Raw genomic sequence first — 110,948 nt, forward strand, 5'->3', positions numbered from 1 at the left:
CTGCGCGCCAGCTCCATGTGCTTATCGCCGGGCGCGATGTAGGCATGTCCTGGCAGCACGCGCTCGCCGTCCTCCGCTTCTTTCACGCTGATCTGACACAGTTTGTTCAGACGCTCGGCAAACGAACGGGTAAAACCTGGCGGCATATGCTGCGTAATAATCACTGCCGGGCAGGAAAGCGGCAGCGGCTGCAACACGTGACGAATCGCTTCGGTGCCGCCCGTCGACGCGCCAATGGCGATCAGCTTTTCTGAACTGAGCAACGGCCCGGCTTTCAGGGTCGCTGGCGCGGCCAGTGGCTTATGCGCGCCCAGCCGCGCGCGCGACGCGGTGCGCACTTTTTCGGCAATCATCTCGCTGTAGGCCAGCATCCCTTCGCGGATCCCTAACTGGGGCTTGGTGACAAAATCAATGGCCCCCAGCTCCAGCGCGCGCAACGTCACTTCGGAGCCTTTCCCCGTCAGCGATGACACCATCACCACCGGCATCGGACGCAAGCGCATCAATTTTTCAAGAAAATCGAGGCCGTCCATCCGCGGCATTTCGACGTCCAGCGTCAAAACGTCCGGGTTGTATTTTTTGATTAAATCACGGGCAACGAGCGGATCGGGTGCGGTTGCCACCATCTCCATATCGCTATGGCTGTTGATAATTTCAGTCATGATTTGGCGCATTAGCGCGGAATCATCAACCGATAACACCCTGATTTTACTCATGCTTTATCCTTACTCAGCGCATACACCGTCTGTCCGCGCAGGCTAAAGTCGCGCACGAGGTTGCTAAAGTTCTCTGAATGCCCGGCGAACAGCAGGCCGTCAGGCTTAAGGAGGGGAACAAAACGGCGCAGAATGTCCTGCTGCGTCGTTTTATCGAAATAGATCATCACATTGCGGCAGAAAATCGCATCAAACGGCCCCGGTACGTTGTACTGTTTGTCAAGCAGGTTTATCCCGGCGAACTCCACGTGACTTGCCAGCTCCTGGCGCACGCGCACCAACCCTTCATGGGGGCCGGTGCCGCGCATGAAGTAGCGCTGCAGCTGCTGTGGCGACAGGGTTTTTAACTCATCAAGCCGATAGATGCCGCTGCGGGCCTTTTCCAGCACTTCGGTATCGATATCACTGGCAAAGACCCGCCAGCGCCCTGGCGCTGTGCCTAACGTATCGGCCAGCGTAATGGCGATACTGTAAGGTTCTTCACCGGTTGACGCCGCCGCGCTCCACACCCGGTATTCGCCATTGCAACGGCGGGCGTGCTCAGCCAGCACCGGAAAGTGGTGACCTTCGCGAAAAAAGGCGGTCAGGTTGGTGGTCAACGAGTTGATAAAAGCCTGCCATTCCGCGCTGTTTTGATTCGCTTCCAGCATGCTGAGATAGCGACCAAAATCATCCAGCCCCAGCGTACGCAGACGGCGAACCAGGCGGTTATAAACCATATCCCGCTTATGGTCCGCCAGCACGATCCCCGCGCGCTGATAGATTAACTGACATATCCGACGAAAGTGCGCGTCGGACAGCGCGAGGCGCTGTGTCATCTGTAACAATAATGACGTTTGCCCGTTGGGCAGAGATGATGTCATAGCGCCTTCTCAATCACATTCAGGATACAACGGGCGCCGCCTGCTGCGGCGCCGATTCTTGGTGTGTTACAACGTGTTTATTTGCCGTCAAAATGTTTCCCAGTGGGTGTCGGGTTCAGCGCCGGGTGATGCCTTCTGCGGCTCGCGAGGCGACGGCGCAGAGGCGCGTTCTTCTGTTTTTTGCGTGGTATAAGGGCGAGCGGCGAGACGAAACGCCGACACCGCTCTGGTTAAGCGACTGGCCTGGTCTTCCAGCGCGGCGGCGGCAGCGGCGGACTCCTGCACCAGTGCGGCGTTTTGCTGCGTCACACGATCCATTTCCGACACCGCCAGCGCCACCTGATCGATACCGCGGCTTTGCTCGTCGGACGCCGAGGCGATTTCCCCCATGATGTCAGTCACCCGGGTCACCGCGTTAACAATGTCATTCATCGTGTCACCCGCGCTTTCAACGAGCACCGAGCCGGTATCCACGCGCGCCACTGAATCTTCGATCAGCGCTTTGATTTCTTTTGCCGCCTGCGCGCTGCGGCTGGCGAGATTACGCACCTCTCCGGCAACCACGGCAAAACCACGGCCTTGTTCACCGGCGCGCGCCGCTTCAACCGCCGCGTTCAGCGCCAGGATATTGGTCTGGAACGCAATGCCGTCGATCACGCTAATGATGTCGGCGATTTTCTTCGAACTGTCAGCAATGTCGTGCATCGTTTTAACGACGTTATCCACCACTTTTCCGCCGTGCTGGGCCGTTTCCGAGGCGCTCTGCGCCAGTTGCGACGCCTGGCGGGCGTTGTCGGCGTTCTGTTTCACGGTGGCGGTCAGTTGTTCCATGCTGGCGGCGGTCTCTTCCAGCGCCGAAGCCTGCTGTTCGGTTCGCGAAGAGAGGTCGGTATTACCAGTGGCAATCTCGCTGGTGCCGGCATAGATGGCGTCGGACCCTTCCCGCACCTGCGTGACGGTTTCAACCAGCGAACGCTGCATGTGATCGACGCTGTCGGCCAGTTCGCCAATCTCATTGCGTCCGGCCACGGTCAGGGTAGTGGTTAAATTGCCGCTGGCGATATCACGGATATGCGCAATGACGCGCCCCAGCGGGTTCAACAAGGTGTGACGGATGCCGTACCACACCACCACCAGAATCAGCGCCAGCACGACCGCGAGAATGGCAAGCTGCCACTGGGCGAACTGATAATCGCGGGCGCTTTCGTCAAAGGCCTGGCGGTAAAGTTTTTCGCTGACGCTGGCATACTTGCCCAGCGCTTCGCCGAGCGCGTTTTGCATTCCCTGAGTCGGCTGGGCAAAGTAGGCGTCCATGTTGCCGCTTTCCAGAAACTGCACCAGTTCGGTTAACGCCGCAAAGTAGGCCTGGTACTTCGCCTCCACCTCAAGACTGGCTTCTTCCATGTCAGGCAGCGGACTGATCGCTTTAAATGCCTTATAGTGCACCGCGGCCTGCGCGAGGGTATTTTTCGCATTCTTCAGCAATTCGGTTTTGGCGCTGCTTTGCTGGTTCGCCGCATCCATCATCATGCGGGCGGAAGAGCGGCTAAGGTTAATACGCGTTTGCAGCATCAGATCCCATGTTGAGGTCAGTTCGCTTTGCTGCTGGCGCAGATCGTTTGAGATAACAAAACTGGTCTGGTTCTGCTGTAAAGATGAAAACAGCAGCCCCCCGGATACAAGCTGTAGCAGTGCGAAAACCCCAAGCACCATCATCAGCATTGTGACAACGCGGATACGGTTAAACATAAGGCACCTTCCTTAAAACGAGTTATCAACGTTATCGGCAACCCGGTTGAGAACTTTACGTTTGCGAAAGGGAAAAACAGATCAGAAGGCGATATCCACAACCACCGTGTCGGTGTAGGTCCCGGCGGGCGGTGTGGTCTGCGTGGTTAACACTCTGGCGGTGTAGTTGTAGGTGCGCAGCAGGCCGTCGCTGCTAAGAGAAGACGACGCGCTGCTGGCCCAGCGATCGCCGCCGACGCTTCCCCAGCGGCTGGTGGTGCCTGCCTTATAAATTTCATAGCTCAGACGGTTATTACCGCTTGCCATGTTGCGTACATTGCCGTTGGCATAGCTGCCATTATTGATGCCTACCGTGTAGGCGCTGCCTTTGGTACAGGTGATCGCCACCGCCTGCGAGACGGCGGGAAAATTGTTCACCAGCGGCGCGCTGCCAAAGTTCACGTTCGGCGCAGTAAGGGTAATACAGTCATTGGTGACGGTCAGGTTTACCTGCAGGTTAGCCGCCACCGTGCCGGTTTGCGCGGTAACGCATAAGCCAAGCGCCCCCACCTGGCAGACATTAAAATAGACGCTGAAGTTAAGCGTCACCTGATACGGCCCGGCGCTAACGTTCTGGCCCGTAAGGGTGCGGAAGTAAAGCGGCAGGGTAAAGCGTGAAGAGCCTAACAGCGCCAGCAATGAACTGCCGCTCCAGGTGTAGCTGCCGCCAATCGGGATCTCACTGTTGCTGGCGCAACCGGACTGCGCGCACATGCGTACCGGAATGGCATCCGTCACCGCTGCGTTATCGCTTCGCCTGAGAGCCGCTCTGTTGCTGACCGAAAGCGTCGCGCCAGTATAGGTCAGAGTGATGGTATCGTTGTTCAACAATCCCAACACCACGTCGCACTGGACCACGAGATTAGCGCTGGTGGCCTGCTCGCTGCTGTTCACGGTAAAAGATGACACGCTGCCAAACGCGCCGCTGGTGGTGGTGACGGCACAGGCGGCCCAGGCCCCCGGCGTAACCAGCAGAAACAGGATCCCCCACAACGCCCGTCCCATCATGGCGCCCCCTTACGGCAGACCAGCGGCCCGTAGGTTTGCAGCTTATGCCCGGGATTAGGCGCAAGAGTGAATATGGCCGTGCAATGCTCTCCGGCCGGGGTTATCGCCCGGAGTCGGTTCACCTCGGCAAGATTTTCCAGCCAGACGATACCCTCATATCCCACCACCGCAGGCGCACTGTTGTCGCGCAGCACCTGGCTTGCCAGCGGCAGCGGCTGCCCCTCTGCGTCGTGCAAAATCACGCTGGCCACCCGCTCCTGTTCCATTGGGAAATCGACCAGATAACCGCTCTGACGACGTAGCGCGACTTTGCGCTCGGTCTCCTTCAGGCGGGTATCCGCGGGCAGGTTGAGGGTATTAATGCTGTAGCTCGCAGGATAATAAGCGGATACGCCGCTTATCAGCAAAAAGCCTTTCTCATTGGTTTTGCCGACCGGTTGATTCTCATAGTTCACCGGCACTTCAGGCTGACCGTCAGTACTGACCACCACAAATGCATCGTTGATTTTATTGGCGGCGAAAAGCTGATTTTCCATCAACACCAGCGATCCCATCGCCTCTCCCCACCAGGTCATGGCGTTGCTTTCGCCGTATGCGCCCCCCTGTAATTCAACGTTATTATTGCGCCAGCCCAGCGTCGCCTGCTGGTAGTTTCGCGCCTGGGTCTGTCGCGCCCACGCCAGATTCCAGCTGAACCCGCCGTCCGTCGGCATCGAGTGGTTATAGTTGATACGCTGCGTCTGCCCGGCATCCGGCGTTTTCTCGGCGCTCAGCGCCACGCTGTCGCGATCGCCCAGTGGAATTTGCACCGACATTGCCAGCGTCCAGTCACCCTGCTGATTGTCACGACTGGCAGCCAGATAGATACTGCTGCTTCCCCATAAATTGCGGCTCCAGGAGAGATTGAGCAGCTCCGTTTTTTGCGCGTCGAAGCTGCGGATGCCAATCCACGCCGCGCCAATATTGCCGAAGGTTCCCATATTAACGGTTAACGAATACTGATCGCTGCGCTGACTTAAAGAGGCCAGCGGGCGGTTGTCGTCATCCACCAGCGCGGTCTGGTCATATAACGCCAGGTTGCCGAAACCGCGCTCGCGGCGGGAATGTTGCGTGGCGACACTAAAGGCTGCGGTACTGTATTGATACCCCCAGTTAAGCTGATTACCGTGGTGACCGCGCATTCTGCTTTCCGTCCATGCGCCGTTCACAACGCCAAAGCGGCCCACTTTCACCAGTGCGCCCACACCGCCCAGCGCCAGTTCTTCGGCGCCTTCGCCATGACCTTCAAGCGTCAGAGCGTCATTGACGCCATAGCGATAGCTCGCGCTGCCCACCACCGGGCCGTAATCAAAATTATCAATACCGTAATTGCGCCGCAGGCTGCCGAGCGTAACGGCATCATCGCTGACGCCCGATTTCAACAAATTGCTGGCGACATAAAACGGTAAGGTGGTGCTGCCCTGTCTGCCAAGCGCGTCACGGGTGACCAGCACCGCGTCTCCCGCACCGTTTATATAAGGAAGGTTCGTCAGCGTAAACGGCCCGGGCTGCAGCTCCGTCGACCCCGCGCGATAACCGTTGATGAACAGATCCACAGCGGTCGGCACCGCGGCTTCACCGGAGAATGCCGGTAGCGGCCAGGTCACCAGATCCGGACGCAGCGAGAAGTCGCGTCCCCAGGAGATCCCGCCGACGCGGACGCTGTTGCTCCAGCTCAGGGCGTCAGTAATCACATCCCCCACCTGCCACTGGGTCGCATTTTCCTCATGAGTTGCGGTAAAAACCGTATCGTAACGCACATAGCCATCCTGCCAGTCATCGTCCCCCGCCAGATTTTGCCGCACGTACCCGGTTGAAGAGAGCGACCCCGCATCGTTAAAAAAACGCAGCTCATGCCAGACGGAGGCCTGGCTGTCGCCATCCTGGGTACTGCTGGCGTATACGTCGTAATTCAGCAACGCCCCGCTGCCGTTTCTCGCCACAGACGCCGGGGATTCACCGCCAAACGGCGTGCTGCGTACCGGTAACCATTCGCGCGGCACGCTGAGCAGCAGTCGCTGACCGCTGCTGTCGTAATCCACTTTCACCTGCGTCATCCGGGAGAGATTCACCTCCCCCGCCGCCAGTTGTTCGGCAGGCAGGCCAGCCTGTTGCAGATCGGCGCTGGCGACAAAGAAGTCGCCGCCGCGCCGGGTTACCGCCACCACCTTTTGCGTCTCGTAGTGGTTAACCACCAGCGCCAGATGAAAAACCGCCTGCCGATCGAGCGCGCGCGCATCCGGTGGCGGCGGCAACACATCATCGCCGCTCCCGGCGCGGCAAAGCCCGCTGGTGGTCAGTATGGCCGTCACAAACACGCCGCTCAGTTGGCGGGACCAGACAACCATTTGCCGTCCTGCGCGTTGATTGCCGCGGTTAATCGGTCCGGACGGGTTGCGCCAGTGGGTAACGGCCAGCGGCGGAAACTCCCCGGCAACACATACCCGAGCAGCCCCTCGGCCATCGTGTGTTGAGACCCGCCCTGTTGCAGTGACACTTTGCTCAGCCGGACATGCACGTCACTGTCATTGCGCACTTCCAGCTGTGGTTGCCCTTCGCTGCGCACCACCCGCCAGTGCAGTTGCGAAGGCTTCACCTGCGCGTGATGTTCCCCTTGCGCCCAGGTCTGCACCCCCTGTCCGTAAACAAACAGCGGTAGCGAATAGCGCATCTGCACCTTCAGTCCCATCTGGGGTGTACTGACGGGCTCCGGCTGGGGGATCTCGTCCACGATGATCCGGTAAGCCTGCTCCACACCGGCAGGAACGGTCGTCTGTTTAATCAGGCGAATGAGCTGTTTACTGCCTTTTTCGATACGGACAATCGGCGGGCTGGCGACCACCTCCTGCTGCGCCTTATAGCGTTCATATCCATTTTCCTGCTGCCAGCGCACAATGCGTACCTGCATCGTCGTGGGCGTGTCGCCCTGATTCTGGATCCACAGTTCGGTGGCATTATTCTCCGCCGCCAGCCAGGGATCGATGGGCCACAGCAGTATTGTGGCGGCGCTGTTGGCCCCGGGTGAGACCAGTGCTGCCGTGAGTACCGACAACAGTCCGAACGATGCTCGCACCTTCATTTCACTTCTCCCTTCGCTACCATGACAAGGTCACCGTAAGCTGATCTGAATAATTACCTGCCGGGCTAAAACCCGTTAAAAACGCGACGCCAAACAGCGGTAGCGCAATATTGTTACTGTTGGTATAGGTGACAGAGACCGGCTGGTTGACGCCAATCTCACTGTTCGCCGCCAGCGAGGCGGTACGGTACAAACGGTACCCCACGCGCTGCGTCCCGCCGTCACGCTGCATATTACGCACCGTACCGTAATAGCGTCCGCCATCCACCGTCATGCTCAGCGCCACGCCTGGCGTACAGGCCAGCGCCAGCGCGGCGTTTGGCACAAACTGGGCGTTCACCTGACGGTTCTCCACGCCGCTGTAGCTGCCAAAGTTCAGATTCCCCATCGCCGCTCCGCTCCCCGTGGTAACCGAACAGCCCGGCACGATGGTGGCATTCACCTGAAAGGATTGCGTGGTAATGGCATAGGCCGGGAAAGCCATCAGCGCGAGAACCGTCAAAAAAAGACGTCGCTTTCCCCCGCCTCCCCACAGGAAGCGCCTGAACCGTGTTCTCATTTAAAGTGACGTATCAGTAAATAACGCTGACGTTGATGGTGTCCGTGTACGTACCGGGAACCACGGTCACGCTGTTACCGCCGCCCTGGATCCGACCGAAGATCGTATAGTTATCGACCCCGGCTGTAGTGGAGACTTTAGGAATAGGAGTATTGTTAGCGATCACGTTATTGAAGCCGCTGTCGCTGTAGAGGCTGTACGCCACGCCCTGAGTGGTATTCGCGGCGTTCACCAGATAACGGGCTGGCGTTCCCGGCGTACCGACCACCGAGCCCGGCGCGGAAGAATTGGTATTACCGGTAATCTGTACGGTGTAGTCGGTAGTGGTGCACTGGATACCAAAACTGTTGCCCCCTGCGGCGCCGGTGAGCTGGGTGGTCAGTTCAGAAAAGGTGGCGGGATGCGTCCCGAAATTCAACGTACCAAAGTTGATACCGTTCTGACTGGGCGAGCCGTTTATCAGGCAGCCATTGGTTAACGTCAGTGACACCCCGACCGTGCCGCTGCTGGTTACCGCCATCGTCGAAGGCAAGGGAACAAGAAAAATGCCAGCTATACCCAGGAACCGAGAAAATGTGTTCATGACTCCACCTCCGAAATACCGTCACGTTGACGAAAGCCAGCACCGACGTAGCGAGAAAGTTCGCACACGTTCAGAAAACAAACCGATAATCAGAAATTTAGTTTACGGCGCGGAAAACAACCACTGGCGTTACGCTTGTTCATACAGAGGGGTGATTGACGTAAAAACAGCATATATATCAGTCCATTAACTTTCATTACATCTCATTTACCCTGCTCCGTCGAAGGATATATTCATTCTTATGCGATCCAGATCACGAAAACGCCCTTCGAAGAACACAACAAAATGCGTAATTAATAAAAAATAGTTGTAAGCCGGGCGGGAATACGCCAATTTAGGTAGTAAATAAATCTTCACCAATAAATTCACAAAACAAATATATCGCTGATAACAAATTGTTAAATTCAGCCCGAGGGATTTTCAGTGGCAAATGCAAATAAACTCACGATATTCATCGTGATTTTCATGCTGGCAGGCATTGTGTCAGGCGCGGTTATTCACTCCTGGACATCCGAAAGCGTGATTACCGCCTGGGCAGAGAACATCACCCTTCTTACCGATATCTTTTTGCGCCTGATAAAAATGGTCATTGCGCCGTTAGTCTTCAGTACGCTGACCGTTGGCATTATGCGTCTGGGCGAGACCGCCACCATCGGGCGCGTGGGCGGTAAGGCGATGATCTGGTTTATCAGCTCCTCGATACTGTCGATTCTGGTAGGGCTGTTTATTGTTACCCTTGAACAGCCCGGCAGCGGCCTGAACCTGACCATTCCCAAAGACGCGGTGGAAACCGGTCTGGCGGTGGGCGGTATGAGCCTGAAAGGCTTTCTGTCACATACGATCCCCACCAGCATTGCCGAAGCGATGGCGAATAATGAAATTTTGCAGATCGTGGTGTTCTCAATGTTCTTTGGTATCGGCGGCGCGTCGCTGGGCGAGAAATTCAACGCCCCACTGGTTGCCGCGCTGGATGTGGTTTCGCATATTATGCTGAAGGTGACGGGCTACGTGATGTATGTGGCTCCACTGGCGATATTTGCCGCGATTTCTTCGGTGATCGCCACCGAAGGAGTGGGGATTTTACTCAACTACGCCTCGTTTATCGGCGGCTATTACGTCGCCATTCTGATGACCTGCCTGGTGCTGTTGGCCGCGGGTTATCTGGTGCTGAAAAAAGAGGTGTTCCGGCTGGTCAGTCTGCTGAAGGAACCTGTGCTGGTCGCCTTTACCACCAGCAGTTCTGAAGCCGCTTACCCGAAAACCCTGGAGTTGCTGACCAAATTCGGCTGCTCGCGCAATATTGTTTCTTTCGTTTTGCCGATCGGGTATTCCTTTAATCTGGTCGGTTCGATGGTGTACTGTTCGTTTGCGTCGATGTTTATCGCCCAGGCGTACAATATTCACCTGTCGTTGGCTGAGATCAGCGTGCTGATGCTGACTCTGATGCTGGCCTCAAAAGGGATTGCCGGCGTTCCGCGTTCGGCGCTGGTAGTGCTGGCGGCAACCATTCCGAGCTTCAATATCCCGGTGGCGGGCATTTTGTTGCTGATGGGTATCGACCATTTCCTCGACATGGGGCGTTCCGCCATCAATGTGTTAGGTAACGGCATTGCCACCGCGATGCTGGCGCAGGATGAAGGATTACTGACGGAAAGCGAAAAAAAAGTGGCAGAGCAGGAAGTTAACGCATAACGGTTTATGCTGGCGGATACCGTTGATACGCAGGCCCGGAAGCGGCATCACCGCCGGGCCTGCGCCTCTTACGCCATATGCGAGGCGGCAATATCCAGCAGCGCCATTTCGTCACTGTTCAGCAGTTTTTCAATATTCACCAGAATCAGCATACGTTCGCCCAGCGCGCCCAGTCCCGTCAGGTATTCCGTTGACAAGGTGACGGCAAACTCCGGCGCAGGACGAATCTGTTCCGCGGTCAGCGACAGCACGTCGGAAACGCCATCAACGACAATGCCGACCACGCGCTGCCCCAGGTTAAGCACGATCACGACCGTGTTATCGTTGTACTCAACGTCACCCTCGCAGAACTTCACGCGCAGATCGACGATTGGCACGATCACACCGCGCAGGTTGGTCACTCCTTTGATAAACGCAGGGGTGTTGGCTATCCGGGTAACCTGATCATAGCCGCGGATTTCCTGCACTTTCAGAATATCAATACCGTATTCTTCGTCTCCCAGCGTAAACACCAGGAACTCCTGACCTGACGGCTCGCCGGCCAGTTTGGTTACATTAGTCATACCGGTCATATTTTTCCTTTCTCACTCAATCAGGCGGCGGTGATCGCCATACGTTGTTCGCGATTTAAACTCTGCAGGGCAGAGACATCCACAATCAGCGCGACGCTACCATCGCCGAGGATCGTCGCGGCGGAAATCCCCGGCACTTTGCGATAGTTGCTTTCCAGGTTCTTTACCACCACCTGGTGCTGACCAATCAGCTGATCAACCAGCAGCGCGTAACGGCGACCGCCGCTTTGCAGGATCACCACAATGCCCTGGGTGGCCTCCGTTTTCGCCCCTTCAACGTCGAAGACTTTCCACAGTTCCACCAGCGGCAGGTATTCTCCACGCACTTCCAGCACGCGCTCGCCACCGGCCAGCGGATGCAGATCGTCCTCGCGCGGTTGCAGCGATTCCATTACCGCATTCAGCGGCAAAATAAAGACTTCATCAGCGACGCGAACGGACATGCCGTCGAGAATCGCCAGCGTCAGCGGCAGCAAAATACGGATGGTGGTACCGGCGCCCTGTTTCGACTGGATCTCCACATGGCCGCCCATCTCCTGGATGTTACGTTTCACCACATCCATGCCCACGCCGCGACCGGAAACGTCGGTCACCTGCTCGGCGGTAGAGAAGCCAGGGGCAAAAATCAGCATACCGACTTCGTCATCGGTCATGTTTTCGTTTACCGCCATCCCCTGGGCGATCGCTTTTGCGAGGATCCGCTCGCGGTTTAACCCCGCGCCGTCGTCGGTCACTTCAATGCAAATGTTGCCGCCCTGATGTTCCGCGGACAGGATCAGATTTCCGACCGCATTTTTACCGGCCTCAAGGCGTTTTTCCGGCAGCTCGATGCCGTGGTCGAGACTGTTGCGCACCAGATGCGTCAGCGGATCGATAATGCGTTCAATCAGACTTTTATCGAGTTCGGTGGAGCTGCCCACCAGCGTCAGTTCCACTTGTTTGCCGAGCTTGCCCGCCAGATCCCGCACCAGACGCGGGAAGCGGCTGAAAACGTATTCCATCGGCATCATGCGAATCGACATCACCGACTCCTGCAAATCGCGAGCGTTACGTTGTAACTGCCCCATGCTGGTGATGAGATCGCCATGATTAACCGGGTCAAGTTCGTTCGAACGCTGGGCCAGCATCGACTGAGTGATCACCAGTTCACCCACCAGGTTGATGAGCTGATCGACCTTCTCCACTGCCACGCGAATGCTGGTCGATTCGCTGGCGCGCGCGGGCTTTTCGCGCTCCGCACGTCCGGCATGCGCGTCGGCCGCGGGCGATTTAACGGCCGGGACCGCAGCGACAGGCTGCGCAACGGCGGCGGGCTGTTCAGGCGCGACCGCAGGGGTGTTCGGCGCGACGACTTTTTCGAAGGAAATCTGATCGGCTTCGATCACAAAGCACAGCACTGCCACCACATCCTCTTCGGCGACACCGCCGTCCAGGGTGGCGGCAAGCGAATCGGCGCCTTTCACCACGTCGGTTAAGGTGCTCAAATTGCCCAGTTCTTCCTCCAGCAGATCAATCTCACTGGCTTTCAGGCGGGACAGATTAATGCGCAATTTTTCTTCTACTGTTGGCGCGCCGCCCTCATCAGGCGTTGTGTCCACGACGCTCAGCCGGGCGTTTGCCACCACCGCAGGCGCGGTTTCGCCCTTCGCTTCCAGCGCCAGCTGGCGCAATGCATTGCAGATATATTCGAAGCTAGCGGCATCCGGCTCCTGGGAGCTTTTATAGGCGTCGAGCTGTTCCTGCATAATATCTTTCGTTTCCAAAAACAGGTTGATAATGTCGGTGTTGAGCTGCATTTCACCACGGCGCGCTTCATCCAGCAGGTTCTCCATCAGATGGGTCGTTTCCTGCAAAATGGTGAAGCCGAATGTTCCGGCGCCGCCTTTAATGGAATGCGCGGCGCGGAAAATGGCATTCAACTGCTCGGCGTCCGGCGCGTCGGGCGCAAGGTCGAGCAGGTGTTGCTCCATGTCAGCCAACAACTCGTCAGCTTCATCAAAAAAGGTCTGATAAAAATCGCTAATATCCATGCTCACGCTATCACCTCGGATTGGCTGGTGGCGATGTGGGAACGCTTACCTGCGGTGCCGCCGCAGGCTGTTGTAATACACTTACCGGCTCGTTCTGGCTTTCAGCGTTTTCATGCAAAATTGACTGTTCAGCCTGTTTATTCAGTACCAGCAGGCTGATCCGGCGGTTAATGGCGTCATCGGGGCCGCGATCGCTCAGGCGCATCGTGGCGGCCATCCCCACCACCCGTAACACTTTTCCATCATCCAGACCGCCCTGCACCAGTTCACGCCGCGACGCATTCGCGCGGTCGGCGGACAATTCCCAGTTGCTGTAGCCTTTCTCCCCGTTGGCATAGGGAAAATCATCCGTATGCCCGGACAGGCTGATTCGGTTTGGAATCCCGTTCAGCACGGGCGCGATCGCCCGCAGAATGTCGCGCATATACGGCTCGACCTCGGCACTGCCGGTTTTAAACATCGGGCGATTCTGACTGTCGATAATCTGAATACGCAGCCCTTCCTGCACCAGATCGATCTTCAGATGCGGACGCAACGCCCGCAGTTTCGGGTCGGATTCAATCAGCTGATCGAGGTCGCCGCGCAGTTTGCTCAACCGGTTTTGCTCCATCCGCTTCCGTAATGCCTCGATGTCAGGCTGTTTATTCACTTCTCCCTGTTGTTGGGTGAAGTCATCACCACCGCCGGGAATCGGGCTCTGGCTGTTGGCGATCCGGTTGCCGCCGGTGATCGCCGTCGCCAGCGGCGTACGGAAATATTCGGCAATTTGAATCAGTTCTTTAGGGCTGGAGATGGAAATGAGCCACATCACCAGAAAAAAGGCCATCATGGCTGTCATAAAATCAGCGTAGGCAATCTTCCACGAACCGTGAGCGCCGCCGCCGTGCCCTTTATGTTTGCGTCGTTTGACGACGACGATAGGATGGGACTGATTCTTCATGCGTCCTCAGTCGTCGTCTGCTGATTAGGGTTTCTGACCGCCCGCACGTGCTCTTCCAGTTCAATGAATGACGGGCGCTCGCTGGAATAGAGGGTTTTGCGGCCAAATTCGACGGCGATCGGTGGGGCATAGCCATTCAGATTTGAAAGCAGCGTAATCTTGACGCACTGCATCATCTTGGTGGTCTCGGCGCTTTTCTGACGCAGCACGCTGGCCAGCGGCGAGATGAAACCATAGGCAAGTAAAATACCGAGGAAGGTGCCGACCATCGCGTGGGCGATCAGCGCCCCCAGTTCGGCAGCGGGCCTGTCGGCGGAAGCCAGCGCGTGAACCACCCCCATCACCGCGGCGACGATACCAAACGCCGGTAGCGAATCGCCCATCAGCGCCAGGCTGTTCGCCGGAACTTCCGCTTCGCTTTCGTGGGTTTCGATCTCCTCGTCCATCAGCGCTTCAATTTCGAAAGTATTCATATTGCCGCTAATAATCAGACGCAGGTAATCGACAATAAAATCCAGCATGACCGCATCGGCAAGAATGCGCGGATAGCTGGTAAAAATTTCACTCTCTTTCGGGTTCTCAATGTCACGCTCAAGGGAAAACATCCCCTGCTGGCGTGACTTAGCCATCAGGCGGTAGAGCAGCGCCAGCAGATCCATGTACATCGCTTTGGTGTATTTGGATCGGCGAAACAGCAGCGGCAACGCCTTCAGCGTTCCCTTAATCGCTTTACCGTTGTTGCCGACAATAAACGCCCCGACCCCCGCGCCGCCGATGATCACAAATTCAGCCGGTTGATAGAGTGCCCCAAGGTGCCCGCCGGTCATCATATAACCGCCGAAAACTGTACCGATAACAACCAGGTAACCTAATAAGATAAGCACGACATCATCCTTCCGCTGTTGACTATGACAGGATGCGCAGTCGGGGGGCGTTAACGCGTCGGCGAGGCAAAAAAAAGCAGCGGTAATCGCTTACCGCTGCTGGAGTGTCTTGTCCACACCGTGTCGGTTAAACAGCCTGTTCGACCTGTTCATCCAGCAGTTGTGGAATAATATCGGCAGCATCCTGGGAAAGTTTACGTCTTTTTACCGCGCGGGAAGGCGGCTGGCACAAACTGCAGGCAAAACTCCCGGCAGGCTGATGCGCATGGGTAATAAAATTCCCGCCGCAACAGCTACAGCTCGACAGTTGCAGCAATCCGCTTTCGACGAAACGCACCAGCGTCCAGGCGCGGGTCAGCGCCAACAGCGGACCGTCTTCCCCTTGCGGACACTGTTCGAGGTACAACCGGTAGGCCTTGATCACCGCATCCACACCGCTGCACAGACCGGTTTTGAGTAAAAACTGCCAGGCATTACAGAACATGGAAGCATGAATATTTTGCTCCCAGGTCATAAACCAGTCAGTAGAAAACGGCAGCATGCCTTTAGGCGGGGGGCTACCGCGGAGTTCTTTGTACAATTTGATGAGGCGGCCGCGACTTAACTGCGTCTCGCTTTCCAGCATTTGCAAACGGGCGCCCAGTGTGATCAATTCCATCGCTAACTGGATATCGCGAGCTTCCTGAACAATGCTTTTTTCACTCATCGTCAGGCCCTTTTTTTCCGTGCGGTTTCATCAGCCTGTTCGACATCACTCAACAGACGCGTGGACAACATGATACCGGTATGAATTTGCTGGAGATCGTCTACCCGTGAGTCCTGAGTCAGCCGGGTGATGGTCTGATGATTGTCGAAGCGGAAGTGACATACCAGTTGGTTTGTTTCCGCCAGTTTGACCATCTGTGGCAAGGTCAGGGCACCCAGCGAGGTCGCCATCTCTTCCGTGATCCCGAGACGAAACATGGCGGACGCTTTGTCCTGAACGATCAGACGCTGTGCAAGGAGTAAATATGACAAATTGATGTCATAAATGTGTTTCAGCAACTCGGATGTATGCATTATTCCCATCCAGAATAACCAACTTTATTTTTTATGCGGCGTAACCGCACCCCGTGATGTCGCCGGGAAATCCCGGTAAATAAAAGCAAATAGGTCAAATACATAGCAGATCTCAGACAGAAATATGCACACTGCGAACGTCATGACAACCTTGTCAGGCGCTTACAGACGAACATGATTTCTTACAAATGCCTAAGATTTTTCCTAAATCGACGCAACTGTACTCGTCACTCCCAAGACATACAACAAAGCCACGCTGCGAATTTGGAAAATATGTGATGTACATCACATAAATTAACTTATTCGATAACATAAATCCATCAGTTGAGCTTTTATTTTGATGAATAATTAGCCAGCAAAACCCCTTTTTGTTTCCAGGGTCATTAAAAAAAGAGCCGGATACAGAGAAAAATATTATGACACAGAAGTTAAAATAACGGTGAGAAAATACTCGTTTTCCATTAATTTCACCATGAAGGGTTGAATATTTTTATCGTTTATAAACAATGAGTTAATTGTTTTCTAATTTTTATCAATGCGTGCTATTTATGCCTATAAAGAAATTAATAACTTTCGTAAATTTGTTAAGAGGAAAAATTGATGCGCGCGAAATTTGATTTAAGTCATCCCATTTCGGACATAATTTTGGTTATTCCTTCAGAATATTTATAAGAAAACTTAATGAATAATTATGATTGCCTTCACATTATTGTCATCGTAAAGCATTGCAGTTGTCCTCATTTCGGAGTAATGCTGAAGAACCCTCTCATATTCTTGCAATAAGGAGCGAGTTATGAGTTACCGTCACATCCTGGTTGCCGTCGCGGTCACCCCGGAAAGCCAGCAGCTTCTGGCAAAAGCGGTTTCGATTGCCCAACCCGTCAATGCGCGTATCAGCCTTATCACCCTTGCCTCCGATCCGGAACTGTATAATCAGTTCGCTGCGCCGATGCTGGAAGATTTACGCGCCGTGATGCATGAAGAAACCCATGATTTTCTGGAAAAATTAGGAAAAGATGCCGGTTACCCGATCGCCCAAACTTTTATCACTTACGGCGAACTGAGCGAGCATATTCTGGACGTGTGCCGCAAACACGACGTCGATCTGGTGGTTTGCGGCAATCATAATCAAAGTTTCTTTTCGCGAGCGTCCTGCTCGGCGAAAAGCGTTGTCAGTTCAAGCCTGGTGGACGTCCTGCTCGTCCCGCTGGATGGCGAATAACCGCCTCTCAGCCGCCATCAGGCCAGTTTCGGGAAGGTCGCCACTTTGTTCTGCTGCAGGCTGTCAGCACTGCGCGGCGCGATCTGCTTTAAATCGCAGATAAAGCGCTCCTGCCAGTGATTGATGTCATTTTTAACAATCACCTCCAGCATTTCCGCGTGGCGGGATATGCGCTCCGCCAGCGGCATCGTTAACGCGCGATCCAGCGCCGCGGCCACTTCGTCACGATCGTAAGGATTGACGATCAGCGCAGACGTCAACTCGTTCGCCGCGCCGGCAAATTGTGAAAGCACGAGCACGCCGGGGTTCGCCGGGTCCTGCGCGGCCACGAACTCTTTCGCCACCAGGTTCATACCGTCACGCAGCGGCGTCACCAGCCCTACGTCAGAGTAGCGAAACACTTTCATCAACAGCTTGCGATCAAAATGCTGATTCAGGTAGAACAGCGGCGTCCAGCCCAGTTGACCATATTTACCGTTGATGCGTCCGGCTTCGGTCTCAAGCTGATGACGGATATCCTGGTAGGCCTGAACATCGCCACGGGAGGTGGGGGCTATCTGGGTATAGCGAATTTTGCCGTGGTGCTGCGGGTATTTCTCCAGCAGCGCTTCATAAGCCTGAAAACGCTCCGGCAACCCTTTCGAGTAGTCGAGGCGCTCAACGGAAAAAATATTCTTCAGATTTTTGAGTTCAGCCTTAAGCTGCGCCAGTTTCGGCGGCAGCGGACCCGAGGCCTGCTGAGCGATCTCATCTGGCTCGATGCCGATAGGATACACCTCGGTACGGAAGCTTTTGCCCCACGCGATGTGGCTTCGGCTTTCACGGGTCGCGACTCTCGTCAGGCTGGACAAGCTGTCCAGGAACGCCAGTCGGTCATTTTCCGTCTGGAATCCCAACAGATCGAAGTCGCACAGTTGTTCCAGTAGCTCTTCTGAACACGGCAGCGCGTTAAAGATTTCTGGCGTCGGGAACGGAATATGCAGGAAGAAGCCGATACGATTATTTACCCCACGCTTACGCAGCTCGCTGGCGAACGGCAGCAGGTGATAATCGTGGATCCAGATGATGTCATCCTCTTTTAGCAGCGGCAGCAGCTTGTCCGCTAACAGCGCATTGACCCGCTGATAACCTTCCCACGCCGAACGCTGGAAATTCACCAGATCCAGACGGTAGTGAAAGGCCGGCCATAACACGGCATTAGAAAACTGGTTGTAATACTCTTCGTGATCCTGCTCGCTCAGATTAAACGACGCCCAGGTAATGTTGCCCCGGGTCACCTTTTTTAACGGCTGATCCTCGTTCCCCAGTTCGCCACTCCAACCGAACCATAATCCTCCTGCGGCTTTCAGCGCGCCCAGCACGCCGACGGCCAGTCCGCCTGCGCTGGTTTTATTGTCCGGGGGAGCAATTCGATTAGATACTACGACTAAACGACTCATAGCCATCTCTCCTGTCATTCGTGTTTTTTTCTTGTTGTTGTGAAGTGTGAATAGTTTCGATCCAACGCCATACGTCGGGAACGCTTGCGAGACGCCATTTCGCCAGGGTTTCTCCCTCACCCACTTTGATTGACATACCCCCCGCGTTGTTCACCACGGCAAATCCTGTTTCATCGGTCAAGTCATCTCCCAAAAATACCGGGATTCGCCCGGCAAACGGCGCTTCCTGCATAAACGCAGAGATCGCCTCTCCTTTGTTGGTCCCCTTCGGTTTTATCTCTACAACGCATTTACCCTGCTGAATGGCCAGTTGCGGCCAGGTCTGGGTAATGCGGCTCGCTATCGCCTGAAGGGTCGCCTCATGCTCTGGTGCCTGACGATAGTGCAGCGCAAAGGCCATGCCTTTGGTCTCGAGTTCAGTGCCTGGCAGATTCGCCAGCGCGGTATGCAGTTGCAGGCTCACCTCACGCTCTATGGCTTGCGGAAGATGAACGATATGCGTCCGGCCATGAATGTCGCGCCGCTCGGCGCCGTGGACGCCCGCCAGCGGAAAACGCCAGGGTTTCGCCAGCGCATCAAGTTCCGCCATGGAACGCCCTGAAACCAGTGCCAGTGCTCCAGCGCTGTTCTCGGCAAGACGGTGAAGCATCTGAAGAATCGTTGGTGGCACAACGACCTGGTCAGGATGCGGTTTGATCTCCGCCAGGGTGCCATCAAGATCAAAAAAGTAAGCGTAGAGAGCGGATTGTTCAGGGATTGCGGTTAACGGTTCTGCCACCCGGTTCTCCTCCTTATCATTATTTCCGGCAACGCGCGGATCGCGCCCCATAGTCATGTAAGTATAGACAGTGTGACCCTGCTCGCCATTTAGAAAGACAGTTGCCAGCCGGGGTAGCGGCTGGCAAAAGGGAGGAACTAGACTAAAAAGTTGAGGATTTTTTTATCAAACACTGCGCTTCGCTTTTTGCTTGTAACGGTCGAAGATCACTGCTGCCAGCAGGATTAAGCCGCGTACCACGTACTGGGCGAAAGGCGAAATATTCAGCAGGTTCATGGCGTTCTCAACGGTGCCTAAAATAAGGACTCCGGCGACCACATATGAGATTTTTCCGATGCCGCCTTTGAGGGAAACGCCGCCTAACACGCAGGCGGAAATGACGATCAGCTCGTAACCGATAGAGGTCATTGGCTGTCCGCTGGTCATGCGCGACGCGAGGATAATCCCGGCCGCCGCAGACACCAGCCCCGACAGCACGAAGATGATGATTTTGGTCCGAACGACCGGTACCCCCGCCAGACGCGCCGCCTCTTCATTTCCCCCAATCGCCAGCGTATTGCGTCCAAAGGTGGTTTTATTCAGCAGTAAACCAAAAATGATCAGGCAGGCGACCGTCAGCCAGATGGGGGCCGGTAGGCCGAACCAGTTGGCGTAGCCAAGGGTGAAAAAGCGTTCATCCTCAATCCCTACGGCTTTACCGTCAGAGATGATATAGGCCAGCCCGCGGACAATCTGCATCGTCGCCAGCGTGGTAATCAGCGCGTTAATCTTCAGCCTGGCGATTACAAAGCCATTAACCAGCCCGCACAGCACGCCGAGCAGCAACCCCGCGCCGACGCCAATCCACAGGCTTTCGCTCATGTTGATCACCACTGCCGTGGTTACCCCGGCACAGGCGATCACCGAGGCGACAGAGAGGTCAAAATCCCCTGACGCCAGGCAGAATAACATGCCGCATGCCACCATCCCCGACATAGAGATAGCCAGCCCCAGCCCTTTCATGTTGATGAAGGTGGCAAAGTTAGGCACAAAAATCGCGCAGGCGAGGAACAGAACGGCGAAGACCACCAGCATGCCATACTGATCCCAGATGCGACCCAGACTAAACGACGACGGCGACTTCGGCGCGCCAGAACCAGACGTTGTTACGGAAGACATCTTTCTCTCCTTTCTCAGGCGACTGCCTGGCTGACTTTAGGCATAGCGAGGCTCAGCGCCTGGCGCTCATCCGCCTGTTCATGAAGCAGTTCCCCGGCAATTTCCCCTTCCCGCATGACGATGATGCGGTCTGCGACACCGAGCACTTCCGGCAGATCGCTGGAGGCGAAAAGCACCGCGACGCCGCGGGCGGCCAGGGCATAGATTACGTTGTAAATTTCGTGCTTCGCGCCAACATCAATGCCGCGCGTCGGTTCGTCGAGCAAAATGACCTTCATCTCTTCCGACAGCCAGCGCCCCAGAATCGCCTTCTGCTGGTTCCCGCCGGAAAGGTTCATGATCAGTTGCTCCGCGCCAGGCGTTTTGATGTTCAGGGAACGAATGTGGTGATCGGCGTTGGTTTCCTCCCAGCCGTTATTGATCAGGCAGCCGCCAAGCACATGCTTGCGGCGGGCGCTGATATTGATATTGTCGCGAACGGAATGCACCGGAATAATTCCTTCGGCTTTGCGGTCCTCAGGGCACAGCATCATACCGGCGGCAATGGCGTTCGCGGGTTTGCGAATATCAATCTGTTGACCGTCGATATACACCTGCCCGTTACTGATCCGCGTGCCGCCAAACAGCCCTTTCATCAGTTCGCTGCGGCCTGCGCCGACCAGACCAAACAGTCCGACGATTTCTCCGCTGCGCACCGTCAGGCTGACTGGTATACGCACGCCAGGCGCTTTTACCTCATGCAAACGCAGACGCTCCGCACCATACTGCCGCGGTTGCCAACCATAGATATCGCCGAGATCGCGCCCCACCATCGCCTGAACCAGCATGTCATGGTTCACCTGCGTCATATCGGTGAAGGTGGTGACATAGCGTCCATCCTTAAACACAGTAATGGCGTCGCTAAGGGCAAAAATTTCTTCCATGCGGTGTGAAACGTACAAAATGACGCGGCCTTCTTTGCGCAGTTCGCGGATCACCCGAAACAAATTCTCAATCTCCCTCGCTGAAAGCGAACTGGTCGGCTCGTCAAAGGCGATAATTTTGGCGTTACGCGCCAGCGCTTTGGCAATCTCCACCATTTGCCACTGGCCGATAGACAAGTATTTCAGCGGGGTATCGGGATCAATATCCATTCCAAGATGTTTCAGTTGCAGCCCCGCTTCGTCGTTAAGCAGGCTGCGGTTTACGATTCCGCCCTTGTGCGGAAGCTGGCCGAGATAAATATTCTCCGCCACGGTCATTTCCGGGACGAGATGCAATTCCTGGTAAATAATCGCGACACCGGCGTTCAGTGCGGCGGTGGTGTCAGAAAACGACATCTCCTGACCGCGAATCGCCAAAGAGCCCGTGGTAGGCGCATAGTTGCCGCTGAGAATTTTCAGGAGAGTGGATTTCCCGGCGCCATTTTCTCCCATCAACGCATGCACCTGACCGGCATGGCAGTCAAAACTGATGTCCGAGAGCGCCCTGACGCCGGGGAACGTTTTACCGATGCCGCGAAATGAGAGATACGGGGTAGACTGTTGCATAACGACTCCTCGTTCACAGCGAATGCCGGAGGGCCGCTGCGCCTTGCCCGGCATTCGCTGTCTGTCAGGTTATTTACCGCCCAGGCCTTTTTTCGCCAGTTCTTCTTTGAAGTTGTCGCGGGTGATCAGCACCACGTCTGTGACCTCAGTGAATTTTGGCGGTTCTGCATCTTTAGTCACCCAGTTGTAAAGCATTTCGCTGGACTTATAGCCGTGAACGTCCGGGCTTGGCAGTAGCGAACCGTAAAAGCCGGTGGCCTGCGCTTTCGACAGCTCGCTTACCGCATCAACCCCGTTAATGCCGATACCGATAACGTCCGGCGCCTTAAAGCCCTGGCCTTCTGTCGCCCGGACGCCGCCGAGCACCGTGTTATCGTTCATGCCGACGATCAACCAGTGTTTGACTTCCGGATGCTGCACCAGCATCGAGTTGGCGGCGTCAAACGCGCCCGGGATATCGTTTGATTTGGTGGGCACCTGATAAATTTGTTTTTCCGGGAAGCCGGCGGCTTTCAGCGCTTCCATGGAACCGGAGGTACGACGGCGCGCCGTATCCAGCTCGTTGGCGGTAATCGCCATCACCGCGGTCTCTTTGACGTCCCAGCCGCGTTTCTGCATCTCTTTAAACAGTTCCTGGCCCTGACGCTCGCCGATTTTGGTCGCCGCCATCATCACCAGCGGGACGCTGTCCATGGGTTTACCTTTGGCATTAACGAACTGGTCATCGACGGCAATGACTTTCATGTCATACCCGCGCGCCTTGGCGACAATCGCCGAACCGAGTTTCGGGTCAGGCGTACAAATGACGAACCCTTTCGCGCCGCTGGCCGCCAGACTGTCGATCGCATTCAGGGTTTTTTCCCCGTCCGGGACCGCTATTTTGATTACCTCAAAGCCCAGATCTTTCCCGGCCTTATCGGCAAATTTCCATTCTGTCTGAAACCAGGGCTCTTCGGGTTGTTTGACCAGAAAACCTAACTTCATGGTTTCAGCAATAGCGGATTGTGACATAACGGCAGCCAGACCGATGGCCGCCAGCGCTTTAGTGAATTTGTGCATGGTTAACTCCAGCTTTAGCGTCATTTTATGTAGGGTATAATCGAACGATTCTTTGTAATTCAGACGTAAAACAAGGCATTACCATTTATTCGCCTGGTAAATGCCGGTTCTGGAATAGTTGTAGCGGGAAATTGATTCTCCATAGGAGAGCGGCATCACACCGCAGAATTACAGTAATTGCGTACATAAATTCAGCGGAAAATGACATAAGAATGGGGGTATTGTCTGACAAATAAAAAACAAGATAGCCAATTAATCCATAACGTCAGCCAGCAAATCCTTGTCCCCAAATACGGCATATTTGGGGACACGAAAATTACCAGCGATAATAAATATGGTCGGCGTGGTCGCGTACCGGCGCGTCATCGCCGAGTAAACGGGCCGACAGCGCCAGCGCAAAGTCAAAGATGTGTCCCAGCCCTTTTCCGCTCAGCAGATTTCCGTCTTCCACTACCGGGGCGTCGACATACACGCCATCGGTGACTGTCTCGTAGAGATCGCCGGAACAGACGTAGCGACGTCCTTTCAGTAACCCATTGCCGCCCAACACTCGTGCCGCCGCCGAACAAATCGGGCAGATCAGTTTACCCGCCGCGTCATGGCGAGCGATGAACGCCACAACCTGGGGACTGGCTGCCAGATTGACGCTACCCTGCGGTCCACCCGGCAGCACCACGGCGTCATAGAGTGTTTCCAGACTTTCTGCCAGGGTTTGATCCGCCACCATCGGAACATCGTGATAGCTTACCACCGCCCGCGACTCCGCGCAGGCCAGCGTGTCCACCTCAATGTGCAGACGGCGTAAAATATCAATGGTGACAATCGCTTCCGCTTCTTCAAAGCCAGGCGCCAACAGGACAGCAACTTTTTTCATTTCCACAACCTCATGCCAATGATGTCAAATAGACCGAAATAACGACGTTATCATTCGGTAAAATAAAATAGTTTTTAGTGAAACTGATCTGGCGCAAAAATGGCGAGCCGATAATTTCTGACTAAACAGTGTCATTCGTAAATTAATGCGCCAACGTAAAAAAGAATTATCAATAATCCGATCCTACCATGGCCGAGGGATCTCTTTTGTGATCTGAAACGTCATTTCAAAAATAAATTCAAGATGAAAATCATTGATAATCAACAGGATGCATTTTAATCACGCGGGGTAATATTTTTGGCATTCAGACATTGCTTTCAGCAACATGTAAAAATTTATAAACATACAGCATTAAGGATTTTCTTAATTTGCATTCGGCGCTATGCTTATTTCGATCAGCGACTGAATTGATACTACGATCACTCATGGACCGGCAGAAGGGGTTTTATTCTGCTAACAGTTAAGTGTGCCGTTTATCCCGCACACCGTCTCTTTCAGTAAATAAGGATATTGTTATGGCTGCAGCAGGCATGGCTCACAAACTCAACACCCAAATGAACCTTGAGTTTTACGCCTCGAATTTTTATCTCCATTTGAGCGAATGGTGCTCAGAGCAAAGTTTGATGGGAACGGCAACATTTCTTCGCACCCAGGCGCAAAGTAACGTCACCCATATGATGCGGATGTTTAATTTTATGAAAAACGCCGGCGCGAACCCGATCGTGAAGGCGGTTGACGTGCCGGGCAGCGATTTGCATTCCCTGGAAGAATTGTTTCAAAAAACACTCGAAGAGTACCAACAGCGCGCCAGTACGCTGTCGCGTCTGGCCGATGAAGCGCAGGCATTGAACGACGCACAGACGCTCACTTTCCTGCACGATCTGGAGAAAGAACAGCAGCAGGACGGATTGTTATTGCAGACCATCTTTGAGGAAGTGCGCAACGCGAAACGCGCAGGGCTATGTCCAGCCCAGACCGACCAGCATGTCCTTAACGTGGTGAATTATCAGCAGCATTAATATCCCCGCACTGGCCTGCCGTTCCCTTCCCCGCAGGCCATTACGCAAGTCCGCGTTCCCGGATGCCTCCCATAAACAGGAGGCATCGCAAAAAACATTTCTAAATTCTGAAACAACGGTTTATTTTAATGTGCTTCGCCCTGCGGCGTGAATTTGAGATCAATGAGCGCGATTGCCTTTTGAATGGCGCGCAGGGTGATAGGGTCGGCTGCCGCCGGATGTGTGGTGAAATCGATATTCTTTAGCTGGCTGGACATTTTTTCACGTACTTCAACGGGCGCGATCACATCAAGTACATCAAGGATTTGTTTGATCACCAGTTGGCAGGCGACAACATCAGATACCAGTTCCTGATCGGCATTCATCGGTTGGGACATTGCTTGGGCTCCTGAAAAAAGAAAGGCCGACATAGTACCGATTACGTCGCAGAAACGATAGTCATACGGGTACCCGGCTCGCGGGCATAAAAAAACCTGCCGAAGCAGGTTTTTTATCAGAACATCGCGCCAGGCGGTACGTCTTTGAATGTTTTGCAATAATTTTCAAACATGCTTTTGAGGATTTTACGCAGTTTCATGGCATGACTCCAAAGGTATTGTTATGCAGGTGTTATTGCCTATGCGTGTATAATATGACACTCATCACAAAAATCAACCATTATGTGATGCATATCACATAATTAAATTAACATTTTCTTTCCAAATTTGCCCTTATTGCTGACTTTTCAAAGGCCTGTATCACGTTAAGTTCCAGTAAAAATTTAAATTTTTTTTGAAGGCAAGGACCACATGCGAGACGATTGGGTCACAGAAAGCAAACGGGGCATCTCTCCTGCCGCTTTGCTTGTTGCTGGCGCATTTTTTATGGAGTTCATTGACGGCACGGTGATCGCGACTGCCCTGCCGGATATGGCCACTACTTTCGGTGTTCAGGCCGTGGATCTGAATATCGGTATCAGCGCGTATCTGATCACCCTGGCGGTACTGATACCCGCCAGCGGCTGGATAGCCGACCGCTTTGGCGCGCGCAAAGTGTTTACCCTTGCCCTGGCCATTTTTACGCTGGCTTCAGTGCTTTGCGGTCTTGCCACCACGCTGGAAGGCTTTCTGGCGATGCGTATTTTTCAAGGCGTCGGCGGCGCGCTGATGGTGCCCGTCGGACGTCTGGCCGTACTGCGCACCACGCCGAAGCATCAGCTCATTACCGCCATCGCCACCTTAACCTGGCCCGCCCTGGTGGCGCCCATCATCGGCCCGCCGCTGGGTGGATTTATAACCAGCTATGCCAGTTGGCGATGGATTTTCTTTATTAACGTACCGGCAGGGCTGCTGGCAATGACGCTGGCGCTGCGTTTTATCCCCGATATAAAAGAGGAGGTTCGCCGTCCTTTCGATGTGCCGGGTTTTATGGCTACCGCCATTGCGATGGTCAGTCTGGTTTACGCGATGGAACTGATGGGCGCTCAGCAATTTGCGCCGGGCTTGCCACTCACGCTGCTGCTGCTGGGCGGGATCACCCTGGCGTATTCACTGCGTCATTTTCAGCAAGCCGCACATCCGATGATTCGTCTGGACGCTATGCAGGTGCCGACGTTTCGCGTCACGATGTACGGTGGCTCTTTGTTTCGCGCCTCGATTAGCGCCGTTCCGTTTTTGCTGCCGCTGATGTTTCAGGTTGGTTTTGGTATGAATGCTTTTCAGGCGGGCTCGCTGGTACTGGCGGTTTTTGTCGGTAATTTAACGATCAAACCCGCCACCACTCCGCTGATCCGCTGGCTTGGCTTTAAAAAGCTGTTGTTGATTAATGGCGCGCTCAATGTGCTGGCGCTGCTCGCCTGTGCGTACCTGACGCCCGACACGCCCGTCTGGTTGCTATTACTGGTGCTTTACCTTGGCGGCGTATTCCGTTCTGTACAGTTCACCGGCATCAGCACCCTCGCCTTTGCGGACGTTCCTGCTGAACAGATGAGTTATGCCAATACGCTATTCAGTACCGCCACTCAGTTGGCCGTTGGGTTGGGCATTTCGCTGGGCGCAATTGGGATCCGGATCGGCGCAAGCATCAGCGAATGGCTGGAAATAAGCGCGACGCCCGGCATCAGCTTTCGCCTGGCGTTTGTGACGATTGCGGCGATCTGTCTGGTGGGGATGGTGGATACGTTGAGGCTGGCGAACGATGCGGGAAGTGCGGTGTCGGCAAAGAAATCAGGGTAGTTACCGGACGGCGCAAGGCCATCCGGTTTCGTCGCGGTGATTAGCCCAGGATTTCGCGAACAAAGGCTTCGATCTCTTTGTTCTGGCAGTTCTCAAAGAAACACTGCTGGAAGCGCGGGCCAGACACGGCGGTTTTGACCAGTTCCGGGTCGATCGCCCGCAATGTGTCAAGGTAGTTGTCTTTCACAACTGCCGCTTTCACCTGGTTCAGAATACCTGCGTTACGTACCTGCGGCTCTTTACGCTCCGGCGGGTATCCTTCCCCGTTACGACCGGTAAAGGCTTTCTCGAAAATGAAGCGTACGTTCAGTTCTGCGCCCCAGCCAAATCCTTTTGCAAACGGCAGAGACAGCGCATTACCGTTGTTGATCTGCGCAAACAGGAAGGCGTCAGCCGGATCGATGCAGTAACCGCACACCACGCCCGGATGGATATTCAGAGACATCAGCGCGCCCTGACCGGTACCACAGCCAGTCACGACAAAGTCAACTGCTTTGGCATTCAGCAGAATGCTGGCCATGATACCCAGATGGATGTAGGTCAGATGATGATCGTTTTCATCGCTCATACCAACGTTGAATACCGGAAAGCCTTTTTCATCCGCAACCGCTTTAAGCTCGTTATGAATGATGGCGTTTTTGCTGGCCTGGCTGTTTTCCATCATGAGTGCAATTTTCATTCTGTCTTCTCCTGAAATGCGTGCGGGTTGTCCCGCCATGAGTCAATGACGTTTCAGGAACAGTACTACTTCCCAAACGCACTTTCAAATTTTGTGAAAAACGATTTTAAAAAACAGAGTGAGCTTCACATTTTTGCAGAACGAAAGGCGCAACCCTGGCCGTACAAATTAGTGATAGCGGATCTGTAAGCTATTCCGGCCATTGAAATTCGCAGGCATAGAGTAGGATAGCCTATCCCCGATCTATCAGAGTGAAACCATGAAGACGCTTTTACTTGCCCTTTCATTGACGGCACTGACAGGATGTACGATAAGCAGGCACGCTGAGGTGAGCGAAGTCAGCGCGACCACGGGTGTGGTACGTCTGAGTTACGGTGAAGCCATGTTACAAAATGCGGTAACCGATGAGTATATCGCCCACGGCACCGCGACGAAGGCCTGTCAACAGACAGGCTATGCCAATGCCGTACGCTTCGGGCAGCCGGTTAAAACCTGTCGTGTATTTGCAGGTTCGCTCTGTATCAACAGTCAGGTTATCCTTTCATACCAGTGCCAGGGTGTCGCCTTGTCACAAACGCTTTCCCCTACTTATTAAAATAACGGCCAGGGTATCGCTGGCCTTTATCCCTATTATATCGGGCATATAGCGTAAATGCGTTTTATTCCCATTCGTATTTTTAATAATTAAATTTATTATTTTACCTTTTGCAAATATTTAAATAACAAATTATAGTGACGCCACATCAAAATAATTCTCACCTTTGTGGAGCGTAACCATGCTGAAAACAGAAATGATCGATAAACTCAATGAGCAAATGAATCTGGAGTTATATTCTTCGCTGCTCTATCAGCAGATGAGCGCCTGGTGTAGTTACCACAGTTTTGAAGGCGCCGCCGCGTTTCTGCGTCGCCATGCGCAGGAAGAGATGACCCATATGCAACGCCTGTTCGACTATCTGACCGATACCGGCAGCCTGCCGCGCATTAATACCGTCTCCTCGCCTTTTGCGGAGTACGCATCGCTGGACGAATTATTCCGCGCCACGTATGAGCACGAACAATTAATTACGCAGAAAATAAATGAACTGGCTCATGCCGCAATGACCAGCCAGGATTATCCGACCTTTAATTTCCTGCAATGGTACGTCGCTGAACAGCATGAAGAAGAAAAACTGTTTAAATCCGTTATTGATAAATTAACCCTGGCGGGGAAAAGCGGCGAAGGGTTGTATTTTATTGATAAAGAACTTTCGACTCTTGATACCGCAAATTAATGTCTGACGGTGAGGTTATCCTCACCGTTTTGTTAATGACGGCAGATCTTACTTTCATGAGTGGAAAAACCGTCATCCTTGGCAACAAATTTTCCTTTCGCCGCCAGAAACGCCACCAGTTCCCCCGCGGTCATATCTGACGCGGAACAGGTATGAAAACGCGCCTGTTCGCCGAAGCGATTTTTTATCGCCGCTTCCAGACTTGCCGTTGAATACGGTTCGCCCGACGCTATCATCATATTCAACACTTCGTGCCCGTGAATGGATGTCATATGTCCTCCTGAATCAAAACGGATAGCCTAAGCGGCACGCGCGTTCTTCGCCTTGCGCTAGCGCAGGTTCAATGCGGGAATAGATGTATAATTATGTTTACACAGATTGTAACGGTGATTTGACGAAAATAACGTTTTGCCTTACCCTGCGCCGCAGATCTTACCGTTGTTTATCTGCAGGGCAGTGTAAAGCGTGAAAAATAGAACTCTGGGAAGTGTTTTTATCGTGGCTGGCACCACGATTGGCGCCGGGATGCTGGCCATGCCGCTGGCGGCCGCTGGCGTCGGTTTTGGCGTGACTTTTGCGCTGCTGATGGGTCTGTGGGCCTTAATGTGTTATACCGCGCTGTTGCTGCTGGAAGTTTATCAACACGTTCCGGCGGATACCGGCCTCGGATCGCTGGCGAAGCGTTATCTTGGCCGATACGGTCAGTGGGCGACAGGCTTCAGTATGATGTTTTTGATGTATGCCCTCACCGCAGCGTACATTAGCGGCGCTGGCGAACTGCTGGCAGCCAGTATCAGCGACTGGAGCGGAAAACAAATGTCCCCCACCGCGGGTGTCCTGCTGTTCACCTTTGTTGCCGGTGGCGTGGTATGTGTCGGCACCTCGCTGGTCGATCTGTTTAACCGTTTTCTGTTCAGCGCCAAAATCATTTTCCTGGTCGTCATGCTGGCGCTGCTGATGCCCCATATTCACAAAGTTAACCTGTTAACCCTGCCGCTGGAACAGGGCCTTGCCCTTTCCGCCATTCCGGTGATCTTTACCTCCTTCGGGTTTCACGGCAGCGTTCCCAGCATTGTCAGCTATATGAACGGCAATACTCGTAAATTGCGGTGGGTATTTATTATCGGCAGCGCGATTCCGTTGGTGGCCTACATTTTCTGGCAACTGGCCACGCTTGGCAGCATCGACTCGACAACGTTTATGGGGCTGCTGGCGGATCATGCGGGTTTGAACGGCCTGCTGCAGGCCCTGCGGGAAGTGGTGGCCTCGGCGCACGTTGAGCTGGCTGTGCATCTGTTTGCTGATCTGGCGTTGGCGACCTCGTTTCTCGGGGTGGCCCTCGGGTTGTTTGATTATCTGGCGGATCTGTTCCAGCGCCGTAATACGGCGTCAGGCCGACTGCAAACCGGGGCGATTACCTTTCTGCCTCCGCTGGCATTCGCCCTCTTCTATCCGCGTGGTTTTGTGATGGCGCTGGGCTATGCCGGTGTCGCACTGGCGGTGCTGGCGCTGATCGTGCCCTCGCTGCTCGCATGGCAGAGCAGAAAACAAAATCCGCAAGCTGACTACCGCGTGTCGGGCGGGCGTCCTGCGCTGGCCCTGGTGTTTCTCTGCGGTATTGCCGTCATCGGGGTGCAGTTCTGTATTGCCGCCGGGCTGTTGCCTGAGGTGGGATAGGTCGGTCAGAGAGACGACAAACGGCCTGACGGGCGAAACGTCGCCAGGCCGTAAATTTTAATGCAGGCAGCACTGCTTATATTTTTTGCCGCTGCCGCACGGACATGGATCGTTACGTCCTGGTTTCACCTCTGCTTTCACCGGCACCTGCACCGGCGTTTCCTGCGGATGCGCCATCCAGTAAGCATGGAGATCCAGCGCCGCAAGGCGAATGGCATCGACACTCTCTTCAAATGCTTCCGGGCTAAGTTTCTCGACTTTGCTGAAATTCTCTTCCGTACCGTGAAGCGCAATGGCATCCAGGGCCGGTTTCAGCGTGTCAGGCAACGCTGACCAGTCAGACAGCGCCACGCCCCGCATATAACCGAAGCACCATTCTTCTACGATGGTGAGCTCATGGCCATCGACTTCCCGCAGGCCAAACAGCGGCTCGAACTGCTCTGGAAACGCATTGAGTCGGTCAGCGGTATCCGCCATGTGCTGGAAAGCGAGATTCATAAAACGCGTCATCTCTTTTTCTGAAGACCAGCGCGGCACATATTGCGCACCGCCCCACACGGCAACCAGCCACTCATCTGGCTCAATTTCGCGCGGCGAACTGAGAACAGCGGTGATCAGCCCATCCAGCTCTGCGACGTCCAGTATGGCATGATCGGTGTTGTATTGGGTCAATACATCGTCCAGCCACTCCAGTTCGCTTTCGTTTAACGGTCCCGTTTTCATCATGCTTGTCCTCGTTGAATGCTTAACTGTGGCTATCTTACAGGTTGAAAGGAGCGGCGGATACACCCTGCGCGCGCAAGAAAAGAAATCGCTTCTGACACAATTTACTGGCGTAATCTGTCACGTTCCGCGCGGGAGTGAAGAATAATCCGTAAGCATTGCAGTCAGGCAGTATGCATTAGCATTTTTTAATAATTGAAATGTATAACAATTGCTCACGATCAATAATAGCAATGCATCTATAAGACTAAAATGTAATATAATGTAAATAAAAACATCATACAAACTTAATAATTTATTAAAAAACAACACCTTCAGTAGGTTAATTAAAAAGTTGATCATTTTCAATAAGTTATGCGTCACTTGCATTTTCTACTAGGCTAAATCTGGCCTTAAAAAATGTATTTAATATTGACGTGAAGGTGAGTATGGAATGGACTGTCATTGACACCGTTGTCAGCCCGACAACGGGTATGTGTTTCTCATGCATTTGTAGTCTGAAAAATTTAAAATTAACGATCTGGTATCAGGCAGATATATTTTTATCCAGCGGCAGCATTATTGAGCCGTTTCAGGACGGTGTATTAATAGACCACAAACCCTATCCCATTACCGTCTATAATGTGACACGCTACAATAAAGAATTATGGAATGCGATGAAAACAAATAGCTTATGCCCAGGCAATGATGAAAATCATCCTAAATATTGTCATTTAGCTCATCTGTGCGTGATTGCTATCTGTCCATACGGTTTACTGAAACGAAAAGGATAATGTCGCCGTAATCTTGTGTTCCGTCATAATCAGGCGGAATACATTATGAGACGTTATTTCTACGCAGGAGGAAATGTTCAGCACGTGTCAGCCATGCCGTAGAAATAAAAAAACCGCCTGAAGGGCGGTTTCACGACACTGCTTATTGCTTTGATTATTCTTCTGTTCCCATGGTACCCGGAGCGGGACTTGAACCCGCACAGCGCGAACGCCGAGGGATTTTAAATCCCTTGTGTCTACCGATTCCACCATCCGGGCTCGGGAAAAAGTGGAGGCGCGTTCCGGAGTCGAACCGGACTAGACGGATTTGCAATCCGCTACATAACCGCTTTGCTAACGCGCCTTAATTCTTTGTCTTTCGACCCGCACCCGCTATCGCCGGTGCCGTTAATCTGGAGCGGGAAACGAGACTCGAACTCGCGACCCCGACCTTGGCAAGGTCGTGCTCTACCAACTGAGCTATTCCCGCATAATCAAGTACGTTGTTAATCACTTGATTTTGCTATCGTCTGGCAAACCGTGCTGCCGTTCGATGCGTTGCATTCTACTTACCTGACGCAATGAGTCAACGATATTTTTCGCCACTTCCGCTCGTTTGCTGAAATTTGCGGCGAAACGATCACTGATCAAGCAAATCCCCGCGCGCAGCGTTCAGATACTGGAACATTGACCACAACGTCAGGACTGCCGCGACGAAAAACAGCGCAATGCCCGCATACTCGACCCAAATATTGGGTCGCCACAGCAGCCACGCCAGGGCCGCCATTTGCGAGGTGGTTTTAACTTTACCAATCCATGAAACCGCCACGCTACTGCGTTTACCCAGTTCCGCCATCCATTCACGCAGCGCAGAAATAATAATTTCGCGCGCGATCATGATTGCCGCAGGCAGCGTCACCCACCAGCTGTGATAGTGTTCGGTCACCAGCACCATCGCGATGGCAACCAGCACTTTATCCGCCACCGGGTCGAGAAAAGCGCCAAACCGGGTGCTCTGGTTCCAGCGGCGCGCCAGGAAGCCGTCAAACCAGTCGGTGACGGCAGCCACCACAAAGATCAGCGCCGCCACGAAGGGCGACCAGCTAAACGGCAGATAAAACACCACGACAAAGAATGGAATGAGGATGACACGGAACAGCGTTAGCAACGTTGGGATATTAAATTGCATAGTGACGGGTAACTATCTGTTGTCAGAGAAATTACCCCTATGTTGCTACAGAGACCTCAATGTTTCAACGACCAGAAGATCTTTTCTGCCAGACCTTGCGAAATACCCGGCACTTTTGCAATTTCTTCTACGCTGGCATTACGTAATCCTTGCAAACCGCCCATATATTTCAACAAAACCTGGCGACGTTTTGGCCCCACGCCTTCAATCGTCTCCAGCGTGCTGGTATTTTTCACCTTCGCCCGTTTTTTACGGTGTCCGCCGATGGCATGATCGTGCGATTCGTCGCGAATATGCTGGATCACATGCAGCGCTGGCGAGTCCGGCGGCAGGCTAAAGCCCTCGCCTTCCGGCTCAAAGAACAGGGTTTCCAGTCCGGCTTTACGGTCAGCGCCTTTCGCCACGCCCAGCAGCAGCGGGTGATTTTTATCCCAGGTCACGTCCAGCCCGGCAAAAACCGCTTTCGCCTGGCCCAGTTGTCCTTTGCCGCCATCGATCAGGATCACGTCCGGAATCTTACTCTCTTCGATAGCCTTCCCGTAGCGGCGGCGTAACACCTGATTCATCGCCGCATAATCATCACCCGGCGTGATACCGGTAATGTTGTAACGGCGATACTCCGCGCGCAGCGGCCCGTTGGCATCGAACACCACGCAGGAGGCCACCGTCTGCTCGCCCATCGTATGGCTGATGTCGAAACACTCCATGCGCTTGATGGCTGGAAGGTTCAGCACCGTCGCCAGCGCGGTCAGACGCTGGTTAATGGTCGACTGCTGAGACAACCGGGTGGTCAACGCGGTCGCGGCATTTGTGCGCGCCAGCTTGAGGTAGCGCGCGCGATCGCCTCGGGGGCGCGTCTGTACATGAATACGACGCCCCGCCAGTTCAGATAGCGAGTCGGCCAACAGCGTTTTATCGCTAAGGTTAAAATCAAGCAGGATCTCGCCCGGCAAGGTACGCATCTGACTACCCTGTAAATAGAACTGGCCGACGAATGTTTCCACGACTTCGCCCAGTTCCGTACCGCCGGGGACTTTCGGGAAATAACTGCGGCTACCCAGCACCTTTCCTTGCCGGATGAAAAGCACATGCACACAAGCCATACCGGCGTCGAACGCCACGCCGATGACGTCAAGATCGTCCCCGGTATTCGAGACGAACTGTTTTTCCGTCACGCGGCGCACGGCCTGGATCTGATCGCGAATGCGCGCGGCTTCTTCAAAGGCAAGATTCTCGCTGGCTTTTTCCATCCGCGCGATCAATTGCGTCAGCACCTGATCGTCTTTGCCGGATAAAAACAGGCGCACGTACTCCACCTGCTGCGCATATTCTTCTTCACTCACCAGCCCTTCGACGCAGGGGCCGAGGCAGCGACCAATCTGATACTGCAGACAGGGACGCGAACGGTTGCGGTATACGCTGTTTTCACACTGACGAATCGGAAAGATTTTCTGCAGCAGCGCCAGCGTTTCACGTACCGCATAGCCATTCGGGAAAGGTCCAAAATACTCGCCTTTGGCGTGTTTGGCGCCACGGTGCATCGCCAGTCGGGGATGCGTGTCGCCGCTGAGGAAAATAAAGGGATAGGATTTGTCGTCGCGCAGCAGTACGTTGTAACGCGGCTGATAAAGCTTGATGTAGTTGTGCTCAAGCAGCAGCGCTTCCGTTTCGGTGTGGGTCACCGTCACGTCTATTTGCTGGATGAGCGCCACCAGCGCTTCCGTTTTACGCGACGCCAGATTGCTGCGGAAATAGCTGGAAAGCCGTTTTTTCAGGTCTTTCGCTTTTCCCACATAAATTACCGTACCACCGGCATCATACATCCGGTACACGCCGGGCTGGCTGGTGACGGTTTTTAAAAATGCTTTTGAATCAAACTGAACACTCACTGGCTTGTTAACGTCTCCGCATTACACAGGCCATGGCGAATTGCCAGGTGAGTCAGCTCGACATCACCATGAATGTTTAATTTACTGAACATACGATAGCGATAGCTGTTCACCGTTTTAGGACTGAGATTCAGTTGCTCTGAAATCTCATTAACCTTCTGACCTTTGGTGATCATCAGCATAATCTGCAATTCCCGTTCAGACAAACTGGCAAAGGGCGTTTCCGTTTTTTCCGGCTCAATCTGACTCAACGCCATCTGCTGGGCAATGTCTGAAGCAATGTAGCGTTGACCGGTGTACACCGAACGAATTGCATTAACCACTTCCTGCGGCGCCGCGCCTTTGCTGAGATAGCCAGCGGCTCCCGCCTGCATCACTTTCGCAGGTAACGGGTTTTCCGTATGGACGGTTAACATGATGACTTTTATATCAGCCGTTGAACGCGCAATTTTACGCGTGGCTTCCAGACCGCCAATACCGGGCATGTTCATGTCCATCAACACGACGTCGACGGTGTTTGTGCGGCACCATTTGACGGCATCCTCACCGCAGTTCGCCTCACCGACGACTTTTATACCCTTAATATCTTCAAGAATGCGTCGTATCCCTGCGCGCACCAGTTCGTGGTCATCAACAAGAAGAACGTTGATCAAAGGAATTTCTCCAGAATAGGGATAACGCTACTGATAATAAAACATCCCTATATTAGCGGGTTTTATCTCAACTTTGAAACGTAAAAAACGCTCCGCGACCGATTTTGCTCTCGTTTTTGGAAATTAGTGTGTACGTGGAGTGGAAACTCCATGTACTAACAATCTGTTACATGTCTTATTTCGGAAAGTCGTTTCAGAATGGCGACAGAAAACGATACGGCGCAAAAAGATGCTAATTACACAGCAAGTTTGTAACAATAATTAACGAGTCAAATACGCCTAATAAACAATAATGCGCGTAAATATACGCGGCTGAGGTTGTGGTTTAAATTAACCCCAACCGCTTTTTTTTGATCAAAAAACAACCGCTGCTATTTTTAGCCTGGCTTATGGTATACTCCGCGGCCTCACCATTTACCATCGCACATTTTTACTGAGACATAACGAGGAAAATAAATGAGTACGCCTGATTTTTCCACTGCCGAAAATAATCAAGAACTGGCTACCGAAGTCACCTGCCTGAAGGCGCTGTTAACGCTGATGCTCCAGGCGATGGGCCAGGCCGATGCGGGCCGTGTGATTCTTAAGATGGAAAAACAGATCGCGCTGGTCGAAGACGAAACCCAGGCCGCCGTATTTTCCAGTACGGTTAAGCAGATTAAACAAGCTTACCGCCAGTAAAACAAAACCGGCTGAGAGCACAGTTTTCAGCCGGTTTATCGTCTGACACGCAGAACGCTCAACGTTTCAGATGAGCCCCGTCGCAGCGGCATAGCAGGCAATCTGCGTTTTATTGGGAGCGTTGAATTTCTTCTGCATATTCTTCTGGTGAAAGTTGACGGTATTCTCCGATATCGACAAGATCATCGCGATTTCAGCCGACGTTTTGCCTTCTGCGGTCCATTTCAGGATCTCTTTTTCCCGCTTGCTAAAGCGCATTTCCGGCGCCATCACCATGTCATCCTCCAGACGAGTCAGCGCCGTCAGGCTTTCCCGCACCAGCAGTTGTAGCTTAAGCTCCACTTCATCGGTGTCGAAAGGCGTATGGCGCAGGCTTGCACGAGAAACGGAGAGAAAACCCAGCGCCCGGTTGGGCAGCATTAAGCACTGTGTGACGCCTTTGCGCAGACCATGCGCGCGCGCCGCGTCCCACATCGTCTGAGCATGACTGAATAAGGCGTCATTCCACGGCAGATGCCCTTGGATGAAGTTCTCCGCCTTGAGCACCGGATCGATGGCGAAATAGTTCTCGGACTGATAGTGCGAAACCCACGCCGCCGGGTAAGTGGTATGAAGGGTAATTTTGGGCCGGGTAAACGGAACGGGATGTCTGACACACAGCGCGTAATAATCAAATTCCAGGCGTTGCGTCTGAAGCTGTAATTCGTTGTAAACGTCTTCTGCGCGGGTCATTTCCTGGAAGCGTAACAGCATCGTCCGCCGCCAGGTAAAGAAATCGGTATCCTGCATACTCAGTCGCTGGGCTCTTGTGATTGATAATCATTATTAATGTATGAAATAAGCTAACACATAATGACATGTTTCATTAATGAAATATCGGTCAGAACGCAAATTACTTGAACCGTAAAGTGTTATTCAGAACAGGGCGAAAGAAATAAGGATCCCGTCATGCAATAACCATAAATAATTATGCAAAATGGCACGCGCCGACCGGCGTGAATCATTGCGTGCCTGGCGGGAGAGTTATTGCAGGAGAAACTTCTCAAGGAACTGACGTGTTCTCGGCTGCTGCGGTTCGCTGAATAACGATTTCGCCGGCCCTTGCTCTACTATTCGCCCTTGATCCATAAATATCGCCCGGTCCGCCACGTCGCGGGCAAAACTCATTTCATGGGTGACGATGACCATTGTGCGTTTTTCCTGCGCCAGCTGGCGAATGGTGTTAAGCACCTCACCCACCAGTTCGGGATCGAGCGCCGAGGTCGGCTCATCAAACAGGATCACCTCCGGGCGCATCGCCAGCGCCCGGGCAATGGCCACACGCTGCTGCTGACCGCCGGAGAGACGTCGCGGATAACTGGTCTCTTTGCCAGCGAGGCCCACCTTCGCCAGCAGTTCCCGCGCCAGCGCCGTTGCGGCGTCTTTAGGTTCGCCTTTCACAATAACCGGTCCTTCAATAATGTTTTCCAGCACCGTCCGGTGAGGGAACAAATTGAAATTCTGAAACACGAAGCCGACATGCTGTCGTAGCTGGCGAATCAGCGATTTTTGCTGATTCAACGAGCGTGCGGTATCAATGGTGATCTCGCCCACTTTGATTGTCCCGGCCTCCGGCTGCTCAAGCAGGTTTATACTGCGCAATAGCGTGGTTTTACCCGACCCGCTGGGGCCGATGATGGCGATCACTTCGCCGGGTTTAACCTCCAGATCGATACCGTGCAGGACGGTCTGACCATGAAACTTTTTGACCAGGTTTTTCACTTCGATCGCGCTCATTTCGGCTCTCTCTCCTGGCGGTTGAGTTGATTTTCAAAGTAGTTCTGTAACGTTGACAGCACGGTCGCCATCACCCAGTAGATCAGCGAGGCCGCCAGATACATGGTGAACACTTCCAGCGTGCGCGAGGTGATCAGTTGCGCCTGGCGGAACAGCTCCGGCACCTGAATGGTCGCCGCCAGCGAGGTGTCTTTCACCAGACTGATAAAGCTGTTGCTGAGCGGCGGCAGCGCCACCCGCGAAGCTTGCGGCAAAATCGCCCGGCGCATCGTTTGCCACGGCGTCATGCCAATACTGGCCGCCGCTTCCCACTGCCCTTTATCAATGGACGAGATCGCCGCCCGCAGGGTTTCCGCGGCATAGGCGGCGGTATTAAGCGACAGACCGATCATCGCCGCCGGGATCGGATCCAGTTCAATACCGAACTGCGGCAGGCCGTAGTAGATCATAAACAGTTGGGCGATAAGCGGCGTACCGCGAAAAATGGAGATATAAAACCGCGCCAGCCAGCGAAGCGGCAGCAGCGGCGACAGGCGCATCAGCGCAAGGATAAATCCCAGCAGCAGGCCGAAAAACATCCCGCCGATGCTTAACTGCAGCGTGAACACCGCGCCTTTAAGCAGATACGGCAGGGAATCAATAACCAGTTGGATACTTTCTTGCATGAGCTTATCCGATATTACACGTGGGGATGGTAGGCAAAGAGCGCAGGCGCACCGCCGGTATGAATAAAGAGAACGGGACCTTCGTCTTTAAAACGCTTCTGGCTGATGCCGTCGATTAGCCCGGCCATCGCTTTCCCGGTATACACCGGATCGAGAAGAATGCCTTCCAGGCGCGCCAGCAGTTTTACCGCTTCCATCCCCTCTTCATTCGGCATGCCATAACCGGGCGCAAAATAGTCATCCCACAGCGCAATGTCTGCCGACGCGGTCAGTTCCAGGGTTTTGGCAAGGGTCTGCTGCAGCGCCGCCACCTTTGGTTTTTGTTCGGCGACGCTACGCGATACCGTGACGCCAATCAGCTCCACTTCTGGCATCAGTTGTTCAAGGCCCACTGCCAGACCGGCATGAGTGCCAGCGCTGCCGGAAGCCACCACCACCGAAGAGAGCTGTACCGCCCCTTCACACTGCTGGGCGATCTCCAGCGCGCTTTCAACGTAACCTAACGCGCCGAGGGCGTTTGAACCGCCCACCGGGATAACGTAAGGCCGGAAGCCCTGCGCTTCGAGCCGGGTGGCTAATTCCTGTAGCTGGGTGTCCGGATCGGTTAACGCGTCGCACATTTCGATTTGCACGTTGAACAGATCCAGCAGTAGCCGGTTGCCGTTGCTCAGATAGTTTTCCGCCGTGGTGCCGATCGGGTTTTCCAGCAGCGCGACGCAATGCAGACCGAGCTTCGCCGCCACCGCCGCCGTCTGACGCACATGGTTGGACTGAATAGCGCCAGCGGTAATCAGCGTATCCGCCCCTTCGCGCAGCGCGTCAGCGGCAAGAAACTCCAGTTTGCGCAGCTTATTGCCGCCCATCGCCATTGGCGTGACGTCGTCCCGCTTTATAAAAATGTCGCGTCCAAGATGATCAGATAAACGTGGGAGGTATTCGAGCGGCGTGGGCGCGCCGATAAATTCCAGGCGTGGGAAGCGCGTCAGGTTGTGCAGTGGCATAAAGCCTCCGTTTTTTGTTGTTGTGATGTTCTTTTTATTATGCACGTTCAGGCGGATGAAATAAAAAAGGCGCCGATTAAAGCGCCTTTTTTTGCTATTTAGCTGATTATTTCGTCACGTCAGCGCCAAACCACTTCTCAGAAAGCGCCTTCAGCGTACCGTCTTTTTGCATCTCAGCGATAGCAGCGTCTACCGCTTTCAGCAGATCTTCGTTGCCTTTACGTACCGCAACGCCCGCTTCCTGACGGGAGAACGCTTCGCCAGTCACCGCCAGCGAGTCTTTGGTTTTCTTCACCAGATCCAGCGCGGCCAGACGGTCGACGAGGATCGCATCAATACGCCCTACGCGCAGATCCTGGTATTTGGTCGGATCGTCATCGTAGGTGCGGATGTCCACGCCCTGAACGTTCTGACGCAGCCACTCTTCGTAGTTGGTGCCCAGGCCGACGCCGACTTTCTTATCTTTCAGATCGGCCGCGGTCTTGACCGCCCCTTCATTGCCCTTTTTCACCAGCGCCTGAATACCGGACACCGTATACGGGGTAGAGAAATCGTATTTCTTCTTACGCTCGTCAGAGATGGTCACCTGATTGATCACCACGTCAATGCGTTTTGAATCCAGCGAGGCCAGCATCCCGTCCCATTTGGTCGGTTTCAGTGAAGCTTTCACTCCAAGATGTTTCGCCAGCTCTTCGGCAAATTCCACTTCAAAGCCGGTTAATTTACCGTCGTCACCCTGATAGCTGAACGGCGGATAAGTGCCTTCCAGCCCCACCAGTAGGGTTCCGCGATCTTTGACCTTCTTAAGCAGTCCTTCATCCGCAAACGTTTTTGCGCTCATCCCAGCGACCAGTGCAACAGCCATCACGCCCATCAGCGCCTGACGACCCAGAAGTGCTAATTTCATATTTACCCCGAATGTTATTATGAATGACCGTAGTGTAGAGCGATTACGCGTCACGCCATAATCCACTCTGCTACATCTTATTCATTTTTAATATATATCAGAAGTCGCTCTGAAGGAGGATTTCTGCATCTGCCCGGGGTGGACCTGCGCTTTGTACTGTTCATACTTGCGCAGCGCAATGCGGTAGTTGTTGGTACTGGTTTCCGGCAGCCACGGCGCCAGATTTTCATCAAGAAAACCATCCTGCAGCAGATCATGAGAAATCTTCTGCTCGCTAAGGTGATTGCCGAGGCGGCGCAAGCGAACAACGTATTCGCGCACAGTGCCGTAGCTCATCTCAGTTTGTTCAAATAAAAACTGCTTAAAACCGATGATGTCAAAGAAGTCGCTCTGCGCTTTGCAGTGCAGATCGCCGCAGAAGCGGCACAGCGCGACCCACTCTTTCCGCTCCTGCTCCCAGGCAGCCTCGTCCATCAGCGTGTCCAGTCGGGATATGGCGATTTTATTGACGATTTGCCCTTTACGCACCAGCGTGATGCGGTCGAGTAATTTGTGGCAATGGGCGCAATGCGTCTGGCTGTGTTTAAAGTCTTTGAGGTAGCGGCTTAATGGCCGTCTTTTAGATTGCTGCACCGTCATGAGAACTCCTGGTAGTCAGTAGGTTGTGCGGCATTTTGCAGAGGCAGTATGGTCGCCTCCTATAACTTACCCAGCTTAGTGCGTAACCGTTTGATAGCCTGACTGTGCAACTGGCTCACCCGCGACTCCCCGACTTCCAGAACCGCGCCAATCTCTTTGAGATTCAGCTCTTCCTGGTAATAGAGTGTCAACACCAGTTGTTCACGCTCCGGAAGGGCTTCAATGGCATCCATCACGCGCTGGCGCAAATTGCTCTCGAGGAGCTGCTGTAACGGGTTTTCCTGCTGATGCTCTTCAGTCACCAGCTCAATACTGTCGCCATGTTCTTCCCGCCATTCGTCGTACGAGAAAAGCTGGCTATTATTGGTATCAAGCAACATCTGACGGTATTCTTCGACAGGGATCCCCAGACGCTCCGCCACTTCCGTTTCCGTCGCGTTGCGTCCTAATTCCTGCTCCAGTTGCCCCATCGCCTGCGCCACTTCGCGGGCGTTACGCCGGACGCTACGCGGCACCCAGTCACGGCTGCGTAGTTCATCCAGCATTGCGCCACGAATACGCTGCACTGCGTAAGTGGTAAATGCCGTTCCTTGCAGAGCGTCATATCGGTCAACTGCATTCAATAACCCGATGCCGCCCGCCTGTAGCAGATCGTCCAGTTCCACGCTCGCGGGCAAACGCACCTGCAGGCGCAACGCTTCGTGACGCACCAGCGGTACATAACGCTGCCACAGCGAGTGTTTATCCATTACACCTTCAGCGGTATACAGTGAATTCACGATAAACAGCCCTGCGTTAAATGAGTTATCGGCATGATTATCCGTTTCTGCAGGGCGTTCTATCGGGAGAATAAGGCTATAAAAGAAGGGTTATTTTACTTATGTAGCCAAAGATAATTTATAGCAGAAAAAAAGAAGCTTTAGATCAAAGTGTTAGAGGAAGGGGTGCACAAAAGTGCCCCCCGTTCATGTTAGGCTAAAAGATGAATCATTGACAGATCGTCACCCGCACGTACCGCCTCAATATGCTGATAAAAATTACTGGCGACTTCAAGGTTGTGCTGGCTGCGGGAATGGAAACTATAAACGATATTTATCACGTCATCCCATTCAAGTCGCCCACGCTCACTCACGCTGGCCGCAATGAGTAATTTGATGAAAACGTATTCCGCAACAATCATATACAGTGCACGTAAAGGCTCAGTACCTGCCTGATTCGGGAAATTATGTTCCCAAATTTTATACATAATAAAATTTCGTAAAGCATAAGCGCCGTATTTTTCGTCCTGTTTTAGCGCATTATCCAGTAAACTTTCCGTTTCACTGACTTTTTGACCCAACTCCGTCCCTGCTTCCATCGTAAGGACCCGAAGCAGGCATTCAATATACTGTTCGAGAATGACGCTACCACGGCTGGGAGCCAGGGAACGGAAGTAATTCTGCATTTGCAAAACCAGTGAAACTTTAATGTTTCTATCAGAATTCATCCCCTGTAGCTCCTTTGCTAACTCACCGTTCTGTAGCTGTGAAATCAACGTATTATAAACCTGTTCAAGTTCCGAAAGAGCATAGTCATCAATCCGGGAAAATTTCTGCGCGATCAAGTTAAATTTGACCAGCGCATACAAGGCAGCTTCGGGTCGACTCTCCGCATGATTGACAATACTCAAGCAAAACAGATTCAGCAGTTTCTGCTCAGGGTGAAATTCTGGGGCTGTATTAAGTTGTGGCTGAATCATTCTCTTGTCATTAATTACCATCGCTTCTGGATCGGTGAGGATTCTGGCAGTCACTTCCGGGCAAGCAAGACTGAGAGAATGTCTGACTTCATGTTTAAAGATGTGCTGGGCGCGGGGAAACACCGAGCAGGTCCGACTCAATGCTTTTGGACCCAGTGTCTTTTGCACCAGACATAAACGCTCCTCATCCAGATAAGGACAATTACCCAATGCTGATGGCAGTTTTATCTCGCCCCAGTGATTCACATCCTTTTTGAGCAGAATAATATTTTCTTTCGCGATCTTACGAATAGTCTCGTTTTTACTGGATACATATTTCTTGGCCGTCGCCTTATCCAGCGTAATTTTCCACCCCTTACAGCAGTGATCTCGACAAGCGGACCCGCTGCAGGAAAAAGTGGTGACAAAGTAGGGTTCAGTGACGGTGATCTCTTTCATTGCACAGGCTCCAGAATTAAAAAAGGCAGCTTTCGCTGCCTTAATTGTGTATGACCTTTTACTAAGTTAATCGCTTGATTAACGCAGTAAAGACAGTACGTTTTGCGGAACCTGGTTGGCCTGTGCCAGAACAGAAGTGCCCGCCTGCTGCAGAATCTGCGCGCGAGACATGTTGGATACTTCGGTCGCGTAGTCAGAGTCTTCGATACGGCTACGTGCTTCGGACAGGTTATTTACGGTATTGCCCAGGTTGGTAATGGCAGAGTTGAAACGGTTCTGTACTGCACCCAGATCCGAACGCAACGCATCAACCTGTGCCAGAGCGGCGTCGATTTTGGACAGCGGATTTTCAGTAGTTTTAGCTGCAGCTTCAGCAAGTTCAGGCTGCGCTTTAAAGTCGTGGCCAGCCGCTTTGCTAGCATTGTATGTTTTTCCATCAATGTTAACCACTTCGGTTTTGCCATCTACACCACCCAGTTGGTTTAGGGCAGTTTTGGAGGTACCATCTGCAGCCGTGTAAGACGTCGTGTTAACGCTGAAGCTGCCGTCTTTATTCTGAGTAGCTGCATAGTAGTCATTACCAACTTTAACAGCAAATCCACCGTCAATAGTTTTACCATTTTTGTCCGTGTACGACATTTTAACCATCTGAGCAGTAGCGACATCAGCTGCATCCACACCACCATCGGTTAGAGACTTTTTAACATCATTACTTAACGCAGCAGGGGATGCAGTTTGAGTTTTAGTGACTTCTACAGCGCCAGCCGGTTTAGCTGTTTCCATAGCCGTAGAAGGAGCCATCGTAGCTTTACCATCAGCGTCCACGTCAACCTTATAGAAACCATTTTTAGCTGCATCACCACCAGTGAAACCGTCAACTTCAACAAAGTAGTTTTTACTGGCGTCATCGTAGTAAACTTTACCACCTTTGACGGTTGGAGTACCTGCAGCACCACCAGTACCCGCTTTCAGCGCAGCATCGTCAAGCGCTGCAATATCAATAGCTTTAGTATCAGTTACCGCTTCTGATTTCACATCATACGCTTTCTGCACATTCAGTGTATCCAGACCCAAAGTCTGAGAGTTGATCTGTTTCAGATCGATATCAATGGTTTCGCCGTCGTTTGCGCCAACCTGGATGGTCAGTGTGTTATCCTGTGCCAAAACTTTCACGCCGTTGAACTGAGTTTGACCTGAAACACGGTCGATTTCGTTCAGACGCTGAGTGATTTCAGCCTGGATTGAGTCAAGGTCAGACTGAGAGTTAGTGCTGTTCGCGGACTGAACAGCCAGTTCACGCACACGCTGCAGGTTGTTGTTGATTTCGTTCAGCGCGCCTTCAGTGGTCTGCGCAATGGAGATACCATCGTTGGCGTTACGGGAAGCCTGAGTCAGGCCTTTGATGTTGGATGTAAAGCGGTTAGCAATTGCCTGACCCGCTGCGTCGTCTTTCGCGCTGTTGATACGCAGGCCGGAAGACAGACGTTCAATAGCCGTGCCCAGTGCGGACTGAGATTTGTTCAGGTTGTTCTGGGTCAACAGCGACAGGCTGTTTGTATTAATGACTTGTGCCATGATCTTTTCCTTATCAATTACAACTTGATGTTATTGGGCTGTTGCCCACGGTTTCTCACCGTAACCCTTGTATCGGCACCTGAATTTCGAACTTTAGAAAATTTTTAGTTGCAGGCTGCTTTTTTCTTAGCGCACGAAATACCCGCTTTAATAGCCATTAATCTGCGCATTATTTTATCGAAATTATCATTAAACTTTGCCTCCGGATTGCCGATAACGCGCTTATCTACTGTTTGCAATCATAAGGAAGAAGGCATGGCTTCAATTTCATCACTGGGTGTCGGTTCAAACTTACCGCTGGACACGCTGCTGGCTAACCTGACCACCTCCGAAAAAGGACGTTTAACCCCTATTACTACCCAGCAGAGCGCAAACACTGCGAAATTAACGGCCTATGGCACCCTGAAAAGCGCATTAGAAAAATTTCAGACTGCGAATACCGCCCTGAATAAAGCTGATTTATTTAAAGCAACCACGGCTTCAAGCACCACCGAGGATCTCAAAGTCAGTACGACGGCAGGTGCTGCACCTGGGACTTACAAAATTACCGTTAAGAATCTTGCCGCCGCGCAATCTCTTGCCACCAATGCGACTTTCGCGACCACGAAAGAACAGCTAGGCGATACCTCTGTCACTTCCCGCACCATTAAAATTGAACAACCGGGACGTAAAGAACCGCTGGAAATTAAGCTTGATAAAGGCGATACCTCTATGGAAGCGGTTCGCGATGCGATCAATGACGCTGACAGCGGGATTTCGGCCAGTATCGTTAAAGTCTCTGAAGACAAATATCAGTTGGTGTTAACAGCGGCAAGCGGCACAGACAACACAATGAAGATCTCTGTCGAGGGTGATACCAAACTGAATGATCTTCTTGCCTATGACAGCACGACCGGCACAGGTAACATGAAGGAATTGGTCAAAGCGGAAAATGCGGAGCTTACCGTTAACGGTATTGATATTGTCCGTCAAAGCAATACTGTAACCGATGCTCCGCAAGGCCTGACACTTAATCTGACCAAAAAAGTCACTGACGCTACCGTGACCGTCACAAAAGATGATTCTAAAGCGACTGAAGCGATCAAAAGCTGGGTAGAGGCATACAACTCACTGGTGGATACCTTCAGCACCCTGACTAAATACAATGAAGTCGAACCGGGCGAAGCCTCAAGCGACAAAAATGGCGCTCTTCTTGGCGACAGCGTATTACGTACTATCCAGACAGGTATTCGCGCTCAGTTTGCGAACAGTGGCAGCAATTCCACTTTCAAGACAATGGCTGAAATTGGCATTACACAGGACGGTACAACCGGAAAACTCAAACTTGATGAGGATAAATTAGCGAAATCGCTAAAAGATAATACTGCTTCAGTTCGCGAACTGTTAGTCGGAGATGGCAAAGAAACAGGTATCACTACAAAAATCGCCACTGAAGTTAAAGGTTATCTGGCCGACGACGGCATCATTGATAATGCCCAGGACAATATTAACGCCACGCTAAAGAGCCTGACCAAACAATATCTTTCTGTCAGCAACAGTATTGATGAAACCGTAGCACGCTACAAAGCCCAGTTTACCCAGCTCGATACCATGATGAGCAAATTGAACAACACCAGTACTTATCTGAGCCAGCAATTTACGGCGATGAGTAATTCCTGATAACACGAGGTAAATATGTATACCGCGAGCGGTACTAAAGCGTACGCGCAGGTTGGAGTAGAAAGCGCTGTGATGAGCGCCAGCCCGCACCAGTTAATTGAGATGTTGTTTGAGGGTGCTAATAGCGCTTTAGTTCGCGCGCGTTTGTTTATGCAACAGGGTGAAATTGTCGCGAAAGGAGAAGCCGTAAGCAAAGCCATCAATATCATCGATAACGGGCTGAAGGCTGGTCTGGACCTGGAGAATGGTGGTGACATCGCCGCCAATCTTTCCGATCTCTATGACTATATGATCCGCCGCTTACTGCTCGCTAATCTGCGCAATGACAGTCAGGCCATCGAAGAAGTGGAAGGGTTACTCGGCAACATCGCGGATGCCTGGAAACAGATTTCACCGAAAGCATCATCCCAGGAGTCTCGTTAATGACCTCAGCCGTGGAGTTTATCAACCGTTGGCAGCGCATTGCGCTGCTAAGCCAGTCGCTGCTCGAACTTGCGCAGCGAGGTGAATGGGACCTTTTACTGGAACAGGAAGTCAGCTATCTGCAAAGTATTGAAACGGTCGTTGAAACGCAAACTCCACCGGACATTACGCGCAGTATTCAGGATATTGTTGCCGGATACATTAAACAAACGCTGGATAACGAACAGCACCTCAAGGTATTGCTGCAAAAAAGACTCGATGAGCTGAGCGGTCTGATCGGCCAGAGCACGCGACAGCAGTCCCTCAACAATGCTTACGGTCGCCTTTCCGGCATGCTTCTGGTGCCGGACGCCCCCAGCGCGCCACAATAATTCCCGCCACGTTTAAAAATATCTTCCATACTCCAGAAGTTGTCTTTTGATTTCTGGAGCACGGAAGATGAAAAATCCTACCCTTTTGCAGTTCTTCCACTGGTATTACCCCGACGGCGGCAAACTCTGGCAGGAAGTTGCGGCGCGCGCGGACGGCCTTAACGATATCGGGATAAACATGGTCTGGCTTCCCCCGGCGTATAAAGGCGCATCGGGCGGCTATTCCGTCGGTTATGACTGTTACGATTTATTTGATCTCGGCGAGTTCGATCAAAAAGGATCGATCGCCACCAAATATGGCGACAAGACGCAGCTGCTGTCGGCCATCGACGCGCTGCAAAAGAACGAAATTGCGGTTCTGCTCGACGTAGTGGTGAACCATAAAATGGGCGCAGACGAAAAAGAGCCGATTCGCGTTCAGCGGGTGAATGAAGACGACCGCACTCAAATAGATGACGAAATCATCGAATGCGAAGGCTGGACCCGCTACACCTTCCCTGCCCGCGCCGGGCAATATTCGCAGTTTATCTGGGACTTTAAATGTTTCAGCGGTATCGACCACATTGAAAACCCCACCGAGGACGGGATTTTCAAAATCGTCAACGACTATACCGGCGACGGCTGGAACGACCAGGTCGATGACGAAATGGGCAATTTTGATTATCTGATGGGCGAAAATATCGACTTCCGCAATCATGCCGTGACCGAGGAGATCAAATACTGGGCGCGCTGGGTGATGGAACAAACCCACTGCGACGGTTTCCGGCTGGACGCGGTAAAACATATTCCGGCCTGGTTTTATAAAGAGTGGATTGAGCACGTACAGGAGGTCGCGCCGAAGCCGCTGTTTATCGTGGCGGAATACTGGTCGCACGACGTTGATACGCTGCAAAACTACATCAATCAGGTTGACGGCAAGACGATGCTGTTTGACGCCCCGCTGCAAATGAAATTTCACGAAGCGTCCCGTCAGGGGAGCGACTATGATATGAGCCAGATCTTTACCGGTACGCTGGTGGAGGCCGATCCTTTTCATGCCGTCACGCTGGTTGCCAACCACGATACCCAGCCGTTGCAGGCGCTGGAAGCCCCGGTCGAGCCGTGGTTTAAACCGCTGGCCTATGCGTTGATCCTGCTGCGGGAAAACGGCGTCCCTTCCGTTTTTTATCCCGATCTCTACGGCGCGCATTACGAAGATACCGGCAACGACGGCGGAACCTACCCCATCGACATGCCGATCATTAATCAGCTCGATCAGCTTATTCTGGCGCGCCAGCGTTTCGCCCACGGCGTGCAGACACTCTACTTCGACCATCCAAACTGTATCGCTTTCAGCCGCAGCGGCACTGAAGAGGATCCCGGCTGTGTGGTGGTGCTGTCGAACGGCGACGACGGCGAAAAAACGCTCACGCTGGGTGAAAACTACGGCAACAAAACCTGGCGCGACTTTTTAGGAAATCGTCAGGAAACCGTGACAACCGACGCAAATGGCGTAGCGACCTTTTACTGCAACGGCGGCAGCGTGAGCGTGTGGGTGATAGAAGAAGCGATATAAAAATACCCCGGCAGGGCGACCTGTCGGGGGAGGGTTCAGGGCAGCGGGGTCGGCAGCGGCGATTTTTCCAGCGCGGCGGCGCACTCTGCGGTGGGACGCGTGACGCGCTGCAGGGTCATTCCATCATATTCTAACGTGCTGCCTTCGCGCTCGATCGCGTAAAGATCGCGGTTTACCGTCACGTTGGTTAACTCACCCGATAACATCGTCAGTTTACCCGGTAGCGCAATCACGCGCTGCCATTGACGGCAGTCGAGGGTATCCCCGGCGTGGGTAATCACCAGGCTGCCAATCGCTTCCGGACTCACCAGACTGCGCTGCGGGCCTTTCGTCTGCCAGTACCCTTCCAGTCCGGCCGGCGCGGGCGTTTTCACTACGTTATGGTAATTTTCCACCTCGGCGCATCCCGCTAACATCAGTAACGCCCCAATGATTGCTACTTTTTTCATCATTCATCCTGCATGCGAAGAAAAGGGGATTGTGGCATTAAAGCCCTGATGTCGCCAGCCTTTCCCACAGAACGGCGAAGTTTGATCCAGTCGGTATTACCGCTTAATAGTACCAGGCAAAAAAACGGTTGTGGTGTACTATCCGCACTCTTGTTTCATACCTTCTGAGTTCAGAGGCAAAACACATGTCATGGCAACACTTCAAACACGCCTGGTTAATTAAATTCTGGACGCCCGTTCCTGCGGTCATCGCGGCGGGTATTCTCTCCACTTACTATTTTGGCATCACCGGCACCTTCTGGGCCGTTACCGGCGAATTTACCCGCTGGGGCGGACAAATCCTGCAACTGTTTGGCGTCCATGCCGAAGAATGGGGCTATTACAAGCTGATTCATCTCGACGGCTCGCCGCTGACGCGCATCGACGGAATGATGATCCTCGGCATGTTCGGTGGCTGCTTCGCCGCCGCGCTGTGGGCCAACAACGTTAAGCTGCGTATTCCACGTAGCCGGGTGCGCATCATGCAGGCAATCATTGGCGGGATGATCGCCGGTTTCGGCGCGCGTCTGGCGATGGGCTGTAATCTGGCGGCCTTCTTTACCGGCATCCCGCAGTTCTCTCTTCATGCCTGGTTCTTTGCATTGGCGACCGCCATCGGCTCCTGGTTCGGCGCTCGCTTTACGCTACTGCCAATCTTCCGCATTCCGGTCAAAATGCAAAAAGTCTCCGCCGCCTCGCCGCTGACGCAAAAGCCGGATCAGGCGCGTCGCCGCTTCCGCTTAGGGATGCTGGTGTTTATCGGCATGATTGGCTGGGCGCTGTTAACGGCGATGAACCAACCGAAGCTGGGTCTGGCGATGCTGTTCGGCGTGGGATTTGGGCTGCTGATTGAACGCGCGCAGATTTGCTTTACTTCGGCGTTTCGCGATCTGTGGATCACCGGACGTACCCATATGGCGAAAGCGATCATCTTTGGGATGGCGGTAAGCGCAATCGGGATATTCAGCTACGTGCAGTTGGGCGTGGAAGCGAAGATCATGTGGGCTGGCCCGAACGCCGTGATCGGCGGGCTGCTGTTCGGTTTTGGCATCGTGCTGGCCGGCGGTTGCGAAACCGGCTGGATGTACCGCGCCGTGGAAGGCCAGGTGCACTACTGGTGGGTTGGGCTGGGTAATGTCATTGGCTCTACAATTCTGGCGTACTACTGGGATGACTTCGCCCCGGCGCTGGCAACCAACTGGGACAAAATTAATCTGCTCACAACCTTTGGTCCGCTTGGCGGTCTGTTGGTGACTTATCTGCTGCTGTTTACCGCGCTGATGCTGATTATCGGTTGGGAAAAACGTTTCTTCCGTCGCGCCGGGTTAACCCCCGCTAAGGAAACCGCATGAAAAATATCGTACCTGATTACCGTCTTGATATGGTTGGTGAACCCTGCCCCTACCCTGCCGTCGCCACGCTTGAGGCGATGCCGCAGTTAAAAAAAGGGGAAATTCTGGAAGTGGTGAGCGACTGTCCGCAATCGATCAATAACATCCCGCTGGATGCGCGTAACCATGGCTACACGGTACTGGACATTCAGCAGGACGGTCCCACAATCCGTTATTTAATACAAAAATAAAACGTTGCCGGATGGCGGCGCAAGCGTCACCGTCCGGCCTGACACCTCTCACCCCCAGGCATCAAACCTACACCTGCATCGACATGACTTCCTGATACGCCGCCACCAGCTTGTTACGCACCTGAATGCCCATCTGCATGGACACGGACGCCTTTTGCATATCGGTCATCACATCGTTCAGCGCGATGCCCGGCTCGCCGAGGGTAAATTTTTCGGCCTGAACGCGTGCGGCGGTTTGTCTGTCGCTGATGCGGTCCAGCGCCGCGTGGAGTTGGCCGGCAAAACTGACGGTCGACTGCGGCAAAGCCTCCTGCGCACGCGCGCCCATCGCGGTCGCCTGCAGTTGGCTGATGACCCCTTCAATCCCCTGTATCGCTGACATGATAATCCTCTGGATGATTTTTTACGCAGCAGAGATTACCAGTTTGTCAATAAGATAAAGGCGTTAAATAACGCTAAAAAACCACGGTTTTTGCCGCATAGAAAAAAACGAAAGCACAAATAATGAGACCGTCAATTTTTCGATTTTGCTGACCCGGGAGTGAGTCTTGTTCCACTTTGCAAATAAAGCCGTCCACGAACAGTCACGAGGTGCGAGATGAACGCGACTGCATCGGCTGCAACCCAACCTAAACCTCTCGAGTGGCTTAATCGCCTGCGCGCGAACCCTAAAATTCCTTTGATTGTCGCTGGCTCCGCCGCCGTCGCGATTATCGTGGCGATGGTGCTCTGGGCGAAGTCGCCGGACTATCGCACGTTGTTCAGCAATTTGTCCGATCAGGACGGCGGCGCGATCGTCACCCAGCTAACCCAGATGAATATCCCCTACCGTTTTACGGAAGGCAGCGGCGCGATCGAAGTTCCGGCGGATAAAGTGCATGAATTGCGCCTGCGTCTGGCTCAGCAGGGGCTGCCGAAAGGCGGCGCGGTAGGCTTTGAACTGTTGGATCAGGAAAAATTCGGCATCAGCCAGTTCAGCGAGCAGGTGAACTACCAGCGCGCGCTGGAAGGCGAACTGGCGCGCACCATCGAAACCCTCGGTCCGGTCAAGCGCGCCCGCGTGCATCTGGCGATGCCCAAACCGTCGCTGTTCGTGCGTGAACAAAAATCCCCTTCCGCCTCCGTCACGGTGAATCTGGAACCGGGCCGCGCCCTGGACGAAGGGCAAATCAGCGCGGTGGTGCATCTGGTTTCCAGCGCTGTCGCCGGGCTGCCGCCGGGTAACGTGACGCTGGTCGATCAGGGCGGGCATTTGCTTACCCAGTCGAATACCAGCGGACGCGACCTCAACGACGCGCAATTGAAATACGCCAGCGACGTGGAAGGCCGTATTCAGCGCCGCATCGAATCGATCCTCTCGCCGATCGTCGGTAACGGTAATGTTCACGCACAGGTGACCGCGCAACTGGACTTCGCCAATAAAGAACAGACGGAAGAGCAGTACCGTCCGAACGGCGACGCGTCGCAGGCGGTGCTGCGTTCACGTCAGGTGAATGAAAGCGAACAAATCGGTTCCGGTCTGCCAGGCGGCGTACCGGGCGCGCTGTCCAACCAGCCTGCGCCAGCGAACGCCGCGCCAATTACCACGCCGCCGGCTAATCAGCAGAATGCGCAAAACGGGCAAAACACCCTGCAGACGACCACCAATACCAACGCCGGGCCGCGCAGTACCCAGCGTAACGAAACCAGTAACTACGAAGTCGACCGTACCATTCGCCATACCAAAATGAACGTCGGCGACATCCAGCGTCTTTCCGTGGCGGTGGTCGTGAATTACAAAACCCTGCCGGATGGCAAGCCGCTGCCGCTCACCGCTGAACAGATGAAACAGCTGGAAGATCTGACTCGCGAGGCAATGGGCTTCTCGGATAAACGCGGCGACACCCTGAACGTCGTTAACTCACCGTTTACCGCCACCGATGACGACAGCGCCGAGCTGCCGTTCTGGAAACAACAGGCCTTTATCGAACAGTTAATGTCGGCGGGTCGCTGGCTGCTGGTGCTGCTGGTTGCCTGGATCCTCTGGCGTAAGGCGGTGCGTCCACAGTTGACGCGTCGCGCTGAGGAGGCCAAAGCCGCTCAGGAACGTGAACAACTGCGTCAGGAAACGCAGGAAGCCGTTGAAGTTCGTCTCAGCAAGGATGAACAGACTCAGCAGCGTCGCGCGAACCAGCGTCTGGGCGCGGAAGTGATGAGTCAACGTATTCGCGAAATGTCAGATAACGATCCGCGCGTGGTGGCGCTGGTCATTCGTCAGTGGATGAGTAACGATCATGAGTAATGCCCTTACCGGTACCGATAAAAGCGTCATCCTGCTGATGACCATTGGCGAAGATCGCGCGGCGGAGGTGTTCAAGCACCTCTCCCAACGGGAAGTACAGACCCTGAGCGCGGCGATGGCGAACGTTCGCCAAATCTCTAATCAGCAGCTTACGGAAGTGCTGGCGGAATTTGAGCAGGAGGCCGAGCAGTTTGCGGCGCTCAACATTAACGCCAACGAGTACCTGCGCTCCGTGCTGGTCAAAGCGCTGGGCGAAGAGCGCGCCGCGAGCCTGCTGGAAGATATTCTCGAAACCCGCGATACCGCCAGCGGCATTGAGACGCTCAACTTTATGGAGCCGCAAAGCGCCGCCGATCTTATCCGCGACGAACACCCGCAGATTATCGCCACCATTCTCGTGCACCTCAAACGCGGCCAGGCCGCCGACATTCTGGCGCTGTTCGACGAACGCCTGCGCCACGATGTGATGTTGCGTATCGCCACCTTCGGCGGCGTCCAGCCTGCCGCGCTGGCGGAATTGACCGAAGTGCTCAATGGTCTGCTCGACGGCCAGAACCTCAAACGCAGCAAAATGGGCGGCGTAAGAACGGCGGCGGAAATCATCAACCTGATGAAAACGCAGCAGGAAGAGGCTGTCATTACCGCCGTGCGTGAATTCGACGGCGAGCTGGCGCAAAAAATTATCGACGAGATGTTCCTGTTCGAAAACCTGGTGGATGTGGACGACCGCAGCATTCAGCGCCTGCTGCAGGAAGTGGATTCCGAGTCGCTGCTGATCGCCCTGAAAGGCGCGGAGCAGCCGCTGCGCGAGAAGTTCCTGCGCAACATGTCCCAGCGCGCCGCCGATATCCTGCGCGACGATCTGGCCAACCGTGGTCCGGTGCGTCTGTCGCAGGTGGAGAACGAACAGAAAGCGATTCTGCTTATTGTGCGTCGTCTGGCGGAAACCGGCGAAATGGTGATCGGCAGCGGTGAGGATACCTATGTCTGATGCGCTGCCGTGGAAAGTCTGGACGCCAGACGACCTCGCCCCGCCGCTGGCGGAGTTTACGCCCGTGGATCACTGCGAAGAACTGCCGTCTGAAGACGGCGGCGAACCGGAACTGAGCGCGGAACAACAGCTTGAACAGCAGCTGGCGCAACTGAAGATCCAGGCGCACGAACAGGGGTATAACGTCGGCCTTGCGGAAGGCCGCAAAGCGGGTCATGAGCAGGGCTACCAGGAGGGTCTGGCGCAAGGTCTGGAACAGGGCCAGGCGCAGGCACGCAGTCAGCAGGCGCCCCTTCACGCGCGGATGCAACAACTGGTCAATGAGTTTCAGAATACGCTGGATGCGCTGGACAGCGTCATTGCGTCACGTCTGATGCAGATGGCGCTGGAAGCCGCCCGCCAGGTGATCGGACAGACGCCAGCCGTAGACAACTCGGCGTTGATTAAACAAATTCAACACCTGTTGCAGCAGGAACCGTTGTTCAGCGGAAAACCGCAGCTTCGCGTGCATCCGGATGATTTACAGCGCGTGGAAGAGATGCTCGGCGCAACCCTCAGCCTCCACGGCTGGCGACTGCGCGGCGATCCGACGCTGCATCATGGCGGCTGCAAGGTTTCTGCGGATGAAGGCGATCTGGATGCCAGCGTCGCCACCCGCTGGCAGGAACTTTGCCGCCTGGCTGCGCCGGGAGTTGTCTGATGACGACCCGTCTCACCCGCTGGCTGACGACGCTGGATAATTTCGAAGCCAAAATGGCGCAGCTTCCGGCAGTGCGCCGTTATGGCCGGCTGACGCGCGCCACCGGACTGGTGCTGGAGGCGACCGGTCTGCAGCTTCCGCTGGGCGCCACCTGTGTTATTGAACGTCAGGAAGGGACCGAAACCCATGAAGTGGAAAGTGAAGTCGTCGGCTTTAACGGCCAGCGCCTGTTTCTGATGCCGCTGGAAGAGGTCGAAGGCATTTTGCCCGGCGCGCGCGTTTACGCCAGGAACATTGCCGGAGAGGGACTGCAGAGCGGCAAACAGTTACCGCTTGGTCCGGCGCTGCTGGGTCGCGTGCTGGACGGCAGCGGTAAGCCGCTCGATGGTCTGCCCTCCCCCGACACCACCGAAACCGGCGCGCTGATCACCGCGCCGTTTAACCCGCTACAGCGCACGCCGATTGAGCATGTTCTGGATACCGGCGTGCGTCCTATCAACGCGCTGTTAACCGTCGGACGCGGCCAACGTATGGGCCTGTTTGCCGGTTCCGGCGTCGGTAAAAGCGTGCTGCTCGGCATGATGGCGCGTTATACCCGCGCCGATGTGATCGTGGTCGGGTTAATCGGCGAACGTGGCCGCGAAGTAAAAGATTTTATCGAAAACATTCTTGGCGCAGACGGACGCGCGCGTTCGGTGGTCATTGCCGCGCCGGCGGACGTGTCGCCGCTACTGCGGATGCAGGGCGCCGCCTATGCCACCCGGATCGCAGAGGACTTTCGCGACCGGGGTCAGCATGTTCTGCTGATCATGGACTCCCTGACCCGTTATGCGATGGCGCAGCGTGAAATCGCGCTGGCTATAGGCGAACCGCCCGCGACCAAAGGCTATCCGCCATCGGTATTCGCCAAGCTGCCTGCGCTGGTGGAACGCGCGGGCAATGGTATCCACGGCGGCGGTTCGATCACTGCGTTTTATACGGTACTGACCGAAGGCGACGACCAGCAGGATCCGATTGCCGACTCGGCGCGTGCAATCCTTGACGGACACATTGTGCTGTCGCGGCGGCTGGCGGAAGCCGGACACTACCCTGCTATCGATATCGAAGCCTCCATCAGCCGCGCCATGACGGCGCTGATTAGCGAGCAGCATTACGCCAAAGTACGCCAGTTTAAGCAGTTATTGTCGAGCTTCCAGCGTAACCGCGATCTCGTTAGCGTCGGGGCTTACGCTAAGGGCAGCGACCCGATGCTCGACAAAGCGATCGCACTCTGGCCACAGCTGGAGGCGTTTCTTCAGCAAGGTATTTTTGAACGGGCCGACTGGGAGGATTCCCTGCAGGCGCTGGATCTACTTTTCCCGGCGGGATGATAACGCAGGAGGAGATGCGTCATGGCAGAACACGGTGCACTGGCAACACTCAAAGATCTCGCTGAAAAAGAGGTCGATGACGCTGCCCAACTGTTAGGGGAAATGCGTCGCGGATTTCAGCAGGCGGAAGAACAACTCAAGATGCTGATTGACTACCAGAATGAGTATCGCAGCAACCTGAATAACGACATGAGCCAGGGGATCGCCAGTAATCGCTGGATCAACTACCAGCAGTTTATTCAGACGCTGGAAAAAGCCGTTGAACAGCACCGTCAGCAGTTAACGCAATGGACGCAAAAGGTCGACGTGGCGCTGAACAACTGGCGGGAAAAAAAGCAACGCCTGCAGGCCTGGCAGACGTTGCAGGACAGACAAAACGCGGCGGCGCTACTGGCTGAAAACCGCCTGGATCAGAAAAAAATGGATGAATTTGCTCAGCGTGCAGCAATGAGGAAACCCGAATGATCACCTTGCCCCAACTGGTCACCACCGACACCGATCTGACCACCGGCTTGCCGTCCGGGAAAGCGGCGGATTCTGCGCAGGATTTCCTGGCTCTGCTGGCGGGCGCGCTTGGCGCTGGCGACACGCAGGGTCAGGGCGCGCCGCTTACGCTTGCCGACCTGCGGGCTGCGGGCGGCAAACTGCAGAAAGCGCTGCTGGCGCAGGACGGCGACGCGTTGCCGCGCGATAAGTTGACGGCGCTCCTCGCCGCCAAAGATGCGCAAACCGATGAGTCGCTCAAAGGGCTAAACGACGCCGGAGCGCTGTTTTCGGCCCTGTCGCCGTCGCAGAAAACCAGCGCGCTGGCCGTCCTGAGTCAGGCAGAACAAAAAGGTGAGAAGAAAAGCGCACTCAGCGACGACGATCTCGCCAGCCTGAGCGCGCTGTTCGCGATGCTGCCCGGCCAGCCCGGATTCACCACCGCCCCGACAGATGCGCAGCTCAGCGCACCAGGGACATCCCTGCGGGTAGATACCCGTTCTCTGTCGCAAGAGGGCGCCACGCCTTTCGATGGCGATACGCTAAAAGACGCTAAAAAAGAGGCTGCATTACCGGGCATAGCGGCGGATAACGCCAAAAGCCAGACGGTTGCCGCGCCAGTCGTAACGGATGGCGCAACGGCTCATGTTGACGCAGAGAGCACGCCGACGCCCGTCGCGCCGGGTCTGGCAATGAGCGCCAACGCGCCATCCACCCCGCAAGCAGCGCAGCCTGGCAGCCCCGCGCCAGTGCTGAGCGCCCCGCTCGGCAGCCATGAATGGCAGCAATCGCTGAGCCAGCACATCACGCTGTTCACCCGCCAGGGTCAGCAGAGCGCGGAGTTACGTTTGCATCCTGAAGATCTGGGTCAGGTGCAGATCTCGCTTAAGCTGGATGATAACCACGCGCAGTTGCAGATGGTTTCCGCGCACAGCCACGTTCGCGCCGCGCTGGAAGCCGCCCTGCCGGTTCTGCGCACCCAACTGGCGGAAAGCGGGATCCAACTGGGCCAAAGCAACATCAGCAGCGAAAGCTTTGCCGGTCAGCATCACTCTTCCTCGCAGCAGCATGCATCTCGTACACCGGGACAGGCGCTGGCGCTGGGCGATGATGAGAGCGAACTGGCGGTTCCGGCCTCGCTGCAGTCTGCCGCGCGCGGTAATGGCGCCGTCGATATCTTCGCCTAACGCCAGAGGTAGCACGATTATCCGCGTCTTTTCCACGCTTTGCCGTGGTCAGGACACGGGATAATCAGCCCATAAGCTGTACCGAAACAGGAAGCCCGTATCAGATGACTGATTCCGCACTTAACAAAAAGAGCAAACGCTCAATTTGGATCCCACTGCTGGTAATCATTACCCTCGCCGCCTGCGCCACCGCGGGTTATAGCTATTGGCGTATGCAGCAGAAGCCGACAACCGCGGCGAACGAACCGCCGCCTCCGCCTGCGCCGGTCTTTTTTGCCCTCGACACCTTTACGGTGAATCTCGGTGATGCCGATCGCGTGTTGTATATCGGCGTGACGCTGCGTCTGAAAGATGAGGCGACGCGCGCGCGTCTTAACGAATATTTACCGGAAGTCCGTAGCCGCCTGCTGCTGCTGTTCTCACGTCAGGATGCCGCAGTGCTGTCTACCGAAGACGGTAAACAAAAGCTGATCGCGGCGATTAAAGAGACGCTTTCCCCTCCGCTTGTTGCCGGACAACCTAAACAGGACGTGACCGACGTGCTGTACACAGCTTTCATTCTGCGGTAACGACATGGGCGACAGTATTCTCTCTCAGGCTGAAATCGATGCGCTGCTCAACGGCGACAGCGAAACGAAAGACGAACCGAAAGCAGGGATCGCGGGTGAAAGCGATATTCGTCCCTACGATCCGAATACCCAGCGTCGCGTGGTACGCGAGCGTCTTCAGGCGCTGGAGATCATCAACGAGCGTTTCGCGCGCCAGTTCCGGATGGGGCTGTTTAACCTGCTGCGACGTAGCCCGGATATTACCGTCGGGGCGATCCGCATTCAGCCGTACCATGAATTTGCGCGCAACCTGCCGGTGCCCACCAACCTCAACCTGATCCACCTGAAGCCGCTGCGTGGAACGGGCCTGGTGGTTTTTTCGCCGAGTCTGGTGTTTATCGCCGTCGATAACCTGTTCGGCGGCGACGGTCGTTTCCCGACCAAAGTGGAAGGCCGTGAGTTCACGCATACCGAGCAGCGGGTGATCAACCGCATGCTGAAGCTGGCGCTTGAAGGCTACAGCGACGCGTGGAAAGCGATTAATCCGCTGGAAGTCGAGTATGTACGTTCCGAGATGCAGGTGAAGTTTACCAATATCACCACCTCACCGAACGATATCGTGGTGAACACGCCGTTCCACGTCGAAATTGGCAACCTGACCGGCGAATTCAACATCTGCCTGCCGTTCAGCATGATCGAACCGCTGCGCGAACTGTTGGTCAACCCGCCGCTGGAAAACTCCCGCCATGAGGATCAGAACTGGCGCGACAACCTGGTGCGTCAGGTTCAGCATTCCGAGCTGGAGCTGGTAGCGAATTTCGCCGATATTCCGCTGCGTCTTTCGCAGATTTTAAAACTGCAACCCGGCGATGTGCTGCCGATTGAAAAACCAGACCGCATTATTGCTCATGTGGACGGTGTGCCTGTCCTGACCAGCCAGTATGGCACCGTTAACGGTCAGTACGCGTTACGCGTAGAACATCTGATTAACCCGATTTTGAATTCGCTGAATGAGGAACAGCCCAAATGAGTGACATGAATAATCCGTCTGATGAGAACACTGGCGCATTGGACGATCTGTGGGCTGACGCGTTAAACGAGCAAAAAACGACGACGGCGAAAAGCCCGGCGGACGCGGTATTCCAGCAGCTAGGCGGTGGCGACGTCAGCGGCACGCTGCAGGATATCGATCTGATAATGGATATCCCGGTTAAACTGACCGTGGAATTAGGCCGCACACGTATGACCATCAAAGAACTGTTGCGCCTGACGCAAGGTTCCGTGGTCGCGCTGGACGGTCTGGCAGGCGAGCCGCTGGACATTCTGATCAACGGTTATCTGATCGCCCAGGGCGAAGTTGTGGTCGTCGCCGACAAGTACGGCGTGCGCATTACCGACATCATTACGCCGTCTGAACGTATGCGTCGCCTGAGCCGCTAAACATGCAAACCCAGGCTTCCGTTCAACAGCCCTCCGCGGTTCCCGGCTCCCCTTTGCTTCAGGTCAGCGGCGCGTTGCTGGGAATTATTGTGCTGATTCTGGCGGCCGCCTGGGTCATTAAACGTCTGGGCCTTGCGCCCAAAAGCGGCAACACGCGCGGGCTGAAAGTGTCGGCCAGCACCTCACTGGGTCCTCGTGAGCGGGTGGTGATTGTCGACGTAGAGGACGCGCGTCTGGTGCTCGGCGTCACCGCATCACACATCAACGTGCTGCACACCCTGCCGCCGTCCCCCGTCGTGCCTGAAGAGACCTCTTCCACGCCTGAAAACTTTCACAGCCTGATGGCGAATTTGTTAAAGCGTTCCGGGAGATCCTGATGCGCCGTTTGTTGTCCCTTACGCTTGCCGGTTTATGGCTTTTCAGCCCAGCCGCGCTGGCGCAACTGCCCGGTCTGGTCACTCAGCCGTTGCCCGGCGGCGGCCAGAGCTGGTCGCTTTCCGTTCAGACGCTGGTGTTTATCACCTCACTGACCTTTATTCCGGCGATTTTGCTGATGATGACCAGCTTTACCCGCATCATCATCGTTTTCGGTCTGCTGCGTAACGCGCTCGGCACGCCGTCTGCCCCACCCAACCAGGTTCTGCTCGGGCTGGCGCTGTTTCTGACCTTTTTCATCATGTCGCCAGTGATCGATAAAATCTACGTTGACGCCTATCAGCCGTTCAGCGAAGAAAAAATATCCATGCAGGAAGCGCTGGAAAAAGGGGCGCAGCCGCTGCGCGAGTTTATGATGCGCCAGACCCGCGAAGCCGATCTCGCCCTGTTTGCGCGTCTGGCGAACAGCGGGCCGTTACAGGGACCGGAAGCGGTTCCGATGCGTATTCTGCTGCCCGCTTATGTCACCAGCGAGCTGAAAACCGCTTTTCAGATCGGCTTTACCATTTTCATTCCATTTTTGATCATCGATCTGGTTATCGCCAGCGTGCTGATGGCGCTCGGGATGATGATGGTTCCGCCTGCCACTATCGCCCTGCCGTTTAAACTCATGTTGTTTGTGCTGGTCGACGGCTGGCAACTGCTGGTCGGCTCGCTTGCGCAAAGCTTTTACAGTTAGAGGCCAGAAATGACACCTGAATCGGTCATGATGATTGGCACCGAGGCGATGAAGGTTGCCCTGGCGCTTGCTGCCCCGCTGCTGCTGGTCGCGCTGGTGACGGGTCTGATCATCAGCATATTGCAGGCCGCCACGCAGATTAACGAAATGACGCTGTCGTTTATCCCGAAAATTGTGGCGGTGTTTGCCGCCATCATTATCGCTGGCCCCTGGATGCTGAATCTGCTGCTGGATTACGTGCGTACGCTGTTCACTAACCTGCCATATATTATTGGATAACAAGGATGCTGCAGGTAACCAGCGATCAATGGCTTCAGTGGCTTAACCTGTATTTTTGGCCGCTGCTGCGCGTGCTGGCGCTGATCTCTACCGCCCCCATACTCAGCGAACGCGCGATCCCAAAACGGATTAAGCTGGGTCTGGGGCTCCTCATTACCGTGGTGATCGCGCCGTCGCTTCCAACGCATAACGTGCCGATTTTTTCGTTTGACGCCTTATGGATAGCGATGCAACAAATTCTGATCGGCATCGCGCTGGGCTTTACCATGCAGTTTGCCTTCGCGGCGGTGCGGACTGCCGGGGAGATCATTGGTCTGCAAATGGGTTTGTCCTTCGCCACCTTTGTCGATCCAGGCAGTCATCTCAACATGCCGGTGCTGGCCCGCATCATTGATATGCTGGCGATGCTGCTGTTTTTAACGTTTAACGGTCATCTGTGGCTGATTTCACTGCTGGTCGATACGTTCCATACCCTGCCCATCGGCGGCAATCCGGTTAACAGCAATGCGTTTCTGGCGCTTGCCAGAGCGGGCGGTCTGATCTTTCTGAACGGCTTAATGCTGGCGCTGCCGGTGATCACGATGTTATTAACGCTGAACCTGGCGCTAGGATTATTGAATCGAATGGCGCCTCAGCTATCAGTATTTGTTATTGGTTTCCCGTTAACGTTAACGGTCGGTATGACATTAATTGCGGCCTTAATGCCGCTTATCGCCCCTTTTTGCGAACATTTATTTAGTGAAATTTTCAATTTATTAGCTGATATCGTTAGTGAATTACCCGCGAATAATATTCCATAATGTTTATCCAGTTATTCTAAGGATTATCCTAAATTGACCCGTCAAAAACATCTACCAGGATAACTCTGACGCGCGTTATTTGTTTTTATCTCACTCACATAACGCAACATTTACTTTACTTTAAGACAATTCCAGGCAAATTATACGTAACTTTACGGGATAGTAAGTCCGCCTGGAAATCGCATTAGCGTCTCGTTGGGTGAAAGTTACGTTCCGTTAAGTTGTGATGAGATATTCGGGTAAGGGGAATTATCGTTACGCATTGAGTGAGGGTATGCCATGTCAACGATTATTATGGATTTATGCAGTTACACCCGGCTGGGTTTGACCGGGTATCTTGTAAGCAGAGGGGTGAAAAAAAGGGAAATCAACGACATCGAGACCGTTGACGAACTCGACATCGCGTGTGAGACCCACCGACCTTCTGTGGTGTTTATTAATGAGGACTGTTTCATCCACGATCCTGACGACAGTCAACATATAAAGCAAATCATTAATCAGCATCCCAATACGTTATTTATTGTTTTCATGGCCATTGCTAATGTCCATTTTGATGAATATTTATTAGTCAGAAAAAACTTATTGATCAGTTCTAAATCTATAAAACCCCAATCACTGGACGATCTTCTTGGCGATATTCTGAAAAAAGAGACCGACACTGCCAGCGTAATAAATTTACCAACGTTATCGTTAAGTCGAACGGAATCAAGCATGTTACGCATGTGGATGGAAGGACAAGGAACGATTCAAATTTCGGATCGGATGAACATCAAAGCGAAAACCGTCTCCTCCCATAAGGGGAATATAAAACGAAAGATAAAAACGCATAACAAACAAGTTATCTATCATGTTGTTCGCCTGACCGATAACGTGACCAACGGCATATTTGTTAACATGCGCTAAGACCTCCCGACTGGTGGGGCATCCACCAGCCGGGATAACAACCCCGTTGCCGCCCTATTCCGCCTTTTCCACAAAAATGCCGTCCTGGTGCCCCGACTCATTGAAGAACCAGATGCCGAGCGGGTAGTCTTCCAGCGATACCAGGTACATTGTGCCTTCGTTAAACTCCTCTACCGCCAGTACCACGCCAGGACGACGAGGACCGCCATCCGTCTTGACTGTAACCCGATCATTTACGTTCATTTTTCTCCTCCTGTGGCTTTGTGCCAGTGTAGAACAAAAATCCATTCCTGACAGCGTTCACCCGGCGCGATTGCGGCTTTTCTCAACGGTCTATACTTAGGCTGAAGCACGCTAACGGGAGAGGTTAATGATGAAGACCGCAAAAGACTACAGCGATACCGCGAAACGCGAAGTCAGCGTCGATGTCGACGCGCTGCTGGCCGCAATCAATGAAATCAGTGAGAGCGAAATTCATCGCAGTGGAAGCGATCCGGAAAAGGTCAGCGTTGATGGGCGTGAATACCATACATGGCATGAATTAGCGGAAGCCTTTGAGCTGGATATACACGATTTCAGCGTGACGGAAATCAACCGCTAACCCGCAGAGGAAAAAAATCCCGACCCAGTTGGGTCGGGATGAAACTTGCTTATGCAAGAAGCACTTGAAAATTCGTTACACCAGGAAATCTGATGTGCGTTAAACCTTATCTGCAATTTTTTTGTATGACAAGCAAATATTTTTGCGATGAATGATTAATACTACTAATGGTTAAGGTGAACACAGCTGCAGGCCTCATGGCGACGGGACCGATCCCGTCTTCAGCGTGGACTACGCCTCCTGGCTTTAGGATTTTTCCTGGTAATAGCTTTTTACAACACGGGAAATCATTATGCTTTCACTGAACGATCCGGTGCTGGTTTTTACCGATCTGGATGGCACGTTACTGGACAATCAATCCTATGACTGGCAACCTGCCGCTGGCTGGCTCGCCCGTCTGCGTGAGCACGAGATTCCCGTCATTCTATGTAGCAGCAAAACCGCCGCAGAAATGCTTTACATCCAGAAATCACTCAATCTGCACGGCCTTCCGCTGATTGCCGAAAGCGGCGCCGTCATTGAATATGACAGTCGCTGGCAAACTGAATCTGACTCTCCGCGTCTGATGAGCGGCGTGCCGCACGATGAAGTTAGCGCGGTGCTCAATAAGCTTCGCGAAAAAGGACAGTATAAATTCACAACCTTCGACGATGTCGATGAGGCGACCATTAGCGAATGGACAGGCCTGCCTCACGCCCAGGCCAGCTTAAGCCGCCTGCATGAAGCCTCTGTCACCCTGATCTGGCGTGACAGCGATGCGCGCATGGCCGCGTTCAGCCAACAGCTAAACGCGTTGGGGTTGCAGTTTGTTCACGGCGCACGCTTCTGGCACGTACTTGACGCCAGCGCGGGAAAAGATCAGGCGGCAAACGGGTTAATCGCACGTTATCAGCGCCAGTGGGGGCAACGCCCTGTTACTGTCGGCCTGGGTGATGGCCCAAACGATGCGCCGCTGCTTAAGGTCATGAATTATGCCGTGGTGGTGAAAGGACTGAGCCGCGAAGGGGTGGTGTTACCCGATCAGGCTTCGCCCTACGTCTACCGCACCCGTTCAGAAGGTCCGGCAGGCTGGAGTGAAGGCATGTCGCATCTGTTTACCCCTGACTAGCCCCTCTCGCTCGCACAAACACGGTTGCGGCCAGCCTGTTTCGCCAGGTATAACCTGCGATCGGCCAGCGACTGCAGCTGTTCAAAATCGTATTCATGGGTTTCCTGCGTGCCACTCACCCCCAGCGAGGCGCTGATCCGCAGCGTGGTGCTTTTCGCTATCAGTAGCTCTTTTTCATTCAGGCGCAGGCGGATCCGCTCTGCGATACGTTCCGCCTGCGCCAGCGTCGTGTCCGGGAGTACCACGCAGAACTCCTCTCCCCCGACGCGCCCGGCGACGTCGTTCGCCCGCAGAGTGCCGCTGATTAAGCTCGCGGCGTGAGCCAACACCCGATCGCCCGCCTGGTGGCCAAAGCGGTCGTTAATGCTTTTAAAGTGATCAAGATCGATTTGAATCACCGACAGCGACTGCTTTTGCGCCCGGCAGCGCTGTACCAGTTGGCGGGCTTTTTCAAACAATGCGCCACGGTTGTACAAACGGGTTAGCGTGTCGTGCCAGGCCTGCCACTGTAGCGAGCTTTGCAACACAAACATGTTGCTCACCATGTGGCGGATGACAATCCACGAGATGATTAACATACTGGTAAACAGCGCCCACAGCAGGGCCAGCGCAATACTGATACTGCCGAAGTCTCCCTGTACCCCTTCACTGAGCGTATGAACGCGGACCAGCACGCCGTCGAAGTGGTCCAGCCGCTGCCAGCTGATGTAGCGACTTCTCATTCGCAAGCCGCCTTCGGTGTCCTGTTCAATCTCGTGGGCAAGCGTCGCCTGCTCACGCGCGTCAAAGGTGTTGATGTTGCGCAATGCCGGCGTCGATGCCGCCAGCATCTTCAATTTACTGTCATACAGCTGGTATTCCCCTTCCACATCCTTGTCGATGGCGTCTTCCATAAACCGTTCCACCGAGGAGACGGGGATCGTCATCGCCAGCACGCCATACCAGTACTGACCGTTATCCAGCGGAACGCTGACGGTGACCCGTTGCAGCTCATCGCGCAACTGCGTGGTCTGGCCGGTGTACCAGCGTACCCCGCGCATCCGGTTCTGCCGCTGCGACTGCTCTTTAAACCACGGCTGGATGACATAATCATAATAACGGGCGGTAATTTCGCTGGAGAGGGCGGAGGGTTGGGTGGAAACATAAAACCCGGCGCGGGAGACGTACATCGCCTGCTGCGTCAGTGAAGAACGGGTCTGGGCTAAACGCAACAAATACCCCACCTCCAGCGCGGCGGTCAGCTCATTATCCAGCGAGTCGCTGTCACGGGAAAGAATGTGGGTTTGGTTAACAAAAGAGTCAGACACGCCGTTCAGCGGCAAGGTTCGACGCTTATCCAGTTCAAGCTGCCAGAATCGCGAATCCCTTTGCTGTTCGAAACGAGAGACGGCGTCCCGGAGCGCGGGAAAGTCAAGCGGCATTGCCAGCGCTTCCTGCATACCGTTACGCAGAAAAAGCAGTTTATCGACGTTATACTGCAGTTGCTTATCCAGCCCGTTGGCGACATTCTCCAGGTGATTGCGCTGGCTGGAAATATAGGCTTCTTCCAGTACGACCACTTCCCGCCAGGTCAGCAGAGTGGAAAAAATCATCACGATCAGAAAACAGAGGTTGACGACGTGACCGGGCCCGAATCTCCGCGCTAACATTTTCAGCCAGCCCCAGTTTTCGATCGTTGTTTCGTGCGGCACGCTGACCACTCCCTACTCGCAATTGCTTTCCTAATCCTGGCATAATTCAGTACGTTACGTATCGCTGACGCGATGCTTTTTTTTCTGCCTAATAAAACGCCCGGCATTCACCGGGCGTTTTATTATCTGGCATTTTCACGCTGGCGCCTTGCGTCACCGGGAACCAGCTCATTCTCATGGAATGCCTCCCGCTTAACGCCGAAGCCGTCATACCACCGACACTCCACCATTCCGCTGGAATACCCGGTGACAATCATGCGTGGTCCGCCCTCTTTCACGGTAACTTCATCACTGACCAAAAAGTGCATACCTGCCTCCTGTATCATGTGAAACTTTTTCACCTTAGACGAGAATGGCGAGTTTTGCCTGGTTGGACAGAAGATAATTAGTGCGCGACGCCACGCACTTTTGCCACCATCTTCACCAACGCAACCACAATGGCGCCGATAATAAAGCCCAGCACCAGGTTCGCCAACGTTGGCAACATTAGCGCTATCGCGGCACTCTGCTGGCTGGCAAAATGTTCAATGGCGTGATGCAACGGCGCGACGCCATGCACCACAATGCCGCCACCGACCAGGAACATGGCCAGCGTGCCAATCACCGACAGCGATTTCATCAGCCACGGCGCGACAATCAGCAGCCCTTTCCCGACCGCCCGCGCCAGCGCGCTGGATTTTTCTACCAGCCAGTAGCCCATATCGTCCAGCTTAACGATGATCCCCACCAGGCCATAAACGCCCACCGTCACCACTAACGCGATGCCGGAAAGTACCAGCACCTGATTCAGCAACGGCGCGTCAGCCACGATCCCAAGCGTAATCGCTACAATTTCAGCCGACAGGATAAAATCGGTTCGGATCGCGCCTTTGATTTTATCCTTCTCAAAGGCCAGTGGATCCTGCGCCGCCAACGCTTCCAGCCGCTTCTTACGCTCAGCCGGATCTTCCTTGTGCTTGCGTGATTCAAGAGTATGAAGCACCTTCTCTACCCCTTCAAAACACAGGAAAGCGCCGCCGATCATCAGCAAAGGGGTGATCGCCCAGGGGATGAAGGCGCTGATCAGCAGCGCCAGCGGCACCAGAATCACTTTGTTGATAAATGAGCCTTTCGCCACGCTCCAGACCACCGGCAGCTCGCGGTTCGCTCTGACGCCAGTGACCTGCTGGGCGTTAAGCGACAGATCGTCGCCCAGTACGCCCGCGGTTTTTTTTGCGGCCAGTTTTCCCATCATAGAGATATCGTCAAGCAGCGTGGCGATATCATCAAGTAACGTCAGTAAACTACTTCCTGCCAAAATAAGTCCCTCGATTTTTCTTCTTGAAGCATTAAGTATGGAGTAAAACACGCAGAGCGGAAACAGATGTTGCTCGTCAACATTTATTTAACAACATGCTGCGAGTATAGTGCTCGCCAGGCAGGTATTTTCGCGTTTACTCTATTGATTCTGACTCTTTCGCCCGTGAGGGATTATGCGTTTTCGGCAGTTGTTACCGCTTTTCAGTGCGTTATTCGCCCTGTATATCATTTGGGGTTCCACGTATTTCGTTATCCGTATCGGCGTGGAGAGCTGGCCACCGCTGATGATGGCCGGCGTGCGCTTCCTGGCCGCTGGCGTGCTGTTAACCGCCTATTTACTGCTTCGGGGACATAAGCTCCCACCGCTACGGCCCCTGCTAAACGCCGCGCTGATTGGCATTCTCCTGTTAGCCGTCGGCAACGGACTGGTTACCGTGGCTGAACATCAGAATGTCCCTTCGGGTATCGCCGCCGTAGTCGTGGCGACAGTCCCGTTGTTCACCCTGTGTTTCAGCCATTTCTTCGGCATCAGGACCCGCAAGCTCGAGTGGATGGGGATTGCGATTGGTCTGGCGGGGATTGTCATGCTTAACAGCGGCGGCAATTTAAGCGGTAATCCGTGGGGGGCGATGTTGATTTTGATTGGCTCCATTAGCTGGGCGTTCGGCTCCGTTTACGGCTCGCGTATTACGCTACCGGTGGGCATGATGGCGGGCGCCATTGAAATGCTGGCCGCTGGCGTGGTGCTGATGTGCGCGTCGTTTCTTAGCGGTGAAAAGCTTACCGCGCTGCCCTCGCTTTCCGGCTTCTTCGCCGTCGGTTACCTGGCGGTGTTTGGGTCAATCATCGCGATTAACGCCTACATGTATCTTATCCGCAACGTCAGCCCGGCGCTGGCAACCAGCTATGCCTATGTGAACCCGGTTGTGGCGGTATTGCTGGGCACCGGACTTGGCGGCGAACGTCTGGCGCCGATTGAATGGCTGGCGCTGGGGGTTATCGTCTTTGCGGTCGTGCTGGTAACGCTGGGTAAATATCTGTTCCCGGCTAAACCGGTTGTGGCGACGACGGTAAAAGAAAAAACGCTACAGTAGGTGTATTCCCTGCGTGTCGATCTGCGCGGGGGCGCCATCCCCGCAGATCCACTCTTCAAGACGTTCGGACAGAGCGGCGTCGCTGAGTTTTTCCCGCCCGCGCAGGGCGCACTCCCAGACCACCAATACCCGCCAGCCGAGCGCCTTTAGACGCTGAACATCACGACGATCGCGCTCTACGTTTTTGCCAATTTTTTCCAGCCAGAACGCGGTCCGCGTCGCCGGCACCTTAAACAGATAGCAGTGGTGCTGATGCCAGAAGCAGCCGTGGGTGAAAATGACGCAGCGATAATCGTCGATCACAAAGTCAGGTCGCCCCGGCAGCCCGGCATCCTGCACGCGATAGGCGATCCCCTGTTCCGTCAGCAGCGCGGCAAGACGTTTTTCAATAGCGGTATCGCGGGTCGCTATGGCCCGCATGTTTTTACTGCGCGTGGCCTTATCGTGAACGTCCGCCACTGGCCATCCCTTGCTGACGCAGGGCGACAGCGGCTTTGATCTTCTCCTCCAGCAGGCTCGCCACCGCGGCAAAGGCCGGCACGATGACCGAGTTGCCAAACTGACGATAGGCCTGGGTGTCGGAAACCGGAATGCGGAACTGGTATCCCTGCGGCGATTCAAAGCCCATCAGCCGCGCGCACTCTCTGGGCGTTAAGCGACGCGGACGATGCTGCTGGTTTTGCGGATCGTCGAAATGGGCTTCGCCTTTCGCCATATCCCAGCCGCGATCGATCAGAATTTCCGCGCCGTCTTTGTAGTAACGAGCGGACAGCGTCCGCGTGACGCTGTCCGGGTTGGTCGGGTATACCATGCCATAACCAAAACCGTTCCCCTTCGCCTGATGTTTTTTCGCATAGCGGTAGAGATACTTCCACAGCACAGGCGTCAGAACATATTTCGCCTCAACGACAGGTTCAAGAAGTTCGCCAAGGGTGATACGCCGCTGCGGATAACGCGTGGTGATGTCCCGCAGGGTAAAATCGCCCTTGAGGTTGAGATCGCGGCGAAACCCAACCAGCACAATGCGTTCGCGGTGCTGAGGCAGAAAATGTTTGCCATCAATGATCTTCGGATCGTCAGGGCCATTGTCCTCTGCATCCGCCACGTCATAACCCAGCTCGTCAAGCGTCTGCATAATGATGCGGAACGTTTTACCCTGATCGTGGCTTTTCAGGTTTTTCACGTTTTCCAGCACAAAGATCGGCGGACGCCGCGCGTCAATGATGCGCACGACATCAAAAAACAGCGTGCCCTGCGTATCGCAGGCGAAACCGTGAGCGCGACCGAGCGCATTCTTCTTCGACACGCCAGCCAGAGAAAACGGCTGACAGGGGAAGCCCGCCAGGAGTACATCGTGTTCCGGCACATGCTGGCGAATGTGCTCTGCCGCCTGAGCGTCATTCACGCCTTCGCGGTGGCTCAGCGTGACATCGCGGATATCTTCATTAAAGTGATGGCTGTCCGGGTCGCAGTAGTAGTTAGCTTTATACGTGCGTACCGCATGTTTATTCCATTCGCTGGTAAAAACACACTGCCCGCCGATCGCTTCAAACCCGCGGCGGATCCCGCCTATGCCCGCAAAAAGATCGATAAAGCGAAAAGCATAATGGGGATGATGCGCTGGCGGCGCGGGAAGCAACGTACGCAAATGCGCCGCTTCACGTTCACTCAGCCGATGCCAGACCGAGGCGTTCGCCACCGCACGCTTTAAGATGGCCGGACTCCAGTGGTGTTCGCCAACCCCGTTCAGCTGCGCCACCAGCGTTTTGACATCATAGATTTCCATTAACTTCGCCAGCATCGCCTGTATCGACTCCGCGCTATTGTCTGTCGCAGGAATCAGCGAGTCCGCTACTGAGAGAGTGTGCTGCATATCTTCAACCGGCCAAAAAAGAGTGATGTGAGAGTAACATAAATTTGGCGTCACGCGTGGTTGGGGCTAAACGCCGCAATCACCGTGGCGTCCAGCGACGCATACTCGCCTTTCAGCTCGGCGCTGAGCTTCGCCATGTAGGTCACCAGGAAATCTGCGTTGTGTCGCGCCAGTTCCCTCCCCCGGGCGGTTTGCATGGTGTTGGGCAACGCCAGCAGTTTGGTCTGGAAGTGATCGAGCGCGAACTGTTTATCGTTTAGCGCTCGCCGCCGGGCAAGCGGATCTTCCGCATCGAATAGCGCCGCGCCTAACGAACCCGAAACGGCGAAGACACGCGCCAGGCCAATCGCCCCCAGCGCTTCAAGCCGGTCGGCGTCCTGTACGATTTTCGCTTCCAGGGTAACGGGGGCTATATTGGCGCTGAAGCTATGGGCTTCAATGGCGTGACAAACCGCCGCTAACCGTGATGCCGGGAAGCCGGGAAAGTCATGAATAAGAATACGGCGCGCTTCCGCGGCAGCAAGGACAGACGAGCGGTGGCGTTCAGGATGATTTTTAGCAAGACTGACAATGTCATGAAAATAACAAGCCGTCAGTACCACGAGTTCATCCACAGCCAGCCCACGACTGAGCTGACGAGAAGTCGCCCAGACCCGGCGGAAATGGAAGATATCGTGGGCGGCGTCCTGTTGGTTATGGTGGTTGGCTAACCACGCTTCAAATTGTGACTGCCAGTGCTGAAGATCCACATTGCCTCCCGTGCGTTTGAAACCGCTACAGTAGCAATTTTTAGCGCCGCGTTCACTCTGACGAGGTGCGCGGGCGCGTATACCAGGCGATAGCGCCGAGAATGGCACCCACGACGCTTAGCACCACAAAGCCGAGCAACGCCCCCAGCCATTTCCCGCTGGTTGAACCGGGGCTGCTGTCGAATCCGGCAACCGGAGCAGATTCGACATGACTGATAACCCATACATAATGCAACATTGCCCAGATGAAATAGAGGCAAAAGACATAAAATACCCACAGCGCCAGTTTGCCCCCCAGGCTACGGCTTGCGTTTACTTCCAGACGACTCAAAGAAATCTCCAGTTTTGTGATCTGATGCAGAAAAATTTCACTTAACTGTTTGTGAGTATAGTCACATTATGCGGGTGTGGAGGTGATTGTCTAAAAACCAACCATTTATTTTGCATATGTTTTGATCCGGCGCAAATTACCCATGCGCCTGAAAATCTCGCATATCAACACTATTTTACCTCTTATTTCAGGTTTATTGCGAGTGAATGTATTGATGACAATAATAATAATTGTGTTTTATCTGCGCCCTTTTCTCTTTAGATCAAACATGGCATTATCATTAGGTTATTAGCCTTTTTATCGTTTATTTACCCCCTCATTTACAACCGGCATTTATGTCGGTTTTTTTTATGCTTATCCCCTGAAGCGTCGTGTTTGAGAAGGCATAAAATATTCATTGTAAAAATCAACCTCAAAAACCAATAACTATCTGATATAAATAGATAACAATCATGAATACATTGTAATCGACTCATATATAATGAATTTTAAATTCCCTGTTAGACACATATTGAAATATTTTAAATACATTTGTTACATGTAATATTTAAAATAAAATGAACTCTTTAGAATAGTATCCAAATGTGCTTTCGTGAAAAAAGCACTTATTCATGATGGTTATTATCATAAGGGAATACATAATGAAAAGAAAAGTATTGGCAATGCTTGTCCCGGCATTATTGGTTGCGGGCGCAGCAAATGCAGCGGAAATCTATAATAAAGACGGCAATAAACTGGACCTGTACGGCAAAGTTGATGGTCTGCACTATTTCTCTGATGACACGGATAACGACGGCGATATGTCTTATGCGCGTTTAGGCTTCAAAGGCGAAACGCAAATCAACGACATGTTAACGGGCTTCGGTCAGTGGGAATACAATATCCAGGCAAATACCACTGAAGGCGAAGGCGCTAACTCCTGGACCCGTCTGGGTTTCGCGGGTTTAGGCTTCGGTCAGAATGGCACCTTCGACTACGGTCGCAATTACGGTGTGGTTTACGACGTTGAAGCATGGACCGATATGCTGCCGGAGTTCGGCGGTGATACCTGGTCGCAGACCGATGTCTACATGACCGGACGTACCAATGGCGTTGCCACCTACCGTAATAACGGTTTCTTTGGACAGGTAGACGGTCTGAATTTTGCGCTGCAGTATCAGGGTAACAATGAAAACCCGGGTTCAGGTGAAGGCACAGGTAATGGCGGCAAACGTAAACTGGCACGTGAGAATGGCGACGGTTTCGGTATGTCCGCGTCTTACGACTTTGACTTCGGGCTGAGCCTGGGGGCTGCTTACTCTACTTCCGATCGTACCGATAATCAGGTTCGTCGCGGTTATGGCGATCGCAGTCAGGCTAACAAATATGCTGGCGGCGAAACGGCTGAAGCCTGGACCGTTGGCGCGAAATACGATGCTAACGACGTTTATCTGGCAGCCATGTATGCAGAAACCCGCAATATGACTTCTTACGGAAGTGGTGAAGATTTTGAAGGCGGCATCGCTAACAAGACCCAAAACATCGAAGTTGTCGCACAGTATCAGTTCGACTTCGGTCTGCGTCCGTCTATCGCGTACCTGCAATCTAAAGGCGTCGACTTAGGCGGCCAGGATATTCATCGTGGTCACTGGCGCTATGTCGACAAAGATCTGGTGAAATACGTTGACGTGGGTATGACTTACTACTTCAACAAAAACATGTCCACCTACGTAGACTACAAAATCAACCTGCTGGACGAAGACGATAACTTCTACGCGGATAACGGTATCGCAACCGATGATATCGTTGCAGTGGGCTTAGTGTATCAGTTCTAATCCCACCGTCTCACCCAAGCCCGCCTCTGGCGGGCTTTTTGTTGCCTGCTATACCAGTCTCACGTCTTTGATATGTCCGAAATTGTCCAGACACGGTAGAAAAACATGACGCACATCAAGGCGTAAAAAACGTGAGTTCGTCAATTCATTTTGCTCAACGAGAGTTGCGTCACTGACAGCGGGTGGGGTAAGTGCTTGAATAGTGGCGGAGAGAGGGGGATTTGAACCCCCGGTAGAGTTGCCCCTACTCCGGTTTTCGAGACCGGTCCGTTCAGCCGCTCCGGCATCTCTCCGTTTTGATGGTTGCCATGATGCCAGGTAATTTGGCATTTTAACAGACCCTGTCCCTTCAATTTTGTTCAAGTGACGAGTTTGCGAGCAAAACGATGATAAAGTGGCCCTGGAAAGCACAAGATAACGCGCAAAATGCGTCCGCTCAGTGGGAGGAAGCCCTCGCTATCCCCTTGCTGATGACCCTAACCGCGCAGGAACAAGCCAGACTGATCGCGCTGGCGGAACGATTCTTACAGCAAAAAAGGCTGGTCGCACTTCAGGGATTCGAACTCGACGCATTGAAAAGCGCGCGTATTGCCCTGCTTTTTTGTCTTCCGGTGCTGGAATTGGGCATCGAATGGCTCGATGGTTTCCATGAGGTGCTCATCTACCCTGCTCCGTTTGTCGTCGATGATGAATGGGAAGACGACATTGGTCTGGTGCATAACCAGCGGGTCGTGCAGTCTGGACAAAGCTGGCAGCAAGGGCCGATTATCCTGAACTGGCTGGATATTCAGGACTCCTTCGATGCTTCCGGTTTCAATTTGATCATTCACGAAGTGGCGCACAAGCTGGACATGCGTAACGGCGATCGCGCCAGTGGCATTCCGCTCATCCCACTGCGCGAAGTGGCCAGTTGGGAGCATGACCTGCACGCGGCAATGAACAATATTCAGGATGAAATTGATCTGGTGGGCGAAACAGCATCAAGCATCGACGCTTACGCAGCGAGCGATCCCGCCGAGTGTTTTGCTGTTTTGTCAGAGTACTTTTTCAGCGCGCCGGAGCTTTTCGCCCCACGCTTCCCTGCACTCTGGCAACGGTTTTGCCAGTTCTATCAGCAGGACCCGCTGCAACGGCTACGCGACAGCCAGGAAGAGGACGCGCCTCCACCTTCGCAGGTTCATTAATTTATTGTTTTGAGGATTAATTAACCAATTGAAAAAGCGTGTTAATTTTACAGTTGACACGCTGTAGTGCGGCCAGTATTATGCGCCTCGTTCACACGATTCCTCTGTAGTTCAGTCGGTAGAACGGCGGACTGTTAATCCGTATGTCACTGGTTCGAGTCCAGTCAGAGGAGCCAAATTTAAAGAAGCCCGCTTTTTAGCGGGCTTTTTGCTTTATATCTGGTAATCAATCACTACCTCGTCCGGTTCCATCACCTGCCGTTTAATCTCCTCAACCGACAGGCCCGCGTTACATAACTCAATAAATCGCCAGACGTAATTGCGCTGTAACTGCCCGCGTTTCAACCCCAGCCAAACGGTATTGGCGTCGAAGAGATGCCGGGTATCCAGGCGCACCAACGTCCCCTCTTCCCGCTCGCCGCTGGACTGTTCCGCCACGAGACCAATGCCCAGCCCCAGTGCGACGTAGGTTTTAATTACGTCGGAATCCTGCGCGCTAAGCACGATATCCGTCAGCAGCCCCTTACGTGCGAACGCCTCATCAATACGCGAACGCCCGGTAATGCCCTGACGGTAAGTAATCAACGGCCACTGTGCGATGGCCTCAAGCGTGAGCGGAGAGGACTGCGTCAGCGGATGTTCGACAGGCACGAGCAGGCTGTGATACCAGCGAAACCACGGAAATGCGACCAATAGCGGATCGTTACTCAGCCGCTCGCTGGCGATACCAATGTCCGCCTCTCCATTGTGCAGTAAGGTTTCAATTTCCTGTGGCGTGCCCTGAATCAACTCCAGACGAACTTCCGGAAAAATATCGCGGAACGCTTTGATCACGTCTGGCAGACTATAGCGCGCCTGGGTATGGGTTGTGGCGATAGTAAGCACACCGGACGTGTCGTTGGTAAATAGATCCGCCAGACGCCGGACGTTACTGGCTTCATTAAGGATCCGCTCAGCGATCGCTAACAGCGCCTTACCCGGTTCGGTCATGCCTAGAAGACGCTTTCCCCTGCGGATAAAGATTTCGATGCCTAACTCATCCTCCAGTTCCCGAATATGTCGACTGACACCTGACTGCGAGGTATACAGCATATTGGCAACATCGGTCAGGTTGAAATCCCGACGGGCCGCCTCCCGAATAATTTTTAGCTGCTGGAAATTCACGTGTTGCTCCGGAAACATCAGACATTACGCTATTGTTAAAGTCTGACGTCCGGCATAACAAATAATAAAAACCCGCAACTTATTCCGTCAGGGAATAAGGCCTAACTGACCAGTTGCAGCTCGCGATTTGCCAGTGCCGGGCTACTGACCAATGACAGCAGGATCTCTTTCACCGCCTGCGCCTGTGGCGACAAACTGCCTCGTGCCGATATATTCAGCGACAACGACAGATTCATGGACGGCGCTGTGATCCGCGCCATCCAACCATTTGCCGCACCGCATAATGAACGCGCAGCGGATTCCGGCAATACGGTGACCCCCATTCCACTGGCAATCGCGGCGGTCAGGGTGGCGATCGATTCTATCTCTCCGATGACCTTCGCGGTTAAGCGACGCAGTGAAAAAGCCTCATCGACCCGCAAACGCACGGCACTGTAGTCGCGCGGCAGGAACAGATTCATCTGAGCGACGGCGGTGAGGTCGACACTCGGGCCAGGGCAATCTCGGGTGCCGACCAGAAACAGATCTTCTTTCAGCAGTGGCTGGCTGGAAATACCCGCCAGCGGTGAACGCTCATACAATACAGCCATATCAAGATGACCGCTGAGTAACTTATCGTTGAGCACTGCGCCGCTGTTTTCATGTAAATAAACCAGTACTTCAGGCAGTTCCGCGCGTACGGCCTGGAGCAGCGGCATGGTCACCGACGAGGCCGCCGTTCCCGGCGCCAGTCCAATCGACACCTGCCCCGTCAGGGTCTGGCCCACGTTATAGACTGCCAGTTGCGCCTGCTCGCACTGACGCAGGATCGCGCGGGCATGAGTGTAAAGGATCTTCCCCGCTTCGGTCGGGGTTACACCCCGCTTGGTGCGTATCAATAACTGTTGGTTCAGTTCACCCTCCAGCGTGGCGACCTGTTGACTCAAAGCAGGCTGGGCGATGTGCAATACTTCAGCGGCCTGGGTCAGGCTACCAATATCGACAATTTTCACGAAATATTTCAGTCGTCTGAAGTTCATTTTGCCTCCTGTCGGGAATGCCAGAACCTATGCTGGCAGTGATGTCAGGAGAGAACTGCAAGATACTTGCCAGTTTCTTATCAAGGTTTTCGCGCGTCTTAACCTCCCAAAAAATAAGCGCTTATGATTGTTCCGCTTATGGCCCTGTGCCGTCAGCGCTTTTTGATCTGCCCCATTCGGGGTAGCACTGCACCAGAAGAGGGCAAAGATCAACGATCAGAAGTTCGCCGCTTTGCTTGTTTTGTCGACAAACAAACGCACAATTGTATTTCCCCCTTTGACAACATCGGGCACCCTCGTTAATATGCGCCCCGTTCACACGATTCCTCTGTAGTTCAGTCGGTAGAACGGCGGACTGTTAATCCGTATGTCACTGGTTCGAGTCCAGTCAGAGGAGCCAAATTTAAAAAAGCCCGCTTTTAGCGGGCTTTTTGCTTTTCTTCTCGCCATAAAGCCTATATTTTCCTGTTCTTCGCCAAACAAGAATAAAAATCGTTTTCTCTTTCAGCCTGTCGCGGTAGTCTCATAACAGCCACTTATACTTCGGCCGCAATGTGTGTGACCTTGATTCCCATACTAATAATAAAAACAGTACTGACAGGATTACTATGGATTCCACCCTCATCTCCGCTTCCGCGCAGGAGCAAACACCTTCACTTCATCGTGCCCGGCGCGCTGCGCTGGGCAGTTTTGCCGGCGCGGTTGTCGACTGGTATGACTTTCTGCTTTATGGCATCACCGCCGCGCTGGTCTTTAATAGCGAATTTTTCCCTCAGGTCAGTCCGGCGATGGGTACGCTCGCTGCCTTTGCGACCTTTGGCGTCGGGTTCCTGTTCCGCCCGCTTGGTGGGGTGATTTTCGGCCACTTCGGCGATCGTCTGGGGCGCAAACGGATGCTGATGCTCACCGTCTGGATGATGGGGATTGCCACTGCGCTAATCGGTATCCTGCCTTCATTCGCCACTATCGGCTGGTGGGCGCCGGTTATGCTGGTCGTGCTGCGCGCGATTCAGGGCTTTGCCGTGGGAGGCGAATGGGGCGGCGCGGCGTTACTCTCCGTTGAAAGTGCGCCAGAACACAAAAAAGCGTTTTACAGCAGTGGCGTACAAGTGGGATACGGCGTCGGTCTGTTGCTCTCGACGGGGCTGGTGTCGTTAATCAGCTATCTGACCACCGATGAGCAGTTTCTGAGTTGGGGCTGGCGTATTCCCTTCCTGTTCAGCATCGTTCTGGTGCTGGGCGCGCTGTGGGTGCGAAACGGAATGGAAGAATCCGCCGAATTTGAGCAACAAAGAGAACAAGCGCCCGAGGCGAAAAAGCGGCTGCCGGTTCTCGAAGCGCTCGCACAACATCCTGGCGCGTTTTTGAAAATTATCGCTCTGCGCCTGTGTGAGCTTCTGACGATGTATATCGTTACCGCGTTTGCGCTGAACTATTCGACGCAGAATCTCGGTCTGCCACGTGAGCTTTTTTTGAATATCGGCCTGCTGGTCGGTGGATTAAGCTGCCTGACCATCCCTCTGTTCGCCTGGATGGCCGATCGTTTTGGTCGTCGTCGCGTCTATATTACCGGAGCGCTGATAGGGACGCTCAGCGCGTTTCCCTTCTTTATGGCGCTTGAAGCGCAATCTCTGTTCTGGATCGTGTTCTTTTCCATCATGCTTGCCAACATCGCGCATGACATGGTGGTTTGCGTTCAGCAGCCGATGTTTACCGGCATGTTTGGCGCTGGTTATCGCTACAGCGGGGCGGGTGTCGGTTACCAGGTGGCGAGCGTGGTGGGCGGCGGCTTTACGCCTTTCATCGCCGCTGCGCTGGTCACCTTCTTTGGTGGGAGCTGGCACAGTGTCGCCCTCTATTTACTGGCAGGTTGCCTGATTTCAGCCCTCACCGCATTATTTATGAAAGATAAGCAACACGCCTGATCGTATTGCGAGGGCCATTCGGCTCTCGCATCCTCTCAAAAACTCTCACTTTTGTTTCATAAACGCCTGACATACTATCGGGTGAGCAGTACACCTGTAAAACAAGGAGACACAGATGAAGAGTAAGGGCTCCAGCCTGACGCCAGCGCAAGCGTTGGAAAAACTTGACGCGCTATATGAGCAGTCGGTTCAGGCGTTGCGCAGTGCCATTGGCCAGTACATTGAAACCGGGGAGCTTCCCGATATCACCGCCCGCAATAAAGGTCTTTTTGTTTATCCGTCGCTTTCCGTGAGCTGGGACGGTAATGCCACCAACCCGCCAAAAACGCGCGCCTATGGTCGCTTCACTCACGCGGGATGTTACTCAACTACCGTCACTCGCCCGACGCTGTTCCGTCGCTATCTTGAAGAACAGCTTACGCTGCTTTATCAGGATTACGACGCGCATATCACCGTAGAGCCTTCACAGCATGAGATCCCCTACCCCTACGTGATTGACGGATCCGAGCTGACGCTGGACCGTTCCATGAGCGCCGGGTTAACCCGACACTTCCCCACCACTGAGCTGGCGCAGATTGGTGATGAAACGGCAGACGGTATTTATCATCCGGCAGAATTTTCGCCGCTGTCGCATTTTGATGCGCGCCGGGTCGATTTTTCCCTCGCGCGGCTACGCCATTACACGGGTACCCCGGTGGAACATTTTCAGCCGTTTGTCTTGTTCACCAACTACACCCGTTATGTTGATGAGTTTGTCCGATGGGGATGCAGTCAGATCCTCGATCCGGACAGTCCTTATATTGCTCTTTCCTGCGCGGGCGGTATCTGGATTACGGCAGAAACAGAAGCGCCCGAAGAAGCGATTTCGGATCTGGCGTGGAAAAAGCATCAGATGCCCGCCTGGCACCTTATCACCGCCGATGGGCAAGGCATTACGCTGGTGAATATTGGGGTGGGTCCGTCAAACGCCAAGACCATTTGCGATCATCTGGCGGTGCTGCGCCCTGACGTCTGGTTGATGATTGGCCACTGCGGTGGTCTGCGCGAAAGTCAGGCTATAGGCGATTATGTGCTCGCGCATGCTTACCTGCGCGACGATCAGGTGCTGGATGCGGTACTGCCCCCGGATATTCCAATCCCAAGCATCGCGGAAGTCCAGCGCGCGCTGTATGACGCCACGAAGCTGGTCAGCGGTATGCCGGGTGAAGAGGTGAAACAGCGGCTGCGTACCGGTACCGTGGTAACCACCTCCGATCGCAACTGGGAGCTGCGTTATTCTGCCTCGGCGCTGCGATTTAACCTGAGCCGCGCAGTCGCGATTGATATGGAAAGCGCGACCATCGCCGCACAGGGTTATCGCTTCCGGGTGCCGTATGGAACGCTGCTGTGCGTGTCAGATAAACCGCTGCATGGCGAGATCAAACTGCCCGGCCAGGCGAACCGTTTCTATGAGGGCGCGATCTCCGAGCACCTGCAAATCGGCATTCGCGCCATTGACCTGCTGCGCGCGGAAGGCGACCGCCTGCACTCGCGCAAGCTGCGTACCTTCAACGAACCACCGTTCCGTTGATTTTCTTCTGAATCCGAAAAGCAAAAAGCCCGCTAAAAAGCGGGCTTCTTTAAATCTGGCTCCTCTGACTGGACTCGAACCAGTGACATACGGATTAACAGTCCGCCGTTCTACCGACTGAACTACAGAGGAATCGTTGTGGAGGCTTATCTTAACGGCGAAAAATCTTTTGTCAAACCCCATTTCCAACAACAACGTTCAGTTGCCGTTTCTCTCAACAATTTGTTGCAATTACGGCCATTTTCCAGGGAAAAAACTTTGCAGCTTTTTACTTTCTCCCTCATCATTTGAAATGTGGTTTCAACTTTCTTCTCTAAGGTCAATTTTGAACGTCTCCACTGCTCTACGCCAGGCCGTCGCCCGCACGCCCTGGTACGCTAAACGCAAGAGTTATAAGGTGCTTTTTTGGCGAGAAATTACCCCGCTTGCCGTCCCCATTTTTCTTGAAAATACCTGCGTACTGCTCATGGGCGTACTCAGTACGTTCCTCGTTAGCTGGCTGGGTAAAGAAGCCATGGCGGGCGTCGGCCTTGCCGACAGTTTCAATATGGTCATTATGGCGTTTTTCGCGGCTATCGACCTGGGTACGACGGTTGTGGTGGCGTTTAGCCTCGGTAAGCGCGACCGCCGACGCGCCCGGGCAGCAGCCAGACAGTCGCTGGTCATCATGACGCTGTTCGCGGTGATACTGGCGGCGGTGATTCACTATTTTGGCGAGCAGATTATCAATGTCGTCGCCGGAGAGGCGACAACGGAAGTTAAAGCGCTGGCGCTGACGTACCTTGAATTAACCGTCCTCAGCTACCCTGCCGCTGCCATTGCCCTCATTGGCAGCGGCGCGCTACGCGGCGCGGGCAACACAAAAATCCCACTGCTGATTAATGGCGGGATGAACATCCTCAATATCATTATCAGCAGCATCCTTATTTACGGTATTTTTTCATGGCAAGGTCTTGGCTTTGTCGGTGCGGGGCTCGGATTAACGATCTCACGCTATATTGGCGCGGCGGCCATTATCTGGGTGCTGATGATTGGCTTTAATCCTGCGCTACGCATTCCGCTCAAAAGCTATTTCAAACCGCTTAACTTCGCCATTATCTGGGAAGTGATGGGGATTGGCATCCCTGCCAGCATTGAGTCAGTGTTGTTTAACGGCGGCAAACTGCTAACGCAAATGTTTGTTGCTGGCATGGGCACCAGCGTCATCGCGGGTAATTTTATTGCCTTTTCTATTGCCGCGCTGATCAACCTGCCCGGTAACGCGCTGGGGTCAGCATCGACGATTATTACCGGCAGACGTCTGGGAAATGGTCAGATCGCACAGGCGGAAATCCAGTTGCGCCACGTGTTCTGGCTTTCAACTATTGGCTTAACCGCCATCGCCTGGCTGAGCGCCCCGTTTGCTGGACTTATGGCATCATTTTATACCCACGATCAGGACGTCAAAGACGTTGTCGTGGTTCTTATCTGGCTCAACGCGGCGTTTATGCCTATCTGGGCAGCATCGTGGGTGTTACCCTCCGGATTTAAAGGAGCACGCGACGCACGCTTTGCTATGTGGGTATCGATGCTGGGAATGTGGGGCTGTCGCGTTGTGGCGGGCTATACGCTTGGGATCGTATTGGGCTGGGGCGTGGTCGGTGTGTGGATGGGGATGTTTTTTGACTGGGCAGTACGCGCAGCGCTGTTTTACTGGCGTATGGTCAGCGGTCGCTGGCTATGGAAATACCCACGTCCGGAACGCGAAAAGGCGACTAAAACGCCGGTCGCGGCGGAATAAACAGCGAAATGAAGAATATTTCGGCAAACAAACGCAAAAGCGTATTCAGGCTTTGACATTAACATTCAGCGTCGCTAATATGCGCCCCGTTCACACGATTCCTCTGTAGTTCAGTCGGTAGAACGGCGGACTGTTAATCCGTATGTCACTGGTTCGAGTCCAGTCAGAGGAGCCAGATTTAAAAAAGCCCGCTTTTAGCGGGCTTTTTGCTTTTTCCGTTTTCGTCTGTTTAGCTTCAGATACCGACGTGTTCGTGAGTGATCTTCACCGGCATACCTGAGCGGCGTTCAAGCGTCTCGCTGACCCGATGTACATCCACGCCCTCGCCCGCCATAAAGGTGCGCATAACAGGGGTGACAGGCAGCGGAACTTTTTTGTCAGACTCGAATTCCACACGATTACGCGAAAGCGGTTCATGCACCTCAACCCAACGGCTACCATCCGGTTCAGCCGTCATTTTTATCGGCTGATCGATAATTTGTACCCGTGTGCCAACCGGAACATTATCAAACAGATACTTAATATCGTCATTACGTAAGCGAATGCAGCCCTGACTCACGCGCAGACCAATACCGAAATTCGCATTTGTGCCATGAATGGCATACAGCTTACCGATATAGATCGCATACAGCCCCATCGGATTGTCCGGCCCGGCTGGCACGAACGCTGGCAGCGTTTCCCCTCGTTTTGCGTATTCGCGCCGGGTATTCGCCGTCGGCGTCCAGCTCGGCGCTTCCTGCTTACGCTGAACGGTGGTCACCCAATTACGCGGCGTCTCACGTCCCGCCTGACCAATGCCAATCGGAAAGACTTCAACCGTATTGCTGTCCTGCGGATAATAGTACAGCCGCATTTCCGCAACGTTAACCACAATCCCCTGACGCACCGTGGCGGGCAGAATGAGCTGCTGCGGCACCACCAGCGTAGAGCCAGACGTCGGCAGGAAGACGTCAACATCCGGATTCGCTTCCAGCATGTTGCTTAAGCCCTGTCCATACTGAGCGGCAAACGCCTCCAACGGTTGGATATTATTCTCCGGCACCGTTATCGTCAGCGGTGTGCCCACCAGTCTGCTGCCTTCCGGCGGCAACGGATAAGTCACCGCCAGCGCGCTCTGCCCGGCCAGCAGCAGTAATAACGAACAGACGCCTTTCACTCGAGGTCTCATTTCCCTTTCCTCAATCACGACAGATATCGGGAAATTATAGCTTTTATAACTGTATTATCTAATTCCTGGTGATCCCGCACGGCCAGCGCCCCGATACAAAAGTACAGAATCTTTGCGATATGGCTCGCGGGCGGGTTTTGTTGATCGACATAAGAAAGGCCTGACACCACGAGATGTTCAGGCCGGAGAACGTCAATGCTGGCGCAGGGCAGATTATCTGCCGTCGGGTAAAACAATATTGCTGGCAGCTAACTGTCCCATATTGCTGTACATCGCGCAGGCAGCTTCGACAATCGGCATCGCCAGCGCCGCGCCGCTGCCTTCGCCCAGCCGCATTCCCATATTAAGATAAGGTTCCAGCTCCAGATGCCCCAGTGCTATCCGCGCCCCCTTTTCAGCCGAAAAATGCGAAGGGATCAGATAGGGCTTACTCTGTGGGGCGATCTGGCAAACAGCCAGCGCGGCGGAATAGGAAAGGAAGCCGTCCAGCAGCACCGGTAATCCACAGGACGCCGCCCCCAACATCACTCCCGCCATACCGACCAGGTCAAAGCCGCCGACTTTGGCTAATACGTCGATGCCATCTCGCGGATCGGGCTGATTAACGGCAATGGCGCGGCGAACCACCGCCACCTTATTGCCAATGCGCGAAAGCGGCAAATTCGCGCCAATGCCCACCACAGCTTCGGCCTCGCTACCTGTTATCACGCTGACAATCGCCGCGGCAGGCGTGGTGTTTGCCATTCCCAGTTCGCCGACGCCAAATAAGGTCACGCCGTTTTGCGCCAGCTCCCGAGTGTAACGAATCACCTCCAACAACAGTTCCTCTGCCTGGCCGCGACTCATTGCCGGGCCGCTGGCGATGTTGCCGCATCCGCGCGCCACGCGCATATTTACCACGCCGGGGATCGGGTCGGCGTCAATGCCCACGTCAATCACATGTACCTTCGCCCCTGCCTGCGCCGCCAGCACACACACGCCCGTGGTACCCCGCGTCATATTAGCAGCCTGAATAGCGGTCACCGCTTTTGGCGAAACCGCCACCCCTTCGTCCCATACACCATGATCGGCACACATCACCAGCATCGCTTTATCCGCGACGTGCGGTACGCCCTTCAGGCCTGGCATTCCCGCCAGTTGCACAGCGAGGGACTCCAGGCGACCAAGGCTGCCCGGCGGCTTAAGCAGGCCATCGATATGCTGCTGGGCACGCGCCATTGCATCACGGTCTGTCGGCGGAATGTGGTGAAGTAAAGAGGTTAAGGTCTGCATAAGGGTTCTCGTTATGTTGGCTGACTCACAGCAGAGCCAGCAGGAAGACCAGCTCACCCAGTTCGATGGCTGCCCCAAGCGTGTCGCCGGTTTGCCCGCCCAGCGTGCGTTTCAACAGTTGTCCAAGCAGGAAAATAGCTGCGGCAGCCACAATCATTGCCCCAACGCCGTGCATTCCCGGGAGCAGAACAGCGGCAAAAATCACTGACAGGCCGAGAGTGATACAGGTCTGGGTCCCGGTGACGTGGCCGATAAACACATTCCCCAGGCCTTCTTCCCGGGCATAGCGGTGGCGGTACATCAGCAGAACGGCTAAACCTCGTCCCACCGCACAGGCCGCCGCCAGCGCCGCCAGCATCGGCGTGCCCCGTAGCGCCAGCTCACTGACCACCAGCACTTTCGCCAGCAGAACAAAAATCAGCGCCAGCCCGCCGTGGGTGCCGAGGCGGCTGTCACGCATGATCTCCAGCATCCGCTCGCGGCTGCGCGCGGAGAAAACGCCGTCACAGGTATCCGCCAGACCGTCAAGATGAAAGCCGCCGGTCATCAACGCCAGCGCTAACACGCTGAACAGCGCCGCCAACGGAATACCGCACCAATTCTCAAACAGCAAAAACACCGCACCGCTCAGTCCCCCAAGCAACAGGCCAATGACCGGGAAGGTGATAATCCCGCGCGAATAGTGCTCAAACTCCAGCCCTGACGACCAGCGCGCCGGAACCGGTAAACGGGTGATAAAAGAGAGCATCGCCCAGAACAACTTACTCATTTAATTTTGACTCCAATGCCTGATACCACCAGCCAGACTTCATCCGCCGCAGCCGCAAGACGCTGATTAACGCGCCCGGCAATATCCCGAAAATGGCGCGCCAGCCGGTTTTCCGGAACGATCCCCATCCCCACTTCGTTCGTTACCAGCACAACCGTTGCCGGTGAGCGCTGACAGGCGCTAATGAGCGTCTGGATCTCCGCGTCAATCGCCTTTTCCAGCGCGGCATAATCCCAGCCGTCGGGATCGCTGTCGCCGCCACAGGCAAAAAGCAGATTGGTGACCATGGTCGTAATGCACTCCAGCAAAATAGCGTCGTCAGGCGCGTTATCTGCGCCAATCAGCTCATCCAGACGCTGCCAGCGTTCGGCCGTACGCCAGTGCGCTGGACGCCCGTCGCGATGATGCTGAATGCGAGCCGCCATCTCCTCGTCAACGATTTGCGAGGTGGCGATGTACAATACGTGGGGGCATTCGGCGATCAAGGCTTCCGCATGACGGCTTTTCCCGCTGCGCGCGCCGCCGGTGACGAGAATCATACGGGCTCCTGATGGTTTTGCATGATGGTATAGATTTTCTCAATATCGATGTGTTGCCGCATCGCATCCGCCAGCAGATCAAACTGCTGCGATTTATATTGCGCGTACTGAAAGGTGGAATCCAGCGGTTCCAGCCCTTTACGCACACGCAACCCATTAATCAGCGCGCGGGTAAAATCATCGCTGTCAAAAAGGCCGTGCAGGTATGTGCCAAACGCCAGCCCGTCAGCGGTTACTGCGCCATCCGCCACGTGCTCCCCGTTCTTATGCAGTTGCATCACCGGCTGGCTGTCTCCGGTCAGCGTCGTTTCGCCCATATGAATTTCATAACCGCGCACCGGCAGCCCCGCCGCTGCTGACAGCCACCCGGGCAGCGAGGCCGACAGTGTCGCATCCACCTGGGTGGTGGTTTTATGCCAGGCAAAATGGGTCACAGTGCCAAGCAGTCCCAGCCCCGGAAGGGTGCCCAGCCCCGACTCCACCTCGTCAATTATGCTTTCCCCAAGCATCTGGTAACCGCCGCAGATCCCGAAGACCGGTACATTTCTCCGGTGCGCCTGCATCACCGCGTGCGCCATGCCGCTTTCCCGCAACCACACTAAATCGCCGAGCGTATTTTTGCTGCCAGGCAGGATCAGCAAGTCAGCATCAGCCAGTTCCTCCGGCTGACGAACGTAGCGCACTCTGACGTCCGGCTGCGCCGCCAGCGCATTAAAATCGGTAAAATTGGAGATGTGCGGTACCTGAATCACCGCAATGTTGATGTCGCGTCTGTCGGTACGCAGATACTTTCCTTTTTGCAGCGCCACACCGTCCTCATCTTCAAGATCGACATCCAGCCATGGCATCACGCCCAGCACAGGGACGCCGGTCAGGTTTTCGATCTGCTCAATGCCGGAATAAAGTAGCGCCACATCGCCGCGAAATTTATTAATGATCACCCCTTTCACCCGCGCGCGCTCATGTTCGCGCAGCAGCGCCAGCGTGCCAAAGATTGAGGCGAAAACCCCGCCCCGGTCGATATCCGCAACAAGGATCACCGGGCACTTCGCCATCTCCGCCATGCCCATATTGACGATATCCCGGTCACGGAGATTAATTTCCGCCGGACTGCCCGCGCCTTCTAACACCAGGACGTCGAATTCCTGCGCCAGACTGGTATACACCGAGAGGATCTGCTCGCGCAGGCGCGGTTTATAGTCGTGATAGCTTACGGCATCCATGTCAGTCGCCACCTGCCCCATCAACACTATCTGGGCCTTGCGATCGCTGGTCGGTTTTAACAGCACCGGGTTCATCCGTACATCAGGGGAAATGCCAGCAGCTTCCGCCTGGAAAATTTGCGCGCGGCCCATCTCTTTACCGTCCGGCGTGATGCCGGAATTAAGCGCCATATTCTGCGATTTAAACGGCGCGGCGCGCAGACCGTCCTGATAAAAGATGCGGCACAGTCCCGCTACCAGCACGCTTTTACCGACGTCAGACGCCGTCCCCTGCAACATAATCGCCTGCGTCATGACGCCTCCTTGATGGAATGAAAAGTGTGTTGCCGCATGCGGCTAAAAAATTCATCTTCGGTTTTGCACAGCGGCAGCCCCAACTGCGCATGCAGTTTGACCAGCCAGGGCGGGGTTAATCCGGCGAGTTCAATTAACGCGCTTTGGGCAAAAACGTCGCCCGGCGCACCGTACGCCAGCACTTCACCACGGTTAAGCACATAGACGGCATCGCTAACTTCATAAATGAGATCGATATCATGACTGGAAATTACCACGTGATTCCCCTGCGCCACGATACGTTTAATGATGGCGATCATCTGGCGACGACCAGAGGGATCCAGCCCCGCCGTCGGCTCATCCAGCAACAGATATTTCGCGCGCAGCACCAGTGCTCCGGCGATTGCCACGCGCTTCTTCTGCCCGTGGCTTAAACACTGGATCGGCTGCTGGCGAAAATGCCGGGCATCCACCAACGTTAGCGCATCATCAACCCGGCGGGCGATCTCATCTTCCGCGACGCCAAGATTACGCAGGCTGAAGGCGATATCGCTGTCGATATCGGTATAAAAGATTTGTTGATCGGGGTCCTGAAACACTGTCGCCACCTGCTGACGCAGCGCCAGCAGGCCGCGTTTGCTGTAGTCCAGCGGTTTCCCCTGCCAAAGTACCGCCCCCTGCTGCGGCCGCAGCAGGCCGCTCAGGTTCATGAATAACGTCGATTTCCCGCAGCCGTTCGCCCCCACCAGCCCGGTGACAGCGTGTGCTGAAAAATCCAGCGTCAGTCCTTTAAGTACCTGCGTTTCCTGGTAGCGAAACCAGAGATCGGCGGTGGCAAGCATGTGATTCCTTACAGGTGAAAATCACCCTGATACAGTTTGATATCCAGCGTCGCAGTCATTTGCTGATAACGAATCAGCACCCGGGTAAACAGTAACCCCACCAGCATCGCCAGCGAACGGTAGCCTTTTGGCAAACTTTTATAACCAAAACGCAGCGTTTGCGCGCGATGAATCGCCAGCGCTTCGTCTAACAGAATAAAAATGAAGCGCCAGGTCAGAAGGATCTGCTCGGTCAGCAGGCGGGGGACATGCGCCCGCCTGAGTAACGTGATCAACTGGGGAAACGGCAGATTCAGCACCAGCCAGAAGGTAGCGGCCAGCGCAGCCAGGCTGCGCCAGAACGTCTCATTCGCCGTCTGTAAGCCCTGGGCGCTGACCCCGAGCCAGAAGTCGCCAACCGGAAACGCCGCCAGCAACGTCTGCGGATCGCGGCTAATGCTGAGGAGAATGGTAATCACGCCCACCGCTAAAAAACCAAACGGCAGCGCCATCCAGCGACACCAACGGCCAAACGAAATACGCAGCAGCCAGCAGGTTAAACCGGCTATCAGCGCCAGTTCAATACCCTGCCCCCAGGGCGGCAGGGTAAAGGCCAGCACCATCATCAGCAACCAGAACACAAACTTACGCTCCGGGGCTATATGAAGCCAACGGCTTTGGTAGCTTAGTCTGTCAAGCCCGGTCATCACGGCGTTGTCTGCCTTTGGTATAACCAAGAATATAGAAAATCACCGCCGCGCCAAGTGACCCCTGCAACGTAAACAGCAGGCTTTCAATTTCACCGCTGGCCGGCTCGTACAGCGGCTGGAACCACGGCTCGTAGTGCGGCGCGACGACCTGAATCTGGCTTTCCGCTTCGCCATCCGAGCCGCCGTATTCTCCGCCGTGGTTGATAAAAAACGGCAGAATAACGAGGGCAACGACCATCGCCAGCAGTATCAGCGTCTTTTTCATCTTAATGTCCTTGTGCGGTTATGAGTTGCCGTTTCGTCAACTGGTCATAAATCATGACGGTCAACAGCCCTTCAGCGATAGCAATCGGGATTTGCGTCAGGCAGAAAATCCCCATGAATTTAATGACCGATCCGGTTGCCCCCGCCTGCGGATCCGGGAAAGCCACGCCAAGCTGGACCGACGTGACAAAATACGTCACCAGATCCGCCAGCATGGCGCAAAGAAAGACGCAGACATCACGACGCAGCCCGGCGCGACAGGCCATTTTCCACACCAGATAGCCAACAGCCGGGCCAATCACCGCCATCGACATGCCGTTTGCGCCGAGCGTCGTCAGGCCGCCGTGCGCCAGCAGCAGCGCCTGGAACAGCAGCACGATGGCGCCAAGCACGGCTACCACCCCCGGACCAAAGAGGATCACCGCCAGCCCGACGCCGGTAGGATGAGAACAACTGCCCGTCACAGAGGGGATCTTCAGTGCGGACAGCACAAAAATAAACGCGCCGCACAGCGCCAACAGAACCTTCTGATGACTGTCTTCCATCACAATCTGACGCAGGCGCACCAGCCCGTACCACAGACACGGTAAAAACAGCAGCCACCAGGCGAGCGCCCACATCGGCGGTAAAAAGCCTTCCATAATATGCATCGCGAACGCCTGCTCGGGCACGAGCATCAGCAATAGCGCCGCAGCCAGACCACTGAATGACAGCTTTTTCAGCTGTTGTTCACGTTTCATTGTGCATTCTCCCACTGTTTGTTGACCAGAATGGTCGAGAAATAAGGCAACGGCTGGTCGTCGTTAACCTCATTGAGATGTCGCCAACACTGTTCGCCAGGCAGGGTGGCTTCCGACATCATCAGCGCGCACTCCAGCAACCCGGCCTGCTTCAGTAGCGCCTTAATGCGTGCGAAGCGACCATATACCTTCATCAGTACCAGGCTGTCATGCTGATGTAAGGCGCGGAGAATGTCCGCTTCCGGCGCCGTGCACGAAACTACCGCCAGCGACTGCTGCTCCATCGCCAGCGGGGTTTTCGACCGCGCGGCGATGGCGGCGAATGACGTGACGCCGGGAACAATGTCGAGCCAGTCCGGGCAGCCGATGCGCTGGAGTAAAAAGACCCAGGTGCTGAACAGCATAGCGTCGCCAAGGGTAATGAAACCCACCTGTTTTCCGGCGGTCACCGCCTGAACCAGCGCGGCGGCGACGTCGTCCCAGACCGCCTCTTTTTCCGCGCTGTCCGCGCTCATGGGAAAGTGACAACAGCGGATTTCAGTTTTCGCGCCGACATATTCGCGAACAATGGAAAGCGCCAGGCTGTCACCGCCCTTCCGCCCCGCCGGAGCATAGAGGATATCCAGCGACCCCAGAATACGGGCGGCGCGAACGGTAATCAGATCCGCGGCGCCCGGCCCGGTGCTCAGCGCGTAAAGTTTTCCGCTCATGCCGCCGCCTCCATCGCCATGTTCAGCGCCTGCTGCAGATGCGCGACAAACATCGCACGTACCGCCGGATTTTCGCCAAGTCCACTCAGCCACGGTGTCGCCGGGATACCGGCCGCATTGAACAGGGTTTTCCATGAACCCTCTTCGTCAGAAGCCATGTCGTTAATCGCATGGTCCCCCGCCACCAGCATCAGCGGCATGAGATGAACGGCACGGATGCCTTCTTTACGCAGACTGTCGATCAGCACCCCCACTTCCGGATAGCTTTCTACCGCGCCGACACGGGCCGGAAACCCCTGCGCGGTCATCATATGGTCAAGGCAGGCATAGGCGGCAAAGGCATGATGACTGGCGCCGTGGCCCATAAATACCACCTTTTCACCCTCGCCCAGCGTGGGCATCTGCTGCTGCAAGGCGCACATCAACTGCGTGTAGTCGTCATGACTGCTCAGCAGCGGCACCCCCAGCGTCAGACGGGAAAACAGTGGCCGCATCGTCTGCACTTCGCGAACAATTTTCTCGTATTCGTCGCCGTTAATAATGTGCAGCGACTGAATCGCCACGTCCTGATAGCCCTGTTCGGCAAGCTTTTGCAGCGCCTGCAACGGCGTGTCGATGTCGATGCCGTCCCGCTGGCGCAATTTGCGAATAATCATTCCCGAGGTAAACGCGCGAAACAGATCCCGATCGGGACAACTTGCGGCAAGATCGCGTTCGCAGGAGACAATGTTTTTCTCGCAAGTATCGTGATAGCTGGTGCCAAAGCTGACCACCAGAAGCGCTTTTTTCATTGTATGACTCCTTTAGCAGCGGCCAGCCAGCGTGACAGACGCTGAGCAAATGCGGCCTGACTTTCCAGTAATTCTTCTCCCGTCACCAGCGGCGCCGGGCGGGTAATGACGATGCAAGGGATCCCTGCATCCAGACAGGGTTGAACTTTTTCCTGATACCCCCCCTCAGCGCCTGAGGCTTTGGTTATCACGACGTCAGCCTGACACTGGCGGTAAAATGCGGCGTTAAACTCTGCGCTGAATGGACCACAAAGCGCGAATATTTCCCCGACGCCAAAGCCAAGTTCTGCGCATTGCGCTATCACTTCAGGCACCGGCAGTACCCGGGCAAGCAGGGTTTTCTCCGGTAACCCCGTACGCCAGTTCGCCAAATCTTTACTGCCGGTCGTCAGCAAAACGCGCTCGCCCAGCCGTCCTGCCACTTCACAGGCGCCGGCGATACTGTTTACGGTGTAAAGCAGCGGATGCGTTAAGTCACGGAGCTGTTCGGGACGCTGATAGCGACTGAGCAAGACGCCAGCCTGCTCGCAGGCGCGCATGATGTTGCGGCTCACTATTTCGGCATACGGATGAGAAGCGTCTATCACCCAGCGCGTGCCGTTTTCCTTCAGCCAGTTGACCATCTGTTCCTGCTCCAGCCGTCCGCAGCGCACCTGACCTTTGATATCCCCCGCCAACTGTTTCCCGGTCGGTGTCGCCACAGACAGGGTGTACGCCACGTTGGCGGCATCCAGTTGCTGGCAGATCGCCCGGGCGTCACTGGTTCCCCCTACCACCAGCACCTCGCCGCCACTCACAGTGCGTAGCCCCTTGGCGTGATCATCAGCCCCTCCCGCACATAGGTGGCTTTGTTGCCCACAATCACCAGGCTGGTCATGTCCACCGGCGTAAAATCCATTTCACCGAGCGTGGTCAACCATTTCTCCTGTTTTTTGCGGCCCGCTGACTTCACGACCCCGACCGGCGTTTGCGCGCTTTTGCTGGCGGAAAGCAGTTCAAACGCCCGCGCCAGATGCCCCTCACGGCCCCGGCTGCGTGGGTTATAGAAGCAAATAACAAAGTCAGCTTCCCCGGCGGCGACGATGCGCTTTTCAATCACCTCCCACGGCGTAAGCAAGTCGCTCAGACTGATGTGGCAGAAATCATGCATCAGCGGCGCGCCAAGCAGCGAAGCAGCGGCAATGCTGGCGGTCATCCCGGGGATCAGACGCACCTCTACGTCCAGTTGCTGCTTGCTGACCAGTTCCAACACCAGTCCCGCCATGCCATAAATGCCCGCGTCGCCGCTACTGATCAGCGCCACATTATGTCCGGCCTGCGCCAGCTCAATCGCCGCCTGGCAGCGTTCAATCTCCTTGCACATTCCGGTTTTGATGACCTGCTTGTCGCCGGTAAAAGCTTTCACCAGATGGGTGTAGGTTTTGTAGCCGACGACGATCTCCGCCGCCTGCAACGCCTCCACCGCTTCCATGGTCATCATGGCTTGTGAGCCAGGGCCGATTCCAATTACGCTTAACATCAGTGTGAAACTCCTAAAGTAATAGTGACGCCCTGTTCCCGCAGGGTTTCGCCTAATAACTGCCCATGACTCAGTAGCCAGGCTGCCGGCCCCGACACACTTCCGACGCCTACCGTCTGGCGAACAAACGACGATGCCGGAAAGCGGTGCTCATGTTCACGCAACACGTCAGCGCTAAAGGTTTCAAACGGCACGCGCCAGCATGACGCGAGCTGAATCAATCCTTCTTCATCTTTTTTTAGCGACACGCTGCCAATGGCTTTCAGGGCGAGCGGGTCAAAACGCTGCGCGGCGAGCTGACGCGCCAGCAGCGCCGCCAGCAGCGGAAACGGCGTATCCCGACGACAGCCGATTCCGGCCACCACACGCTGCGGCACCAGTTTCCAGTGACGCACTGGAATATCAGGCAGTTCGTCACGCAAGGTGATACACACCAGCGCATCCAGCTCGGGTAACTGCCTGAGATCGGTCACGGTGATAAATCCGCGGCGGTCGCAGTGGCGCACGTCTTCGTCCAGTTCGGTATCCCACCACAAACCGACCCGCTGATTGCTCACCAGCATCTGGTTGACCACTTTGACCGCCGCGCGGAAATCATTCATGCGCGCGTTAAGCTGAAAAGCGAGGGTATCCAGCGCCGCCATGTCATTAACGTCGGTCGCCGTGGTAATCACCGGATCCGCGCCCAGCATCCCCGCCAGATAGCGGGTCAGCGCATTTGCTCCGCCCGCATGGCCGGAAAGAAGGCTGATAACGTGCTGGCCGCGTTCGTCAATAACCACCACCGCCGGATCGCTGAACTTGTCGTTCACAAGCGGCGCCAGTACGCGAACCGCAATGCCGGTCGCGCCAATAAAAATCAGCGCTGAATAATGACTAAACGCGTCACGCGCCGCCTGGGCGAAACCGCCGTCAAAAGGCAAAAAACCGTCCTCAAGCAGCTTCTCGCTGGTAAAACAGGTCAGCGGCAGCATCGCCGCCAGCCGTTTCGCCAGTTGCACCCCGCCGGGCGTCAGGCAAAACAGGGCAATGGATTCAGGCTTTACGGTATTCATGGCTAAAGTCCGCCGCATACAGTTTTGAGTAGTGGTACTCCTCACCCAGGAAATCCCCGACCAGAATCAGCGCCGTTTTGCGGATCCCGGCGTCACGCACGCGGTCTGCGATGTCCGCTAAGGTGCCGCGCACGGTCTGACTTTCCGGCCAGGTGGCTTTGTAGATCACCGCCACAGGGGTGGTCGCCGTGTAGCCGCCGTCAATTAGCCGTTCCGCCACCCGATGAATGCGCTGTACCGAAAGATAAATCGCCATTGAGGTACGGTGGCTGGCGAAGGACTCAAGCTGCTCCCGCTCCGGCACTGGCGTACGTCCTTCAAGCCGGGTGATGATCAGACTCTGGGACACCTCCGGCACGGTGTACTCAACGCCCAGTTCCGCCGCCGCGCCAAGAAACGCGCTGACGCCCGGCACCACTTGCCAGGGAATATCGCGTTTGGTCAGTTCCTCACCCTGCTCACGCACCGAGCCATATAACGAAACGTCCCCGGTTTGCAGACGTACCACCGTTTTCCCGGCCTTCACGCCCGCTTCCATGAGATCGAGGATCTGCTCAAGGTGCAACGCCGCGCTGTCATGGCACTCGGCTCCCTCAGGACAATACTCAAGCAGTTCGGTGTTGATCAGCGAACCGGCATAAATCACCACCTGCGCCTGTTGCAGTAAGCGGTAGCCCTTGAGAGTAATCAGCTCGCGGTCGCCCGGACCGGCACCAACGAACCACACACAGCGGGGATCAAATGTCTCAGACATAGCGTTCTTCCTTCTGACAGGCGATGACAAACACAGGGTTGTTCGGTTTGAAAAAATGGCCGCTGCCGAGCGCGGTCAAGGACGACACTTGCAGTTGCAGGCAGTCAACGTCGTGTATGTCCAACTGCTGCAAATGCGCCAGCGCGGCGTTGAGGTTTTCCTGCAAGATGAAGGTCATTACCAGACGTCCGCGCGGGTGCAACTGACGCAGCGACCAGTCAATAAGCCCGGTCAAATGGCCGCCGCTGCCGCCCATAAACACCGCGTCGGCTTTTTCGGTCAACATCATGGGGGCTTCCCCCGGCAGGATATCGATATTCGGACAGGCAAAATGTTGACGATTCTCGTCCAACAGCCGTAGCGCCGCCGGGTTACGTTCGATGGCCGTCACGTGCAAAGAGGGATAGCGTAACGCCGCCTCTATAGAGACGCTGCCCGTTCCCGCGCCAATATCAATCAGGTGACTGGCCCGGTGTAGCTCCAGTTTTGCCAGCGCAATCGCCCGTACCGCCTCTTTGGTCATCGGCACGTTTCCGCCGCGCAGAAAAAGCTCATCTTTCATCTAAGATCACCACCGCATTCATCTCGTAGTCGGCCTGCACCTCACTGGCGCGCAGCCAGTGGATCCGTTCATTGTCCATCGCCAGGTTCTCGCCAATCACCATCCAGCTATCGCCTTTGCCGCGCGCCACCAGCTGCGCGGCGATATCCCGCGGCCCGCACTGCGCGTCGGTGACCATCGCCACTTTGCGATGCGCCGCCAGCGTATCGAAGCAGACGCTGCGCCCGTGGCTGCTGGTTAACCACATGTCGTTCATGTCGATACCTGATCGGGCGCAGAGATACTGCACGGCGCTGATCCCGGGAATAATGCGTACCCGCTCAATGCCAAAGTGCGCGACCAGCCGCGTACCGATGCCATAAAACAACGGATCGCCAGAGGCGAGGACCACCACATTTTTATCCTGCTGCGTCTCAATCCATGCCAGCAGCGCCGGAATATTGGCGCCGAGCGTAAACTTTGCCCCCTGAAACGCCGGAAACTGCTGCAAATGACGTTTACCCCCCACCAGCACGTCGGCATTCGCCACCGCGTCCCGCGCGGCAGGCGTCATCAGATGCAAGCCCGCAGGCCCCATTCCTGCCACCGTTAACATTGCAACTCCTGAGCTATCGCCCCGAGAGGACGGTTGCTTCCCAGTACCTGGTTATCGAACGAGAACATAATGGCGTCGCAGGTCGGCGGGGTTTTGGTAAAGCGCAGCATCTGCCTCACGCGCAGGCAGATGCGTTCCGCAAGATGGTCATAAATGCGCTGATAGCCATACGCGTCGATATGTTCCATCGCCGCCTCGGTAGTGTCGCAGTCGCTGACCTCTCTCAACAGCGCCAGCGGTGCGCCGAGCAGCGCAAGGTGCGCCACCAGCGTTTCCATTCGCGCATCGGCAATATGGCTATGGGTATGGAAGATCCCGGCGGCGATTTTGATTAGCTTCCCCGGATGACCGACCAGAACGATGTGGCGGAAACCGAGCCGCACCGCTTCTTCAATCATGTAACCGACGAAGTTACTCATGGTGACCACCACTTTGCTGTCAATCCCCATTTGCTCGCGCACGAAGCGCTCGCCATGATTGCCCGGCACCAGCACCACCCGTTCAAGCCCCTCGGCGCGCTTAATCTCCAGCTCCAGCGACAGGGATCGTTTCCAGCTTTCCTCCGACATTGGCGTCACGATGCCGGTGGTGCCGATAATGGAAATGCCGCCAACGATCCCCAACCGCGAGTTGTAGGTTTTTTGCGCCCGCACTTCGCCTTCCGGCGCGAATATTTCAATTTCCGCCCCGCGCGCCGGGCCTATCGCCTCTCGCACCGCCGATTCAATGGTATGACGTGGCGTGCGGTTAATAGCGGCGCTGCCAATCGGCAGACCAATACCTTTACGCGTAACTGTGCCAACCCCCTCCCCGCCCAGCAGCGTTATTTCACCGCTGTCGTTCAGCGTCACGCGGGCGAAAATCAACATGCCGTGTGTAGCGTCGACATCATCCCCGCCGTCTTTGCGGATCGCGGCAATCGCCTGCAGGCCTTCAATGTGCGGTGATTCCACATTGAGGCACAGCGTGACGCCGGACGGCGTGACGATGGAAATCTGATGGATCAAATGCTGGCGCAGCACCATCAGCGCCGCGACTTTTGCCGCCGCCGTGGCGCACGAACCGGTGGTATAGCCTTTTCGCAGCGCTTTACCGTTGTGCCAGACGGGAGCATCAAACGTCTGATCGCTCATCGCGCCCCCTCAAGGTGATAAAGGATGGCGTTGATAATTGCCGCTGCGACGTTGCTGCCGCCTTTACGTCCGAGGGCGGCAATAGCGGGTAATGGGCTGCGCGTCAGCGCCTCTTTTGATTCCGCCGCTCCGACGAATCCGACCGGTACGCCGACCACCCCATTCACCGCCGCATCATGTTCAAGCAGACGAAATAATGCGGTGGGGGCATTGCCGAAAACAAACACTTTCTCGCTCTCTTCCGTCACGGCAATATCCACGGCCGCCATTGAGCGAGTGATCCCCTGTGCTTTCGCCTGCGCCACCACCCGCGGATCGCTGATGTAGCAACGGCACTCACCGCCGAATTTCGCCAGTAGCGTTTTGTTGATCCCCGACAGCGCCATCGTGGTATCGGTGTAGATCACTGACGGACGACGCAGCGCCGCACAAAGTCGGGAGAGTGCATCATCGGAAAACCAGAGAATATCGAGCCAGTCAAAATCGGCGGTGGTGTGGATGACACGCTTGATAATGGCCTCATGCAGTGGGCTGGCGAAGCGGTATTCCGGGCGCGTTTCATGGATGATCTCACCAATGATGTCGAAGCTTTTGGCCTCTATCGCCATCGGTTGCTGGATGTAATGCATTGTTTAATCCTCAGGCCATGCCAACCACCAGCCAGCGCGTCAACATAAACAGCGCCAGGGCCAGCGTGGACGCAACCCACATCAGTCGAATCGTTTGGGGAATGTCATTTACGGTAATCTCGCGCTGCGCGTCGCCAATCCACGGCTTTTCAACGCGCTCGCCAAAATAGTCATTTGGACCGCCGAGGCGAATGCCCAGCGCGCCGGCCACGGGCGCTTCCGCCCATGCGCAGTTGGGGCTGCTGTGGTTATAGCGATCGCGCCAGCCAATACGCAGGGCGCGCGCGCCGTCGTTGCGGCACAAAAATGCCGCGGCGCTCAGCAGCAGCCAGCTCAACCGGGCGGGAAGGAAGTTTGCGAGGTCATCAAGACGGGCGCTGACCATGCCGATCGCCCGGTACTTTTCGTGCTTGTAGCCCACCATCGAGTCCAGGGTGTTAACCGCTTTATAGGCCATCGCCAGCGGCGCGCCGCCCAGCATAAGAAAAAACAGCGGCGCAATAATGCCGTCGACGGTATTTTCGGCGACGGTTTCCACCACCGCCCGGTTTATTTGTTGTGGAGCCAGCTGCGAGGTGTCACGACCGACAATCCACGACAATTTCTCCCGGCTGGCGGCGAGATCCCCCGCGCGCAGCGGGCGTTCCACGTCTCTGGCGGCATTGGCCAGACAGCGACCAGCCAGCACGGTGAAAATCATCCACACCTCCACCAACCCGCCCAGCCACGGATGGATCAGCCGGGCGGCGGTCAACGCGCCCCAGGCCACTGCCCACGTCACCCCCACCACCACCAGCCACATCACGCCGCCACCGATGCGCAGCGCACGCTCGCTGTGGCAATGACGACGAACCGTCCGCTGTACGACGGTAATCAGGTTGCCTATCCAGCGCACCGGGTGCGGCCAGTGCTGCGGGTCGCCAATCATAACGTCGAGGAGCCAGGCGACACACCACGCAAGCAGTGTCATAACGCCTCCCTCGCCGCCTGCAGCCAGCGGGTCAGCATGAGCGGACGCTGGGCAAAATGGACATGCAGATAACTGGCGAAAGTATTACCTGCCTGCCAGCCGCCGGACCACTGCTGCAGCGTTTTACCGTCGCGCACCTTGCGACAGGCCATCACAGCGGAAATTTGCGGGAAAAAATCGGAGTAGTGAAATTCATGGCCGCGCAGGATTTCGCCTTCCGCCGCCAGCAGGGTTGGCTGCAGCGCCTGCGCTTCGCAGTAGCCAAAGCGGGTCAACCGTTCCCCCATTTTGCTGTAACCGGGAAGGATATCCGCCATGTAATGCACGAATCCACTGGCGTCCTCCAGTTGCGTACCGAGGTACATTAACCCGCCGCACTCGGCATAAATGGCGACGCCACGCTGGTGCGCATCGCGCAGACTCGCCAGCATCGTGCCGTTAGCCGCCAGCGCGCTGGCATGCAGTTCAGGATAACCGCCACCCAGCCAGACCATCTGACAGTCGGGTAAAACCCGGTCATGCAGCGGGCTGAAGCGGACGATCTTCACGCCGGTACGCTCCAGCAACGTCACGTTATCGGGATAGTAAAAATTAAACGCTTCGTCGTCGGCCATCGCCAGCGTGAGTCCCTTTCCGGCGTCCTGTGCGGGCAATTCCGGCCATGCGCCCTGTGGTAAGGTTGCTATTTCACTTAGCGCTAAAAGGTGGTCGATATTGAGCGTCTGCTCCAGCGTAGCGGCAAAATCCAGCCAGGGTTGCTGTGTCACCACCGACTCGCGGGCAGTCACCAGTCCAAGATGGCGCTCCGGCAGCGTAACGCCCTCAACGTGCGGCACATAACCCAGCACGGGCACTGCGCAATAGCGCTCAATCGCCGTTTTAAGCAAGTGAAAATGCGCTTCGCTGTTGACGCGATTCACCATCACGCCCGCGAGGTTAAGCGTCGGGTCGAATTGCTGAAATCCCATTACCGTCGCGGCAATGGAGGTCGAAACGGCCTTGCCATCCACCAGCAGGATCACCGGACACCCCAGCTGTTTCGCCATCGCCGCGGTACTGCAATAGCCGGGATCGGTGCCGTATCCGTCGTAGAGTCCCATCACGCCTTCGATAACGGCGATATCCGCCTCCTGCATCTGCTCGCAAAACAGCGCATTGAGGACGGGTTCGGGAAGCATAAAGCTGTCGAGATTACGGGAAGGTGTACCGCAGACCGCCGTATGCCAGGCGGTATCCAGGTAGTCAGGGCCGACTTTACAGGGCTGGACGCGAAGCCCTCGTTGTTTTAGCGCGCTAAGCAGACCCAACGTAACCGTGGTTTTTCCACAGCCACTCCCGGTACCTGCCAGAACAAACGCATACTGCTGTGCCGCCATGACCCTGATCCTGTTCAGGGTGGTAGGGATGTACTGACATCCAGTCTTTCGACTGTCTGTTTTAAAGCAACCCACTTCCCACCGAAGTTGTTGAATGTATCCGACAGGCAGGTCTTCTGGCTTAGCGTCATCCTCTCCCGTCCTTCCCAATCTTGCGATCAGTGGTCTTTACGGGGTCGTCAGCATCACAGCAGCGGGGGCTGCGGGGGATTTTCACCCCCTTCCCTGACACAAATGTGTCTAACCTGTCGGCTTCAATGATGAACAGACTGGCATCTGCTCATCATCTTAAACTCTTTTTAACGCATTCTTTTTCGCGCGGGTATTGCAACCCTCAACGGCAAAACAATGCCGGATTAACACGCTTCTTTCTGAAAAGACACGCAGAAGAATAATGAAAACCCTTCACAATGAAACTGTATCTCATCACAAAAATAAAAACTGGCGAAGTTTACGCTGCAATTTTTGATATTTTATTGCGCTATGACAATTTATTGCTGCGCCAAATAAAATAAACCGCGAATAATGGCTCGCTCACGGGAAATATCAAAAATCGGCAATAGCAAAATATTGCTATTTACGCCGATTCTACCGGTAAATTTTCTGCGGCCTGCTGCCGATATGCCTGCGGCGTCACCTGATAAGTCTGACGAAATACTTTGCAGAAATAACTGGTTTGAGAAAAACCTAAATTGCGGGCAATACTGGCAATGCTCCAGTCACTATGGCAAAGCAGTTCCCGCGCGCTGGCCATACGCTGTTGATTCACCCATGCGTTAAAGCCGATCCCCTGATATTTTTTGAACAACTTGCTGAAATAGTACGGGCTGAGGTAGACGTGTGATGCCACGTCTTCAAGGCGTAAATCGTCGGACAAATGGGCATCAATATAGCGCAGCGCTTTTTTCATTTTGCTGTCATGCGGGCTGGGCGCACGCGCCGGACGCGACGGTTCCGCGCTCTGTTCGCTGTCTTTGATTACCACAAAATTCAGCTGTTTTTTCAGGCAGTTTTCAACAATTAGCTTCAACAAATCCGCAGATGCCATCACTCGCGAGTAGTCCATTTCCGGGACGTTGCGAAATTCATTGAGCAGTTCCGGGTCGGCCTGCCAGCGGTCGTCAACGTTGAGAATATCGACCAAATCAACCCCCTCATCGTTACGCAGACGCACCTGACCACACAATACGAACCCAACCAGATGCCCGGCGATAACCAGGGGGATAGAAAAATCGGTTAACCCGGCATGGCAACGGTAGATACAGGGCTGATCCGATTTCGAGGCTTCCAGCCCTCCGCAGCGATCGCTCATCCGGCAGCGGGTGCTGTGCTGAGGATGTTGACGCATCAGCTGACAAAAAGGCGTGAAATTAAATAGCTCAGAAATCTCATCACCGTGAATATTGACAACCACAACGGCCAGGCTTGTGGCTTGCGCAAAATCCTGTGCGATTTTATTAATGAGTTCTGAGTTCAGGGTACTCGCAGAAATCATGATAAAATCCCTCAGTTAATCCATTGTTATAATTAAAACATATTTTTTACATTTACTTTTTGTCATCGGCTGTCCTTAGTTAATGACTGAAAGCCAAATGACAATAACAAAAGTCTCCCGGGCTGGGGAGACTTTTTAGTCAGTTCGGGAAAGCAGATCACGAAATCGTTATTGATTTCGTGATAATAACCTTGCAGCTCAGGAAGAGGCGTTCGTTTCCTCAATTTTACAGGCATTGCAGGGCAAATTTTTGCCAATGAAAAAGCGATAAATGGCTGCGCCGCCGCATGCGCCAATCACCGGTGCAATAATCGGCACAATAAAGTAAGGAATATCCCGCCCGCCGGTCATCGCAATATTCCCCCAGCCAGCCATCCAGGTGAACAGCTTAGGGCCAAAATCACGGGCTGGATTCATCGCAAAGCCAGTCAGCGGCCCGGTGGACGCGCCGATAACGGCAACCAGGATCCCAATAAGCAGCGGCGCCAACGGCCCTTTTGGCACACCGTTGCCGTCGTCCGTCAACGCCATAATCAGTCCCATCAGAATCGAGGTGATAACCACTTCGACGCCAGCCGCCTGCCACACGTTCAGCGCAGCCGCCGGATAAGTACTGAAAATACTGGCCAGGTACAGACTGTCGACGCTACCGCGCACCATGTTGTGGGCGGTTTCATACTCGGTGAACAAACTGCCATACAGCAGATAGGCCAATACTGCGCCGCCAAACGCCCCTGCCACCTGGGCAACGGTGTAAGGCAACACTTTGCGCCCCGGAAAACAGGCAAAAAGCCAGAGCGCGACGGTAATCGCCGGGTTGAGATGCGCCCCGGAGATCCCCGCAGTCAGGTACACCGCCAGGGAAATACCCAGACCCCAAATGATGCAAATTTCCCAGAGACCGAGGCTGGCGCCAGCGACTTTCAGGGCGCTAAGACAGCCGATGCCAAAAAACAGAAACAGCCCGGTGCCCAAAAACTCGGCAATACATTGCGCTTTCAGTGAATCATTCATTGTGACACCTTCTTAGAAGCGTTCGTGTCTGACCAGCGGACCCTTGCTGGCCGTAGAGTACAACGACACTTACTATAAAAACGGCTGGCTGAAAATTGTTGGCAAACTGAACCTGCCGGGGCTCTGAAAAATCGTGTTGAGATAACAAATTTTTGCCATTGCATTATTCACAAACAGGCATTAACCACGCAGTCAGGCATTTAAACCGCAAACTTAAAGATAATAAAAATTCGTTATTTGCAGGTTTCCTTTTTTCTATAAAGGTCACACTTCCCTTTCCCGCCCATAACAAAATAAATTATTTATGTCACGCCTGAAAATGTAAAAATGGAATCACAAAAACCAATTTTTACTATTCATAAAAATATCAACACCCTTTAAAAACAGTCACATAAAACAATTCACACCAAATTAATCACATTCAGCGCCAACTATTTTTCCACGCATACTGTCAAGTCAGCCATTCTTTTTCCTCGCTTCTTTTTATAGTCATGAATATCGGGACAACCCACGCGAGGTCTTTATGCAACAAGAAGCATTAGGAATGGTAGAAACCAAAGGCTTGACTGCCGCCATAGAGGCCGCAGACGCCATGGTGAAATCGGCCAATGTCATGCTGGTCGGCTACGAAAAAATTGGCTCAGGCCTGGTAACCGTCATCGTTCGCGGTGACGTCGGCGCCGTAAAAGCGGCGACCGATGCCGGTGCTGCCGCGGCAGGCAACGTGGGAGAAGTGAAAGCCGTACACGTGATTCCGCGCCCGCATACCGATGTTGAAAAAATCTTACCGAAGGGAATTAACCCATGAGCAGCAATGAACTGGTTGAACAGATCATGGCACAGGTAATCGCCCGTGTGGCGACGCCTGCGCAAACGGGTACCCCTGATACACCCCATCCAAAACGAGAGACGGCTATGGCAGAGAAAAGCTGCAGTTTAACGGAATTTGTAGGCACCGCGATTGGCGACACCGTCGGTCTGGTTATCGCTAACGTCGACAGCGCTCTACTTGAAGCAATGAAGCTTGAAAAGCGCTATCGCTCTATCGGCATTCTGGGGGCGCGTACCGGCGCGGGTCCGCACATTATGGCGGCAGACGAAGCGGTAAAAGCCACCAACACCGAAGTGGTCAGCATTGAACTGCCGCGCGACACCAAAGGCGGCGCCGGTCACGGTTCGCTGATCATTTTGGGCGGGAATGACGTTTCTGACGTCAAGCGGGGGATCGAAGTCGCATTAAAAGAACTCGACCGCACTTTTGGCGATGTCTATGGCAACGAGGCCGGGCACATCGAGCTTCAATATACCGCCCGCGCCAGCTATGCGCTGGAAAAAGCCTTCGGCGCTCCTGTTGGCCGCGCCTGCGGCGTGATTGTCGGCGCGCCGGCATCGGTCGGCGTACTGATGGCGGATACCGCCCTGAAATCCGCCAATGTCGACGTTGTCGCGTACAGCTCGCCAGCGCATGGCACCAGCTTCAGTAACGAAGCGATTCTGGTGATTTCCGGCGACTCCGGCGCGGTGCGTCAGGCGGTTATCTCCGCGCGTGAAATCGGCAAAACCGTGCTGGCGACACTCGGTAGCGAACCGAAAAACGATCGCCCGTCCTATATCTGATATCCGTGAGGCTCATTCATGAGATCGAAAAGATTTGAAGCACTGGCGAAACGCCCTGTTAACCAGGACGGGTTCGTTAAGGAGTGGATCGAAGAAGGCTTCATTGCGATGGAAAGCCCGAACGATCCGAGACCCTCGATTAAAATCGTTAACGGCGCGGTAACCGAACTGGATGGCAAATCCGTCAGCGAGTTTGACCTGATCGACCACTTCATTGCCCGCTACGGCATTAACCTGGCGCGCGCGGAAGAGGTGATGGCGATGGACTCCGTCAAGCTCGCCAATATGCTGTGCGATCCAAACGTGAAGCGCAGCGATATTGTGCCGCTCACCACCGCAATGACCCCGGCGAAAATTGTCGAAGTGGTCTCCCACATGAACGTGGTTGAGATGATGATGGCAATGCAGAAAATGCGCGCCCGTCGCACGCCGTCACAGCAGGCCCACGTCACCAACGTTAAAGATAACCCGGTACAGATCGCCGCTGACGCCGCCGAAGGGGCATGGCGCGGTTTTGACGAACAAGAAACCACCGTTGCCGTCGCGCGCTATGCGCCGTTCAACGCTATCGCTCTGCTCGTGGGTTCGCAGGTGGGGCGTCCTGGGGTTCTCACCCAGTGTTCACTGGAAGAAGCCACAGAGTTAAAGCTCGGTATGCTGGGCCACACCTGCTACGCCGAAACCATCTCTGTTTATGGTACCGAACCGGTATTTACCGACGGTGACGATACGCCGTGGTCGAAAGGGTTTCTCGCGTCCTCTTATGCCTCCCGCGGACTGAAAATGCGCTTCACCTCCGGTTCCGGCTCAGAAGTGCAGATGGGCTACGCGGAAGGGAAATCCATGCTTTATCTCGAAGCGCGCTGCATTTACATCACCAAAGCGGCTGGCGTTCAGGGACTGCAAAACGGTTCGGTGAGCTGCATCGGCGTTCCTTCCGCCGTTCCTTCCGGGATCCGTGCGGTACTGGCTGAAAACCTGATCTGTTCGTCACTGGATCTGGAATGCGCCTCCAGTAATGACCAGACCTTTACCCACTCCGATATGCGCCGGACCGCCCGCCTGCTGATGCAGTTTCTGCCGGGAACGGACTTTATCTCGTCCGGTTATTCCGCGGTGCCGAACTACGACAACATGTTTGCCGGCTCCAACGAAGACGCAGAGGACTTCGATGACTACAACGTTATTCAACGTGACCTGAAGGTCGACGGCGGTCTGCGTCCGGTCCGCGAAGAAGACGTTATCGCCATTCGTAACAAAGCGGCACGCGCGCTGCAGGCAGTATTCGCCGGGATGGGCCTGCCGCCGATCACCGATGAAGAAGTCGAAGCCGCCACCTACGCGCACGGCTCGAAGGATATGCCGGAACGTAACATCGTTGAAGACATTAAGTTCGCTCAGGAGATCATTAATAAGAACCGAAATGGTCTGGAAGTCGTAAAAGCGCTGGCTCAGGGCGGCTTTACCGACGTGGCGCAGGACATGCTTAACATCCAGAAAGCGAAGTTAACCGGGGACTATCTGCACACCTCCGCCATCATCGTCGGCGACGGACAAGTGCTCTCTGCGGTCAATGACGTCAACGATTATGCCGGTCCGGCAACAGGTTATCGCCTGCAGGGCGAACGCTGGGAAGAGATTAAAAACATCCCTGGCGCACTTGATCCCAACGAGCTTGGCTAAGGGGTGAACAATGGAAATCAATGAAAAACTGCTGCGCCAGATTATCGAAGACGTGCTGTCTGAAATGCAGACCAGCGATAAGCCGGTCTCCTTTCGCGCGCCGGGTAGCGCTGCCGCTTCTGCCGCTCCAACAGGAGACAGCTTTCTGACCGAAATCGGCGAGGCGAAACAGGGCACGCAACAGGACGAAGTGGTCATTGCGGTCGGTCCGGCGTTCGGTCTCTCTCAGACAGTCAACATTGTTGGCTTGCCGCATAAGAGCATCCTGCGCGAAGTGATTGCCGGCATTGAAGAAGAAGGCATCAAAGCGCGCGTGATTCGCTGCTTTAAATCCTCCGACGTGGCGTTTGTCGCGGTCGAAGGCAACCGACTGAGTGGCTCCGGTATCTCTATCGGCATTCAGTCGAAAGGCACCACCGTGATCCACCAGCAGGGGTTGCCGCCGCTTTCTAACCTGGAGCTGTTCCCGCAGGCGCCGCTGTTGACGCTGGCGACCTACCGGCAGATCGGTAAAAACGCCGCGCGCTATGCCAAGCGTGAATCGCCGCAACCGGTGCCGACGCTGAACGACCAGATGGCGCGTCCGAAGTATCAGGCGAAGTCGGCCATTCTGCATATTAAAGAGACGAAGTACGTCGTAACAGGCAAAAACCCGCAGGAACTGCGCGTGGCGCTTTAATAAGGATCCCTTTATGAATACCGATGCAATTGAATCGATGGTTCGGGACGTGTTGAGCCGCATGAACAGCCTACAGGGCGACGCGCCTGCCCCGGCGGCTGCGGCGGTAAGCCATTCAACTCAGACCGTTAAAGTGACCGATTACCCGCTGGCGAACAAACATCCGGAATGGGTGAAAACGGCCACCAATAAAACGCTGGATGATTTCACCCTGGAAAACGTCCTCAGCAATAAAGTCACCGCCCAGGATATGCGTATCACATCGGAAACGCTGCGTATTCAGGCCGCTATCGCCCGGGATGCCGGACGCGACCGCCTGGCGATGAACTTTGAACGCGCTGCCGAACTGACCGCCGTACCTGACGATCGCATTCTTGAGATTTACAACGCACTGCGTCCTTACCGCTCAACGAAAGATGAGCTGATGGCCATCGCGGACGATCTCGAAAACCGCTATCAGGCGAAGATCTGCGCCGCCTTTGTGCGCGAGGCCGCGACGCTGTACGTCGAGCGTAAAAAACTGAAAGGCGACGATTAACGTTAAGGAAACGCGATGCGATATATAGCTGGCATTGATATCGGCAACTCATCAACAGAAGTCGCTCTGGCGACCCTCGATGATACTGGCACGCTGACCATTACCGGCAGCGCGCTGGCGGAAACCACCGGAATAAAAGGCACATTACGTAATGTGTTTGGCATTCAGGAGGCGCTTACGCTTGCGGCCAAAAACGCCGGCATCACTGTCAGCGATATTTCGCTCATTCGCATAAACGAAGCCACGCCGGTGATTGGCGATGTGGCGATGGAAACCATTACGGAAACCATCATCACCGAGTCCACTATGATCGGTCATAACCCCAAGACGCCAGGCGGCGTTGGTCTGGGGGTGGGCATGACTATCACGCCGGAAGAGCTTCTGACACGCGCGGCAGATGCACCTTACATTCTGGTGGTATCGTCGGCATTCGACTTCGCCGATGTCGCCACCATGATCAACGCCGCTGTTCGCGCGGGCTATCAGTTAACCGGCGTCATTATGCAGCAGGATGATGGCGTACTGGTCAGTAACCGACTGGAAAAACCGCTGCCTATCGTTGACGAAGTGCTGTACATCGACCGAATTCCACTCGGCATGCTGGCGGCTATCGAAGTCGCCGTACCGGGCAAAGTCATCGAAACCCTGTCTAACCCGTACGGCATTGCCACCGTCTTCAACCTGAACGCGGACGAAACGAAAAACATTGTACCGATGGCGCGCGCCCTGATTGGCAACCGCTCCGCCGTCGTCGTTAAAACCCCCTCGGGAGACGTGAAGGCACGCGCCATTCCCGCCGGGAATATTGAGCTGCATGCGCAAGGCCGTACAGTGCGCGTTGACGTCGCCGCAGGGGCTGACGCCATTATGAAAGCGGTTGGCGACTGCCCGAAACTGGATAACGTCACCGGTGAAGCTGGCACCAATATTGGCGGTATGCTTGAACACGTTCGCCAGACCATGGCGGAACTGACCAACAAACCCAGCAACGAAATTTTCATTCAGGATTTGCTCGCCGTCGACACCTCCGTGCCGGTTAGCGTCACGGGCGGACTGGCCAGCGAGTTTTCGCTGGAACAGGCCGTTGGCATTGCCTCTATGGTGAAATCCGACCGTCTGCAAATGGCGATGATCGCCCGGGAGATCAAAGGAAAGCTGAACGTTGACGTTCAGGTTGGCGGCGCAGAAGCCGAAGCCGCCATTCTTGGCGCGTTAACCACGCCAGGCACCACTCGTCCGCTGGCCATTCTCGATTTAGGCGCGGGATCTACCGACGCTTCGATCATTAATCCGAAAGGGGAAATTATCGCCACCCACCTCGCCGGCGCAGGCGATATGGTGACGATGATCATTGCCAGAGAGCTTGGACTCGAAGACCGTTACCTGGCGGAAGAGATCAAAAAATATCCGCTGGCGAAAGTGGAAAGCCTGTTCCATCTGCGTCACGAAGATGGCAGCGTCCAGTTCTTCCCTTCCCCGCTCCCTCCAACCGTGTTTGCCCGCGTTTGCGTTGTCAAACCTGACGAACTGGTGCCGCTGCCGGGTGAACTGGCCCTGGAAAAAGTGCGTGCGATTCGCCGCAGCGCTAAAGAGCGTGTTTTTGTCACCAATGCCCTTCGCGCGCTGCGTCAGGTCAGCCCTACCGGCAACATTCGCGATATTCCATTTGTGGTGCTGGTGGGCGGATCGTCTCTGGACTTCGAGGTACCGCAACTGGTGACTGATGCGCTGGCGCATTACCGGTTAGTCGCCGGGCGCGGCAACATTCGCGGAACTGAAGGTCCGCGAAATGCCGTCGCCACGGGCCTGATCCTTTCCTGGCATAAGGAGTTCGCCCGTGGACAGTAACATCAGCACGCCAGCCATTGTGATCGCCCCCATCGGCGACTGTCTTACCGTCTGGCAAGAGGTGCTGCTCGGTATTGAAGAAGAAGGCATTCCGTTTGTCATTCAGCCCCAGAGTGTCGGAGACGTCGTCCACAGCGCCTGGCAGGCGGCACGCCTGTCGCCACTGCTCGTCGGCATCGCCTGCGACCGGGAAAAACTGGTGGTGCATTACAAGAATTTACCCACTTCAGCGCCGCTGTTTACGCTGACGTATCGCCAAAACAGCCTTGACCGGCGAAGTACTGGAAACAACGCGGCAAGGTTAGTCAAAGGGATCCCCTTCCGGGATCTCAATGCTTAATCCACAGGAGAATCGCAGTATGAATAACGCATTAGGGCTGGTTGAAACAAAAGGGTTGGTCGGCGCCATTGAAGCCGCAGATGCGATGGTGAAATCCGCCAACGTACAACTGGTCGGCTACGAGAAAATCGGCTCCGGCCTCGTGACTGTCATGGTGCGCGGCGACGTTGGCGCGGTTAAAGCGGCGGTTGACGCAGGCAGCGCAGCAGCAAGCGCCGTCGGCGAGGTCAAATCCTGCCACGTTATCCCGCGTCCGCACAGCGACGTTGAGGCCATTTTACCGAAGTCTGCCTAAGCACTGCCGAAAAGGAGCACAGCGTGAAGCAATCACTGGGATTACTTGAAGTTAGTGGTCTGGCATTAGCCATCAGTTGCGCGGATGTCATGGCGAAAGCCGCTTCCATCACGCTGGTTGGCCTTGAGAAAACCAACGGTTCAGGCTGGACGGTGATCAAAATCACCGGTGATGTGGCCTCGGTTCAGTCCGCCATTATCACCGGTGCCAGCTTTGCCGAACAGCGCGATGGTCTGGTGGCGCACAAAGTTATCGCCAGACCTGGCGAGGGCATTCTTGCCCGTGCGACGGTAGCCGCACCTGCCCCCGCGCCAGCGATCATCGAGGAACCCGAAACTGACGTTGTTGCAGAAGAGTCTGCACCGGTAACCGCACCTGACGACGGAATCATCAGTTGCAATTTGTGCCTCGACCCGGCCTGTCCGCGTCAAAAAGGCGAACCCCGGTCGCTCTGCCTGCATTCAGGTAAACGAGGTTAAGCGTAATGGATAAACACCTTCTGGAGACGACGGTCAGCAAAGTGCTGGATGAGATGCGGGAGCGCCCAATTCCGTTGGGCGTGTCTAATCGTCATATTCATCTGAGCGCCGAAGACTATGCCCGTCTTTTTCCGGGACAGCCGATAAGCGAGAAGAAAGCGCTGCTGCAACCGGGGCAGTACGCCGCCGAACAGACCGTCACGCTGGTGGGCCCCAAAGGTCAGATTAAGAATGTGCGTCTGCTGGGACCACTTCGCCGCACCAGTCAGGTTGAAATATCGCGAACAGACGCAAGAACGCTGGGGATCGCCGCACCACTGCGGATGTCCGGAAACCTCAACGGCACTCCGGG

The 110,948-nt window shown here is 54.7% G+C and carries 121 protein-coding genes, 8 tRNA genes and 1 riboswitch (2 of these 130 only partly in view); of the genes, 52 read left to right on the plus strand and 77 right to left on the minus strand.

The window, feature by feature from the left end; all coding sequences use genetic code 11:
- From cheB to CSE01S_RS02760, 8 genes are all read right to left on the minus strand, one after another.
- Positions 1–716, minus strand: the 5' portion of a protein-coding gene (gene cheB, locus CSE01S_RS02725) for a protein-glutamate methylesterase/protein glutamine deamidase (protein ID WP_042283903.1). The gene continues 334 nt to the left of window position 1, outside the view; the window shows 716 of its 1,050 coding nt (coding positions 1–716); its start codon is at positions 714–716; its stop codon lies beyond the left edge, outside the window.
- Entirely contained in the window at positions 713–1,579 is an 867-nt protein-coding gene (gene cheR / locus CSE01S_RS02730; RefSeq protein ID WP_042283906.1) for a protein-glutamate O-methyltransferase CheR, read from the minus strand. Before cheR ends, cheB begins: the two co-directional genes overlap by 4 nt.
- Positions 1,580–1,666: 87 nt before the next feature.
- Positions 1,667–3,328: a methyl-accepting chemotaxis protein II gene (gene tar, locus CSE01S_RS02735; RefSeq protein WP_042283908.1), complete on the minus strand. Its 1,662-nt coding sequence runs from the start codon at positions 3,326–3,328 to the stop codon at positions 1,667–1,669.
- Positions 3,329–3,409: 81 nt separating this feature from the next.
- A complete protein-coding gene (locus CSE01S_RS02740) occupies positions 3,410–4,375 on the minus strand; it encodes a Csu type fimbrial protein (protein ID WP_392397374.1) in 966 nt (321 codons plus the stop codon).
- Positions 4,372–6,762 carry a fimbria/pilus outer membrane usher protein gene (locus CSE01S_RS02745; protein WP_042283911.1) on the minus strand — a complete coding sequence of 797 codons (2,391 nt, stop codon included), beginning with the start codon at positions 6,760–6,762 and terminating at the stop codon, positions 4,372–4,374. The genes CSE01S_RS02740 and CSE01S_RS02745 overlap by 4 nt, the downstream gene beginning before the upstream one ends.
- Positions 6,738–7,493 carry a fimbrial biogenesis chaperone gene (locus CSE01S_RS02750; RefSeq protein ID WP_042283913.1) on the minus strand — a complete coding sequence of 252 codons (756 nt, stop codon included), beginning with the start codon at positions 7,491–7,493 and terminating at the stop codon, positions 6,738–6,740. The genes CSE01S_RS02745 and CSE01S_RS02750 overlap by 25 nt, the downstream gene beginning before the upstream one ends.
- 16 nt (positions 7,494–7,509) lie before the next feature.
- On the minus strand, positions 7,510–7,977 hold the full coding sequence (locus CSE01S_RS02755) for a Csu type fimbrial protein (RefSeq protein ID WP_229264108.1): 468 nt from the start codon (positions 7,975–7,977) through the stop codon (positions 7,510–7,512).
- Between the two features lie 88 nt (positions 7,978–8,065).
- On the minus strand, positions 8,066–8,635 hold the full coding sequence (locus CSE01S_RS02760; RefSeq protein ID WP_042283919.1) for a Csu type fimbrial protein: 570 nt from the start codon (positions 8,633–8,635) through the stop codon (positions 8,066–8,068).
- A 423-nt stretch (positions 8,636–9,058) separates the two neighbouring features.
- Here CSE01S_RS02760 and CSE01S_RS02765 point away from each other — a divergent pair, with 423 nt between their 5' ends.
- Positions 9,059–10,327: a dicarboxylate/amino acid:cation symporter gene (locus tag CSE01S_RS02765; RefSeq protein WP_042283921.1), complete on the plus strand. Its 1,269-nt coding sequence runs from the start codon at positions 9,059–9,061 to the stop codon at positions 10,325–10,327.
- Between the two features lie 68 nt (positions 10,328–10,395).
- Here CSE01S_RS02765 and cheW read toward each other — a convergent pair whose 3' ends face one another.
- From cheW to flhD, 6 genes are all read right to left on the minus strand, one after another.
- Entirely contained in the window at positions 10,396–10,899 is a 504-nt protein-coding gene (cheW, locus tag CSE01S_RS02770; RefSeq protein WP_042283923.1) for a chemotaxis protein CheW, read from the minus strand.
- Positions 10,900–10,919: 20 nt separating this feature from the next.
- Positions 10,920–12,935, minus strand: coding sequence for a chemotaxis protein CheA (cheA, locus tag CSE01S_RS02775; RefSeq protein WP_042283926.1), 2,016 nt, complete (start codon positions 12,933–12,935; stop codon positions 10,920–10,922).
- A 4-nt stretch (positions 12,936–12,939) separates the two neighbouring features.
- Positions 12,940–13,869 (minus strand): flagellar motor protein MotB, encoded by a 930-nt coding sequence (gene motB, locus CSE01S_RS02780; RefSeq protein ID WP_042283929.1) that lies wholly within the window; start codon positions 13,867–13,869, stop codon positions 12,940–12,942.
- On the minus strand, positions 13,866–14,753 hold the full coding sequence (gene motA / locus CSE01S_RS02785; RefSeq protein ID WP_042283932.1) for a flagellar motor stator protein MotA: 888 nt from the start codon (positions 14,751–14,753) through the stop codon (positions 13,866–13,868). The genes motB and motA overlap by 4 nt, the downstream gene beginning before the upstream one ends.
- Before the next feature lie 127 nt (positions 14,754–14,880).
- Positions 14,881–15,459: a flagellar transcriptional regulator FlhC gene (flhC, locus tag CSE01S_RS02790; protein ID WP_042283935.1), complete on the minus strand. Its 579-nt coding sequence runs from the start codon at positions 15,457–15,459 to the stop codon at positions 14,881–14,883.
- A gap of 2 nt (positions 15,460–15,461) precedes the next feature.
- Complete coding sequence (flhD, locus tag CSE01S_RS02795; RefSeq protein ID WP_042283937.1) at positions 15,462–15,812, minus strand: flagellar transcriptional regulator FlhD; 351 nt, start codon at positions 15,810–15,812, stop codon at positions 15,462–15,464.
- 793 nt (positions 15,813–16,605) lie between these two features.
- Here flhD and uspC point away from each other — a divergent pair.
- Complete coding sequence (gene uspC / locus CSE01S_RS02800) at positions 16,606–17,034, plus strand: universal stress protein UspC (protein ID WP_042283941.1); 429 nt, start codon at positions 16,606–16,608, stop codon at positions 17,032–17,034.
- 17 nt (positions 17,035–17,051) lie between these two features.
- On the opposite strand, the gene otsA is transcribed toward uspC, so the two are convergent.
- The 6 genes from otsA to CSE01S_RS02830 form a co-directional block, all read right to left on the minus strand.
- On the minus strand, positions 17,052–18,473 hold the full coding sequence (gene otsA, locus CSE01S_RS02805; protein ID WP_042283945.1) for an alpha,alpha-trehalose-phosphate synthase: 1,422 nt from the start codon (positions 18,471–18,473) through the stop codon (positions 17,052–17,054).
- Positions 18,448–19,251 carry a trehalose-phosphatase gene (otsB, locus tag CSE01S_RS02810; protein WP_042284742.1) on the minus strand — a complete coding sequence of 268 codons (804 nt, stop codon included), beginning with the start codon at positions 19,249–19,251 and terminating at the stop codon, positions 18,448–18,450. The genes otsA and otsB overlap by 26 nt, the downstream gene beginning before the upstream one ends.
- A gap of 165 nt (positions 19,252–19,416) precedes the next feature.
- The gene (gene araH, locus CSE01S_RS02815) at positions 19,417–20,409 is read right to left on the minus strand and encodes an arabinose ABC transporter permease AraH (RefSeq protein ID WP_042283948.1); all 993 of its coding nucleotides are present in this window, start codon (positions 20,407–20,409) and stop codon (positions 19,417–19,419) included.
- Positions 20,410–20,423: 14 nt separating this feature from the next.
- Positions 20,424–21,938 carry an L-arabinose ABC transporter ATP-binding protein AraG gene (araG, locus tag CSE01S_RS02820; protein ID WP_042283952.1) on the minus strand — a complete coding sequence of 505 codons (1,515 nt, stop codon included), beginning with the start codon at positions 21,936–21,938 and terminating at the stop codon, positions 20,424–20,426.
- Between the two features lie 69 nt (positions 21,939–22,007).
- The gene (gene araF / locus CSE01S_RS02825) at positions 22,008–22,997 is read right to left on the minus strand and encodes an arabinose ABC transporter substrate-binding protein AraF (protein ID WP_042283956.1); all 990 of its coding nucleotides are present in this window, start codon (positions 22,995–22,997) and stop codon (positions 22,008–22,010) included.
- 316 nt (positions 22,998–23,313) lie between these two features.
- Positions 23,314–23,871, minus strand: coding sequence for a DJ-1/PfpI family protein (locus tag CSE01S_RS02830; RefSeq protein WP_042283958.1), 558 nt, complete (start codon positions 23,869–23,871; stop codon positions 23,314–23,316).
- A gap of 515 nt (positions 23,872–24,386) precedes the next feature.
- On the opposite strand from CSE01S_RS02830, the gene CSE01S_RS02835 reads away from it, so the two are divergent.
- On the plus strand, positions 24,387–24,890 hold the full coding sequence (locus CSE01S_RS02835; protein ID WP_042283961.1) for a non-heme ferritin-like protein: 504 nt from the start codon (positions 24,387–24,389) through the stop codon (positions 24,888–24,890).
- Between the two features lie 125 nt (positions 24,891–25,015).
- On the opposite strand, the gene CSE01S_RS02840 is transcribed toward CSE01S_RS02835, so the two are convergent.
- On the minus strand, positions 25,016–25,267 hold the full coding sequence (locus CSE01S_RS02840; RefSeq protein WP_042283963.1) for a DUF2766 family protein: 252 nt from the start codon (positions 25,265–25,267) through the stop codon (positions 25,016–25,018).
- 116 nt (positions 25,268–25,383) lie between these two features.
- The gene (azuC, locus tag CSE01S_RS23015) at positions 25,384–25,467 is read right to left on the minus strand and encodes a stress response protein AzuC (protein ID WP_014229869.1); all 84 of its coding nucleotides are present in this window, start codon (positions 25,465–25,467) and stop codon (positions 25,384–25,386) included.
- Between the two features lie 211 nt (positions 25,468–25,678).
- Between azuC and CSE01S_RS02845 the strand changes: the two genes are divergently transcribed.
- The gene (locus CSE01S_RS02845) at positions 25,679–27,103 is read left to right on the plus strand and encodes an MFS transporter (protein WP_042283965.1); all 1,425 of its coding nucleotides are present in this window, start codon (positions 25,679–25,681) and stop codon (positions 27,101–27,103) included.
- A gap of 40 nt (positions 27,104–27,143) precedes the next feature.
- On the opposite strand, the gene CSE01S_RS02850 is transcribed toward CSE01S_RS02845, so the two are convergent.
- Positions 27,144–27,782: an RpiB/LacA/LacB family sugar-phosphate isomerase gene (locus CSE01S_RS02850; protein WP_042283968.1), complete on the minus strand. Its 639-nt coding sequence runs from the start codon at positions 27,780–27,782 to the stop codon at positions 27,144–27,146.
- A gap of 259 nt (positions 27,783–28,041) precedes the next feature.
- On the opposite strand from CSE01S_RS02850, the gene yecR reads away from it, so the two are divergent.
- Positions 28,042–28,377, plus strand: coding sequence for a YecR family lipoprotein (gene yecR, locus CSE01S_RS02855; protein WP_042283971.1), 336 nt, complete (start codon positions 28,042–28,044; stop codon positions 28,375–28,377).
- A 181-nt stretch (positions 28,378–28,558) separates the two neighbouring features.
- Positions 28,559–29,056, plus strand: a complete 498-nt coding sequence (gene ftnA, locus CSE01S_RS02860; RefSeq protein ID WP_042283973.1) for a non-heme ferritin — start codon at positions 28,559–28,561, stop codon at positions 29,054–29,056.
- A 32-nt stretch (positions 29,057–29,088) separates the two neighbouring features.
- Here the strand turns inward: ftnA and CSE01S_RS02865 are convergent, their stop codons facing one another.
- Positions 29,089–29,328: a YecH family metal-binding protein gene (locus CSE01S_RS02865; RefSeq protein ID WP_042283976.1), complete on the minus strand. Its 240-nt coding sequence runs from the start codon at positions 29,326–29,328 to the stop codon at positions 29,089–29,091.
- Between the two features lie 193 nt (positions 29,329–29,521).
- On the opposite strand from CSE01S_RS02865, the gene tyrP reads away from it, so the two are divergent.
- On the plus strand, positions 29,522–30,733 hold the full coding sequence (gene tyrP / locus CSE01S_RS02870; protein WP_042283977.1) for a tyrosine transporter TyrP: 1,212 nt from the start codon (positions 29,522–29,524) through the stop codon (positions 30,731–30,733).
- Positions 30,734–30,790: 57 nt separating this feature from the next.
- Here tyrP and CSE01S_RS02875 read toward each other — a convergent pair whose 3' ends face one another.
- Positions 30,791–31,456 carry a YecA/YgfB family protein gene (locus tag CSE01S_RS02875; protein ID WP_042283979.1) on the minus strand — a complete coding sequence of 222 codons (666 nt, stop codon included), beginning with the start codon at positions 31,454–31,456 and terminating at the stop codon, positions 30,791–30,793.
- Between the two features lie 428 nt (positions 31,457–31,884).
- On the opposite strand from CSE01S_RS02875, the gene CSE01S_RS02880 reads away from it, so the two are divergent.
- On the plus strand, positions 31,885–32,229 hold the full coding sequence (locus CSE01S_RS02880; protein ID WP_042283982.1) for an anti-adapter protein IraM: 345 nt from the start codon (positions 31,885–31,887) through the stop codon (positions 32,227–32,229).
- A gap of 171 nt (positions 32,230–32,400) precedes the next feature.
- Here CSE01S_RS02880 and CSE01S_RS02885 read toward each other — a convergent pair.
- The 6 genes from CSE01S_RS02885 to uvrY all read right to left on the minus strand — a co-directional run bounded on the left by CSE01S_RS02885 (position 32,401) and on the right by uvrY (position 35,939).
- A tRNA-Leu gene (locus CSE01S_RS02885) sits at positions 32,401–32,487 on the minus strand.
- A gap of 11 nt (positions 32,488–32,498) precedes the next feature.
- Positions 32,499–32,572, minus strand: a tRNA-Cys gene (locus CSE01S_RS02890).
- Between the two features lie 50 nt (positions 32,573–32,622).
- Positions 32,623–32,698: transfer RNA gene (locus CSE01S_RS02895), tRNA-Gly, on the minus strand.
- Positions 32,699–32,848: 150 nt separating this feature from the next.
- Positions 32,849–33,397 carry a CDP-diacylglycerol--glycerol-3-phosphate 3-phosphatidyltransferase gene (gene pgsA, locus CSE01S_RS02900; protein WP_042283985.1) on the minus strand — a complete coding sequence of 183 codons (549 nt, stop codon included), beginning with the start codon at positions 33,395–33,397 and terminating at the stop codon, positions 32,849–32,851.
- A gap of 56 nt (positions 33,398–33,453) precedes the next feature.
- Positions 33,454–35,286, minus strand: coding sequence for an excinuclease ABC subunit UvrC (gene uvrC, locus CSE01S_RS02905; RefSeq protein ID WP_042283987.1), 1,833 nt, complete (start codon positions 35,284–35,286; stop codon positions 33,454–33,456).
- The gene (gene uvrY / locus CSE01S_RS02910) at positions 35,283–35,939 is read right to left on the minus strand and encodes a UvrY/SirA/GacA family response regulator transcription factor (RefSeq protein WP_042283990.1); all 657 of its coding nucleotides are present in this window, start codon (positions 35,937–35,939) and stop codon (positions 35,283–35,285) included. The genes uvrC and uvrY overlap by 4 nt, the downstream gene beginning before the upstream one ends.
- Before the next feature lie 389 nt (positions 35,940–36,328).
- On the opposite strand from uvrY, the gene CSE01S_RS23580 reads away from it, so the two are divergent.
- Positions 36,329–36,376: a hypothetical protein gene (locus CSE01S_RS23580; RefSeq protein ID WP_439709082.1), complete on the plus strand. Its 48-nt coding sequence runs from the start codon at positions 36,329–36,331 to the stop codon at positions 36,374–36,376.
- 19 nt (positions 36,377–36,395) lie between these two features.
- The gene (locus CSE01S_RS02920; RefSeq protein ID WP_042283992.1) at positions 36,396–36,620 is read left to right on the plus strand and encodes a DUF2594 family protein; all 225 of its coding nucleotides are present in this window, start codon (positions 36,396–36,398) and stop codon (positions 36,618–36,620) included.
- 66 nt (positions 36,621–36,686) lie between these two features.
- Here CSE01S_RS02920 and sdiA read toward each other — a convergent pair whose 3' ends face one another.
- From sdiA to CSE01S_RS02965, 9 genes are all read right to left on the minus strand, one after another.
- A complete protein-coding gene (sdiA, locus tag CSE01S_RS02925; protein WP_042283995.1) occupies positions 36,687–37,409 on the minus strand; it encodes a quorum-sensing transcriptional regulator SdiA in 723 nt (240 codons plus the stop codon).
- Positions 37,410–37,643: 234 nt separating this feature from the next.
- Entirely contained in the window at positions 37,644–38,396 is a 753-nt protein-coding gene (tcyN, locus tag CSE01S_RS02930) for an L-cystine ABC transporter ATP-binding protein TcyN (RefSeq protein ID WP_042283998.1), read from the minus strand.
- A complete protein-coding gene (tcyL, locus tag CSE01S_RS02935) occupies positions 38,393–39,061 on the minus strand; it encodes a cystine ABC transporter permease (protein ID WP_042284001.1) in 669 nt (222 codons plus the stop codon). Before tcyL ends, tcyN begins: the two co-directional genes overlap by 4 nt.
- A gap of 14 nt (positions 39,062–39,075) precedes the next feature.
- A complete protein-coding gene (gene dcyD / locus CSE01S_RS02940) occupies positions 39,076–40,062 on the minus strand; it encodes a D-cysteine desulfhydrase (protein WP_042284003.1) in 987 nt (328 codons plus the stop codon).
- A 106-nt stretch (positions 40,063–40,168) separates the two neighbouring features.
- Positions 40,169–40,969: a cystine ABC transporter substrate-binding protein gene (gene tcyJ / locus CSE01S_RS02945; RefSeq protein WP_042284006.1), complete on the minus strand. Its 801-nt coding sequence runs from the start codon at positions 40,967–40,969 to the stop codon at positions 40,169–40,171.
- A gap of 87 nt (positions 40,970–41,056) precedes the next feature.
- Positions 41,057–41,608, minus strand: coding sequence for a flagella biosynthesis regulatory protein FliZ (gene fliZ / locus CSE01S_RS02950; protein WP_042284009.1), 552 nt, complete (start codon positions 41,606–41,608; stop codon positions 41,057–41,059).
- 59 nt (positions 41,609–41,667) lie between these two features.
- Complete coding sequence (fliA, locus tag CSE01S_RS02955; RefSeq protein WP_012906204.1) at positions 41,668–42,387, minus strand: RNA polymerase sigma factor FliA; 720 nt, start codon at positions 42,385–42,387, stop codon at positions 41,668–41,670.
- A 191-nt stretch (positions 42,388–42,578) separates the two neighbouring features.
- Positions 42,579–43,784, minus strand: a complete 1,206-nt coding sequence (gene fliB, locus CSE01S_RS02960; protein ID WP_042284012.1) for a flagellin lysine-N-methylase — start codon at positions 43,782–43,784, stop codon at positions 42,579–42,581.
- A 78-nt stretch (positions 43,785–43,862) separates the two neighbouring features.
- Positions 43,863–45,359, minus strand: a complete 1,497-nt coding sequence (locus CSE01S_RS02965) for a FliC/FljB family flagellin (RefSeq protein WP_042284015.1) — start codon at positions 45,357–45,359, stop codon at positions 43,863–43,865.
- Between the two features lie 255 nt (positions 45,360–45,614).
- Here CSE01S_RS02965 and fliD point away from each other — a divergent pair, with 255 nt between their 5' ends.
- The 4 genes from fliD to amyA all read left to right on the plus strand — a co-directional run bounded on the left by fliD (position 45,615) and on the right by amyA (position 49,367).
- On the plus strand, positions 45,615–47,018 hold the full coding sequence (gene fliD / locus CSE01S_RS02970; protein ID WP_042284017.1) for a flagellar filament capping protein FliD: 1,404 nt from the start codon (positions 45,615–45,617) through the stop codon (positions 47,016–47,018).
- A gap of 15 nt (positions 47,019–47,033) precedes the next feature.
- Positions 47,034–47,441: a flagellar export chaperone FliS gene (gene fliS / locus CSE01S_RS02975; protein WP_042284021.1), complete on the plus strand. Its 408-nt coding sequence runs from the start codon at positions 47,034–47,036 to the stop codon at positions 47,439–47,441.
- Complete coding sequence (gene fliT, locus CSE01S_RS02980) at positions 47,441–47,812, plus strand: flagella biosynthesis regulatory protein FliT (protein ID WP_042284024.1); 372 nt, start codon at positions 47,441–47,443, stop codon at positions 47,810–47,812. The genes fliS and fliT overlap by 1 nt, the downstream gene beginning before the upstream one ends.
- 67 nt (positions 47,813–47,879) lie before the next feature.
- A complete protein-coding gene (gene amyA, locus CSE01S_RS02985; protein WP_042284026.1) occupies positions 47,880–49,367 on the plus strand; it encodes an alpha-amylase in 1,488 nt (495 codons plus the stop codon).
- 35 nt (positions 49,368–49,402) lie between these two features.
- Here amyA and yedD read toward each other — a convergent pair whose 3' ends face one another.
- The gene (yedD, locus tag CSE01S_RS02990; RefSeq protein ID WP_042284030.1) at positions 49,403–49,816 is read right to left on the minus strand and encodes a lipoprotein YedD; all 414 of its coding nucleotides are present in this window, start codon (positions 49,814–49,816) and stop codon (positions 49,403–49,405) included.
- A 185-nt stretch (positions 49,817–50,001) separates the two neighbouring features.
- On the opposite strand from yedD, the gene yedE reads away from it, so the two are divergent.
- On the plus strand, positions 50,002–51,207 hold the full coding sequence (gene yedE, locus CSE01S_RS02995; RefSeq protein WP_042284032.1) for a selenium metabolism membrane protein YedE/FdhT: 1,206 nt from the start codon (positions 50,002–50,004) through the stop codon (positions 51,205–51,207).
- On the plus strand, positions 51,204–51,437 hold the full coding sequence (gene yedF, locus CSE01S_RS03000; RefSeq protein WP_000790504.1) for a sulfurtransferase-like selenium metabolism protein YedF: 234 nt from the start codon (positions 51,204–51,206) through the stop codon (positions 51,435–51,437). The genes yedE and yedF overlap by 4 nt, the downstream gene beginning before the upstream one ends.
- Before the next feature lie 67 nt (positions 51,438–51,504).
- Here the strand turns inward: yedF and fliE are convergent, their stop codons facing one another.
- Entirely contained in the window at positions 51,505–51,819 is a 315-nt protein-coding gene (gene fliE, locus CSE01S_RS03005) for a flagellar hook-basal body complex protein FliE (protein ID WP_042284034.1), read from the minus strand.
- Between the two features lie 216 nt (positions 51,820–52,035).
- Here fliE and fliF point away from each other — a divergent pair, with 216 nt between their 5' ends.
- The 14 genes from fliF (at position 52,036) to rcsA (ending at position 63,533) form a co-directional block, all read left to right on the plus strand.
- Entirely contained in the window at positions 52,036–53,718 is a 1,683-nt protein-coding gene (gene fliF, locus CSE01S_RS03010; RefSeq protein WP_042284036.1) for a flagellar basal-body MS-ring/collar protein FliF, read from the plus strand.
- The gene (fliG, locus tag CSE01S_RS03015) at positions 53,711–54,709 is read left to right on the plus strand and encodes a flagellar motor switch protein FliG (protein WP_042284037.1); all 999 of its coding nucleotides are present in this window, start codon (positions 53,711–53,713) and stop codon (positions 54,707–54,709) included. Before fliF ends, fliG begins: the two co-directional genes overlap by 8 nt.
- On the plus strand, positions 54,702–55,409 hold the full coding sequence (gene fliH / locus CSE01S_RS03020) for a flagellar assembly protein FliH (protein WP_042284038.1): 708 nt from the start codon (positions 54,702–54,704) through the stop codon (positions 55,407–55,409). Before fliG ends, fliH begins: the two co-directional genes overlap by 8 nt.
- Positions 55,409–56,779, plus strand: coding sequence for a flagellar protein export ATPase FliI (gene fliI / locus CSE01S_RS03025; RefSeq protein ID WP_042284039.1), 1,371 nt, complete (start codon positions 55,409–55,411; stop codon positions 56,777–56,779). The genes fliH and fliI overlap by 1 nt, the downstream gene beginning before the upstream one ends.
- Before the next feature lie 21 nt (positions 56,780–56,800).
- Positions 56,801–57,244 carry a flagellar export protein FliJ gene (gene fliJ, locus CSE01S_RS03030; RefSeq protein WP_042284040.1) on the plus strand — a complete coding sequence of 148 codons (444 nt, stop codon included), beginning with the start codon at positions 56,801–56,803 and terminating at the stop codon, positions 57,242–57,244.
- Positions 57,241–58,449, plus strand: coding sequence for a flagellar hook length control protein FliK (gene fliK, locus CSE01S_RS03035; RefSeq protein ID WP_042284041.1), 1,209 nt, complete (start codon positions 57,241–57,243; stop codon positions 58,447–58,449). Before fliJ ends, fliK begins: the two co-directional genes overlap by 4 nt.
- Before the next feature lie 104 nt (positions 58,450–58,553).
- Positions 58,554–59,018 carry a flagellar basal body-associated protein FliL gene (gene fliL, locus CSE01S_RS03040; protein ID WP_042284042.1) on the plus strand — a complete coding sequence of 155 codons (465 nt, stop codon included), beginning with the start codon at positions 58,554–58,556 and terminating at the stop codon, positions 59,016–59,018.
- A gap of 4 nt (positions 59,019–59,022) precedes the next feature.
- Positions 59,023–60,027 (plus strand): flagellar motor switch protein FliM, encoded by a 1,005-nt coding sequence (fliM, locus tag CSE01S_RS03045; RefSeq protein WP_042284043.1) that lies wholly within the window; start codon positions 59,023–59,025, stop codon positions 60,025–60,027.
- On the plus strand, positions 60,024–60,437 hold the full coding sequence (gene fliN / locus CSE01S_RS03050; protein WP_042284046.1) for a flagellar motor switch protein FliN: 414 nt from the start codon (positions 60,024–60,026) through the stop codon (positions 60,435–60,437). Before fliM ends, fliN begins: the two co-directional genes overlap by 4 nt.
- A gap of 2 nt (positions 60,438–60,439) precedes the next feature.
- A complete protein-coding gene (gene fliO, locus CSE01S_RS03055) occupies positions 60,440–60,814 on the plus strand; it encodes a flagellar biosynthetic protein FliO (protein ID WP_042284048.1) in 375 nt (124 codons plus the stop codon).
- Entirely contained in the window at positions 60,814–61,551 is a 738-nt protein-coding gene (gene fliP / locus CSE01S_RS03060) for a flagellar type III secretion system pore protein FliP (RefSeq protein WP_042284050.1), read from the plus strand. Before fliO ends, fliP begins: the two co-directional genes overlap by 1 nt.
- Before the next feature lie 9 nt (positions 61,552–61,560).
- A complete protein-coding gene (gene fliQ, locus CSE01S_RS03065) occupies positions 61,561–61,830 on the plus strand; it encodes a flagellar biosynthesis protein FliQ (protein WP_042284053.1) in 270 nt (89 codons plus the stop codon).
- A 5-nt stretch (positions 61,831–61,835) separates the two neighbouring features.
- Entirely contained in the window at positions 61,836–62,630 is a 795-nt protein-coding gene (gene fliR / locus CSE01S_RS03070; RefSeq protein WP_042284056.1) for a flagellar biosynthetic protein FliR, read from the plus strand.
- Positions 62,631–62,909: 279 nt separating this feature from the next.
- Positions 62,910–63,533, plus strand: coding sequence for a transcriptional regulator RcsA (gene rcsA, locus CSE01S_RS03075; protein WP_042284059.1), 624 nt, complete (start codon positions 62,910–62,912; stop codon positions 63,531–63,533).
- A gap of 54 nt (positions 63,534–63,587) precedes the next feature.
- On the opposite strand, the gene dsrB is transcribed toward rcsA, so the two are convergent.
- Positions 63,588–63,776 (minus strand): protein DsrB, encoded by a 189-nt coding sequence (gene dsrB / locus CSE01S_RS03080; protein WP_042284063.1) that lies wholly within the window; start codon positions 63,774–63,776, stop codon positions 63,588–63,590.
- Between the two features lie 130 nt (positions 63,777–63,906).
- Here dsrB and yodD point away from each other — a divergent pair, with 130 nt between their 5' ends.
- Complete coding sequence (gene yodD, locus CSE01S_RS03085) at positions 63,907–64,134, plus strand: YodD family peroxide/acid resistance protein (protein ID WP_042284746.1); 228 nt, start codon at positions 63,907–63,909, stop codon at positions 64,132–64,134.
- Between the two features lie 292 nt (positions 64,135–64,426).
- Positions 64,427–65,242 carry a mannosyl-3-phosphoglycerate phosphatase-related protein gene (locus CSE01S_RS03090; protein ID WP_042284066.1) on the plus strand — a complete coding sequence of 272 codons (816 nt, stop codon included), beginning with the start codon at positions 64,427–64,429 and terminating at the stop codon, positions 65,240–65,242.
- On the opposite strand, the gene dgcQ is transcribed toward CSE01S_RS03090, so the two are convergent.
- From dgcQ to CSE01S_RS03105, 3 genes are all read right to left on the minus strand, one after another.
- Positions 65,239–66,933, minus strand: coding sequence for a cellulose biosynthesis regulator diguanylate cyclase DgcQ (gene dgcQ / locus CSE01S_RS03095; protein ID WP_042284748.1), 1,695 nt, complete (start codon positions 66,931–66,933; stop codon positions 65,239–65,241). The two genes, CSE01S_RS03090 and dgcQ, sit on opposite strands and share 4 nt — an antisense overlap.
- 122 nt (positions 66,934–67,055) lie before the next feature.
- The gene (locus tag CSE01S_RS03100) at positions 67,056–67,241 is read right to left on the minus strand and encodes a YodC family protein (RefSeq protein WP_042284069.1); all 186 of its coding nucleotides are present in this window, start codon (positions 67,239–67,241) and stop codon (positions 67,056–67,058) included.
- Positions 67,242–67,318: 77 nt separating this feature from the next.
- Positions 67,319–68,230 carry a DUF808 family protein gene (locus CSE01S_RS03105; RefSeq protein ID WP_042284072.1) on the minus strand — a complete coding sequence of 304 codons (912 nt, stop codon included), beginning with the start codon at positions 68,228–68,230 and terminating at the stop codon, positions 67,319–67,321.
- 175 nt (positions 68,231–68,405) lie between these two features.
- Between CSE01S_RS03105 and yedA the strand changes: the two genes are divergently transcribed.
- Positions 68,406–69,326: a drug/metabolite exporter YedA gene (yedA, locus tag CSE01S_RS03110; protein WP_042284075.1), complete on the plus strand. Its 921-nt coding sequence runs from the start codon at positions 68,406–68,408 to the stop codon at positions 69,324–69,326.
- Here yedA and CSE01S_RS03115 read toward each other — a convergent pair.
- From CSE01S_RS03115 to drpB, 4 genes are read right to left on the minus strand one after another with little or no spacing between them, the layout of a single operon-like run.
- Complete coding sequence (locus CSE01S_RS03115) at positions 69,318–69,785, minus strand: very short patch repair endonuclease (protein WP_042284083.1); 468 nt, start codon at positions 69,783–69,785, stop codon at positions 69,318–69,320. The two genes, yedA and CSE01S_RS03115, sit on opposite strands and share 9 nt — an antisense overlap.
- Positions 69,766–71,199: a DNA cytosine methyltransferase gene (locus CSE01S_RS03120; protein WP_042284086.1), complete on the minus strand. Its 1,434-nt coding sequence runs from the start codon at positions 71,197–71,199 to the stop codon at positions 69,766–69,768. Before CSE01S_RS03120 ends, CSE01S_RS03115 begins: the two co-directional genes overlap by 20 nt.
- A 50-nt stretch (positions 71,200–71,249) precedes the next feature.
- Positions 71,250–71,948: a phosphohydrolase gene (locus tag CSE01S_RS03125; protein ID WP_042284090.1), complete on the minus strand. Its 699-nt coding sequence runs from the start codon at positions 71,946–71,948 to the stop codon at positions 71,250–71,252.
- Positions 71,949–72,000: 52 nt separating this feature from the next.
- Positions 72,001–72,270 (minus strand): cell division protein DrpB, encoded by a 270-nt coding sequence (drpB, locus tag CSE01S_RS03130; protein WP_082636905.1) that lies wholly within the window; start codon positions 72,268–72,270, stop codon positions 72,001–72,003.
- A gap of 650 nt (positions 72,271–72,920) precedes the next feature.
- Between drpB and ompC the strand changes: the two genes are divergently transcribed.
- A complete protein-coding gene (gene ompC, locus CSE01S_RS03135; RefSeq protein WP_042284093.1) occupies positions 72,921–74,093 on the plus strand; it encodes a porin OmpC in 1,173 nt (390 codons plus the stop codon).
- A 203-nt stretch (positions 74,094–74,296) separates the two neighbouring features.
- On the opposite strand, the gene CSE01S_RS03140 is transcribed toward ompC, so the two are convergent.
- Positions 74,297–74,386, minus strand: a tRNA-Ser gene (locus CSE01S_RS03140).
- A 93-nt stretch (positions 74,387–74,479) separates the two neighbouring features.
- Between CSE01S_RS03140 and mtfA the strand changes: the two genes are divergently transcribed.
- The gene (mtfA, locus tag CSE01S_RS03145) at positions 74,480–75,277 is read left to right on the plus strand and encodes a DgsA anti-repressor MtfA (RefSeq protein ID WP_042284095.1); all 798 of its coding nucleotides are present in this window, start codon (positions 74,480–74,482) and stop codon (positions 75,275–75,277) included.
- 100 nt (positions 75,278–75,377) lie between these two features.
- Positions 75,378–75,453, plus strand: a tRNA-Asn gene (locus CSE01S_RS03150).
- A 37-nt stretch (positions 75,454–75,490) separates the two neighbouring features.
- On the opposite strand, the gene cbl is transcribed toward CSE01S_RS03150, so the two are convergent.
- Complete coding sequence (cbl, locus tag CSE01S_RS03155) at positions 75,491–76,441, minus strand: HTH-type transcriptional regulator Cbl (protein ID WP_042284098.1); 951 nt, start codon at positions 76,439–76,441, stop codon at positions 75,491–75,493.
- Positions 76,442–76,542: 101 nt separating this feature from the next.
- Complete coding sequence (gene nac, locus CSE01S_RS03160) at positions 76,543–77,460, minus strand: nitrogen assimilation transcriptional regulator NAC (RefSeq protein ID WP_042284100.1); 918 nt, start codon at positions 77,458–77,460, stop codon at positions 76,543–76,545.
- A gap of 324 nt (positions 77,461–77,784) precedes the next feature.
- On the opposite strand from nac, the gene CSE01S_RS03165 reads away from it, so the two are divergent.
- The 3 genes from CSE01S_RS03165 to CSE01S_RS03175 all read left to right on the plus strand — a co-directional run bounded on the left by CSE01S_RS03165 (position 77,785) and on the right by CSE01S_RS03175 (position 80,955).
- Positions 77,785–77,860: transfer RNA gene (locus tag CSE01S_RS03165), tRNA-Asn, on the plus strand.
- Positions 77,861–78,068: 208 nt separating this feature from the next.
- Positions 78,069–79,385 (plus strand): shikimate transporter, encoded by a 1,317-nt coding sequence (gene shiA / locus CSE01S_RS03170; RefSeq protein WP_042284103.1) that lies wholly within the window; start codon positions 78,069–78,071, stop codon positions 79,383–79,385.
- A gap of 115 nt (positions 79,386–79,500) precedes the next feature.
- Positions 79,501–80,955: an AMP nucleosidase gene (locus CSE01S_RS03175; RefSeq protein WP_042284105.1), complete on the plus strand. Its 1,455-nt coding sequence runs from the start codon at positions 79,501–79,503 to the stop codon at positions 80,953–80,955.
- Between the two features lie 56 nt (positions 80,956–81,011).
- Here CSE01S_RS03175 and CSE01S_RS03180 read toward each other — a convergent pair.
- Positions 81,012–81,087, minus strand: a tRNA-Asn gene (locus CSE01S_RS03180).
- A gap of 6 nt (positions 81,088–81,093) precedes the next feature.
- Here CSE01S_RS03180 and CSE01S_RS23490 point away from each other — a divergent pair.
- The 3 genes from CSE01S_RS23490 (at position 81,094) to CSE01S_RS03190 (ending at position 82,910) form a co-directional block, all read left to right on the plus strand.
- On the plus strand, positions 81,094–81,246 hold the full coding sequence (locus CSE01S_RS23490) for a DUF5951 family protein (protein WP_350397303.1): 153 nt from the start codon (positions 81,094–81,096) through the stop codon (positions 81,244–81,246).
- Position 81,247: 1 nt separating this feature from the next.
- Entirely contained in the window at positions 81,248–82,735 is a 1,488-nt protein-coding gene (locus CSE01S_RS03185; RefSeq protein WP_042284106.1) for an EmmdR/YeeO family multidrug/toxin efflux MATE transporter, read from the plus strand.
- Between the two features lie 99 nt (positions 82,736–82,834).
- Positions 82,835–82,910, plus strand: a tRNA-Asn gene (locus tag CSE01S_RS03190).
- Between the two features lie 60 nt (positions 82,911–82,970).
- Here the strand turns inward: CSE01S_RS03190 and ldtA are convergent.
- The 23 genes from ldtA to pduF all read right to left on the minus strand — a co-directional run bounded on the left by ldtA (position 82,971) and on the right by pduF (position 103,117).
- Positions 82,971–83,903, minus strand: a complete 933-nt coding sequence (gene ldtA, locus CSE01S_RS03195; RefSeq protein ID WP_042284107.1) for a L,D-transpeptidase — start codon at positions 83,901–83,903, stop codon at positions 82,971–82,973.
- Between the two features lie 213 nt (positions 83,904–84,116).
- Complete coding sequence (gene cobT / locus CSE01S_RS03200; RefSeq protein ID WP_042284109.1) at positions 84,117–85,175, minus strand: nicotinate-nucleotide--dimethylbenzimidazole phosphoribosyltransferase; 1,059 nt, start codon at positions 85,173–85,175, stop codon at positions 84,117–84,119.
- Positions 85,176–85,200: 25 nt separating this feature from the next.
- Complete coding sequence (cobS, locus tag CSE01S_RS03205; RefSeq protein WP_042284111.1) at positions 85,201–85,944, minus strand: adenosylcobinamide-GDP ribazoletransferase; 744 nt, start codon at positions 85,942–85,944, stop codon at positions 85,201–85,203.
- Positions 85,941–86,483, minus strand: coding sequence for a bifunctional adenosylcobinamide kinase/adenosylcobinamide-phosphate guanylyltransferase (gene cobU / locus CSE01S_RS03210; protein ID WP_042284113.1), 543 nt, complete (start codon positions 86,481–86,483; stop codon positions 85,941–85,943). The genes cobS and cobU overlap by 4 nt, the downstream gene beginning before the upstream one ends.
- Positions 86,480–88,000: a cobyric acid synthase gene (locus tag CSE01S_RS03215; protein WP_042284115.1), complete on the minus strand. Its 1,521-nt coding sequence runs from the start codon at positions 87,998–88,000 to the stop codon at positions 86,480–86,482. The genes cobU and CSE01S_RS03215 overlap by 4 nt, the downstream gene beginning before the upstream one ends.
- Entirely contained in the window at positions 87,997–88,821 is an 825-nt protein-coding gene (locus CSE01S_RS03220; RefSeq protein WP_042284117.1) for an energy-coupling factor ABC transporter ATP-binding protein, read from the minus strand. Before CSE01S_RS03220 ends, CSE01S_RS03215 begins: the two co-directional genes overlap by 4 nt.
- 8 nt (positions 88,822–88,829) lie before the next feature.
- Positions 88,830–89,507, minus strand: coding sequence for an energy-coupling factor ABC transporter transmembrane protein (locus tag CSE01S_RS03225; protein ID WP_042284119.1), 678 nt, complete (start codon positions 89,505–89,507; stop codon positions 88,830–88,832).
- Positions 89,494–89,775, minus strand: a complete 282-nt coding sequence (locus tag CSE01S_RS03230) for an energy-coupling factor ABC transporter substrate-binding protein (RefSeq protein ID WP_042284121.1) — start codon at positions 89,773–89,775, stop codon at positions 89,494–89,496. Before CSE01S_RS03230 ends, CSE01S_RS03225 begins: the two co-directional genes overlap by 14 nt.
- A gap of 1 nt (position 89,776) precedes the next feature.
- Positions 89,777–90,514 carry a cobalt ECF transporter S component CbiM gene (gene cbiM, locus CSE01S_RS03235; RefSeq protein WP_042284122.1) on the minus strand — a complete coding sequence of 246 codons (738 nt, stop codon included), beginning with the start codon at positions 90,512–90,514 and terminating at the stop codon, positions 89,777–89,779.
- Positions 90,511–91,224, minus strand: coding sequence for a cobalt-factor II C(20)-methyltransferase (locus CSE01S_RS03240; RefSeq protein ID WP_042284124.1), 714 nt, complete (start codon positions 91,222–91,224; stop codon positions 90,511–90,513). The genes cbiM and CSE01S_RS03240 overlap by 4 nt, the downstream gene beginning before the upstream one ends.
- Positions 91,221–92,015, minus strand: coding sequence for a sirohydrochlorin cobaltochelatase (cbiK, locus tag CSE01S_RS03245; RefSeq protein WP_042284127.1), 795 nt, complete (start codon positions 92,013–92,015; stop codon positions 91,221–91,223). The genes CSE01S_RS03240 and cbiK overlap by 4 nt, the downstream gene beginning before the upstream one ends.
- On the minus strand, positions 92,012–92,812 hold the full coding sequence (locus CSE01S_RS03250) for a cobalt-precorrin-6A reductase (RefSeq protein ID WP_042284129.1): 801 nt from the start codon (positions 92,810–92,812) through the stop codon (positions 92,012–92,014). Before CSE01S_RS03250 ends, cbiK begins: the two co-directional genes overlap by 4 nt.
- Positions 92,809–93,534, minus strand: coding sequence for a precorrin-3B C(17)-methyltransferase (locus CSE01S_RS03255; protein WP_042284130.1), 726 nt, complete (start codon positions 93,532–93,534; stop codon positions 92,809–92,811). The genes CSE01S_RS03250 and CSE01S_RS03255 overlap by 4 nt, the downstream gene beginning before the upstream one ends.
- Entirely contained in the window at positions 93,534–94,589 is a 1,056-nt protein-coding gene (gene cbiG, locus CSE01S_RS03260) for a cobalt-precorrin 5A hydrolase (RefSeq protein ID WP_042284132.1), read from the minus strand. The genes CSE01S_RS03255 and cbiG overlap by 1 nt, the downstream gene beginning before the upstream one ends.
- A complete protein-coding gene (locus CSE01S_RS03265; protein WP_042284135.1) occupies positions 94,570–95,343 on the minus strand; it encodes a cobalt-precorrin-4 methyltransferase in 774 nt (257 codons plus the stop codon). Before CSE01S_RS03265 ends, cbiG begins: the two co-directional genes overlap by 20 nt.
- Positions 95,336–95,905 carry a decarboxylating cobalt-precorrin-6B (C(15))-methyltransferase gene (locus CSE01S_RS03270; RefSeq protein WP_042284138.1) on the minus strand — a complete coding sequence of 190 codons (570 nt, stop codon included), beginning with the start codon at positions 95,903–95,905 and terminating at the stop codon, positions 95,336–95,338. The genes CSE01S_RS03265 and CSE01S_RS03270 overlap by 8 nt, the downstream gene beginning before the upstream one ends.
- Positions 95,895–96,500: a cobalt-precorrin-7 (C(5))-methyltransferase gene (locus CSE01S_RS03275; RefSeq protein WP_042284141.1), complete on the minus strand. Its 606-nt coding sequence runs from the start codon at positions 96,498–96,500 to the stop codon at positions 95,895–95,897. Before CSE01S_RS03275 ends, CSE01S_RS03270 begins: the two co-directional genes overlap by 11 nt.
- Positions 96,494–97,633, minus strand: a complete 1,140-nt coding sequence (gene cbiD / locus CSE01S_RS03280; protein ID WP_042284143.1) for a cobalt-precorrin-5B (C(1))-methyltransferase CbiD — start codon at positions 97,631–97,633, stop codon at positions 96,494–96,496. Before cbiD ends, CSE01S_RS03275 begins: the two co-directional genes overlap by 7 nt.
- A complete protein-coding gene (locus CSE01S_RS03285) occupies positions 97,630–98,262 on the minus strand; it encodes a cobalt-precorrin-8 methylmutase (protein WP_042284148.1) in 633 nt (210 codons plus the stop codon). The genes cbiD and CSE01S_RS03285 overlap by 4 nt, the downstream gene beginning before the upstream one ends.
- A 10-nt stretch (positions 98,263–98,272) precedes the next feature.
- Positions 98,273–99,232: an adenosylcobinamide-phosphate synthase CbiB gene (gene cbiB, locus CSE01S_RS03290; RefSeq protein WP_042284151.1), complete on the minus strand. Its 960-nt coding sequence runs from the start codon at positions 99,230–99,232 to the stop codon at positions 98,273–98,275.
- Positions 99,229–100,608, minus strand: a complete 1,380-nt coding sequence (locus tag CSE01S_RS03295; RefSeq protein ID WP_042284153.1) for a cobyrinic acid a,c-diamide synthase CobB — start codon at positions 100,606–100,608, stop codon at positions 99,229–99,231. The genes cbiB and CSE01S_RS03295 overlap by 4 nt, the downstream gene beginning before the upstream one ends.
- Before the next feature lie 89 nt (positions 100,609–100,697).
- A riboswitch (cobalamin riboswitch) is annotated at positions 100,698–100,872 on the minus strand.
- A gap of 313 nt (positions 100,873–101,185) precedes the next feature.
- A complete protein-coding gene (gene pocR, locus CSE01S_RS03300; protein WP_042284155.1) occupies positions 101,186–102,103 on the minus strand; it encodes a transcriptional regulator PocR in 918 nt (305 codons plus the stop codon).
- A gap of 198 nt (positions 102,104–102,301) precedes the next feature.
- Positions 102,302–103,117 (minus strand): propanediol diffusion facilitator PduF, encoded by an 816-nt coding sequence (pduF, locus tag CSE01S_RS03305; protein WP_042284157.1) that lies wholly within the window; start codon positions 103,115–103,117, stop codon positions 102,302–102,304.
- Positions 103,118–103,640: 523 nt separating this feature from the next.
- Between pduF and pduA the strand changes: the two genes are divergently transcribed.
- The 10 genes in view from pduA to CSE01S_RS03355 are tightly spaced (at most 23 nt apart) and all read left to right on the plus strand, a layout consistent with a single transcriptional unit that may run on beyond the window.
- Entirely contained in the window at positions 103,641–103,925 is a 285-nt protein-coding gene (pduA, locus tag CSE01S_RS03310) for a propanediol utilization microcompartment protein PduA (RefSeq protein ID WP_042284159.1), read from the plus strand.
- Complete coding sequence (gene pduB, locus CSE01S_RS03315; protein WP_042284162.1) at positions 103,922–104,734, plus strand: propanediol utilization microcompartment protein PduB; 813 nt, start codon at positions 103,922–103,924, stop codon at positions 104,732–104,734. The genes pduA and pduB overlap by 4 nt, the downstream gene beginning before the upstream one ends.
- An 18-nt stretch (positions 104,735–104,752) precedes the next feature.
- Positions 104,753–106,417 carry a propanediol dehydratase large subunit PduC gene (gene pduC, locus CSE01S_RS03320; RefSeq protein ID WP_042284164.1) on the plus strand — a complete coding sequence of 555 codons (1,665 nt, stop codon included), beginning with the start codon at positions 104,753–104,755 and terminating at the stop codon, positions 106,415–106,417.
- A gap of 10 nt (positions 106,418–106,427) precedes the next feature.
- The gene (gene pduD / locus CSE01S_RS03325) at positions 106,428–107,096 is read left to right on the plus strand and encodes a propanediol dehydratase medium subunit PduD (RefSeq protein ID WP_042284166.1); all 669 of its coding nucleotides are present in this window, start codon (positions 106,428–106,430) and stop codon (positions 107,094–107,096) included.
- A 13-nt stretch (positions 107,097–107,109) separates the two neighbouring features.
- Positions 107,110–107,634, plus strand: a complete 525-nt coding sequence (pduE, locus tag CSE01S_RS03330) for a propanediol dehydratase small subunit PduE (protein WP_042284169.1) — start codon at positions 107,110–107,112, stop codon at positions 107,632–107,634.
- A gap of 15 nt (positions 107,635–107,649) precedes the next feature.
- Positions 107,650–109,482: a diol dehydratase reactivase subunit alpha gene (locus CSE01S_RS03335; RefSeq protein WP_042284171.1), complete on the plus strand. Its 1,833-nt coding sequence runs from the start codon at positions 107,650–107,652 to the stop codon at positions 109,480–109,482.
- Positions 109,472–109,822, plus strand: a complete 351-nt coding sequence (locus tag CSE01S_RS03340; RefSeq protein ID WP_042284173.1) for a glycerol dehydratase reactivase beta/small subunit family protein — start codon at positions 109,472–109,474, stop codon at positions 109,820–109,822. Before CSE01S_RS03335 ends, CSE01S_RS03340 begins: the two co-directional genes overlap by 11 nt.
- Positions 109,823–109,841: 19 nt before the next feature.
- Positions 109,842–110,117, plus strand: coding sequence for a propanediol utilization microcompartment protein PduJ (pduJ, locus tag CSE01S_RS03345; protein WP_004853788.1), 276 nt, complete (start codon positions 109,842–109,844; stop codon positions 110,115–110,117).
- Positions 110,118–110,140: 23 nt separating this feature from the next.
- Positions 110,141–110,596, plus strand: coding sequence for a BMC domain-containing protein (locus CSE01S_RS03350; protein ID WP_042284179.1), 456 nt, complete (start codon positions 110,141–110,143; stop codon positions 110,594–110,596).
- Between the two features lie 5 nt (positions 110,597–110,601).
- Positions 110,602–110,948: the 5' portion of a phosphate propanoyltransferase gene (locus CSE01S_RS03355; protein WP_042284183.1), read on the plus strand. 286 nt of this gene lie beyond the right edge of the window; the window shows 347 of its 633 coding nt (coding positions 1–347); it begins with the start codon at positions 110,602–110,604; its stop codon lies beyond the right edge, outside the window.

The sequence above is a fragment of the Citrobacter sedlakii NBRC 105722 genome (genome assembly GCF_000759835.1).
GTDB lineage: Bacteria > Pseudomonadota > Gammaproteobacteria > Enterobacterales > Enterobacteriaceae > Citrobacter_A > Citrobacter_A sedlakii.

What these genes read in the sequence shown, in the direction of transcription:
- cheR (WP_042283906.1), bottom strand. Translation starts at nt 1,579, where the DNA reads ATGACATCATCTCTGCCCAACGGGCAAACGTCATTATTGTTACAGATG.
- tar (WP_042283908.1), bottom strand. Translation starts at nt 3,328, where the DNA reads ATGTTTAACCGTATCCGCGTTGTCACAATGCTGATGATGGTGCTTGGG.
- CSE01S_RS02740 (WP_392397374.1), bottom strand. Translation starts at nt 4,375, where the DNA reads ATGATGGGACGGGCGTTGTGGGGGATCCTGTTTCTGCTGGTTACGCCG.
- CSE01S_RS02745 (WP_042283911.1), bottom strand. Translation starts at nt 6,762, where the DNA reads ATGGTTGTCTGGTCCCGCCAACTGAGCGGCGTGTTTGTGACGGCCATA.
- CSE01S_RS02750 (WP_042283913.1), bottom strand. Translation starts at nt 7,493, where the DNA reads ATGAAGGTGCGAGCATCGTTCGGACTGTTGTCGGTACTCACGGCAGCA.
- CSE01S_RS02755 (WP_229264108.1), bottom strand. Translation starts at nt 7,977, where the DNA reads ATGGCTTTCCCGGCCTATGCCATTACCACGCAATCCTTTCAGGTGAAT.
- CSE01S_RS02760 (WP_042283919.1), bottom strand. Translation starts at nt 8,635, where the DNA reads ATGAACACATTTTCTCGGTTCCTGGGTATAGCTGGCATTTTTCTTGTT.
- cheW (WP_042283923.1), bottom strand. Translation starts at nt 10,899, where the DNA reads ATGACCGGTATGACTAATGTAACCAAACTGGCCGGCGAGCCGTCAGGT.
- motB (WP_042283929.1), bottom strand. Translation starts at nt 13,869, where the DNA reads ATGAAGAATCAGTCCCATCCTATCGTCGTCGTCAAACGACGCAAACAT.
- flhC (WP_042283935.1), bottom strand. Translation starts at nt 15,459, where the DNA reads ATGAGTGAAAAAAGCATTGTTCAGGAAGCTCGCGATATCCAGTTAGCG.
- flhD (WP_042283937.1), bottom strand. Translation starts at nt 15,812, where the DNA reads ATGCATACATCCGAGTTGCTGAAACACATTTATGACATCAATTTGTCA.
- uspC (WP_042283941.1), top strand. Translation starts at nt 16,606, where the DNA reads ATGAGTTACCGTCACATCCTGGTTGCCGTCGCGGTCACCCCGGAAAGC.
- otsA (WP_042283945.1), bottom strand. Translation starts at nt 18,473, where the DNA reads ATGAGTCGTTTAGTCGTAGTATCTAATCGAATTGCTCCCCCGGACAAT.
- araH (WP_042283948.1), bottom strand. Translation starts at nt 20,409, where the DNA reads ATGTCTTCCGTAACAACGTCTGGTTCTGGCGCGCCGAAGTCGCCGTCG.
- araG (WP_042283952.1), bottom strand. Translation starts at nt 21,938, where the DNA reads ATGCAACAGTCTACCCCGTATCTCTCATTTCGCGGCATCGGTAAAACG.
- araF (WP_042283956.1), bottom strand. Translation starts at nt 22,997, where the DNA reads ATGCACAAATTCACTAAAGCGCTGGCGGCCATCGGTCTGGCTGCCGTT.
- CSE01S_RS02830 (WP_042283958.1), bottom strand. Translation starts at nt 23,871, where the DNA reads ATGAAAAAAGTTGCTGTCCTGTTGGCGCCTGGCTTTGAAGAAGCGGAA.
- CSE01S_RS02835 (WP_042283961.1), top strand. Translation starts at nt 24,387, where the DNA reads ATGGCTGCAGCAGGCATGGCTCACAAACTCAACACCCAAATGAACCTT.
- CSE01S_RS02840 (WP_042283963.1), bottom strand. Translation starts at nt 25,267, where the DNA reads ATGTCCCAACCGATGAATGCCGATCAGGAACTGGTATCTGATGTTGTC.
- azuC (WP_014229869.1), bottom strand. Translation starts at nt 25,467, where the DNA reads ATGAAACTGCGTAAAATCCTCAAAAGCATGTTTGAAAATTATTGCAAA.
- CSE01S_RS02845 (WP_042283965.1), top strand. Translation starts at nt 25,679, where the DNA reads ATGCGAGACGATTGGGTCACAGAAAGCAAACGGGGCATCTCTCCTGCC.
- CSE01S_RS02850 (WP_042283968.1), bottom strand. Translation starts at nt 27,782, where the DNA reads ATGAAAATTGCACTCATGATGGAAAACAGCCAGGCCAGCAAAAACGCC.
- yecR (WP_042283971.1), top strand. Translation starts at nt 28,042, where the DNA reads ATGAAGACGCTTTTACTTGCCCTTTCATTGACGGCACTGACAGGATGT.
- ftnA (WP_042283973.1), top strand. Translation starts at nt 28,559, where the DNA reads ATGCTGAAAACAGAAATGATCGATAAACTCAATGAGCAAATGAATCTG.
- CSE01S_RS02865 (WP_042283976.1), bottom strand. Translation starts at nt 29,328, where the DNA reads ATGACATCCATTCACGGGCACGAAGTGTTGAATATGATGATAGCGTCG.
- CSE01S_RS02875 (WP_042283979.1), bottom strand. Translation starts at nt 31,456, where the DNA reads ATGAAAACGGGACCGTTAAACGAAAGCGAACTGGAGTGGCTGGACGAT.
- CSE01S_RS02880 (WP_042283982.1), top strand. Translation starts at nt 31,885, where the DNA reads ATGGAATGGACTGTCATTGACACCGTTGTCAGCCCGACAACGGGTATG.
- pgsA (WP_042283985.1), bottom strand. Translation starts at nt 33,397, where the DNA reads ATGCAATTTAATATCCCAACGTTGCTAACGCTGTTCCGTGTCATCCTC.
- CSE01S_RS02920 (WP_042283992.1), top strand. Translation starts at nt 36,396, where the DNA reads ATGAGTACGCCTGATTTTTCCACTGCCGAAAATAATCAAGAACTGGCT.
- sdiA (WP_042283995.1), bottom strand. Translation starts at nt 37,409, where the DNA reads ATGCAGGATACCGATTTCTTTACCTGGCGGCGGACGATGCTGTTACGC.
- tcyN (WP_042283998.1), bottom strand. Translation starts at nt 38,396, where the DNA reads ATGAGCGCGATCGAAGTGAAAAACCTGGTCAAAAAGTTTCATGGTCAG.
- tcyL (WP_042284001.1), bottom strand. Translation starts at nt 39,061, where the DNA reads ATGCAAGAAAGTATCCAACTGGTTATTGATTCCCTGCCGTATCTGCTT.
- dcyD (WP_042284003.1), bottom strand. Translation starts at nt 40,062, where the DNA reads ATGCCACTGCACAACCTGACGCGCTTCCCACGCCTGGAATTTATCGGC.
- tcyJ (WP_042284006.1), bottom strand. Translation starts at nt 40,969, where the DNA reads ATGAAATTAGCACTTCTGGGTCGTCAGGCGCTGATGGGCGTGATGGCT.
- fliZ (WP_042284009.1), bottom strand. Translation starts at nt 41,608, where the DNA reads ATGACGGTGCAGCAATCTAAAAGACGGCCATTAAGCCGCTACCTCAAA.
- fliB (WP_042284012.1), bottom strand. Translation starts at nt 43,784, where the DNA reads ATGAAAGAGATCACCGTCACTGAACCCTACTTTGTCACCACTTTTTCC.
- CSE01S_RS02965 (WP_042284015.1), bottom strand. Translation starts at nt 45,359, where the DNA reads ATGGCACAAGTCATTAATACAAACAGCCTGTCGCTGTTGACCCAGAAC.
- fliD (WP_042284017.1), top strand. Translation starts at nt 45,615, where the DNA reads ATGGCTTCAATTTCATCACTGGGTGTCGGTTCAAACTTACCGCTGGAC.
- fliS (WP_042284021.1), top strand. Translation starts at nt 47,034, where the DNA reads ATGTATACCGCGAGCGGTACTAAAGCGTACGCGCAGGTTGGAGTAGAA.
- fliT (WP_042284024.1), top strand. Translation starts at nt 47,441, where the DNA reads ATGACCTCAGCCGTGGAGTTTATCAACCGTTGGCAGCGCATTGCGCTG.
- amyA (WP_042284026.1), top strand. Translation starts at nt 47,880, where the DNA reads ATGAAAAATCCTACCCTTTTGCAGTTCTTCCACTGGTATTACCCCGAC.
- yedD (WP_042284030.1), bottom strand. Translation starts at nt 49,816, where the DNA reads ATGAAAAAAGTAGCAATCATTGGGGCGTTACTGATGTTAGCGGGATGC.
- yedE (WP_042284032.1), top strand. Translation starts at nt 50,002, where the DNA reads ATGTCATGGCAACACTTCAAACACGCCTGGTTAATTAAATTCTGGACG.
- yedF (WP_000790504.1), top strand. Translation starts at nt 51,204, where the DNA reads ATGAAAAATATCGTACCTGATTACCGTCTTGATATGGTTGGTGAACCC.
- fliE (WP_042284034.1), bottom strand. Translation starts at nt 51,819, where the DNA reads ATGTCAGCGATACAGGGGATTGAAGGGGTCATCAGCCAACTGCAGGCG.
- fliF (WP_042284036.1), top strand. Translation starts at nt 52,036, where the DNA reads ATGAACGCGACTGCATCGGCTGCAACCCAACCTAAACCTCTCGAGTGG.
- fliG (WP_042284037.1), top strand. Translation starts at nt 53,711, where the DNA reads ATGAGTAATGCCCTTACCGGTACCGATAAAAGCGTCATCCTGCTGATG.
- fliH (WP_042284038.1), top strand. Translation starts at nt 54,702, where the DNA reads ATGTCTGATGCGCTGCCGTGGAAAGTCTGGACGCCAGACGACCTCGCC.
- fliI (WP_042284039.1), top strand. Translation starts at nt 55,409, where the DNA reads ATGACGACCCGTCTCACCCGCTGGCTGACGACGCTGGATAATTTCGAA.
- fliJ (WP_042284040.1), top strand. Translation starts at nt 56,801, where the DNA reads ATGGCAGAACACGGTGCACTGGCAACACTCAAAGATCTCGCTGAAAAA.
- fliK (WP_042284041.1), top strand. Translation starts at nt 57,241, where the DNA reads ATGATCACCTTGCCCCAACTGGTCACCACCGACACCGATCTGACCACC.
- fliL (WP_042284042.1), top strand. Translation starts at nt 58,554, where the DNA reads ATGACTGATTCCGCACTTAACAAAAAGAGCAAACGCTCAATTTGGATC.
- fliM (WP_042284043.1), top strand. Translation starts at nt 59,023, where the DNA reads ATGGGCGACAGTATTCTCTCTCAGGCTGAAATCGATGCGCTGCTCAAC.
- fliN (WP_042284046.1), top strand. Translation starts at nt 60,024, where the DNA reads ATGAGTGACATGAATAATCCGTCTGATGAGAACACTGGCGCATTGGAC.
- fliO (WP_042284048.1), top strand. Translation starts at nt 60,440, where the DNA reads ATGCAAACCCAGGCTTCCGTTCAACAGCCCTCCGCGGTTCCCGGCTCC.
- fliP (WP_042284050.1), top strand. Translation starts at nt 60,814, where the DNA reads ATGCGCCGTTTGTTGTCCCTTACGCTTGCCGGTTTATGGCTTTTCAGC.
- fliQ (WP_042284053.1), top strand. Translation starts at nt 61,561, where the DNA reads ATGACACCTGAATCGGTCATGATGATTGGCACCGAGGCGATGAAGGTT.
- fliR (WP_042284056.1), top strand. Translation starts at nt 61,836, where the DNA reads ATGCTGCAGGTAACCAGCGATCAATGGCTTCAGTGGCTTAACCTGTAT.
- rcsA (WP_042284059.1), top strand. Translation starts at nt 62,910, where the DNA reads ATGTCAACGATTATTATGGATTTATGCAGTTACACCCGGCTGGGTTTG.
- dsrB (WP_042284063.1), bottom strand. Translation starts at nt 63,776, where the DNA reads ATGAACGTAAATGATCGGGTTACAGTCAAGACGGATGGCGGTCCTCGT.
- yodD (WP_042284746.1), top strand. Translation starts at nt 63,907, where the DNA reads ATGAAGACCGCAAAAGACTACAGCGATACCGCGAAACGCGAAGTCAGC.
- CSE01S_RS03090 (WP_042284066.1), top strand. Translation starts at nt 64,427, where the DNA reads ATGCTTTCACTGAACGATCCGGTGCTGGTTTTTACCGATCTGGATGGC.
- CSE01S_RS03100 (WP_042284069.1), bottom strand. Translation starts at nt 67,241, where the DNA reads ATGCACTTTTTGGTCAGTGATGAAGTTACCGTGAAAGAGGGCGGACCA.
- yedA (WP_042284075.1), top strand. Translation starts at nt 68,406, where the DNA reads ATGCGTTTTCGGCAGTTGTTACCGCTTTTCAGTGCGTTATTCGCCCTG.
- CSE01S_RS03120 (WP_042284086.1), bottom strand. Translation starts at nt 71,199, where the DNA reads ATGCAGCACACTCTCTCAGTAGCGGACTCGCTGATTCCTGCGACAGAC.
- ompC (WP_042284093.1), top strand. Translation starts at nt 72,921, where the DNA reads ATGAAAAGAAAAGTATTGGCAATGCTTGTCCCGGCATTATTGGTTGCG.
- mtfA (WP_042284095.1), top strand. Translation starts at nt 74,480, where the DNA reads ATGATAAAGTGGCCCTGGAAAGCACAAGATAACGCGCAAAATGCGTCC.
- nac (WP_042284100.1), bottom strand. Translation starts at nt 77,460, where the DNA reads ATGAACTTCAGACGACTGAAATATTTCGTGAAAATTGTCGATATTGGT.
- shiA (WP_042284103.1), top strand. Translation starts at nt 78,069, where the DNA reads ATGGATTCCACCCTCATCTCCGCTTCCGCGCAGGAGCAAACACCTTCA.
- CSE01S_RS03175 (WP_042284105.1), top strand. Translation starts at nt 79,501, where the DNA reads ATGAAGAGTAAGGGCTCCAGCCTGACGCCAGCGCAAGCGTTGGAAAAA.
- CSE01S_RS03185 (WP_042284106.1), top strand. Translation starts at nt 81,248, where the DNA reads ATGTGGTTTCAACTTTCTTCTCTAAGGTCAATTTTGAACGTCTCCACT.
- ldtA (WP_042284107.1), bottom strand. Translation starts at nt 83,903, where the DNA reads ATGAGACCTCGAGTGAAAGGCGTCTGTTCGTTATTACTGCTGCTGGCC.
- cobT (WP_042284109.1), bottom strand. Translation starts at nt 85,175, where the DNA reads ATGCAGACCTTAACCTCTTTACTTCACCACATTCCGCCGACAGACCGT.
- cobS (WP_042284111.1), bottom strand. Translation starts at nt 85,944, where the DNA reads ATGAGTAAGTTGTTCTGGGCGATGCTCTCTTTTATCACCCGTTTACCG.
- cobU (WP_042284113.1), bottom strand. Translation starts at nt 86,483, where the DNA reads ATGATTCTCGTCACCGGCGGCGCGCGCAGCGGGAAAAGCCGTCATGCG.
- CSE01S_RS03215 (WP_042284115.1), bottom strand. Translation starts at nt 88,000, where the DNA reads ATGACGCAGGCGATTATGTTGCAGGGGACGGCGTCTGACGTCGGTAAA.
- CSE01S_RS03220 (WP_042284117.1), bottom strand. Translation starts at nt 88,821, where the DNA reads ATGCTTGCCACCGCCGATCTCTGGTTTCGCTACCAGGAAACGCAGGTA.
- CSE01S_RS03225 (WP_042284119.1), bottom strand. Translation starts at nt 89,507, where the DNA reads ATGACCGGGCTTGACAGACTAAGCTACCAAAGCCGTTGGCTTCATATA.
- CSE01S_RS03230 (WP_042284121.1), bottom strand. Translation starts at nt 89,775, where the DNA reads ATGAAAAAGACGCTGATACTGCTGGCGATGGTCGTTGCCCTCGTTATT.
- cbiM (WP_042284122.1), bottom strand. Translation starts at nt 90,514, where the DNA reads ATGAAACGTGAACAACAGCTGAAAAAGCTGTCATTCAGTGGTCTGGCT.
- CSE01S_RS03240 (WP_042284124.1), bottom strand. Translation starts at nt 91,224, where the DNA reads ATGAGCGGAAAACTTTACGCGCTGAGCACCGGGCCGGGCGCCGCGGAT.
- cbiK (WP_042284127.1), bottom strand. Translation starts at nt 92,015, where the DNA reads ATGAAAAAAGCGCTTCTGGTGGTCAGCTTTGGCACCAGCTATCACGAT.
- CSE01S_RS03255 (WP_042284130.1), bottom strand. Translation starts at nt 93,534, where the DNA reads ATGTTAAGCGTAATTGGAATCGGCCCTGGCTCACAAGCCATGATGACC.
- cbiG (WP_042284132.1), bottom strand. Translation starts at nt 94,589, where the DNA reads ATGAATACCGTAAAGCCTGAATCCATTGCCCTGTTTTGCCTGACGCCC.
- CSE01S_RS03265 (WP_042284135.1), bottom strand. Translation starts at nt 95,343, where the DNA reads ATGTCTGAGACATTTGATCCCCGCTGTGTGTGGTTCGTTGGTGCCGGT.
- CSE01S_RS03270 (WP_042284138.1), bottom strand. Translation starts at nt 95,905, where the DNA reads ATGAAAGATGAGCTTTTTCTGCGCGGCGGAAACGTGCCGATGACCAAA.
- CSE01S_RS03275 (WP_042284141.1), bottom strand. Translation starts at nt 96,500, where the DNA reads ATGTTAACGGTGGCAGGAATGGGGCCTGCGGGCTTGCATCTGATGACG.
- cbiD (WP_042284143.1), bottom strand. Translation starts at nt 97,633, where the DNA reads ATGAGCGATCAGACGTTTGATGCTCCCGTCTGGCACAACGGTAAAGCG.
- CSE01S_RS03285 (WP_042284148.1), bottom strand. Translation starts at nt 98,262, where the DNA reads ATGCATTACATCCAGCAACCGATGGCGATAGAGGCCAAAAGCTTCGAC.
- cbiB (WP_042284151.1), bottom strand. Translation starts at nt 99,232, where the DNA reads ATGACACTGCTTGCGTGGTGTGTCGCCTGGCTCCTCGACGTTATGATT.
- CSE01S_RS03295 (WP_042284153.1), bottom strand. Translation starts at nt 100,608, where the DNA reads ATGGCGGCACAGCAGTATGCGTTTGTTCTGGCAGGTACCGGGAGTGGC.
- pocR (WP_042284155.1), bottom strand. Translation starts at nt 102,103, where the DNA reads ATGATTTCTGCGAGTACCCTGAACTCAGAACTCATTAATAAAATCGCA.
- pduF (WP_042284157.1), bottom strand. Translation starts at nt 103,117, where the DNA reads ATGAATGATTCACTGAAAGCGCAATGTATTGCCGAGTTTTTGGGCACC.
- pduA (WP_042284159.1), top strand. Translation starts at nt 103,641, where the DNA reads ATGCAACAAGAAGCATTAGGAATGGTAGAAACCAAAGGCTTGACTGCC.
- pduB (WP_042284162.1), top strand. Translation starts at nt 103,922, where the DNA reads ATGAGCAGCAATGAACTGGTTGAACAGATCATGGCACAGGTAATCGCC.
- pduC (WP_042284164.1), top strand. Translation starts at nt 104,753, where the DNA reads ATGAGATCGAAAAGATTTGAAGCACTGGCGAAACGCCCTGTTAACCAG.
- pduD (WP_042284166.1), top strand. Translation starts at nt 106,428, where the DNA reads ATGGAAATCAATGAAAAACTGCTGCGCCAGATTATCGAAGACGTGCTG.
- pduE (WP_042284169.1), top strand. Translation starts at nt 107,110, where the DNA reads ATGAATACCGATGCAATTGAATCGATGGTTCGGGACGTGTTGAGCCGC.
- CSE01S_RS03335 (WP_042284171.1), top strand. Translation starts at nt 107,650, where the DNA reads ATGCGATATATAGCTGGCATTGATATCGGCAACTCATCAACAGAAGTC.
- pduJ (WP_004853788.1), top strand. Translation starts at nt 109,842, where the DNA reads ATGAATAACGCATTAGGGCTGGTTGAAACAAAAGGGTTGGTCGGCGCC.